Source organism: Lactobacillus sp. X-49 (genome assembly GCF_057063645.1).
The window spans coordinates 1-112,674 of record NZ_JBXSQM010000004.1 but is presented as its reverse complement, the minus strand read 5'-3'; the positions used below and the strand labels follow the sequence as shown (position 1 = coordinate 112,674).

The 112,674-nt window shown below is 34.6% G+C and carries 102 protein-coding genes, 3 tRNA genes, 1 rRNA gene, 1 pseudogene, 1 CRISPR repeat array, 2 riboswitches and 1 other annotated feature; of the genes and pseudogenes, 73 read left to right on the top strand and 34 right to left on the bottom strand.

What is annotated here, in order from left to right:
• Positions 1-8: 8 nt before the first annotated feature.
• A 5S ribosomal RNA gene (rrf, locus tag ACYIAQ_RS03505) occupies positions 9-125 on the top strand.
• Positions 126-136: 11 nt separating this feature from the next.
• A tRNA-Asn gene (locus ACYIAQ_RS03500) sits at positions 137-209 on the top strand.
• Positions 210-292: 83 nt separating this feature from the next.
• Here ACYIAQ_RS03500 and ACYIAQ_RS03495 read toward each other — a convergent pair.
• Positions 293-1,219 carry a LysR family transcriptional regulator gene (locus ACYIAQ_RS03495; protein WP_483562922.1) on the bottom strand — a complete coding sequence of 309 codons (927 nt, stop codon included), beginning with the start codon at positions 1,217-1,219 and terminating at the stop codon, positions 293-295.
• A 117-nt stretch (positions 1,220-1,336) separates the two neighbouring features.
• Here ACYIAQ_RS03495 and ACYIAQ_RS03490 point away from each other — a divergent pair, with 117 nt between their 5' ends.
• A complete protein-coding gene (locus ACYIAQ_RS03490) occupies positions 1,337-3,211 on the top strand; it encodes a flavocytochrome c (RefSeq protein ID WP_483562923.1) in 1,875 nt (624 codons plus the stop codon).
• Between the two features lie 51 nt (positions 3,212-3,262).
• Here the strand turns inward: ACYIAQ_RS03490 and ACYIAQ_RS03485 are convergent, their stop codons facing one another.
• Complete coding sequence (locus tag ACYIAQ_RS03485) at positions 3,263-4,084, bottom strand: triphosphoribosyl-dephospho-CoA synthase (RefSeq protein WP_483562924.1); 822 nt, start codon at positions 4,082-4,084, stop codon at positions 3,263-3,265.
• Positions 4,085-4,418: 334 nt separating this feature from the next.
• Between ACYIAQ_RS03485 and ACYIAQ_RS03480 the strand changes: the two genes are divergently transcribed.
• The 3 genes from ACYIAQ_RS03480 (at position 4,419) to ACYIAQ_RS03470 (ending at position 9,085) form a co-directional block, all read left to right on the top strand.
• Entirely contained in the window at positions 4,419-5,678 is a 1,260-nt protein-coding gene (locus ACYIAQ_RS03480) for an FAD-dependent oxidoreductase (protein ID WP_483562925.1), read from the top strand.
• A 14-nt stretch (positions 5,679-5,692) separates the two neighbouring features.
• Positions 5,693-7,156, top strand: a complete 1,464-nt coding sequence (locus tag ACYIAQ_RS03475) for an SLC13 family permease (RefSeq protein WP_483562926.1) — start codon at positions 5,693-5,695, stop codon at positions 7,154-7,156.
• Positions 7,157-7,312: 156 nt separating this feature from the next.
• On the top strand, positions 7,313-9,085 hold the full coding sequence (locus tag ACYIAQ_RS03470) for an FAD-dependent oxidoreductase (protein ID WP_483562927.1): 1,773 nt from the start codon (positions 7,313-7,315) through the stop codon (positions 9,083-9,085).
• Positions 9,086-9,164: 79 nt separating this feature from the next.
• Here the strand turns inward: ACYIAQ_RS03470 and ACYIAQ_RS03465 are convergent, their stop codons facing one another.
• Positions 9,165-10,079: a LysR family transcriptional regulator gene (locus ACYIAQ_RS03465; RefSeq protein WP_122022490.1), complete on the bottom strand. Its 915-nt coding sequence runs from the start codon at positions 10,077-10,079 to the stop codon at positions 9,165-9,167.
• A 141-nt stretch (positions 10,080-10,220) separates the two neighbouring features.
• On the opposite strand from ACYIAQ_RS03465, the gene ACYIAQ_RS03460 reads away from it, so the two are divergent.
• The 3 genes from ACYIAQ_RS03460 (at position 10,221) to aroD (ending at position 13,187) form a co-directional block, all read left to right on the top strand.
• Positions 10,221-11,135 (top strand): shikimate dehydrogenase, encoded by a 915-nt coding sequence (locus ACYIAQ_RS03460; protein ID WP_122022491.1) that lies wholly within the window; start codon positions 10,221-10,223, stop codon positions 11,133-11,135.
• Positions 11,136-11,205: 70 nt separating this feature from the next.
• The gene (locus ACYIAQ_RS03455; protein ID WP_483562928.1) at positions 11,206-12,411 is read left to right on the top strand and encodes an MFS transporter; all 1,206 of its coding nucleotides are present in this window, start codon (positions 11,206-11,208) and stop codon (positions 12,409-12,411) included.
• 14 nt (positions 12,412-12,425) lie between these two features.
• On the top strand, positions 12,426-13,187 hold the full coding sequence (gene aroD, locus ACYIAQ_RS03450; protein WP_483562974.1) for a type I 3-dehydroquinate dehydratase: 762 nt from the start codon (positions 12,426-12,428) through the stop codon (positions 13,185-13,187).
• Positions 13,188-13,472: 285 nt separating this feature from the next.
• Here the strand turns inward: aroD and ACYIAQ_RS03445 are convergent, their stop codons facing one another.
• The 5 genes from ACYIAQ_RS03445 to ACYIAQ_RS03425 all read right to left on the bottom strand — a co-directional run bounded on the left by ACYIAQ_RS03445 (position 13,473) and on the right by ACYIAQ_RS03425 (position 17,241).
• Positions 13,473-13,703 (bottom strand): cytochrome b5 domain-containing protein, encoded by a 231-nt coding sequence (locus ACYIAQ_RS03445; protein ID WP_483562929.1) that lies wholly within the window; start codon positions 13,701-13,703, stop codon positions 13,473-13,475.
• A gap of 71 nt (positions 13,704-13,774) precedes the next feature.
• Positions 13,775-14,662 carry a lysophospholipid acyltransferase family protein gene (locus ACYIAQ_RS03440; protein WP_483562930.1) on the bottom strand — a complete coding sequence of 296 codons (888 nt, stop codon included), beginning with the start codon at positions 14,660-14,662 and terminating at the stop codon, positions 13,775-13,777.
• Positions 14,659-15,606: a glycosyltransferase family 8 protein gene (locus ACYIAQ_RS03435; protein WP_483562931.1), complete on the bottom strand. Its 948-nt coding sequence runs from the start codon at positions 15,604-15,606 to the stop codon at positions 14,659-14,661. Before ACYIAQ_RS03435 ends, ACYIAQ_RS03440 begins: the two co-directional genes overlap by 4 nt.
• An 18-nt stretch (positions 15,607-15,624) precedes the next feature.
• Positions 15,625-16,464, bottom strand: a complete 840-nt coding sequence (locus tag ACYIAQ_RS03430) for a glycosyltransferase (RefSeq protein WP_483562932.1) — start codon at positions 16,462-16,464, stop codon at positions 15,625-15,627.
• A gap of 15 nt (positions 16,465-16,479) precedes the next feature.
• Positions 16,480-17,241: a lysophospholipid acyltransferase family protein gene (locus ACYIAQ_RS03425; RefSeq protein WP_483562933.1), complete on the bottom strand. Its 762-nt coding sequence runs from the start codon at positions 17,239-17,241 to the stop codon at positions 16,480-16,482.
• Positions 17,242-17,450: 209 nt separating this feature from the next.
• On the opposite strand from ACYIAQ_RS03425, the gene deoC reads away from it, so the two are divergent.
• Both deoC and ACYIAQ_RS03415 read left to right on the top strand, forming a co-directional pair.
• Complete coding sequence (deoC, locus tag ACYIAQ_RS03420) at positions 17,451-18,158, top strand: deoxyribose-phosphate aldolase (protein WP_483562934.1); 708 nt, start codon at positions 17,451-17,453, stop codon at positions 18,156-18,158.
• Positions 18,159-18,261: 103 nt separating this feature from the next.
• Positions 18,262-18,990, top strand: coding sequence for a GntR family transcriptional regulator (locus ACYIAQ_RS03415; protein WP_483562935.1), 729 nt, complete (start codon positions 18,262-18,264; stop codon positions 18,988-18,990).
• A gap of 160 nt (positions 18,991-19,150) precedes the next feature.
• On the opposite strand, the gene ACYIAQ_RS03410 is transcribed toward ACYIAQ_RS03415, so the two are convergent.
• Both ACYIAQ_RS03410 and ACYIAQ_RS03405 read right to left on the bottom strand, forming a co-directional pair.
• Positions 19,151-19,223 (bottom strand) — tRNA-Lys (locus ACYIAQ_RS03410).
• Between the two features lie 158 nt (positions 19,224-19,381).
• Positions 19,382-19,454 (bottom strand) — tRNA-Lys (locus ACYIAQ_RS03405).
• Between the two features lie 136 nt (positions 19,455-19,590).
• On the opposite strand from ACYIAQ_RS03405, the gene yycF reads away from it, so the two are divergent.
• The 7 genes from yycF to rlmH all read left to right on the top strand — a co-directional run bounded on the left by yycF (position 19,591) and on the right by rlmH (position 27,406).
• Positions 19,591-20,307 carry a response regulator YycF gene (yycF, locus tag ACYIAQ_RS03400; RefSeq protein WP_483562936.1) on the top strand — a complete coding sequence of 239 codons (717 nt, stop codon included), beginning with the start codon at positions 19,591-19,593 and terminating at the stop codon, positions 20,305-20,307.
• A gap of 63 nt (positions 20,308-20,370) precedes the next feature.
• Positions 20,371-22,227 (top strand): cell wall metabolism sensor histidine kinase WalK, encoded by a 1,857-nt coding sequence (gene walK / locus ACYIAQ_RS03395; protein WP_483562937.1) that lies wholly within the window; start codon positions 20,371-20,373, stop codon positions 22,225-22,227.
• Positions 22,217-23,548, top strand: coding sequence for a YycH family regulatory protein (locus ACYIAQ_RS03390; protein WP_483562938.1), 1,332 nt, complete (start codon positions 22,217-22,219; stop codon positions 23,546-23,548). The genes walK and ACYIAQ_RS03390 overlap by 11 nt, the downstream gene beginning before the upstream one ends.
• A gap of 1 nt (position 23,549) precedes the next feature.
• Positions 23,550-24,371, top strand: a complete 822-nt coding sequence (locus tag ACYIAQ_RS03385) for a two-component system regulatory protein YycI (protein WP_483562939.1) — start codon at positions 23,550-23,552, stop codon at positions 24,369-24,371.
• A gap of 16 nt (positions 24,372-24,387) precedes the next feature.
• Complete coding sequence (locus ACYIAQ_RS03380; RefSeq protein WP_483562940.1) at positions 24,388-25,185, top strand: MBL fold metallo-hydrolase; 798 nt, start codon at positions 24,388-24,390, stop codon at positions 25,183-25,185.
• Between the two features lie 66 nt (positions 25,186-25,251).
• Positions 25,252-26,439, top strand: a complete 1,188-nt coding sequence (locus ACYIAQ_RS03375; protein ID WP_483562941.1) for a S1C family serine protease — start codon at positions 25,252-25,254, stop codon at positions 26,437-26,439.
• Between the two features lie 487 nt (positions 26,440-26,926).
• Positions 26,927-27,406 (top strand): 23S rRNA (pseudouridine(1915)-N(3))-methyltransferase RlmH, encoded by a 480-nt coding sequence (gene rlmH / locus ACYIAQ_RS03370; protein ID WP_483562975.1) that lies wholly within the window; start codon positions 26,927-26,929, stop codon positions 27,404-27,406.
• A gap of 36 nt (positions 27,407-27,442) precedes the next feature.
• On the opposite strand, the gene ACYIAQ_RS03365 is transcribed toward rlmH, so the two are convergent.
• The gene (locus ACYIAQ_RS03365) at positions 27,443-28,096 is read right to left on the bottom strand and encodes an energy-coupling factor transporter transmembrane component T family protein (protein ID WP_122017596.1); all 654 of its coding nucleotides are present in this window, start codon (positions 28,094-28,096) and stop codon (positions 27,443-27,445) included.
• A 9-nt stretch (positions 28,097-28,105) separates the two neighbouring features.
• Positions 28,106-29,512 carry an ATP-binding cassette domain-containing protein gene (locus ACYIAQ_RS03360; protein WP_483562942.1) on the bottom strand — a complete coding sequence of 469 codons (1,407 nt, stop codon included), beginning with the start codon at positions 29,510-29,512 and terminating at the stop codon, positions 28,106-28,108.
• Positions 29,510-29,599: riboswitch (TPP riboswitch) on the bottom strand. Its footprint overlaps the gene before it by 3 nt.
• A gap of 135 nt (positions 29,600-29,734) precedes the next feature.
• Here ACYIAQ_RS03360 and ACYIAQ_RS03355 point away from each other — a divergent pair.
• Positions 29,735-30,673, top strand: a complete 939-nt coding sequence (locus ACYIAQ_RS03355; RefSeq protein WP_483562943.1) for a helix-turn-helix transcriptional regulator — start codon at positions 29,735-29,737, stop codon at positions 30,671-30,673.
• Between the two features lie 134 nt (positions 30,674-30,807).
• Here ACYIAQ_RS03355 and htpX read toward each other — a convergent pair whose 3' ends face one another.
• The 3 genes from htpX to ACYIAQ_RS03340 all read right to left on the bottom strand — a co-directional run bounded on the left by htpX (position 30,808) and on the right by ACYIAQ_RS03340 (position 33,476).
• On the bottom strand, positions 30,808-31,698 hold the full coding sequence (gene htpX / locus ACYIAQ_RS03350; protein WP_122017598.1) for a zinc metalloprotease HtpX: 891 nt from the start codon (positions 31,696-31,698) through the stop codon (positions 30,808-30,810).
• A gap of 17 nt (positions 31,699-31,715) precedes the next feature.
• The gene (locus ACYIAQ_RS03345) at positions 31,716-32,288 is read right to left on the bottom strand and encodes a LemA family protein (protein WP_122017599.1); all 573 of its coding nucleotides are present in this window, start codon (positions 32,286-32,288) and stop codon (positions 31,716-31,718) included.
• An 87-nt stretch (positions 32,289-32,375) separates the two neighbouring features.
• A complete protein-coding gene (locus ACYIAQ_RS03340; protein ID WP_122017600.1) occupies positions 32,376-33,476 on the bottom strand; it encodes an SLC13 family permease in 1,101 nt (366 codons plus the stop codon).
• Between the two features lie 188 nt (positions 33,477-33,664).
• On the opposite strand from ACYIAQ_RS03340, the gene ACYIAQ_RS03335 reads away from it, so the two are divergent.
• The 4 genes from ACYIAQ_RS03335 to ACYIAQ_RS03320 all read left to right on the top strand — a co-directional run bounded on the left by ACYIAQ_RS03335 (position 33,665) and on the right by ACYIAQ_RS03320 (position 37,141).
• Positions 33,665-34,024: an iron-sulfur cluster biosynthesis family protein gene (locus ACYIAQ_RS03335; RefSeq protein WP_483562944.1), complete on the top strand. Its 360-nt coding sequence runs from the start codon at positions 33,665-33,667 to the stop codon at positions 34,022-34,024.
• 141 nt (positions 34,025-34,165) lie between these two features.
• Positions 34,166-34,306, top strand: a complete 141-nt coding sequence (locus ACYIAQ_RS03330; protein WP_090094091.1) for a hypothetical protein — start codon at positions 34,166-34,168, stop codon at positions 34,304-34,306.
• A gap of 121 nt (positions 34,307-34,427) precedes the next feature.
• The gene (locus tag ACYIAQ_RS03325) at positions 34,428-35,345 is read left to right on the top strand and encodes an HNH endonuclease (protein WP_483562945.1); all 918 of its coding nucleotides are present in this window, start codon (positions 34,428-34,430) and stop codon (positions 35,343-35,345) included.
• Between the two features lie 47 nt (positions 35,346-35,392).
• A complete protein-coding gene (locus tag ACYIAQ_RS03320; RefSeq protein ID WP_483562946.1) occupies positions 35,393-37,141 on the top strand; it encodes a BspA family leucine-rich repeat surface protein in 1,749 nt (582 codons plus the stop codon).
• A gap of 58 nt (positions 37,142-37,199) precedes the next feature.
• Here ACYIAQ_RS03320 and ACYIAQ_RS03315 read toward each other — a convergent pair whose 3' ends face one another.
• Complete coding sequence (locus ACYIAQ_RS03315; protein WP_483562947.1) at positions 37,200-38,690, bottom strand: SLAP domain-containing protein; 1,491 nt, start codon at positions 38,688-38,690, stop codon at positions 37,200-37,202.
• A gap of 957 nt (positions 38,691-39,647) precedes the next feature.
• Positions 39,648-39,755: an IS3 family transposase gene (locus ACYIAQ_RS03310; RefSeq protein WP_483562948.1), complete on the bottom strand. Its 108-nt coding sequence runs from the start codon at positions 39,753-39,755 to the stop codon at positions 39,648-39,650.
• A gap of 183 nt (positions 39,756-39,938) precedes the next feature.
• Between ACYIAQ_RS03310 and cas3 the strand changes: the two genes are divergently transcribed.
• Genes cas3 through cas2e form a run of 8 tightly spaced genes read left to right on the top strand, consistent with a single transcriptional unit; the run spans position 39,939 to position 49,302 of the window.
• Positions 39,939-42,686 (top strand): CRISPR-associated helicase Cas3', encoded by a 2,748-nt coding sequence (gene cas3 / locus ACYIAQ_RS03305; protein WP_483562949.1) that lies wholly within the window; start codon positions 39,939-39,941, stop codon positions 42,684-42,686.
• A complete protein-coding gene (locus ACYIAQ_RS03300) occupies positions 42,679-44,391 on the top strand; it encodes a type I-E CRISPR-associated protein Cse1/CasA (RefSeq protein ID WP_483562950.1) in 1,713 nt (570 codons plus the stop codon). Before cas3 ends, ACYIAQ_RS03300 begins: the two co-directional genes overlap by 8 nt.
• A 9-nt stretch (positions 44,392-44,400) precedes the next feature.
• Positions 44,401-45,000, top strand: a complete 600-nt coding sequence (gene casB, locus ACYIAQ_RS03295; protein ID WP_483562951.1) for a type I-E CRISPR-associated protein Cse2/CasB — start codon at positions 44,401-44,403, stop codon at positions 44,998-45,000.
• Between the two features lie 5 nt (positions 45,001-45,005).
• Complete coding sequence (gene cas7e / locus ACYIAQ_RS03290) at positions 45,006-46,115, top strand: type I-E CRISPR-associated protein Cas7/Cse4/CasC (RefSeq protein WP_483562952.1); 1,110 nt, start codon at positions 45,006-45,008, stop codon at positions 46,113-46,115.
• The gene (gene cas5e / locus ACYIAQ_RS03285) at positions 46,096-46,794 is read left to right on the top strand and encodes a type I-E CRISPR-associated protein Cas5/CasD (protein WP_483562953.1); all 699 of its coding nucleotides are present in this window, start codon (positions 46,096-46,098) and stop codon (positions 46,792-46,794) included. The genes cas7e and cas5e overlap by 20 nt, the downstream gene beginning before the upstream one ends.
• A 12-nt stretch (positions 46,795-46,806) precedes the next feature.
• Positions 46,807-47,463, top strand: coding sequence for a type I-E CRISPR-associated protein Cas6/Cse3/CasE (gene cas6e / locus ACYIAQ_RS03280; protein ID WP_483562954.1), 657 nt, complete (start codon positions 46,807-46,809; stop codon positions 47,461-47,463).
• Positions 47,456-48,409 (top strand): type I-E CRISPR-associated endonuclease Cas1e, encoded by a 954-nt coding sequence (cas1e, locus tag ACYIAQ_RS03275; protein WP_483562955.1) that lies wholly within the window; start codon positions 47,456-47,458, stop codon positions 48,407-48,409. The genes cas6e and cas1e overlap by 8 nt, the downstream gene beginning before the upstream one ends.
• A complete protein-coding gene (cas2e, locus tag ACYIAQ_RS03270) occupies positions 48,406-49,302 on the top strand; it encodes a type I-E CRISPR-associated endoribonuclease Cas2e (protein WP_483562956.1) in 897 nt (298 codons plus the stop codon). Before cas1e ends, cas2e begins: the two co-directional genes overlap by 4 nt.
• Before the next feature lie 29 nt (positions 49,303-49,331).
• Positions 49,332-51,376: a CRISPR direct-repeat array (repeat unit 29 nt; unit sequence GTGTTCCCCACGTGTGTGGGGGTGATCCT).
• Between the two features lie 152 nt (positions 51,377-51,528).
• Here cas2e and ACYIAQ_RS03265 read toward each other — a convergent pair.
• Complete coding sequence (locus ACYIAQ_RS03265; protein ID WP_483562957.1) at positions 51,529-51,822, bottom strand: hypothetical protein; 294 nt, start codon at positions 51,820-51,822, stop codon at positions 51,529-51,531.
• 481 nt (positions 51,823-52,303) lie between these two features.
• Here ACYIAQ_RS03265 and ACYIAQ_RS03260 point away from each other — a divergent pair, with 481 nt between their 5' ends.
• The 6 genes from ACYIAQ_RS03260 (at position 52,304) to ACYIAQ_RS03235 (ending at position 58,304) form a co-directional block, all read left to right on the top strand.
• Positions 52,304-52,459, top strand: coding sequence for a hypothetical protein (locus ACYIAQ_RS03260; protein ID WP_483562958.1), 156 nt, complete (start codon positions 52,304-52,306; stop codon positions 52,457-52,459).
• A gap of 306 nt (positions 52,460-52,765) precedes the next feature.
• A complete protein-coding gene (locus ACYIAQ_RS03255; protein ID WP_483562959.1) occupies positions 52,766-53,377 on the top strand; it encodes a hypothetical protein in 612 nt (203 codons plus the stop codon).
• A 146-nt stretch (positions 53,378-53,523) separates the two neighbouring features.
• Complete coding sequence (locus tag ACYIAQ_RS03250) at positions 53,524-54,516, top strand: SLAP domain-containing protein (protein ID WP_483562960.1); 993 nt, start codon at positions 53,524-53,526, stop codon at positions 54,514-54,516.
• Between the two features lie 277 nt (positions 54,517-54,793).
• On the top strand, positions 54,794-55,237 hold the full coding sequence (locus ACYIAQ_RS03245; protein WP_483562961.1) for a hypothetical protein: 444 nt from the start codon (positions 54,794-54,796) through the stop codon (positions 55,235-55,237).
• 249 nt (positions 55,238-55,486) lie between these two features.
• Positions 55,487-55,861, top strand: a complete 375-nt coding sequence (locus tag ACYIAQ_RS03240; RefSeq protein ID WP_483562962.1) for a hypothetical protein — start codon at positions 55,487-55,489, stop codon at positions 55,859-55,861.
• A gap of 1,123 nt (positions 55,862-56,984) precedes the next feature.
• Positions 56,985-58,304 carry a replication-associated recombination protein A gene (locus tag ACYIAQ_RS03235; RefSeq protein ID WP_483562976.1) on the top strand — a complete coding sequence of 440 codons (1,320 nt, stop codon included), beginning with the start codon at positions 56,985-56,987 and terminating at the stop codon, positions 58,302-58,304.
• A gap of 183 nt (positions 58,305-58,487) precedes the next feature.
• Here ACYIAQ_RS03235 and ACYIAQ_RS03230 read toward each other — a convergent pair whose 3' ends face one another.
• The 3 genes from ACYIAQ_RS03230 to ACYIAQ_RS03220 all read right to left on the bottom strand — a co-directional run bounded on the left by ACYIAQ_RS03230 (position 58,488) and on the right by ACYIAQ_RS03220 (position 61,877).
• A complete protein-coding gene (locus ACYIAQ_RS03230) occupies positions 58,488-59,237 on the bottom strand; it encodes an amino acid ABC transporter ATP-binding protein (protein WP_483562963.1) in 750 nt (249 codons plus the stop codon).
• Entirely contained in the window at positions 59,237-60,850 is a 1,614-nt protein-coding gene (locus ACYIAQ_RS03225; RefSeq protein WP_483562964.1) for an ABC transporter substrate-binding protein/permease, read from the bottom strand. The genes ACYIAQ_RS03230 and ACYIAQ_RS03225 overlap by 1 nt, the downstream gene beginning before the upstream one ends.
• Before the next feature lie 107 nt (positions 60,851-60,957).
• Positions 60,958-61,133: riboswitch (Lysine riboswitch) on the bottom strand.
• 111 nt (positions 61,134-61,244) lie between these two features.
• Positions 61,245-61,877, bottom strand: coding sequence for a DNA-3-methyladenine glycosylase (locus tag ACYIAQ_RS03220; protein WP_483562965.1), 633 nt, complete (start codon positions 61,875-61,877; stop codon positions 61,245-61,247).
• A 42-nt stretch (positions 61,878-61,919) separates the two neighbouring features.
• On the opposite strand from ACYIAQ_RS03220, the gene ACYIAQ_RS03215 reads away from it, so the two are divergent.
• The gene (locus tag ACYIAQ_RS03215; protein WP_483562977.1) at positions 61,920-62,279 is read left to right on the top strand and encodes a DUF488 domain-containing protein; all 360 of its coding nucleotides are present in this window, start codon (positions 61,920-61,922) and stop codon (positions 62,277-62,279) included.
• Here the strand turns inward: ACYIAQ_RS03215 and ACYIAQ_RS03210 are convergent.
• From ACYIAQ_RS03210 to asnA, 3 genes are all read right to left on the bottom strand, one after another.
• Entirely contained in the window at positions 62,274-63,053 is a 780-nt protein-coding gene (locus tag ACYIAQ_RS03210; RefSeq protein WP_483562966.1) for a TerC family protein, read from the bottom strand. The two genes, ACYIAQ_RS03215 and ACYIAQ_RS03210, sit on opposite strands and share 6 nt — an antisense overlap.
• A gap of 155 nt (positions 63,054-63,208) precedes the next feature.
• Complete coding sequence (locus tag ACYIAQ_RS03205; RefSeq protein WP_483562978.1) at positions 63,209-63,913, bottom strand: NAD-dependent protein deacylase; 705 nt, start codon at positions 63,911-63,913, stop codon at positions 63,209-63,211.
• Positions 63,914-64,023: 110 nt separating this feature from the next.
• On the bottom strand, positions 64,024-65,037 hold the full coding sequence (gene asnA, locus ACYIAQ_RS03200; protein ID WP_483562967.1) for an aspartate--ammonia ligase: 1,014 nt from the start codon (positions 65,035-65,037) through the stop codon (positions 64,024-64,026).
• 55 nt (positions 65,038-65,092) lie between these two features.
• Positions 65,093-65,334: a binding site (T-box leader), on the bottom strand.
• A gap of 124 nt (positions 65,335-65,458) precedes the next feature.
• On the opposite strand from asnA, the gene ACYIAQ_RS03195 reads away from it, so the two are divergent.
• On the top strand, positions 65,459-65,935 hold the full coding sequence (locus ACYIAQ_RS03195; RefSeq protein WP_483562968.1) for a hypothetical protein: 477 nt from the start codon (positions 65,459-65,461) through the stop codon (positions 65,933-65,935).
• A gap of 172 nt (positions 65,936-66,107) precedes the next feature.
• Here the strand turns inward: ACYIAQ_RS03195 and cls are convergent, their stop codons facing one another.
• The gene (gene cls, locus ACYIAQ_RS03190; RefSeq protein WP_483562969.1) at positions 66,108-67,565 is read right to left on the bottom strand and encodes a cardiolipin synthase; all 1,458 of its coding nucleotides are present in this window, start codon (positions 67,563-67,565) and stop codon (positions 66,108-66,110) included.
• Positions 67,562-68,512 (bottom strand): alpha/beta hydrolase, encoded by a 951-nt coding sequence (locus ACYIAQ_RS03185; protein ID WP_483562970.1) that lies wholly within the window; start codon positions 68,510-68,512, stop codon positions 67,562-67,564. The genes cls and ACYIAQ_RS03185 overlap by 4 nt, the downstream gene beginning before the upstream one ends.
• A gap of 71 nt (positions 68,513-68,583) precedes the next feature.
• Between ACYIAQ_RS03185 and ACYIAQ_RS03180 the strand changes: the two genes are divergently transcribed.
• Positions 68,584-69,387 carry a ribonuclease H family protein gene (locus ACYIAQ_RS03180; RefSeq protein ID WP_483562971.1) on the top strand — a complete coding sequence of 268 codons (804 nt, stop codon included), beginning with the start codon at positions 68,584-68,586 and terminating at the stop codon, positions 69,385-69,387.
• Between the two features lie 26 nt (positions 69,388-69,413).
• Here the strand turns inward: ACYIAQ_RS03180 and ACYIAQ_RS03175 are convergent, their stop codons facing one another.
• A complete protein-coding gene (locus tag ACYIAQ_RS03175; RefSeq protein ID WP_483562972.1) occupies positions 69,414-70,358 on the bottom strand; it encodes a DUF1002 domain-containing protein in 945 nt (314 codons plus the stop codon).
• A 147-nt stretch (positions 70,359-70,505) separates the two neighbouring features.
• On the opposite strand from ACYIAQ_RS03175, the gene ACYIAQ_RS03170 reads away from it, so the two are divergent.
• The 14 genes from ACYIAQ_RS03170 (at position 70,506) to ACYIAQ_RS03105 (ending at position 83,779) form a co-directional block, all read left to right on the top strand.
• Positions 70,506-71,351 (top strand): glycosyltransferase family A protein, encoded by an 846-nt coding sequence (locus tag ACYIAQ_RS03170; RefSeq protein ID WP_483562973.1) that lies wholly within the window; start codon positions 70,506-70,508, stop codon positions 71,349-71,351.
• A complete protein-coding gene (locus ACYIAQ_RS03165) occupies positions 71,348-72,004 on the top strand; it encodes an alpha/beta fold hydrolase (protein ID WP_122017639.1) in 657 nt (218 codons plus the stop codon). Before ACYIAQ_RS03170 ends, ACYIAQ_RS03165 begins: the two co-directional genes overlap by 4 nt.
• An 864-nt stretch (positions 72,005-72,868) precedes the next feature.
• Positions 72,869-73,852 (top strand): WxLIP family cell surface protein, encoded by a 984-nt coding sequence (locus ACYIAQ_RS03160; protein WP_483563460.1) that lies wholly within the window; start codon positions 72,869-72,871, stop codon positions 73,850-73,852.
• A gap of 232 nt (positions 73,853-74,084) precedes the next feature.
• Positions 74,085-74,996: a WxL domain-containing protein gene (locus ACYIAQ_RS03155; RefSeq protein WP_483563268.1), complete on the top strand. Its 912-nt coding sequence runs from the start codon at positions 74,085-74,087 to the stop codon at positions 74,994-74,996.
• Between the two features lie 397 nt (positions 74,997-75,393).
• Positions 75,394-76,374 (top strand): ribose-phosphate diphosphokinase, encoded by a 981-nt coding sequence (locus tag ACYIAQ_RS03150; protein WP_122017646.1) that lies wholly within the window; start codon positions 75,394-75,396, stop codon positions 76,372-76,374.
• 131 nt (positions 76,375-76,505) lie between these two features.
• Positions 76,506-77,189, top strand: a complete 684-nt coding sequence (locus tag ACYIAQ_RS03145; protein ID WP_122017647.1) for a TetR/AcrR family transcriptional regulator — start codon at positions 76,506-76,508, stop codon at positions 77,187-77,189.
• Between the two features lie 11 nt (positions 77,190-77,200).
• Complete coding sequence (locus ACYIAQ_RS03140) at positions 77,201-78,034, top strand: hypothetical protein (RefSeq protein WP_483563269.1); 834 nt, start codon at positions 77,201-77,203, stop codon at positions 78,032-78,034.
• 25 nt (positions 78,035-78,059) lie between these two features.
• Entirely contained in the window at positions 78,060-78,533 is a 474-nt protein-coding gene (locus tag ACYIAQ_RS03135; protein ID WP_483563270.1) for a nucleoside 2-deoxyribosyltransferase, read from the top strand.
• A gap of 254 nt (positions 78,534-78,787) precedes the next feature.
• On the top strand, positions 78,788-79,873 hold the full coding sequence (locus ACYIAQ_RS03130) for a D-alanine--D-alanine ligase family protein (protein WP_483563290.1): 1,086 nt from the start codon (positions 78,788-78,790) through the stop codon (positions 79,871-79,873).
• 27 nt (positions 79,874-79,900) lie between these two features.
• Positions 79,901-80,635 (top strand): transcriptional regulator, encoded by a 735-nt coding sequence (locus ACYIAQ_RS03125; protein WP_483563271.1) that lies wholly within the window; start codon positions 79,901-79,903, stop codon positions 80,633-80,635.
• A gap of 88 nt (positions 80,636-80,723) precedes the next feature.
• Complete coding sequence (locus ACYIAQ_RS03120) at positions 80,724-81,839, top strand: YibE/F family protein (protein ID WP_483563272.1); 1,116 nt, start codon at positions 80,724-80,726, stop codon at positions 81,837-81,839.
• Positions 81,836-82,606 carry a YibE/F family protein gene (locus tag ACYIAQ_RS03115; RefSeq protein ID WP_483563273.1) on the top strand — a complete coding sequence of 257 codons (771 nt, stop codon included), beginning with the start codon at positions 81,836-81,838 and terminating at the stop codon, positions 82,604-82,606. The genes ACYIAQ_RS03120 and ACYIAQ_RS03115 overlap by 4 nt, the downstream gene beginning before the upstream one ends.
• Positions 82,593-83,414 (top strand): alpha/beta hydrolase, encoded by an 822-nt coding sequence (locus ACYIAQ_RS03110; RefSeq protein WP_483563274.1) that lies wholly within the window; start codon positions 82,593-82,595, stop codon positions 83,412-83,414. Before ACYIAQ_RS03115 ends, ACYIAQ_RS03110 begins: the two co-directional genes overlap by 14 nt.
• A gap of 119 nt (positions 83,415-83,533) precedes the next feature.
• A complete protein-coding gene (locus ACYIAQ_RS03105; RefSeq protein WP_483563275.1) occupies positions 83,534-83,779 on the top strand; it encodes a hypothetical protein in 246 nt (81 codons plus the stop codon).
• A gap of 113 nt (positions 83,780-83,892) precedes the next feature.
• On the opposite strand, the gene ACYIAQ_RS03100 is transcribed toward ACYIAQ_RS03105, so the two are convergent.
• Entirely contained in the window at positions 83,893-84,246 is a 354-nt protein-coding gene (locus ACYIAQ_RS03100) for an aggregation-promoting factor C-terminal-like domain-containing protein (protein WP_483563276.1), read from the bottom strand.
• A gap of 177 nt (positions 84,247-84,423) precedes the next feature.
• Here ACYIAQ_RS03100 and ACYIAQ_RS03095 point away from each other — a divergent pair, with 177 nt between their 5' ends.
• Positions 84,424-86,958 (top strand): M1 family metallopeptidase, encoded by a 2,535-nt coding sequence (locus tag ACYIAQ_RS03095; RefSeq protein ID WP_483563277.1) that lies wholly within the window; start codon positions 84,424-84,426, stop codon positions 86,956-86,958.
• Positions 86,959-87,662: 704 nt separating this feature from the next.
• On the opposite strand, the gene ACYIAQ_RS03090 is transcribed toward ACYIAQ_RS03095, so the two are convergent.
• Positions 87,663-88,520 carry a helix-turn-helix domain-containing protein gene (locus ACYIAQ_RS03090; protein WP_158592460.1) on the bottom strand — a complete coding sequence of 286 codons (858 nt, stop codon included), beginning with the start codon at positions 88,518-88,520 and terminating at the stop codon, positions 87,663-87,665.
• A gap of 286 nt (positions 88,521-88,806) precedes the next feature.
• On the opposite strand from ACYIAQ_RS03090, the gene ACYIAQ_RS03085 reads away from it, so the two are divergent.
• Positions 88,807-90,414, top strand: a complete 1,608-nt coding sequence (locus tag ACYIAQ_RS03085) for an ABC transporter ATP-binding protein (protein WP_483563278.1) — start codon at positions 88,807-88,809, stop codon at positions 90,412-90,414.
• A 68-nt stretch (positions 90,415-90,482) separates the two neighbouring features.
• On the opposite strand, the gene ACYIAQ_RS03080 is transcribed toward ACYIAQ_RS03085, so the two are convergent.
• Complete coding sequence (locus ACYIAQ_RS03080) at positions 90,483-91,118, bottom strand: MFS transporter (protein ID WP_483563279.1); 636 nt, start codon at positions 91,116-91,118, stop codon at positions 90,483-90,485.
• A gap of 205 nt (positions 91,119-91,323) precedes the next feature.
• Here ACYIAQ_RS03080 and ACYIAQ_RS03075 point away from each other — a divergent pair, with 205 nt between their 5' ends.
• A complete protein-coding gene (locus tag ACYIAQ_RS03075; protein WP_122022540.1) occupies positions 91,324-92,169 on the top strand; it encodes a helix-turn-helix domain-containing protein in 846 nt (281 codons plus the stop codon).
• Between the two features lie 609 nt (positions 92,170-92,778).
• Here ACYIAQ_RS03075 and ACYIAQ_RS03070 read toward each other — a convergent pair.
• The gene (locus tag ACYIAQ_RS03070; protein ID WP_158592461.1) at positions 92,779-92,952 is read right to left on the bottom strand and encodes a hypothetical protein; all 174 of its coding nucleotides are present in this window, start codon (positions 92,950-92,952) and stop codon (positions 92,779-92,781) included.
• Between the two features lie 167 nt (positions 92,953-93,119).
• Between ACYIAQ_RS03070 and ACYIAQ_RS03065 the strand changes: the two genes are divergently transcribed.
• Entirely contained in the window at positions 93,120-93,896 is a 777-nt protein-coding gene (locus ACYIAQ_RS03065) for a helix-turn-helix domain-containing protein (protein WP_483563280.1), read from the top strand.
• Between the two features lie 600 nt (positions 93,897-94,496).
• Positions 94,497-94,817: a hypothetical protein gene (locus ACYIAQ_RS03060; RefSeq protein ID WP_122022543.1), complete on the top strand. Its 321-nt coding sequence runs from the start codon at positions 94,497-94,499 to the stop codon at positions 94,815-94,817.
• Between the two features lie 571 nt (positions 94,818-95,388).
• Here ACYIAQ_RS03060 and ACYIAQ_RS03055 read toward each other — a convergent pair.
• A complete protein-coding gene (locus ACYIAQ_RS03055; RefSeq protein WP_483563281.1) occupies positions 95,389-96,606 on the bottom strand; it encodes a L,D-transpeptidase family protein in 1,218 nt (405 codons plus the stop codon).
• A 108-nt stretch (positions 96,607-96,714) separates the two neighbouring features.
• On the opposite strand from ACYIAQ_RS03055, the gene ACYIAQ_RS03050 reads away from it, so the two are divergent.
• The 9 genes and pseudogenes from ACYIAQ_RS03050 to ACYIAQ_RS03010 all read left to right on the top strand — a co-directional run bounded on the left by ACYIAQ_RS03050 (position 96,715) and on the right by ACYIAQ_RS03010 (position 105,842).
• A complete protein-coding gene (locus ACYIAQ_RS03050) occupies positions 96,715-97,512 on the top strand; it encodes a DUF4931 domain-containing protein (RefSeq protein WP_483563282.1) in 798 nt (265 codons plus the stop codon).
• Between the two features lie 101 nt (positions 97,513-97,613).
• Positions 97,614-98,228 carry an ECF transporter S component gene (locus tag ACYIAQ_RS03045; RefSeq protein ID WP_483563283.1) on the top strand — a complete coding sequence of 205 codons (615 nt, stop codon included), beginning with the start codon at positions 97,614-97,616 and terminating at the stop codon, positions 98,226-98,228.
• 128 nt (positions 98,229-98,356) lie between these two features.
• Positions 98,357-99,106: an ABC transporter ATP-binding protein gene (locus ACYIAQ_RS03040; protein ID WP_483563291.1), complete on the top strand. Its 750-nt coding sequence runs from the start codon at positions 98,357-98,359 to the stop codon at positions 99,104-99,106.
• Positions 99,107-99,117: 11 nt separating this feature from the next.
• Positions 99,118-100,923: pseudogene (locus tag ACYIAQ_RS03035) on the top strand (FtsX-like permease family protein).
• 352 nt (positions 100,924-101,275) lie between these two features.
• Positions 101,276-102,475 carry an ABC transporter substrate-binding protein gene (locus ACYIAQ_RS03030; protein ID WP_483563292.1) on the top strand — a complete coding sequence of 400 codons (1,200 nt, stop codon included), beginning with the start codon at positions 101,276-101,278 and terminating at the stop codon, positions 102,473-102,475.
• Between the two features lie 26 nt (positions 102,476-102,501).
• Positions 102,502-103,380, top strand: coding sequence for a branched-chain amino acid ABC transporter permease (locus ACYIAQ_RS03025; protein ID WP_122017666.1), 879 nt, complete (start codon positions 102,502-102,504; stop codon positions 103,378-103,380).
• 8 nt (positions 103,381-103,388) lie between these two features.
• Positions 103,389-104,345 carry a branched-chain amino acid ABC transporter permease gene (locus ACYIAQ_RS03020; protein ID WP_483563284.1) on the top strand — a complete coding sequence of 319 codons (957 nt, stop codon included), beginning with the start codon at positions 103,389-103,391 and terminating at the stop codon, positions 104,343-104,345.
• Positions 104,346-104,348: 3 nt separating this feature from the next.
• Positions 104,349-105,131, top strand: a complete 783-nt coding sequence (locus ACYIAQ_RS03015) for an ABC transporter ATP-binding protein (protein ID WP_483563285.1) — start codon at positions 104,349-104,351, stop codon at positions 105,129-105,131.
• A 6-nt stretch (positions 105,132-105,137) separates the two neighbouring features.
• A complete protein-coding gene (locus tag ACYIAQ_RS03010) occupies positions 105,138-105,842 on the top strand; it encodes an ABC transporter ATP-binding protein (RefSeq protein ID WP_483563293.1) in 705 nt (234 codons plus the stop codon).
• Positions 105,843-105,916: 74 nt separating this feature from the next.
• Here the strand turns inward: ACYIAQ_RS03010 and ACYIAQ_RS03005 are convergent, their stop codons facing one another.
• Both ACYIAQ_RS03005 and ACYIAQ_RS03000 read right to left on the bottom strand, forming a co-directional pair.
• Positions 105,917-106,561 (bottom strand): histidine phosphatase family protein, encoded by a 645-nt coding sequence (locus tag ACYIAQ_RS03005; RefSeq protein ID WP_483563294.1) that lies wholly within the window; start codon positions 106,559-106,561, stop codon positions 105,917-105,919.
• 33 nt (positions 106,562-106,594) lie between these two features.
• Positions 106,595-107,203: a matrixin family metalloprotease gene (locus ACYIAQ_RS03000; RefSeq protein ID WP_483563286.1), complete on the bottom strand. Its 609-nt coding sequence runs from the start codon at positions 107,201-107,203 to the stop codon at positions 106,595-106,597.
• 239 nt (positions 107,204-107,442) lie between these two features.
• Here ACYIAQ_RS03000 and helD point away from each other — a divergent pair, with 239 nt between their 5' ends.
• The 5 genes from helD to ACYIAQ_RS02975 form a co-directional block, all read left to right on the top strand.
• Positions 107,443-109,725 (top strand): RNA polymerase recycling motor HelD, encoded by a 2,283-nt coding sequence (gene helD / locus ACYIAQ_RS02995; protein ID WP_483563287.1) that lies wholly within the window; start codon positions 107,443-107,445, stop codon positions 109,723-109,725.
• 9 nt (positions 109,726-109,734) lie between these two features.
• The gene (locus ACYIAQ_RS02990; protein WP_483563288.1) at positions 109,735-110,184 is read left to right on the top strand and encodes a GNAT family N-acetyltransferase; all 450 of its coding nucleotides are present in this window, start codon (positions 109,735-109,737) and stop codon (positions 110,182-110,184) included.
• A 78-nt stretch (positions 110,185-110,262) separates the two neighbouring features.
• Positions 110,263-111,180 (top strand): type I pantothenate kinase, encoded by a 918-nt coding sequence (gene coaA, locus ACYIAQ_RS02985; RefSeq protein WP_122017673.1) that lies wholly within the window; start codon positions 110,263-110,265, stop codon positions 111,178-111,180.
• Between the two features lie 392 nt (positions 111,181-111,572).
• Positions 111,573-112,145 carry an elongation factor P gene (efp, locus tag ACYIAQ_RS02980; protein ID WP_483563289.1) on the top strand — a complete coding sequence of 191 codons (573 nt, stop codon included), beginning with the start codon at positions 111,573-111,575 and terminating at the stop codon, positions 112,143-112,145.
• Between the two features lie 75 nt (positions 112,146-112,220).
• A partial coding sequence (locus tag ACYIAQ_RS02975; RefSeq protein WP_483562599.1) for a helix-turn-helix domain-containing protein occupies positions 112,221-112,674 on the top strand: 454 nt, incomplete at its 3' end.

The following is a 112,674-nucleotide window of genomic DNA, read 5'->3' as shown; positions in this document are numbered from 1 at the left end:
AGAGAAAGTACGGTGGCAAAAGCAAGAAGGAAACACCTGTAACCATGCCGAACACAGCAGTTAAGCTTCTTAACGCCGAGAGTAGTTGGTGGGAGACTGCCTGCGAGGGTAGGAAGCTGCCGTGCTTTTTTAATATTCCGGCTTAGCTCAGTTGGTAGAGCGCTTGACTGTTAATCAAGATGTCGTCAGTTCGAGTCTGACAGCCGGAGCAAGAAGTAAGAGGAAGGTTTAGGCCTTCCTTTTTTGTTTTTAATTTACAATATCTGTTTGATAGCTTTTGAACCAGACTTATTTACTTTATACTTGGCTGAATCTTAAGTTTTTTGAACGTATCAATTAACTTTTTGAGACCGTTATTTTGTTTAATAGAATGTTTAACTGCAAGAAAATATTTAATTTGAATTAGACTATTATCTAGTGGTAGAAGATTAATTGGAGTTTGAGCCATCCTCTTAATGATGCTAGCAGCCGAGATTGTTAGTCCTACACCCTTAATTGATAAGTTGGTTGCGGTTAGAATGCTTTTGCTTTCTAAGATAATGTTGGGCTTCACGTGAAATTTTTGAAATGCTCCATTAACTTGGTGGCGGATAGCAGAATTAGCAGAACTAACGACAAATGGCTCTTGCAAAATGTCTTTCATTTCATATTCATTTGGTTGTAAAATAAAGCGTCCCTTTTTGAAGAATGGTGATTTGGGAGAAATAATTACGTAGTAATTTTCACCACCATTGACATAAATATCCAGTCCATGATTTAAAGTCTCCGGAGTTTGACCGATGTAACAGTCAATTTGCTCATTTAGTAAACGGGTCTCATTTTCTCGGGGATATGTTTCTGATAATTGAATTTTAATGTTTGGATTCTTTGTGAGAAAATTAGGTAGCAATTCTGGTAATAAGAACGTTCCCAAGCTTTCTAGTATACCAATCCTGATGACTTCATTGTTGGGTAAGACAAATGGCGTTAGTTTTTTGACTAAATTTTGGTTATTTGCAATGGTTTGTTCGAGATAGTGATAATAAATTATTCCTGCTTCGGTTAAGGAAAAAGGAATAGTTTCTCGATTAATTATTTTTGTTTCAAGCTTTTGCTCAATATGCTTGATTAGCTGAGTTAAATAAGGTTGAGAAATGTATAATTCATGAGCTGCCCTGGTAAAGTTGCTCTCTTTTAATAGAGTATCAATGTAATGAAGCAATATTTCTGGGTCTTTCATAATGTCCTCCAATAACATTTTTATTATAGTTCACTTGCTATAAAAGTATTTCACCTTGTCATAAAAAGTTAGTAAAATTTAATTGCTAAATATTTAACAAGGAGGAAATATAGCATAATGAAACCAGGTATATATGATGTAAAAGCAAAGGGTCATGGTTCGAGTTTTATGCCAATGAAGGTTACCCTTTCCAAGGATAAAATTAAAAAAATAACTATTGATTCTAGTGGTGAAACCAAAGGTGTTGCTGATGAAGTTTTTAAACGTTTGCCAAAAGAAATTATTGACAACCAAACTTTAAATGTTGATGCTGTTAGTGGAGCGACTATCTCTAGTCATGGTGTAGTTGACGGAATTGCACAAGCAATTGATGAAGCTGGTGGTGATTCGAATGAATGGAGAAATCGTATAAAGCCTAGCATTGTAGGCAGTAAGGACGAGGAATATAATACCGATATTGTTGTAATTGGTGCTGGTGGTGCTGGCCTTGCAGCCGCAGCTAGAACAATTCAAAATGACAAAGAAGTAATTGTTCTGGAAAAGTATCCGCAAATTGGTGGAAACACGACACGTGCTGGCGGTCCATTGAATGCGGCTGAACCAGAATGGCAAAGTAAGTTCAAGTCATTATCAGGTGAAAAAGAAAGTTTGAAAAAGTTGGCTGGAATGTCAGTTGATGAAATTGATCCAGAATACCAAGATGATTTTAAAAAATTACAAAAGCAAATTAACGAATACATTAAGTCAGGGAAAGATTATTTATTTGATTCTGTATTGCTTCACGAAATACAAACTTATTTAGGAGGTAAGCGTACGGACCTAGATGGAAATGAAATTCATGGTGACTACGCTTTAGTAACTAAATTAGTTAATAATGCATTGGATTCGGTTAAGTGGCTAACGGATCTTGGCGTTAAATTTGATTATGATGAAGTGACTATGCCTGTAGGCGCATTGTGGCGCAGAGGCCATAAGCCAGTTGAGCCGATGGGTTATGCATTTATTCGTGTTTTGGGTGATTGGACGCAAAAGCATGGTGCAACGATTTTGACTGATACACGGGCCACACACTTAATTATTGAAAATGGTCAAGTAAAAGGCGTGATTGCTGGAAAAAGCGATGGCAGTACGGTAACTATTCATGCACGGAAAGTAATTTTAACTTCAGGTGGTTTTGGAGCAAATACCAAGATGGTCCAACAGTATAACACTTATTGGAAGCATATTGATAATGATATTGCAACGACTAATTCTCCAGCAATAACGGGTGATGGAATTGCTTTGGGACAAGAAGCTGGAGCTGATTTGGTTGGAATGGGCTTTATTCAGTTAATGCCAGTTTCTGATCCAAAGACTGGAGAATTATTTACTGGTATTCAAACGCCTCCAGAAAATTTTATTATGGTAAATCAAAAGGGCAAGCGTTTTGTAAATGAGTTTGCGGAACGGGATACTTTGGCTAAAGCAGTGATTGCTAACGGAACTTTATTTTACTTAATTGCGGATGAAGCGATTAAGAAAACAGCTTACAACACGACTGAAGAATCTCTTGAAGAACAAGTAAAATCAGGTACTTTACTAAAGGCCAACACTTTAGAAGAATTGGCTGAAAAAGCTGGGATGGATCCAGGTACTTTGGTTAATACGATTAAAAAGTATAATTCATATGTTGATGCTGGTAAAGATCCTGAGTTTGGTAAAAGTGCCTTTAATCTCAAGTGTGAGGTTGCACCGTTTTATGCAACACCACGTAAACCAGCAATTCATCATACTATGGGCGGTTTAAAAATTAATCCACGTGCTCAGGTACTTGATAAGACTGGGCATGTTATTAAGGGGGTGTATGCGGCGGGTGAAGTTGCAGGTGGATTACATGCTGGTAACCGCTTGGGAGGAAATTCTTTAGCTGATATTTTCACCTTTGGACGTATTGCTGCCGATTCAGCATGCGAATGTATCAAGTCAGATGATAATAGTGCGTCACTAAGTTAATTTTTAATAGACAAAAAGTTAGCAAATTTTGCCAACTTTTTTATTGCTTTTTTAAAAATAATTTCGTTCAAGTGCCACAAAAATGGTGACAATCAGTAAATCGGCGCAGCCGCCAAGACTATAATTTTTAGCTAAAAATTGTTTATTTAGTTTAGATAGATAATTTCTTCCAGCATTAGTTGAAGCACCACCAATTTGAAGATAATAATTGGCTTGTCTGTGTAATTTAGCGATAACGTGATAGTTACCAGCCCGTTTTATTAAATTACTATCTATTGTTACAGTGGCAATCTTCATTAGTGTGTCTAATAGTCGTTCTTGCACGGTCCCTTTTCTTTCTTTTAGGAATGGTAATGCAACATCGCGCACAATCGGGTAACCAGCTTCGGCCTGTTCACGAGCTCCCCCTGCACCATAGCAAAGGAATTCTTTTTCTCCAGCTGTTTGAGCGTGGTTATTTAATTTAAGATCATGTTCAACTAGGCCAGCACACATTTGTCTAATTGTTGAGAATAGACTGGTGTGCTTGTTTTGACAGTAGCTTTCAGCACAAACAAAAATACCAAGAGCAAAAATTGCTCCTTTGTGAGTATTGACGCCTTTAGTTGCAGTAAACATCTCTTTTTCAGCTTTCATGCCTTGTTTACGTAGCGTAAAAAACATTTGGGTAAGATCTTCACCATTAAAGGTATTACCAATATTTTCTGCTGAAATAAAATAATTTGTTAGGCTAAGACTGCTGTCGATAAAAGTATAAATATTCATATCAAGATGTGGTCCTGAACTAACAGGATCAACTAGACCAGGCTTAGGTTGAGTAACTACTTCATATAAGAGAGCTCGCAGGGCATTTTTAGTTATTGAATGAGTCATAGTGTGTTTTTAATTAATATTATTTAGTTAACAATTTTTTGGCTAACTTAAATTAGCTATGATATCAGTATACTCCATCCGAGGATTTACTTATTAAAAAGATAAAAATTAAAATAATATTGTAAAGTATTTATAGAAAATAAAAAATATTATTGAGAGTTAGCAAGCTAGAGTTGATAAGGAGTCCAGCTTGTTTTACTACTTCAAGTTTATAATTTCGATTTAATAAAAAACTTTTATTGATATGTTGAATTTGCTTTCTTTTATTCATTTAACTTTGTGTAAGAATTAACTTATATTCGAGTTTATTACTTTGGGAAGGGAGATATAACCCATGAATCGATCTGTTAGCTATGATGTTGCAATAGTAGGCGGTGGGGCAGCTGGCATAGCAGCCACTTTAGCAGCCACTAAAACTGGAGCAAAAACCATTTTAATTGAACGTGAGTCTGCATTGGGTGGACAAGGAATTAATTCACAAGTAGCTGCTTATTGTGGCTTCTATACACGTGGTAAAAAGCCCGACAAAGTAGTGGGTGGTGTTGGCCAACTTGTATTAAAAAAAATGAGTGAGGCAGGTATGGATATTACGCCACATCCATCAGCATCAACAGGAAATGTATCAATTAAATTTGATCCTGAGATTATGAAAATTATTTTTGATGAGTTGTTGCTTAAGAGTAAAGCAGATTTAGTATTGCATACTAGCTTAGTTAATGTGAAAAAAGAAGGAAAAAATATCCAAAGTTTAATTTGTAGTGATGATGACGGCTTATTTGAGGTTAAGGCAAAGTCTTTTATTGATACAAGTGGAAATGGTAATTTGATTCATTTAGCCGGATTAAAAACAAATTGGGGTGATGAAACTAATCACTTTGTTCAACAAGCATCTTTAGTTTTTAGGTTAGGCAATCTTCCTGCAAGAGATATTTCAATGAGTGAAATTACAGTAGCTGTTAAAAAAGGAAAAGAAGATAAGATACCCTATTTAACGAAGGAGAAAGGTGTTTTTATTAAAAATAAGCAGGATACAATAGGTTTTTTAACACTTCCAAGTGTAGATTTAGAATCTTTAAATAGTGTTGCATTGACTAATGCTGAAATTGAACTTAGGAAAAAAGCTCAAAGTTATTTTTTGGTTGTTAAGAAATATATTAAAGGGTGTAAAGATGTTGTATTTCTTAGTTCTGGTCCTCTGTTGGGGATTCGTGAGTCTAGAAGAATGATTGGTGATGTTACATTAACGGGTAACGATATTTTAAATACAGTAAAGAGAGGAGATAGCATTGGGCGAGCTGCTTGGAGCCCAGAAATCCACCATAGTAATGATCAAGTTGAGTATAAACATATGCCTGATAATGATTATGCTGATATTCCCCTTGGAACGTTAAAAGTAGCTAATATCAACAATTTATGGGGTGCTGGACGATTGATTTCTGTGGATCATACAGCTCAAGCTTCTGTAAGAGTGATGGGTACAAGTTATATTACTGGTCAAGCAGCTGGTGTAGCTGCAAGTCTTCAAAGTTTAACTGGTAAAGTTATTACTAAAAAAATTCAAGAAGAATTAATAGCACAAGATGCGTTGTTATAGAAGGAGGAAAATTAATGAATAAGCAGAAAAAAACGTATTTATCTTTGCTGATATCATTTTTAATAATATTAATTTTTGGAAAGTTACTTCCAGCGAGTAATGGATTGACCAATGAAGGATTGTGGACTTTAGGGATTTTTATTGCAGCTTTAATAATGTGGACCACAATTTCTATTTCTTGGCCATGTTTAATTGTATTGTTTTTTCTTGGTTTGCTACCAAGTGTGGGTTATCAAAATGCTTTTATTGGTACATTTGGTAATTCAACTCTTGCATTTTTAATTTTTACATTTGCCTTAGTTTATCCATTATCACAAACGAATTTTATTAGAAGATGCACAATTGCCTTAATTACTAACCCTATTGCCAAGAAAAGCCCCTGGAGATTTGTTATCTTTTTATTCACCGCAATTACTTTTTTAGGATTGTTTATCTCGCCTACTGTTTTGATGGTGACTTTTATGCCTTTTTTGTTAGATATCTTTAAGGTTTTACATATTGAAAAAGGTAGTAAAGTTGGTAGTATGATTACTATGGGTTCAGTTTTTTGTATCAATCTTTCTTCTGGAATGACTGCAATCGCTCATGTTTGGCCCACCTTAGCTATTAGTTTTTATAAAGGTGCAACTGGGAAAGAAATTTCACAGTTTCAATATATGTTAGTTGGGATTCCACTAGGAATTTTGATAATGATTGGTATGCTATTAATTTTTCGTTTTATTTATTATCCTAAAGATATAAATAATATTAATTTAAGGTCTGTTGAAAAATTAAAAGGAGCAGTGAGTCCAGCTGATCGAAAAGAAAAGATAGTTTTAGCTACAATGCTACTAACTGTTATTTTATGGGTGGTACCTAGTTTTATTAAAGGAATTTTACCAACTGTTTATACTACAATAAGTGGCTGGACAACCGCTTTTCCTCCTTTACTTGGTTGTATAATATTAATGGTTATTAATATTGATGGGAAAAGTATTTTAAATTTCAATGAAGTTACAACTAAGGGAATATCTTGGTCTTCTGTTTTAATGGTTGGCGTAGCAAGTGAATTAGGAAATATTTTGACAGCTAAACCAATGGGAATCGAAACGTGGTTAACTAATGTTTTAAGTCCAATTGCTAAAGGATTGCCAGAAATGTTACTGGTATTATTCTTTGTCGTTTGGTGTGTTATTGAAACTAACTTTTCTTCAAGTATCGTAACGACTACTATTGTTTCATCAATTGCAATTTCTATAATCACTTCTTTAAAAGGCTCTGCAAATGGTGTTAGTTTGGCTGCTATAATTGCTTTAATTGGTTTTGGTGTAGGTATTTCTAATATGACACCAGCAGGACAAGCAGGGGTGAATCCAATCGCTATTGGAACAGGGTATACTTCTACTAAAGATATGTTGATATGGGGAGGAATATTCGCTGTTATTTCAATTGTTCTCATAACTTCTGTCGGGTATCCTCTAGCAAAAGCGATTTTATAGAGTAAAAATAAAAATAGGAATTCAGATTAGTAATCGGTTCCTATTTTTATTGATTAAATATATTTATTGATTTTTAAAAATAGATTTGTTTTTCTTTATATAAATCACTTATATAATGTAAGCGATTTATAAAATATGAAAAGGATAAAGGTAATCATGACGAGAAAAACAATTCAAGCTCATGCTAACGGTCGTAATGGTCAAATTGACTTCAACATTGATGTTGAAGATGACACTATTAAAAATGTTGAAGTCACAAAAAATTCTGAGACACCAGCAATTTTTAACCAAGCCTTCGGTAAATTAAAAAATAAAATAATCGAAAATCAAAGCTTTGATGTTGAGGCAATTTCGGGTGCGTCTTTAATGACGCAGGCCATGCTTGACTCTGGTAAAAAGGCGTTAAAAGAGAATAATATTACAACTAAGCCACTTGCTGCACCCAAGCATAAGGAAGTAAAGCTAAATGTAGATGTTGCCGTGATTGGATCTGGAATGGCAGGGTTAATGGCTGCATGTCGTGCTCTTTCAATGGGTAAAAAAGTAGTCGTTTTAGAAAAGAACGGCTATGTTGGCGGTGCTACTGCTCTAAATGGGTCTAATGTTGTTGGCACTGGTTCTAAAGTTTCAGCTAAATTATTTGGCGCGGAAAGCAAAAAAGATTCGCCTGCTTTATTGGAAAAAGATATTGCGCGTGAATGTCGTGGCACAAACTATATAGAATTATCGGCGTTATTAGCAAAAAATATTGGAAAAGCTGTAGATTTTATTACTCAATTCGCTAATTTATCTTATCAAAAAGCTGAAACACAAACTATCGAACACACAGTAGATCGGCAAATTGAGATGCCAACGCAGACCTCTTATGAATTGGTAATGAAAGTTGCTGAAGCTTTTGAGAATAATGGTGGACAATTATTGCTTGACGCAAGGGTAGAAAAATTAAATAAGGATGCTAATGGTGAATTAACTTCTTTAGTTGCTGAAGGTAAACACCAAACAACCACTGTTAATTTCAAGTCTTTGGTTCTTGCAGCTGGTGGTTTTGGAGCAAAAGATTATAAAGCACACCGGACAGATATTCCTTATTATGGACCTATGACGTCGACAGGTGACTATTTTGATTTTACTAAAGATATGAATCTGGTGACACGAAATCTTGATTGGTACAAAGTATATCCTCACGGACTTGAAGTTGAACCAGGGATTGCTAAGTTGACAACCTATTCAACCAAAGAAGTTACAGACATGGGTGCTATTTTTGTTAACCAGGAAGGTAAAAGAATAGTTGATGAATCAGCTCCGTACACTCACTTCAGGGATGCAATTGGTGAACAAAAAGGCAAAGTTGCATATATTGTTATGGATCAAAAAATGTGGGATCGCTTTTATGAATTACTGCTTAAATACGGTTTTACAAAGGAAGAAGTACAAGGCTTTTTTGATCTAGATGGTAAAAAGAGTCCAGTTTTGGTAACAGGAAATCTTGAAACAGCAGCAAATAAAGCTGGCATCAATTATGAAAATTTAAGTAACACAATGGCCGACTATGCTGAGAGTGTCAACGCGCATTATGATGCTGAATTTAAGCGCAGCGCCAAATTTTTACATAATTATGAAGGCGATACGTTCTATATTATCGAACAAAAGCAACGCTTCTGTACTACTTTGGGCGGCTACGAAACCACCAATCAAATGCAGTTACTTGATAAAGATTTAAATGCAGTTAGTAATTTTTATGCAGCGGGCGAAATTGTTGGTGGCGCCAATGGCCACGATTCAATGCCAAGTATGATGAATTCATGGTCTTATGCATCAGGATTCGTCGCTGGAACAGTAGCCGCTGACAATGCGAATTTTAGTCAAATCAATGCAACAAAATTGGAATCAGCAAAATCAGATGTAACTTCAAGTGCATCACAAAAATAATTTTATACAGACACACAATACTTTTAAGATTTTCAAATAAAATATACCAAAAAGCTTCTCATATCATGCTGAGAAGCTTTTAGATTAACTTATTTTTATTAAGATAATTCTTTTGGCAATATTGTTGTGCAAAATCTTGAAACTTGTTCGTTACTGGAGTTGAAAAATGATTGTTTTTGGCAACCAAATAAATACGATGATTGGTAATTTTATCTTTGATTCGTAACAGCTTAACCAAGTCGCAATTTAATTGTGGCAAATTTGGCACAATTGCCACACCGAATCCCCAATGCACGAAACCGATAATAGTATGGTCCTCGACGGCTTCTATTTTTACATTGGGGTGAAAATTTGTTGTATCACAAATCTGATTAATTCGAGGCCGTAAGCCGCTTTTGTCTGAATAAATAATAAAAGGATAAGGGGACAGTTCATTTAAATAAGCACTATTCGCATTAGCAAGCGGGTTATCCAGCGGGACAGCAATTTTCATTCCTTGGTCAACTAAGTGGTGAACATATAATTGTTCTACCTTTTGCTTAGGGTGTGAACAAAAAACTAAATCCAATTCGTCATTTAGTAGGCTATCAATTAAGTTTTCAGTAGTATCTTGCTTAAAGGAAAATTCAATTTCTTTATTATCCGGTTGTTTCTTAAAATCACGTACGATTCGAGGAATTAAATCTTGTCCCAGAGTAAAGGTGAAGCCCAAATTGATATGCCCCCGATTAGCATCTAGGAGTTCAGCAATATGCTCAGAGCCTTGTTCCAGTTTGTTTAAGCCTTCTTGAACATATTTTAAATAGATTTTTCCATAGTTAGTTAATTTAATATTGCGTCCATCTTTTTCAAATAGGGGGACACCTACTTCATCTTCGATATTATCGATAGCATAAGATAAGGAAGGCTGTGAGATACCTAAATTTTCAGCAGCTCTGGCCATGTGTTCAGTGTGAGCTAATTCTACAAAAAATTTTAAATGTCTTAAGTTCATAAAAGCTCCAAGTTCCTAATGAAATCAATTAAATCATAAAGTATTTTTATTAATAAAGCAAATAAGGCTTATTTATCATATTTTAGCAAGCGGTAACATAGAAGTAAATTAAAGAATAAAAATAGAAAAGGGAGAAAAATAATGGCTAATAAAATTACTGGTGTTAATGGTCCGATTACTGGGTGGCTTGATGGCCACACTTACTTAATTGGCTTGATGGCTTACCCGATTAGACACTCGATGTCACCAACGATGCACAACAATGCGTTTGCAAAATTGGGCTTGAACTTTACTTATCTATGTTTTGAAATTGGTAACGATAAACTTAAGGGCGCAGTTGATGCAATTAGAACCTTAGATATGCGGGGTTCAAATGTTTCGATGCCGAATAAAAAAGAAGTAATTAAGTATTTAGACAAGTTGTCCCCAGCCTCAGAAATGTGTGATGCTGTTAATACAATTGTTAATGACAATGGCATTTTGACTGGTTACACCACTGATGGAATTGGTTTTGTTCAATCACTTAAAGACGAAGGTATTTCGGTCAAGGATAAGGTAATGACTTTGACTGGTGCTGGTGGTGCTGCTACTCCAATTGCTGTTCAATCAGCTCTTGATGGTGCCAAAGAAATTAGAATATTTAATATTAAAGATGATAAATGGGCTCAGGCTGAAAAGAACGTGAAGACCATTCAAGAAAAAACCGATTGCAAGGTAACTCTAACTAATTTAGATGATCAAGCAGCATTCAAACAATCAATTGCTGAAAGTGATATTTACTGTGATGCAACTAGTGTTGGGATGAAACCATTAGAAGATAAGACTTTAGTTTCTGATCCTTCATGGTTCCACAAAGACATGGTCGTCTTTGATACCGTTTATGCGCCTAGAACAACTAAATTAATGAAAGTTGCTCAAGAAGCTGGTGTTGAACACGTCTTTGATGGTATTGGCATGATGATTGATCAAGGGGCCGCATCATTCAAATTATGGACAGGTCAAGATATGCCAACTGATTATATTCGGGAAATTATGTTTTCTGATGAAAACAAATAATCAATCAATATGGTAGACTTTAATCCTCTTGCAGATCATTTTTGCAAGAGGTTTTAATGAAGGAGAAAAAATGAAAAATAAATATACACCAACAGCGTTGGCCCTGTATTTTAACTATTTTGTTCATGGTATGGGAGTGATTATTCTTTCGCAAAATGCAGCTGCTTTAGCTAAACAATGGGGAACAACTCAAACGGGAGCTTTAACTGTTGTTTCATCATTAGGTATCGGAAGAATTATTAATCTTTTAATTTCTGGAGTTTTGTCAGATAAATTTGGTCGAAAGCCATTTGTGCAGTTGGGTATTGCCACCTATTTTATCTTTTTTGTGGGTATCTTATTATCACCTAATACTGTTGTTGCCTATATTTTGGGTATTTTAGCAGGAATGGCTAATTCTTTCTTAGATACTGGTACTTATCCAGGCTTAATGGAAATCTATCCAAATTCTAAGGGTACGTCCAATGTTATTTTGAAAGCATTTATCTCAGCTGGTCAATTTTTACTACCATTCATTGTTAGTGGTCTAGCTGCTGCTAACATGTGGTATGGTTGGTCATTCTTAATTCCTGCCGTAATTCTTGTTATTACTTTCTTGTATTTCTTGCTTGGTGGAGCTTTCCCAGATTCAAAAGAGGTAGCTAAAGCAGATGAAGAGAAGAACAAAGAAGTTGAAGCACAAGCAGATGGCAATGTGAAAAGCAATTTGTGGCTTGATGGTGCATTGTTCATTATTTATGGTTATATTTCACAAGCGACATTTTATTTAGTTAGTCAAATGTTGACACAATATGGTCAACAAGTTGGTGGTATGGCTCAAGGAGCGGCACACTCATTGGTGTCATGGTATTCACTAGGTTCAATTGTTTGTGTTCTTTTAACTGCTATTTTGGGTAAAAAGTTTAATGAAATCCAATTTGTTCCGGTTTATACTTTTGGCGCCTTTATATCTATTTTGTTGATGTGGTTGTTTCCTACAAATGCAGTCTTAATGAGTGTTTTGGCCTTATTAGTTGGTTTCTTTGCTGCTGGTGGTGTAATGCAATTGGCCTTAACTGTTATGGCTGATTTCTTCCCTGCTGGTAAAGGTACAGTTACAGGATTCTTCTATACAGCAGGTTCAATTGCTTCATTCACTATTCCATTGTTTATCGGCTGGATTGGTAATATGAAGAGCGTGATATTCTTAGATGTTATCATTGCTTTAATTGGATTTATCGATACACTTTTGATTGCGATTCGGTACAAAAAATTATTTGGTAAACTGAGTAAATAGAATCGAGGCTAATGATGACTACTGTAAAAATTAGAAATATTATTCTTGGTCAAGGTTTACCTAAAATTGCTGTACCTAACGTTGGAACAAATGAAGAAGAGATTTTGGTTGCAGCTAAAAATATTGTTGCCGCTAAACCTGATTTGATGGAATGGCGAATTGATTATTATGCTGCGGGTATCAAAGATCCTACTAAATTATCTGAGACCGCTATGAAGTTGCGCCAACTAATCGGTGAACTCCCCATGTTAGTTACTTTTAGAACTAAAAATGAAGGCGGCGTGCTTGAACTGAGCGAAAATGATTATTTGTCTTTGTTACAAACTGTGATTGAAAAACGCTTAGGTGATGCGGTTGACATCGAACTGTTTCATGATGAGAGTCGGATTAAAGAAGTGGTTGCCCAAGCCCATGACTACAATGTCGTTGTAATTATGAGTAACCATGACTTTGAAAAGGTTCCAGCAAAAGACGTAATTGAGTTTCGCCTGCAAAAAATGGCCGATCTTGGAGCAGATGTTCCTAAATTAGCATGCATGCCCCACACGGCAGCTGATGTGTTGACACTTCTTGAAGCAACCACCAATGCACATGCTAAAATAGCTAAACCATTGATCACGATGGCAATGGGCGATCTTGGCAAAGTAACGCGGATTGCGGGTCAAGTCTTTGGTTCATGTCTATCTTTTGGTGCTGTGGGACAGACCTCTGCACCGGGGCAATTATCAATTGAAGATTTGCGTAGTGCAGAAAGTTTTTTAGAACTGCATGAATAATATAGGTATTAGTGAAGAGTCAGGAAGTTTTCTAAAAAATAAATAGTTAAGGACTAGTCTATGATAGTAAATCATAGACTAGTCCTTTTGCGATAGATAAGCCAAAAGGACAATCTTCTCAAAGTATTATAACGTAGTAATTATTTGTTCCGCATAATACCAATTTTTCAAATTTAAAATTAACATAAAAACCCTCTAGATAAAGACATGCATATTAATGTTAGAGATACATCTAACTCTTAATTACATATCAATCTAGAGGGTTTAAGTTATGTTTAAAGGTAATTAATCTTCATAAGTTCCAACTTGTTTTAATTTACCCAAAACGCTCTCACCGTGTGGTGATTGACCAATAGCTACAGTTAAATCACGACCAGCTAAGTTGCCGTGATGTTCGCCTTCGGCCCAATGAGCATTACCGGTAACATCGTATACATTACCCTTGATTGCAACATAGGCTGGATTACCATTTTTACCATCGTATTTTGCTAAAGTTTCTTTTGTGAACTTTTCCATAAGTACACCTCTTTCAATAATAGAACAAAATATTTTCTTCTATATAGAATAAGTCATAGCGTTTGCTAAGTCTAATTATATGCCTGGTCACTTTTATAGTTATACCGCCAGCCTGCAATATCCCACGGAGTAAAGTTAGGCGTAAATTTACGCTGATAAATTTTTTCGTATGCTGTAACCTTTTGTTGATAATCAATTGCAAGCATTTGCTTAGAATTTTCATTTACGCCTAACTGAAAATTAGGATAAATTGTTGGTAAAACATGGACTACGTATTGCGTTTGGTAAAAATTAGGATGATTCTTTTCTAATTTATCTATTGTTTTGATTTCAATAAATGTGGAAATTACAGGAACGTTTTGTTGAGCTGCAAAATAGTATGCTCCACGATGAAGTGGTCTTGGTTTGCGATAATTCCACCACATTTCTTGTTCAGGATAAATTAAGACCCATTTGTTTTGTGTTAAAGCATCATGTAAATGGCGAGGAAATTCTTTACCAATATAATTAGGACTTTCAATTAGTGGAATTGTTCCTACATAGTTCATCAAATAGCAGAGAATCCCAGGTAACTTCAAATTAGTATCTTCGATTACAATTTTTAGATCATGGTGGGTTTTTGAAGCTAAATTTTTAATTGGTAATGAATCGATTTGATTGAAGTGATTAACAGTGATGATTGCACCACCTTGGGGTAAATTCGTCAAATTTTCAAGTCCAGTAAACGCAGTTGATGAAGTCAAGCTGTGCATTAGCATACTGAAGACTAGGTGTCCAATTCGATTGTTTATTTTTCCTTTGTAATGAGTTTGTTGCTCCCAAAAAGATTTTACAAGTTTTTGCCTTTTGGCTAATGATAAAACGGGATCATCTACCTCAACTTTAGCATCCCAATCTTGGTGGGCAATTGCTTGCTTGATATTTTTAATAACTTGTTCGCGATTATCACCAATGATCATAGCGTGACAGGTCCTTGCTCTTTAACTTTAGCCCAATTATTAGGTTGTTTTGCTATTGCATCGCTTTTGGCCAGCATGTGATCTAATTTATGCCGGTCTTCTTCACGCTCTTCATTGGTATAGTTATCCAGTCCTGCTTTTAATTCAGCATAAAACTTAGTTTCTTTAGCATCAGTCCAGAAATATTGCTCATATTGGATACCGGTAAAATGCCACGGCTTGAAGAAGAGGTTATAGTGAATTAGGCTAGGATTGGACAAGGGAACAGTATTTTCATTTGGCATGGCATCCCACTTCAGGTTCAAATGCAAAATCCGTTTGTCACAAATTTCATTTAAGTAGTCTTGATCTGTGGCAATACAATCAAAGTGGTATTTTGTCAGTAAATTCATAAAGTGATCAGTAAATCTTTCATCTCGGAAAGCTTTACAATTCAACACAAGCATTCCTGAATTGATATAAGTCTTAGGATCAAGTGCTAAATCTTTTTTGATGTAAGTAATCATTTCAGGAACATATTGAATCGAAGAATCCATACATGCTCCCAATAAATTATTGCCTAACTCGGTTTTGTATAATTTAGCAATATCATCGTTTAAAATGGTATCACTGTCAATATAAATAGCCTTATCGTATTGTGGAAATAGGTCAGGAATAAATAAACGATAAAAGATTGACATTGTAAAAAATTCACCACGTAAATAGTTCTCGCTGCGGTTTTCAATTGGTGCGACAATTTCGTCACTAATTGTAAAGAATTCAACATGAACGTTGTTTGAACCTAATTCGAGTAAATCTTTTTGGTGTTGTTGACTTAAATCCTGACATAAAAAGTAAATTGTATAGTCTTTTTGAGGGTTAGTATGCTTTACCAAGGAATGAAGCGAAACTGCCGCATATTTTGTAAAGTCATCACTGATAGCATAAAAAATAGGTATAGTCATAATTTTCTCCGAAATATATTACTTTTTAATTAGATTCTCTTTTAAATCGAGATACTGTTCCAAGATATCATCATATTCATATAATTTTAGCACATCATGAACTCGTTGCACTTCCCAAGGCTTAACTGTCAAAGTATGGAAGAAAGGCCAGAAGCGAAAACTGGTAGTAAAATGTTGAATTACAGTGTCAGATTGTAAGTGATACTGTTCGTTGTAGCGTCGGGGAGCAATTTTTTTCTTTTGCGCAAAATGATTGAGTGCTGATTGATCAGGCATAAAAACAGTTCGTGTTTGTAGTAAATAGCGAATTTTACTAAATAGATTTGTGTTTCTGATTTCCACTAAATTAAGTAATAGTACCCCAGAATTAATGTAATCAAATATTTTATGTTGATGTAAGTTGTGAAAGAAGAACCGTCCCCAATAATCAAGAACCCCAACAAATTCGGTATTTGTTAAATCCTGTTGGTAAAATTCAGTAAGACTTCGGCGATCGATAATGTCAGCGTCAAGATAAAGAATCTTCTCTGGCAATTGTGGAACTTCATCCGCATATAGCCTAAGCATAGCATAGGGAGTAAAATGTGTGCTCATATTAGCAAGCAGTGGCTCTTTAACAAAAAGTCCAGTACAGTCGATCAAATTTAAAGTGTTTTGTGGATTGTGCTTAATGAGAATAGTCTTGAGATAATCAGCTGCATGTTTGCTAAAAGGCTGAAACTTCTTTCGGCGACTTTGAGTGTACATTGTCAAAATATAAATGTGGAGTTCATTAGCTGCACTATTTTTTAACAAGGAAAGAATGGCGATTAAAATTCCATCTTCAGCATGATGATCACCACAAAAAAGAATATTCATTTGGAACTCCTTAAATTAAATTTTTTCATACGTATAATACTCGTAATTGCTTTGTGCTGCCCTTTTTTTCATTGTGAGATAAATTTGATCGTGCAATTTTTGTTGAGCCATCTTTTGACTAAGATGAAGATCAGAATAAAACGGACCATCAAGATAAACAGTGATTTGTGGCCGCATGCCATACTTAGGTTTTGAATAGGTTGTAGTCATGACAAAACTTGGAGCATTAAGCATAATTGGAAAGTGCATGCTGGTTGAAGGAAATGGACGAATCTTAGTGTAATATGGCCAAACGTGGGCCTCAGGATAGATTACAACGACCTTATTTTTGTGAATAATATACTTTACGACATGGATTAGGTTAGCAGTTTGTTTGACAGTCTGTCCCACTGGTAAACCAAAATAGGGTAAAACAAGTTTTCCCAAGATGGGGATGCCCCAATTAGCTTGTGAGCCAATAGCATAATATTTTCTAGCTGGAATAATCCTGAGTGGTAAGATAACATCACCAAAAGGCTGGGTGTGGTTGCCATAAATAAAGTAACCTTGTTGAGCAACTGTATGAAGTTTATTTGTTCCCACTATGCGAACATTCATTATTAATTTAGTATAAATCAAGCTAATGATAGATGCAGTTGGTCGAATGATAGCAGACCAAATTTTGCTACCAAGAGAAGTAGGGAAAATTGAATAAGTATCAGGTAAATGATAGTTTTGCGTGTGAGTAGTTACAACATCATCACTTAAGTAATGATAACGAAATTTTTTCTTTCCCATAAATTATCCTTTCAATACTAAATAATTTTATCATGAATTTTTAAGTTTAAAAAGAGAGGTATATTACTCAGAAAAAGAAAGTTATTACACAATGATATTTCATTTACTATAGCAAACGTTATTTGTAATTACGTTTTTTGAATTTTTGGTTTGATTTCGCTTACAATATTGCTTAAAATTATATTATGTAATTACAAAAGGAGAAAAAGATGAAATATACTATCGATGATTTTGCTCAATTAATTGATCATACAAATTTGCATGCGAACGCGACAGAAGCCGATATGAAAAAACTTTGTGATGAAGCAAAAAAATATCATTTTAAAATGGTAGCGATTAACCAAGTACAATCAAAATTTTGTGCAAAACAATTAGAACAAACAGATATTGATACTGGTGCGGCAATTAGTTTTCCATTAGGTCAAACAACTATCGCTTGTAAAGTAGCAGAAACAAAGGATGCTTTATTAAACGGCGCAAATGAAATAGATTATGTGGTCAATTTAACACAAGTACGGCAGCACAACTGGACATATATTGCGGATGAAATGAACCAAATGGTTGAATTGTGTCATACCCATCAAGTACCATGTAAAGTAATTTTTGAAAATTGTTATTTATCAAAAGATGAAATTAAGCAATTAGCTCTAATTGCCAAAAAAGTTAAACCAGATTTTATTAAAACTTCTACTGGTTTTGGTACATCAGGTGCTAAAGTAGAGGATGTTAAATTGATGAAAGAAATTGTTGGTTCAGAGGTGAAAGTCAAGGCGGCTGGCGGGATTCGTAATAGCGATGATTTTTTAGCATTGATTGCAGCTGGCGCACAAAGAATTGGCACTAGCTCTGGTATTAAAATTATAGAAGCACTAAAAAAGCGTTTTAAAGAAGATAATATTGAATCGCTTGAAATCTAATTTCTTTAATTTAAACGAAATCAGTATGAGCAAAATTAAATTTTACTCATACTGATTTTTTGATGTGAATGGTATACTGATTAAATAATGATGTAAATAGAAAGTGACCGAAGTCAAATTGGCAAAAACAGGTAATCCTAAATATCAACTTATTGCTGAAGATCTTTTGCATAAAATTCAAACGGGAATTTACCCCCAAGACGCAATTATTCCACCTGAAATTGAATTGGCAAACTATTATCAAGTAAGTCGGCCAACTGTGCGGCAGGCTATTTCTACTTTAGTCAATCAAGGTTATTTAGAACGCTATCGCAAACGTGGCACAGTGGTTAAAAGAGTTAAAATTGAACAAGAGTTTACTCACTTAATTGAAAGTTACGGCAAAGAAATGAGTGCTAAGGGAATTTACCCTAAAACTAATTTACTATATTTTCAAGAAGAAAAAGCAAACGAAGAAATTAGTGTCAATTTAAATATCGAGCCACAAACGCCTGTCTTTAAGTTAGTACGTCTACGTTATGCTGACGAACAGCCCATTGTTTTAGTGACAACTTATATACCGAAAATACGGGTACCAGAACTACTCAAGTATAACTTTGCTCAAGAATCTTTATATGATGTATTAGAAAAGTATAACTTGAAAGTAACACATGTCATTAGAAAACTTGAAGTAATGGAGGCTGATGAAACCACGGCTAACTTGTTAAATATTGCAGTTAAACAACCAATATTTTACTTTCATACACAGGGATTGACTGTAGATGAGCGTCCGATTGAGTACTCAATCGCCAAGTATCGTGGTGATATAAATTCGTTTGTAATTGATGTTTAACGGTAACTTCTAAACAGTTAAATTATGCCTTGTAACTGCGCAAATAACTATTGAGCAAGTTTTTTAATAAATACAAGCTCACTTAATTTTGATGATTGGTCAAAAAAATAAGTTTTAAAAACAAAAAAACACTGCAACAAAGCAGTGCTTTTTCTATTGATGGGTGGCCAGGGGTTCGAACCCTGGACCCACGGATTAAGAGTCCGTTGCTCTGCCAGCTGAGCTAGCCACCCGTTTATTTCTGTTGACAGTTAAACATATTAGCAATTATTTTCGATTTTGGCAAGTGATTTTTGCAAAAAAGAGGAAACTAGAATTAAATTCATCTTTAATTCTAGTTTAAACAGAGGATAACAAAAAAGCACCGCCTTCTCGCAGTGCTTCTTTTTAATGGGTGGCCAGGGGTTCGAACCCTGGACCCACGGATTAAGAGTCCGTTGCTCTGCCAGCTGAGCTAGCCACCCAAAATGTTATTATAAATAACCAACGAAAACTATTATGCAATTTTTTAGGTTGGATTGCAAGCTTTTTATTAAATTTCTGTGATTTTTTTGGATAATGATCTAAAAATCAGTATAATATAGGCAAAGGAGGTTTTCAATGTCAAAGAAGATTCTCGTTGTTGACGATGAAAAACCAATTTCCGATATTATCAAATTTAATTTGACCAAGGAAGGTTTTGATGTTGACACTGCCTATGATGGCGAAGAAGCAATTAAAAAAGTTGAGGACTATGATCCCGATTTAATGATTTTAGATTTAATGCTACCCAAAAAAGATGGATTAGAGGTCGCACGTGAGGTTCGCCAAACACATGATCTACCTATTATTATGGTAACAGCTAAAGATACTGAAATTGATAAGGTTTTAGGCTTGGAAATGGGTGCGGATGATTATGTTACTAAACCATTCTCTAATCGTGAATTGGTTGCACGTGTTAAGGCTAATCTGCGGCGTCGTAGTATTGCCAAAAAGGTTGAGAGTGACAGTGATAATACTTCGACCAAAAATATCATAATTGGTAATTTAGTTATTATGCCCGATGCCTATATCGTTGAAAAGGAAGGCACCAAAATAGAGCTGACTCATCGTGAATTTGAGTTATTATATTATTTAGCGCAGCATATGGATCAGGTAATGACCAGAGAACATTTATTGCAGACAGTTTGGGGATATGATTATTTCGGCGATGTTCGGACTGTTGATGTAACTGTTCATCGTTTGCGTGAAAAAATTGAAGATAACCCAATTCAGCCCCAGATTTTGGTGACTCGCCGTGGTGTAGGCTACTATGTGAAACAGCCGAATGAAGATTAACAAAGAAAGCCCGCAAAATTATTTTAGTGTGTGGCTTTCTTTTTTAGATGAATTTTATAAATTATGAAAAAACTCAAAAAAAAGTTTAAACACTTAACGATTTCAATTAACGCAACTTTGGCAATTGTTTTCATGGCTATGATTATTGCCACAATTGAAGTTATTGGAGTATATTTTACCAGACAACTTGAACAAAATAGTATTGAAAATTTTCAATCATCAATTCAAGTATTACCAATTGTTACGAACCAGCTTTCGGAACAGTTAGTGAAAGACAATAAACATACTAATAGTAATTTGAACCGTATTGTCAACGATTATAGCAATGGTATAGGTACAATTAGTGAAATTATTGTTGTTGATAACAAGGATATTATTCGTGCAGTATCCAAACTTAATGATAAAAACCGTATAGGCCAGCGTGTCAATAATACTTTGGTTAAACAAGTCACGTCAACTGGACGTCAAGCAACTAAGGTAGTAAATGATCATGGTGATTATATGGTTCAAATTACGCCTTTAAACGCAGGAAATGGCTCAACTAACACTGTGGGTGCGATTTATGTACGAGCCTCGATGCAAGGGGTTTTTAATGATTTGCGTAATATTTCGCTAATGTTTTTGGTTACTTCTTTAGTTGCTGCGGTATTGGGTGCAATATTGTCACTAGTGGTCTCACACGCGATTACTAAACCAATCGAAGAGATGCAAAGTCAGGCATTAAATATAGCTGACGGTGATTATTCAAGTCAGGTAAAAATATATTCAAACGATGAATTAGGCCAATTGGGGCAAGCTTTTAATACTTTGTCAGTTAGAATTGAGCGTTCGCAGGAAGAATCTGAAAGTGAGCAGCGTCGACTGGATAGTATTTTATCGCACATGAGCGATGGGGTATTGGCTATGGATCGTCATGGTAATGTTAATGTTGTAAATCAAATGGCACTTAACTTTTTAAGTATGAGTAAAGACGATATTATTAATAAACCAATTGCAACGGTTCTAGGTTTAAAGGAATCTTCACAGGATTTAATTACTAATCAAAAAGGAATTGTTATTACTATTAATGTGGGAAGTCGTGATGAGGTTATTTTGCATGCTAGTTTTTCCCTTATTAAACGGGTAACTGGTTTTGTTTCGGGGAGTGTTTGTGTTTTACATGATATTACTGAGCAACAAAAAAATGAAAATTCACAAAAACAATTTGTTTCTAATGTTTCTCATGAATTGCGAACACCCCTCACGAGTATGCATGCCTATATTGAAACTTTAAATGAAGGAGCTTGGAAAGATCCAGAAGTAGCTCCCAAGTTTTTGCAAGTTACGCAAGAAGAGACTGAACGTATGATTCGGATGATTAGCGAATTACTAAGTTTGTCTCGAATGGATCGAGGTGCGGCCAAGCTGGAATTTGAGTGGGTCAACTTTAATGATTTTGTTGCTCATATTTTGGATCGGTTTGACATGATTGTAAAATCAAATGAAAAAGAAGATAAAAAGAAGTATACGATTATCAGGCAATTAGGGACACAAGCACTATGGGTTGAAATTGATACTGATAAAATGGCGCAAGTTATCGACAATATTATGAATAATGCGATTAAATATTCTCCTAATGGAGGCATAATTACAGTTAATTTGAGCCATAAACAAGACAGAATAATTCTAAGCATTACAGATCAAGGGTTAGGAATACCACACGAAGATTTAAATAAGATTTTTGACCGCTTTTACCGTGTAGACAAGGCACGTTCAAGAGCGCAAGGTGGCACAGGATTAGGTTTGGCAATCGCCAAAGAGATAGTAGATAAACATCATGGTCAACTTTGGGCTAAAAGCAAAGAAGGGAAAGGATCGACTTTTTACATTTCTTTGCCTTATGAGCCAATGAGTGAAGGGGATGATTGGGATGAAGTCTAGGTTTAAACTGGGGGATATTTTATTACTATTAGGAACACTATTTGTTTTTATTTTATCAATTATCCTATGGATTTTTATTATGACTAATGATCAATATTTTAGTCATATTAATCAAACTAATAACGTTACAGACCAAGAGCATAATCGTAATCGGATAGCTTCTAATTTATATATTCCTACTAGTTCATATGGTTTTAAAAATGGTCAGCTTAATCGATTATATGATTCGAAAAAAAATCTATCACTGGAATTTGTTAATGAATTGAAGGATGTCAAATATCGGAATATTGAGCAAGCTAGTATTGGCCAAGAAAATTATGAACAATTTCTTAATAATCCCAAATATATTCAACTGACTTTTCCCAATGAAATTAGTGCAGATGTTCTTACAAAGAAGAAGTTAACTCAATTAAATCCAAAATTTCGGCGCATATTTATTTCAAATAATAACCATTATTTTTATTTAGGAAATGATCGAACGTTTACCATCTATCGTATTGATCTGTATAATGCTAACTTTTCACGGTTACGTAGTTTTGCGCGTAATGCACAAGGCAAGTTACCTGTCAAATTTGTCCATTTAAAAGACAACTATGAAGTTTTTTATACACAGCAGCAACATTGGCGAGTTTATAGTTACTTAACCAATAGTCAAAATAATTCATATTTTGTATCGCGACTTTTAGGAACAGCTCATGTGACGGCTCGCTCAAATAAAAATGGCTGGACGACATATTCACTTAATTACTACACTAAATTACGTGTGCCACAAAATAGTACTAATCGTCATAACTTTTTATACACACGTTATGAAAAAAGTCAGGCCAAAACTGTGAGTGACCAACTTTTAGATAGTGTGGAATACGTTCATAAAATAGGTTTGAGTGAACAAGATTTACGCTACTTTGATTTTGGTGATGGTTCAGTTGATTATATTAATTATATCGAAGGGCTTCCGGTTTTTATGGATGATCACAATGTGCAAGTAAAGACAACTTTTACGCAGGATGCTGTTGAATTAGCATTTAATAATATTGATTTACAAATCCCGATTCCATTTGATGGTCAAACGCGTACATTGCCGCCTAGTGCAGAAGTAATGCAGAGTTTGATTGCTGCTGGTATGAAAAAGTCGGAAATTCAACGAGTAATCGTTGCTTTCCGAGTCGAGCAAGATAATAGTCATGATAATTTGATTAATTTGATTCCTGTATATTATGTTAAAGCTTATGACCAATGGAGAAGTGTTTCTGAATGGGGAAAGCAGAATTTTAATAATTTAAACAAAATCAGTTCAGTAAAATCAGAAGAGAGGAAATAGGATGGATCGAAAAAGAATTGAGTGGCTGATCTTTGTTATTTTCTTATTAATTGACCTTTACCTTGGATTTGAGATTTGGCGTTCACCAATTAGTTTAGGCAATACATCTGGCTTAACGACTACCAGCATTCGATCAGAGATGCGAGCAGATGGGATTGATCTTCCGCCACATATTTCACATAAACAGCAATCGGGTTACTATTTGGCCGCTAGAAAACATGACTATCTTTCCCCCAAGGCAGATAGCTTAACAAACGTAAGCTTTCACTATTCAAAAAATGATAATGAATTAACAGGTACGCCCAAAACTCTTGTTTTATCTAGCGGTAACAGGAAAAAAACTTTGCAACAATTAGAGGATTTTAAGAACGATCCAAGAAATGTTCCTTATGGTAAACAGTTCAAATATAATCCAAGTCTATCAAGTGAAACTACATATTGCTATGTTCAAACTACAGATTATGGACCAATTTATGATAACGATGCGCAGTTAACTATTAATGTACATGCTGGTCAAATTGTTAACTATACGATTTCTTATATGGGTCCAATTAGTGCAGTTCGTGAGCCACAATTGATCATTAGTGCATGGCATGCAGTTAAAGCAATGTATACTGATCGTGAAATTGTCAATAATTCACGTGTCTTGAAGGTTAGTCTTGGTTACTCAAAATTAACAGAAGTTCGTGGTAATATAATTTTGCTTCCAACTTGGTTAATTTTAGTCGAAAATAAAACAACTAAAAATATAACGGTTAAAAGAGTTAATGCTTTCACAGCACAAATCTTGCAAGGTAGCTCGTATAACATCCAAAAAAATTAGAAAGAAGGTAGCTGTTGTGAGGGTTTCTATTTTAGCTAGTGGTTCAACTGGAAATACAAGTTTAATTGAAACAAGTCAGCATAAGATTTTAATGGATGCTGGATTATCTGGCAAAAAAATTCAGTCATTGTTAGCCAAAATCGGTGTTGATATTAATGATATTGATATGATTTTTTTGAGCCATGACCATTCTGATCATAGTAAAGGCTTGGGAGTTTTATTACGACGTTACCCTCAAATGGCTGCTTTTACTAACAGTGGAACTTGGAAATATTTAAATAAAACTCAGAAAATTGGTAAGCTCCCAGTTGAACAAGTTAATATTATTGAGCCGGGGCAAACAAAAACTTTTGGTGATCTTGATGTAACAGCATTTGCAACAAGTCATGATGCGGCTGAGCCGCAGTATTATGTTTTTACTAGTGATGGAAAACGGATGGTCTTTTTAACAGATACGGGATATGTATCTCAAAGAGTAAAAAGTGTTATTACTGATGCGGATGCCTATTTAATGGAATTTAACTATGATGATATGATGTTACGCAACGGACCATATTCTTGGTCATTAAAACACCGAATTTTATCTGATGTTGGTCATTTATCAAACGTGGAAGCTGGAGAAGCCTTGCTTGATGTGGTATCAAACAAGACAGAACATATTTTTTTGGCTCATCGGAGTCAGCATAATAATACTGCAAAACTTGCCTATCAAGCTGCTAAGCAAATTCTAGTTAATGGGGATGCCTGTTTACCCAATGATGTTAAAATTATTATGACTGATTCAGAGGTGCCAACAGACTTAATACAAATTTAACAGGTTTATTAATAACTTTTTTAAGGTTTATTGGTATATTAATCAAAGTTATCTAAAGGAGATTAAATGATGGAAAAACATAATGGGATTGTCAAAACAGCCATTGTTGGCGTAGTTGCAGGAATTATTGGTGGTGGTGTATCCTACGCTGCCTTAGATCGAATCAATACCGCAAGTTTTAATAATGATGCTCAGACTAGTATTAGCTCTAACAGTGCCAAGACTTCTAAAAACAGTGCTAAGACCAGTGGGACAATGACTCCTGCTTATAATGATGTCAGAGGTGCGGTAGTATCGGTTATCAATATGAAACGTCAACGTAGCAGTAGCAACTCCTTATTCGATATTTTTGGTGATAATGAGACTAATAAAGACAAAGGTAAGTTGCAGACTTATAGTGAGGGTTCTGGTGTAATCTACATGAAAAGTGGCAATAAGGGCTATATTGTGACTAATAATCATGTTGTTTCTGGTAGTGACAGAATCCAGGTCATGTTATCCAATGGTAAAACTGTGAACGCGCGAATTGTAGGTACAGATGCTACCACTGATTTAGCAGTCTTATCGATTGATGCCAGTCATGTTACCCAAACTGCTGAATTTGGTGATTCTAAGAGCCTACAAGCTGGTCAAACTGTAATTGCGGTCGGATCCCCTCTAGGTAGCGAATATGCCTCTACAGTTACCCAAGGAATAATTTCTGCTCCGGTACGTAACATCACAACTTCTTCAGCAAACCAGCAAACTGTTATTCAAACTGATGCGGCAATTAATCCAGGTAATTCAGGAGGAGCACTAGTTAATTCTGCCGGTCAAGTAATTGGAATTAGTTCAATGAAACTAGCACAATCTGGTGATGGCACATCTGTGGAAGGAATGGGTTTTGCTATTCCTTCTAACGAGGTCGTTACGATTGTTAATCAATTGGTTAAGAAAGGAAAGATTGTTAGACCACAATTAGGTGTTAAGGTAATTGCGCTACAAGGAATTCCAAATAGCTATCGCAAACAACTTAATATCAAATCCAATTTGAAGACGGGCATTTATATTGCTGAAGTAACGAAACGTAGTGCGGCTCAGATAGCTGGATTAAAAACAGGTGATGTCATTGTAAAAGTTGACAACAAGTCTGTCTCTGATGTAGCATCGTTACACAGTATTTTGTATAATCATAAAGTCGGTGATAACGTTGATGTTATCGTTAATCGCAATGGTAAAGAGCTTAATTTGCATGTTAAATTGCAGGCAGATTAAGGTGAGTAGTATTTTGTAATTAGATAATAAAATAGGCTATACTGAGCGGTTTTTAATGCAAGTATAGCTTTTTTGTTAATAATTTAAATGCGAAACAATATAATGTTCGTTTTTTTAAGCTGTCAAGGCAAATATTTTTAAGGCAAAGTTGTTAACAACTGTGGAAAACTTTGTGGATTGTGCATAAATTGATAAAATAAGCTCAAAAATGCTGTGGATAATCTGTGGATTGTGTGTAAATAATAAAACAGTAAAATTTGTTAAAATACTTATTAAGGCTTATATATTAGCTTTAAGGGATTTAAAGTTTGTAAAATTGAATAACCACAATAAATTTGTGAGTAAAAAAAGTTGTAAAAGATCAAAAAAATCAAGAACCACAAGTTAAGAGAGTATTTTATATTATAACCACAAAATGTTGATTTATGTTTTTCACAGGTGTGGAAAAACATAGTGAAAAGATTGGGAATTGAGGGATAAAATGGCGATAAAGATAAAAATTATTTGTGTTGGTAAGCTAAAAGAAAAGTATTTTAAGGATGCAATTGCAGAATATCAGAAGCGACTTAGTCGCTTTGCCCAAATTGAAGTAATTCAGGTTCCTGATGAGCAAGCTCCTGAGAAGTTAAGTGTAGCAGAGCAAGATAAGGTTAAAGAAATTGAAGGTCAACGAATTCTGCAAAAAATTAGAGATAAAGAATATGTTTTTGTTACCGCAATTAAAGGTAAGCAACGTTCTAGTGAAGAATTTGCTCAAGAAATTAACAATTTAGCAATCTATGGTCATTCAAATATTACTTTTGTTGTTGGAGGAAGTCTCGGAACAAGTCAAGCTGTAAATGAACGTGGGGATGAATTACTAAGTTTTGGTAAATTGACATTACCTCATCAATTAATGCGAGTAGTATTAATTGAACAAATTTACCGTGCTTTCATGATTATTAGTGGTAGTACTTACCATAAATAAAAAGTGGTCATATCAAAACGATCATTTTTTATTAAGCTAATGCAATATAAATAGGCTTAAGTTAACTATTAGCAAAATTATAATACTTATAGTCCAATCACTTACCTTAATCGGTATTTTTATAATTACTGAACGTGTTGCATTCTCATGATAGCCATGAGACTCCATTCCTTGAGCCAAGTTTTCAGCAGAATTTAGGGCTACAAGAATTGCTTTGAAATATAGAGTAGGTGACCAGAAACCAAGGTAAATACCCCGCATCATTGCAGCCGTGCGAATTTGCCTAATTGCTTGTTTAATTTGTGGCACAATGTTGAGGGCTGCTAAAACCCCATAAGCGAATTTGCTTGGTAAATGAAAATTTTGTTCGAAAGAGCGAGCCATTTGTTCGGCACTGGTATCAACTGCTACGCAATAAATTGTTAAAGTGTAGACGTAAATACGACTAGATAAGCTGAGAGCATTGGTTAAATTTGGTTGTGGCGCAAACCAATATAGGGTGGCAAAGATAGTAACTGCCGCTAGTAGTGGGGCAAACAACGTTATAAGTAAGTTTTTCAATTTAACATGCTTAATTAGTAAGTAAATAATACTGATGCTGATAATTAGGAAGTTGGTTGCCAAACTGGACTCAAAAGATATTTCTAAAGAAATAATTAATGCTAAGAGAAATTTAAAACTAGGGTTCAATGGTATACCTCATTTAGTGACATAAGTTAATTGATGATTAGCTAAAACAAGATGATAGTCACACCAACTAGCAAGGTTAGTTAATTCATGACTAATAATAAGTAGTGTTTGTTTCCTGTCTATTTGACTTTGTCTTAATAATTTCATGACTTGAAGTGCCGAGTCTTGATCAAGCCCACTGAGTGGCTCATCTAAGAGTAGTACCTTCTGGTTAGAGATTAACATTAGTAGTATTTGTAATTTCTTTTGTTGTCCACCCGAAAGAGAATAAACTACCTGATCTAGAAGTTGATCTAAATTCAAGTTTACTAAAGCTTGCTGAATTCTTTGATCAGTAAAAAAATTGTCAGAGCGTTGCTTCTTGCTCAGATTTAGTTCATCTAGTACAGTAACATTAATAAATTGATCGGTTGCTTCTTGGAAAACTTGCCCAACTTGCCGTAAATATTTGCGGGGCGAAAGTTGACAAATTTCTTGTTTGTTAAAAGTTAAGTTGCCTTCATAAGGTAGCATTTTGGTTAATGCTTCAAATAGTGAGGTTTTTCCTGCGCCGTTTGCCCCAGTAATTAACGTTGTTTTGCCAGCAATAATTTGTAATTCGTGTTGGGATAATAATAATCGATTTTGTTTGATTTCAGTATTGGCGAAAGTAAAGCAACTACTTTCATGCACTGGAATGGAGAAAGAATAGGTAGGATGTTGATCATTAGTGTGCAGTAGCAGCTTTTTTTCTTTTTCTTTTAGTTTGACAATCGTTTTATCACGAAACTGAAACAAGTTGTCGCAAATTCCGACATAATCACTAAGAATGTGATCGCTAAGAAAGATTGTTTTGCCTAAATCACGCAGATGAGCCAATTTGGTAATTAAGAATTTACGAGTGGTGGGATCGCAACTAGCGAAAGGCTCATCCAATAAAAAAACATTAACATCCATTGCTACAAGTACTGCCAGGGCAACACGCTGCTGTTCGCCTCCTGACATAGTATTAATTTTTTGATCAAGTAAATGGCTAATCTCGGCAAAATCGACAGCTTGTTGTAATCTTGTTGGGTATTGCTCACGACTAATTTGTAAGTTTTCTAAAGCAAAAACAATTTCCTCTCGAGGAGTTGCCATTGTAAATTGTTCACTAGCTTTTTGAAACATCATCGCAGTTTGAAGGTTATCCAAGTTAATTGAACCACTAATTGTACCGGCATATTTAGGATAGAGTTGTGCTAGTATTTTTAAAAAGGTTGATTTGCCACATCCTGAGGGTCCGATTAATAGCGAAAATTCACCTGTTGGGATGGACAAATTAGTTTGTTCTAAAATAGTATTTTGTTTATCATATGAAAAAGTCAAATTTTTACTTGTAATCAATTTTATCCTCAATATAAAAAAGCCATCATAACCAAAAGGGTCTGACGACATGAAATCATTAATTTTCCCTTCGCTGGTATTAACCATAGCAGGTTCAGCGGGTATATTCTCAGCCTTTTGGCACCCCGATAATTGATTTCATTATATCTAAAAGCAGATTTACTGTCTAGTAGAAGAAATTTTTTATAATGGGATAGTTATTGACCAGTAGGATAAAATTCATTAATATATAATAAAATTATAAAGCAGTCACTATTTAAAGAAGGTGAATTTATGGTAGCGTTTAAACTAGAACAATATTTAGCAAGTGTTCTGGATGCTGAGGATGTTGATTCAAATGAAGTACAATTAAAGGTAGGAAATAGCAGTTTTGATATCTTTACAGCTTATCTTGAAAACCGTAATGCAGGTATACACAGGTATCAGACTACCAATACTACTATTCTTTACGAAATTACTGGTAAAACCAAGATTAGAAATAATGGCCGTGAGTTAAAGTTAGGGCCAGGAAATATCATGATTTTGCGACGTAAGTGTGAGTATGATGTGCAAACACAACTAAAAGGAAATGTGTTACTAAAACTTGAATTTAATTCTAATTTAAATTTTAAAACCTTTTTGATTAACGCAGGTGTACTTGATCCAAGCGAACGAAATGTAATCAATAATGTCCATGATGCTTTAAAAATAAGACAATTACTTTATATAAAAAGTTCACCCATGTCAAAACCAGCACAATTACTTAAAGAAATTATTGATGAATATCTAAATCAAAATATGTTTACCCAAAGCATGATTATTGCACAATTAAGCATACTTTTCATAACGACTATTAGAAACCGCGATCTAATAGTAATTCCTGATACTATTCAAGAATTTGCGCCTACTACGTTAGAGCAATATATTGATGATAATTATGCAAAGGTAACGCTTGCCCAGGCTGCTCAATATTTCGGCTTTAACACTAATTATTTTTCTAGTTTAGTAAAACAAAAAACCGGTAAAAGTTTTGTTGAACATGTCGATGAAAGAAGAATGCAAGAAGCTCGTAATTTGCTTGCTCGACCGGATATTTCGATTAAAGAGATTATTGCCCATGTTGGTTATAGTGGGAAGTCCTTTTTTTATAAGAAGTTTAATGAGTATTACCATGAAACTCCAGTGCAAATGCGGACAGAATTGTTCCGGCAGGCTAATATTAATTTAAAATGATTAATGGTAACTAATAAGCTATCAAGAAAATTACCTGCTAGCAATTTTGAAATTTTAAATATACTGACTAACTAAAAATGAGGTGTTTCGAGTATATAACTCAAGACACCTCATTTAGTTGTTAATTAAAAAAATTACATTTTTTCTAACCGCTTAATACGTTCTTCTGTTGGAGGATGTGTGTCAAATAAATTGGAAACTCCCTTTTTGTTTAACGGATTTTCGATATACATTCCTGCACTACTAGGATCTGCCTTCTTCATTGGGTCAGAACCTTCAATTTTCTCTAATGCAGAAATTAAGCCTTGGGGGTTACGTGTTAACTCAACTGAAGATGCATCAGCTAAGTATTCACGGTTACGTGATAAAGCCATTTGTGCCAAACTGGCACAAAGTGGCCCTAAGATAAGGACAAAAAGAATTGCAACAACTTTAAAAACTACCTCTAACCCATTACTCGAATTGGTATCACGGTCATCGTCATCAATCCACCAGATGTAACGACTGGCAATTCCTGATAAGAAGGAAATTACACCTACTAAGACAGCCGCAATTGTTGAAACCATAATATCGTAATTACGGATATGTGAAATTTCGTGCCCTAGCACACCTTCAAGTTCTTCACGGTTCATTAAATCAAGTAAACCTTGTGTTACTGCAACAGCAGAATGATTAGGGTCACGTCCCGTGGCAAAAGCATTTGGGCTTTGATCATTAATAATGAAAACGCGTGGCATTGGGACTTTACCGACCATTGCCATATCTTGAACAACATGCCACAATTCAGGGTGATCTTGTTCACTTACTTCTTGAGCATGGTTTAGACTCATCACCATATTTGCTGGATTAGGTAGAACAATTAACATGTAAATTACACTAAAAAACAAAGCAATAATTAACCCTAAAATTGGTCGGTTGCCAAAAATGTATCCTAATCCAGCACCAACTAATGCAAGAATGATGATAAATAAAGTCATTATCCAAACTGTTTTGCGCTTATTGCGGGCAATTTGTTGAAATAACATAAGAATTATCCTGCCGCTTAAAACTTAACTTTTGGTACTTCTTTTTCCGCTTCACTTGTTTGTAAATAATCAACTTTCTTAAAGCCATGAATATGAGCAACTAGATTCGACGGAAAAGTTAGAATTTTTTGATCATAAAGAGCTGCCGATGAATTATAGAGCTGCCGCGAATAAGCAATTTTATTTTCGGTATTGGTCAATTCCTCCTGTAATTTTAGGAAGTTCTGGTTAGCCTTTAAGTCAGGATAATTTTCTGACAAAGCAAAGATAGTCTTTAAAGCATCAGAAATTTGATTAGAAACTTTTAATGTTTGAGTATGATCATTAGTAGGAACATTATTTAGTTGATTTCGCAGTTGAACGACGTTCTCAAGGGTTTCTTTTTCATGTTTGGCGTAGCCTTTAGTTGTTTCCACTAAATTGGGAATTAAGTCATTACGTCGTTTTAACTGTACGTCAATTTGGCTCCACGATTCATCAATGTAGACCTTGGATTTTTGCAAACTATTATAAATAGTAATATAAATGGCAATTAATAAAACAAGGATAACGACAATTATCCAAAATAAGCTGAATGATAAACTAAACATTACTTTTCCTCCTTAAGATAAGTATTTAATCAATTATAACTGATTATATGTTATTTGAATACAAAAGTGATTACTGATAAATAGTTTTTAAATAAGTAATAATAACCAACCGACTATTGTTAAAATAATTAAACTAATTAGTTGCATAATTAGCCATTTTTTGAAAAATTCACTTCTGGAAACGGTAGCGTTTTGGGTAAAAGTTTTTAAGACAAGCATGTTAGCCATTGATCCGATTGGTGAACCGAAACCACCAATGTTAGAACCTAAAAATAGAGCTTTAGCGTATGGTGTGAATTTTCCTACTAAAATAGTTGCTGGAACGTTGCTGATAATTTGACTAGAAAGAATTGAGGTAAAATATGTCGATTGTTCCGAATTAATCATCGTATGGATAAGGGTGACAATGATTGGGATCTGTTGAATATCACTAATAAAAATAAAGAAGCAGGTAAAGGTTAAAAGTAGGGCATAGTCAATTTTCAGTAAGATTCGTGGATTGATTACAAGGGCTAAAATAATAGCAATGATCATAGGAATTACAATGTTGATAATCTTGAAAACACCCAAAAAGAATAAGGCAAAAACGATTGTAGTTATAATAGTAGGACGTACACTAATATTGATTGGCTTAATATCTTGTCTTGGAATTTGTTTACGTGGAATAAAATAAAAAATAATCAAGGAAATTAATACTGATGCCAGTAAATAAGGTAATGACCATGAAAAAAATTCAAACGCGCCAACCGAATATTTGCTAACCAAAAAAATGTTATGTGGATTACCCCAAGGTGTAAATGCTGCCCCAATATTTGCTCCCATCCCGATTAAGGTGACTGGTAAAATTTGTGGCAGTTTGCAACGTTTAGCAATGTTTAAGTATAGCGGAATCAAGGTAAGTGCCGTTATATCATTTCCCAGAAACATCCCAGAAATAATTGCCAGTAATGTAAACAGAATATTTAACTTTTGCATATTATCAGCGACGCTAGTAAGTTTATATGCCAGAACATCAAGTACATGTAAGTAGGCGTAAATTTGGATGATGATTAGCATTGTTGTGATTGAAAATATCGTATGCAAATTGATATCCTCAATTCGCGGTCTAGCAAAAAACAGACTAATAATTGTTACCACAATAGTAATTTGCAAGATTCTGTCACTAAAAATCTTTTTTAAGCTGGACATAAAATGTCCCCTTTCACAAGTTATATTCATCTATGTATCGCTATATACATTTTGAGCTTTTTTTTGTTTGTTAGCAATAACAAAATTCTATGGTAACAAAAAATGTGATACTGTAAACATAAACTTTGACTTGATTGTGTAATATAGCATATACTCATGGAAATGGTAAAGATTAGGAGGAAATGAAGATGGAAAACTCTAAATCGATTAAAATAAACATCAAATCCAGTGCTGCTGATAAAATCAGGTCACAAGTAAAGACTGGACAAGTTGTTTTATTAGCATTGAACGATGGTTCTAATAAATATTCTGATGTTGGTGGTACCTGTACGATTGGTGCTAACTTTCAGTTAGTTATGGTTGACCAACCAGACCCTGACTTTACAATAAAGATTGATAATAATGCTGGATTAGATTTATATACTAGCCCAGCTGAAATGCAGTTTTTAGATGGTGGATTGGTCATTGACGAAAAGAACGCTACAATCAGCCTTTCTGATGATAGTGGTGTAATTGATGGCGCTGTTACAATTAATCAATATAAGTAAAAATATTATAGCAGACTAAATGTTTGCTTTTTTGCTGCTTCTAATTTAAAGTAGAAGCGGAAGCGGTCTAGCCTTGCTTGTTTATACTTTCCGTGGTAAACTATAAAAGATTTTCGAAAATCTGAAAGGAAGTATAGTACTATGCGTAAAGGTGAAAACTATAATACTGGTTGTGAACCAAACCAAAGACCTAAAAACAAGAAGAATGGTAAAAAGCGCGTTGCTCATGTAGCAGCAGTTGTTGCTTTCTTGAACAAGGCTAAAGCAGACGAAAATAAATAGTTTGCGCTAATTAAAATAAAAGGTGGATTACATATGTAATCCACCTTTTTTTATGGACACAAGTTGGTTAAAATGAAGCTAAGATTAATGACAATATTTGCCTTAAAGGAGATATCTTAAAGTGAAATTTCAATGTAGCGCATGCGGTCTTCGACTTAATTCCAATCATTTTAAACACCAAGGACTAATGAACCCAAAATTAACTAGTATTTGTGATCAATGCCTTCAACGTGGAGGAAAAGCCGAAGATTTTGGTAATACGACAGTTGCGATTTTTGCGCAAGCTTTGCTATATACATTTGTGGGCCAAAATAATGAGGATCAAGAACTGAAATTTTTAGTTCATTCAAAAGATGAACGTAAGCGCTACGAGTCTTTTATTCAAGATTATGATGGTAATGAACTGGCACAGCAACAACTTAGCCGGCAAGAGTTTAATCAAGCTGTCATCGATAGTGAGGTAGGAAAAACTGAATTTATTCCACAATTAAATCTTACTTTTGCTGAAAATTTAAATAAATTAGGATTAAAAGTTGATTTCAAATTAAATGAAGTTGACTTTATTGATCGTGAACGTATACGGGCTAAATACCATTACCGCTGTCAATATTGTGGCCGGCGAGGGCGCAGCGTGGACCATAAGGATCCGGTATCTTTATCACATAATAATGATTTTGACAATTTAATCTTGTCTTGTCAGGAATGCAATCGGATTAAATCTAACATGCCTTATAAGCTCTTTATCAAATTGAATGCTCAAATCTCGCAACTTAATCAAAAACTGGTTAAATATGAAAATTCTTTAGCAACCCTTAGGAGTGAATTTGAGCAAAAGCGGCGCAGCATAGCGGCAACAATGCATCTTAAAGGTGTTGTTGATGATCCGGAATTAACTCAAATGCGTAAGCAAAATAAAAAATTGCAGGATGCTATTGATAGTTTAAGTAGTGATTATGATGAATTGCGAAAATTGCGTGAGCAACACTTTAATACTGGCTGGAAGTTATTACAGGAGAATTCTAAAGAGGATATCATTTAAGTGATCAAATAAGCTTATAATTAAAACATAAGAAAGAAGGTATAATAATGAAAATTAAAAAGATAAGAGGTCATTTTTCAAAACTAGTTAATTTAGGAATAATTTTTGCTTTATTAGGTAGTATCGTGGAATCTGTTGCAACTGTTCAAGTATCAGCCAAAAAATTAGAAACAGTAGCAAGTAATCCGAGGTTAGAATTGGGAATTTGGACTGGAAAAGATGGTGACTGCAACTGGAATTATGATGTAGTTACCAAAACATTGACTATTGAAAATGGTCAATTATCATCTGTTCCTCTTACAAAAGAGTTGTCGTGGGCAGATGAAATTGAGTATCTTAATTTTGACGGTCAGATAAAGTTACCTGCTAATGCGGAAAACAAATTTGCTAATTTAACTAGTCTAAAGGCCATTAGCGGATTAAATAAAGTGGATACAAATGCGACAAACAATATGGCAAGTCTTTTTGGTAATGATCTAAATTTAACTAGTCTTGACTTGAGTCATTTTGATACCAAAAATGTTACAGATATGTCTGGTATGTTTCTTCAAACTAGAAGACTGAATAATCTTGATCTAAGTCATTTGGATACCAGAAATGTAACAAATATGAGCAATATGTTTGCCTATAGTGGAATTACTGATCTTGACTTGAGTCATTTAGATACCAGAAATGTAACAAATATGAGCAATATGTTTGCCTATAGTAAAATTACTAATCTTGATTTAAGCCATTTTGATACTAAAAGCTTAACAAGTATGAGAAGTATGTTTCAAGGCACCGGAGCTTTAGGTGAAAAATTCACTTTAAGTCACTTTAATACTAGTAAAGTAACTGATATGTCGGAATTATTTGCTGCTACCAAATATGCACAGATTGTTTTAAACAATCTTGATACTAGTCATGTGACTAATATGTGCGAAATGTTTGCACGTTCTCGCGTAAATAGTCTTGATTTGAGCCACCTTGATACTAGTCACGTTACTAACATGTCAGGGATGTTTTTATATAATACAAACTTAACTAGCCTTGACCTAAACCATTTAGATACATCTAATGTTACTGATATGTCCTATATGTTTACAAATGATACCGCTTTGAATCACTTAAATCTCAGCGGCTTAGATACGTCTAAAGTTACTGATATGCATTATATGTTTGAAGCTGATGTGGCGTTAACTAGCTTAGATCTACGCAATTTTGATACTAGTAGATTAACTAATATGCAGGCAATGTTTAGAAAAGATACAAATCTGGTTGACTTAGATTTGCACAACTTTAAGACAAATCAAGTCAAAATCATGGATGATTTATTTGAATATGATTCTAAGCTTGAAAGTGTAAATTTAAGAGGATGGAATACCCAAAAGGTAACCACAATGAGCAGCATGTTTAGGCATTGTCCACAGTTAGTTTACGTTGATCTCAGTGGTTTTCATACTCCCAAATTAAATGACTCTACACTAATGTTTCAGTATGACTATAAGTTAGCTGGTATTGATTTGAGTCACTTTAACATCCATAATAGTAGCATTTTAGATCATGCAGGGAATCCAAATGGCTTTGCAGTTAAATTGGGTCATTATCGTTTGCGTAAGAGTTCAGGCGTGGGGCAAAGTTTTAAGCATATTCAAGCGGTAGGTAATGGAAAGCTTAATCATCCTCAGGGGAAAAAATATACAGCAGAGCAACTCTTTAGGTTGTATAATCATTCGGCTAAAAAAAGTCCAGTGGCAATCTATGTGATGTATAACGGTAAAAAACCAAGTTTTGCTAAACACCTAGGAATTAAATAATTAAAGAAAAATAGGTTAACTTATTAGAAGTTAACCTATTTTTGTTATTTAAGTAATCCTAATCACCTAATGGGAAATCCAATGAAATTAATTGCTTGCTGGTAGTTTCTAACAGCCAAGTTGCTTCATTAACTTGGGCAATTGTTGCCTTGTTTGAACGTAAAACTTGGGAAGCATTAGTTAAAGCATTACGATAATTAGCTTTTAAATCACTATATTGGGTAATTACCTTATTAGTATTTTCAAAACTCATAAATAATTTTTGTAGCTCACTTTTATCAGCGTTGGTTGCAATAACTTGATCATTTTGAGCTTGCTGTTCCGTGTTTTGAATTTGTAGTTTATTTTGGTTATTAAATTTAACGTCACTGGCTTTGATAAAATAGTTACTATAGTTAGCCGTTGCTACATTATTTGGTAAATCATTCTGTTTCAGTGGTTGTTGTGTTTGGTCATTAATTAATTTGGGATTGTCATAGTTAAGGAAATGGTAAAATAATGTAGCTTTGTGATCATTAGGTAGCCAGAGATAAAAGAGACCATCTATTAAAATTGAGTTATTTTTTGTAGTTTGAATGCTTATACCACTAGGATTACCAGTAAAATCAAAAAGCTCAATTGAATTTCCTGTTACTGGGGTAACGGGATTAAAAGCTAATGCTGTATAGTCAATAATTGGTAAGTCATTTCTAAAAGTAATATCTGCTTCATCAATGTATTCGTCGGGATAATCGTGTAGCCGATAGATATATCCCTCAAAGCCGTCTAAATAGCGAGGAATAACAGCAAGATCAATTTTGATTTTTTGTCCTTTTTTAAGGAGATGATTGGTTTGATGTTGAGAAAGCGTACTTGTTTTGGCTGTCGCAAGGAGAGTCGCTGAGCTAACCCCGTTATACCGAGCAATATGACCATCGATACTAGCAATATTATCTGCACGAAGATAACGATTTTGTCCTAAAGCATAATATTGCTTATTATTAATCGTTTTAGTCGGTAAATAAAATATTTGTTTTTGCTTATTAAGATCTTCATCATAAAAGAAATATTTAGGCATCGTTGTGGTTGGTCTGACTTTGCCATAATAAGTAACAATTGCATTTTGCGCAAGACTTTGTCCGGTAGGTTTACCCTTGGCAGTATAAATTAATGACTTGTTTGCCAATACAAGCTTACCTTTTTTAGTATCTTTTTGGTTGACGTCCTTAACAACTGCGGCATTTACGTAATTACCACCGCCAAGATCATAATATTTTTGACCGTTAATTTTGTTTATTGCATAGTAACTAAAGTCTGAATCTTCATAGGTATAAATTATTTTGTAACCTTGATGATCGGTAGTAAAGGGATCAGGTGATGTATTCCTTTTGACTTTAATTTTATGGCCAAATTTGTCATAAAGATAATCATTTTTGATAAAAGTGATTTTCCCTTTAGATACTTGTTTTGCTGCTTGTATGGATTGTGGTTGATTAATATTTACTAAAAAGTGACTTGCAATCAGAGCAACGACAGAAAATCCAATACTAAATTTTTTCGTAATTTTCATTAGTAACCTCTTTTCAACTGATAATTAAATTGATGTATTTAATTGTATTATAGTATATTTAATGCATAAATAAACAAGTTTGAAAATATTATATCATCTGTAGGAATAACTTTGACCACTAGGTTTTCTGGTGATCTTTTTTGTTAGAAGTATCAGAAATTTTTTAAGCTCATCAACTTTTATCTTGGCCATTATGTAATTGCTGTGATTGATTCAGTAACTTTTGAGTATGATCAAGTGTATCATGCAAACGGGCAATTTTTTGGTCCTTGTTAGGGGGGTTGTTCATGATATGATTGTTCTAATGTGTCTAATCGTTTTATTATAAAAAAATTATTTACTCTTTATTTTTACTACAGATAAAAACTTTAAAATGTATACTGATCTTTTTGATCAGATTTGATAACCAACAATCGTAAAAGTGGTTATGTTATTTTCCTTTATGGGGGTAGTGTTGTGCCACTGGAGAGACTTGGCAGTAGTGATTAAGCTTAGTATTACAGGAATAGATGTGGCCTTGGAGGAGCAAGTCAAGAAATAACCGAGGAATTAAGTTGGACGTAGCTTAGAATGCTAATAAGGGTGGGGTTTAACGATTCAAATTCATATCCTGGTTATATTTAGATATAATTGATATATTCAGCTTTTGAAAGCATCGAAGCGTAATGTTTAAGTGTTTGAAAATTAGTGTGAACTTAGTGGTGTTCAAAGTGACTTAAGTTAGGTTATTGTTGGTGGAAATGTTGCCCAATGTGATCTACAACTTTAGACCAAGTATTTTTGAGTATTTGCTTGCTTTGGTGTTCTAATTCTTGGCTAACGATTTTTTGATCAGTTAATTCAACTGCTAATACAACACTTTTATTTTTTTGTTGCAGAGCTAATGAAATTTAAAAAGACAGAAGGTCATTGCTCCTAAATGATATGGACACCAAAATTAGGATCAATTATTAAATTTTAATTTAGGACTGATTTCCGATATGCAATCGAGGTCAGTCCTTTTAAGTTCCCATTGAGTCTTTCGCTGTTGTAAAAGTTGCTGTATTTTCTTATTGCTTTTTTCATAATATTATTAATTTTTTTAATGGGATTACTTATGAAATAAGGCAAATTAATATTTATGTTGTAAATAACATTGACAACGCTTTCTGATTAATAATAAAATTATTTTATGCTGATATGCATATCATACTATATGTTTTATACAAAAAAGTGTAATGATTAAAAATAAGAAATGGATTAAGTGAAATGAAAAAGCTATCTAAGCTGTGTTTATCTTTATGGGGCAAGAAGAAGGTTGAAGATGGTCAACCATTGTGGTTACCCTTAGTTGCCCATTTAACTGATACGCAAAAGGTTATTAATTTTCTCTATAATCAATGGCTTAGTCAAGGACAACAAGAATTTTTGACACAGAACATATCTGATGAAGAAATCCATAAATTAATTAAGTTTTTAGGCTTTGTTCATGACATTGGCAAGGCTACACCGGCTTTTCAAACTAAAGAATCATATAATCGAGCTCAGACTTTAGATAACGATTTAATCGAAAATTTAATTAGAAGTGGTTTTTCCAAATTGGATCAGTTGGAATTGTCTTCACGCAACATGTCACCTCATAATAGGGCTGGAGAAGCCATTTTACTGAAGTTTCAAGTTCCTGACACTGTTGCCGCCTTAATTGGCGGTCATCATGGAATACCTGAATCAATTTCTCCAATTGATAATTTGATGAGTTGTAAGACAAATTATTATCAAAGCGATCAAGATGAAAATTTGAAACAGCCGTGGAAGCAGGTACAACGAGAGTTATTTGATTGTGCTTTAGTAAGTTCAGGTTACAGTGATGTTAGCGAGATTCCTACGATTACTCAGCCAGAAGCAGTTATTTTAGAGGGCTTGCTTATTACAGCCGATTGGTTAGCTTCAAGTGAATATACCAGAAATGAGAAGGAACTCTTTCCCCTAATCAGTCTTGAACAATCATGGGCTGATTTAGATATGGAGCGGCGTTTTACGAAGGCAATGCAAAATTGGTTATTAAATGGTACATGGCAACCGCAAAAAATAAATAAAATGACGGATCCATATCAAGAACGCTGGGGGTTTAACGCACGTCCTGTCCAAAAAGTAGCAACAAAAGCAATTGGTGAAACTATAGATCCAGAAATGATCATCATTGAAGCTCCAATGGGTTTGGGTAAAACAGAACTTGCTTTAGTGGCGGCGGAACAGTTAGCCTATCTTTGTAAAGAAGATGGAGTCTTTATCGGCTTGCCGACACAAGCAACAAGTAATGCTATGTTCAACCGGGTTGATCAATGGATAGAAAAATTAGCTGAAAAACAAAAAGAAAATTTTCCGATTAAATTAATGCATAGTAAGGCACAATTTAATAAAGCGTATAGACAATTGCCGGATGCGGAAAATGTTAATACAGCGGGCGCTGTAACAATTAATTTGTGGTTTTCAGGAAAAAAATCAATTTTAACTAAGTTTACAGTTGGAACAATTGATAACTTGCTGTCAATGGCGCTAAAGCAGCGCCACCTTTTCTTAAAGCATCTGGGTTTTAGCGGTAAAGTAGTGATTATTGATGAAGTCCATGCTTATGATACTTATATGAGCCAGTATTTACTTAAGGCGATTACTTGGCTGGGGGCTTATCATGTACCACTGGTGATTTTGTCGGCAACGCTACCGCACGAAAAAAGACAAGAATTAATTAAAGCCTATTTAGGCGGAAAGTATGGTACAAAATATAAGCGTAATTTTAAAGGGCCAGCCGATTGGGAAAAAACGCAAGCTTATCCGCTGCTCAGCATTTTAGATAATGGGCAATTAAAGCAATTTTCTGATTTTCCCGGGCAAAGTGATCAGAAGCAGCAAAAATTGCAGGTGACCAGACTTAATTTAGCTGATGAAGAACTGATTGAACATGTTCTAGATAAAATAAACGGCGGCGGGGTTGCCGGAATAATTGTAAATACGGTTAAGCGGGCGCAAGCACTTGCTAAAGTATTGGAGCAAAAGGGAACCAAATACTTCGTGCTTCATTCTGCATTTTTAGCGACCGAGCGGGGCAAGCAGGAAGAAAGATTGCAACAAACAATTGGGAAAAATGCTGTGCGCCCTAAAAAATTGGTTGTAATCGGAACGCAAGTGCTGGAGCAATCACTTGATATTGACTTTGATGTTCTTTATACCGATATCGCACCGATGGACTTACTTTTGCAACGTGCAGGACGGTTGCACCGGCACAACATTAAACGTCCAAAGTTACTAGAAACGCCACAGTTATTTGTAATGGAAATTAATCATTGGGGTGATTACGGTGCTGCTAATCAAAGTATCTATCAGCAGTATTTATTGATGAAGACTGATTATTTTTTAAAGAACCAGATTACTTTACCTAATGATATATCTGATCTTGTCCAAAAAGTTTATGACGCTGAAACAGATTCTGAAATCAACGGAATTCAAAAACATAAAGCCGATTTTGAACATTATATTAAAACTGAAAAAGAAGCCGCAAAAAAATTTCAAATTGGTAATCCTAGAAAAAAAGCGCTTAACGGAATTCATGGTTGGCTTGATCGTAAACAGGCAAACCTTGATAAAAATGAGCAAAAGGCAAACGCTGCCGTGCGTGATATCCAAGAAACAATTGAGGTAGTCTTAATTAAACATACCTCTCAGGGCGATTTCCTATTAGATGGGCGTAAGTTAGATACAGTGCCAGATTATGAAATTGCTGAGCAAGTAATCAAATTATCAGCAGCCTTAACTACATATCCGAAAGAAACTGAGCAAATAATTAATGAACTTGAGAATAGAACCAAGTCTTATCATGATAATTGGAACAACAGTGTTTGGTTAAATGGATCATTAGTACTCCCATTAAATGATAAGCTGTCGGCTAAGGTTGGTAAGTGGAATATACAGTATTCTAAAAAGTTGGGGTTAAGTTATACAAGGGAGGATGACCATGATTGAAAGAAAATTTAATTTGACTACTGATCCTTGGATTAAAGTGATTGTTAATGATACCAATCAAGAATTAAAGGTTTCGTTAATAGACTTATTTAAAAATGCACATCAATATCGACAATTAGCAGGAGAGATGCGTGTCCAAGATTTAGCAATTATGCGCTTATTATTAGCAATTTTAACAACAGTTTATTCACGCTTTGATGCAGCTGGCCAGCTATATGACTGGTTAATCAAAGGTACTGATCAACTTGGCTCTGACGCTAAATTTGATGAAGATTATGACGAAGAGGAAATAGAGGAAGATACATTAACAACTTGGAAAGAATTATACCAAAAAGGACAATTTTCTGATTTGGTAATTGAGTACTTAAAAGGCTATTCAGATCGGTTTGACTTTTTTGGTAAACATCCTTTTTATCAAGCGACTAAAGAGGAGTATGACAGTTTAGTGCCAGCAAATAAGGCAGTGGCTAAAGGCACAGGTGTAGTGGCAATTAAGCAAATTAATCGACGAATTTCTGAAAGTAATCATTCACCTGCTTTGTTTTCAGCTAAGGCGGGGGAATATAAAAATGAAATAGCAATTGATGAATTGGTTCGGTGGCTCATTACCTATCAAAACTACACTGGCGTAACTGATAAAACTAAAATTAATGCTAGTGAAAAATTTTCTGTTTCTCCCGGTTGGCTTTATAAGTTAAATCCAGTTTTGGTTAGCGGTAAAACTGTTTTTGAGACATTAATGCTTAACTTGGTTCTGTATAATCAAGGTGAGCAAAAATTTGCTTTAGAAAGACCTGTTTGGGAATTTGCTAGTACCCAAGCTTATATATTACAGCGACAAAAAGCAAATCTTCCAAATAATCTTGCTGAACTTTATACGGATTGGGCGCGAGTTTTGCATCTTGAATGGAGTGAAGATGGTCAAGCAACAATTTTTAGTGCAGGATTACCCAAAATTGAAAGTACCAATGCTTTTATTGAACCAATGACTGTCTGGCGTCAAGACGACAAAACGGGTAAATATCGACCAGCAGTTAGAAGCTTAAAGACCTTAAGCAAGTCAATGTGGCGTAATTTTAGTAATTATGTCAATGTTCAGCTGGTAAATGATACCCAAGAACCCGGCGTTATTAAGTGGTTGCGGCTACTTAAAGAAAATCAACTAATTACCCGCAATAGATTGCTAACTTTAGTATCAATCGATTTAATTGATGATGGCAATGCAACATCGCAGTCGCCAACTACAGAGCTTTATGATGATATGAGTATTGATATCGGTGTTTTATTTGATACAAATAACGTTTACTATTGGCCGGCAAGGATCGAACAAGTAATTGATCTTACCCAGAAAATTGGGCAGGATTTTTGGATATTTGCCCGTAATCTTGGTAAAATGCGCGGATTTCAAAAAGATAGTCTTACAGGATTTGCTAACCAATTAAGTGCACAATTTTATTATGGTTTGAATGAACCATTTAAACATTGGCTGGCAAATTTAACTGATGAAGACGAACGTGACCCGAAAATAATTGCTTGGCAAAACCAATTACGCAATTACGCTTTTAATGAAGGGCAAAAAGTAGTTGATACTAGTTCATCTCGAGATATCAAAGGTATCATTACCGAACATGGGTTACAAAATATTTTCATACTCATGGATCAATTTAAATATAGTGTGAATCTAGATTTAAAGAAAGGTAGGTAGAAACGATTTATGGCAGATGATTATAAAATTAAAAAAAGTACTAATAAAATTATTAAACGGCTTTATAATAACGGTAATCTTGATAAAGCAACTTTAGCGGCATTAAGGGGTGCTTCTAAGCTTACTAGTCCTAAGGCACAAAAGGCCTGGCCAATCATAATGGATTATTTACCCTATGAATGTTTGAGTAAAAATGGCAAACCAACAGCAGGTGAAGTTGCTGTTTATGCTGCTATACGTTTTTATGCGATTTTTCAACAGGGTCAAAATAAGTTTGTTTCAGTAAACGAAGAAAACTTACTGGCTGGTGTTAGCTTCTTTACGGCGCTTGCCAGATTGAGAAAAGACGAAAAAATACAGCAAGCATTAGATCGGCGTGTACAAGTGCTGCTGGCGACAACAAATATTGATAGCGTATTGAATTCTTTAGTTCATCTAGTAGAAATACTAAAGAGTAGTGATAATAATACATTAGAGATTGATTTTCCCTTGCTGGCGCAAGATTTATATAAATTTCAATGGAATTATCATTGTGCTAATGAGGTCAGACTAGCATGGGGCGAAGAATATTTTGGCCAAAATAATAAAAATTTAAGTGAAGGGAAATAATTAAAATGGAAGAAAATAATATCTATATGGATTTAAATGTATTACAGACAGTACCATCATCAAATATTAACCGTGATGATACCGGTGCACCTAAAACGGCGTTTTATGGTGGGGTTACACGTGCACGTGTCTCTTCACAAAGCTGGAAAAGAGCGATGCGCAATTACTTTAAAAAAGAAAAGGTCACAGTCGGGACAAGAACCAAAGAAATTGCTGTATATCTAGCAAAGCAAATACAAATACTAGACAATACTTTAGATGAAAAAACGGCTATGGATAAAGCTGTTGCTATTTTGACTGCTGCTGGTATTAAAGTTAAAAAAGATAAAGATACCGGTAAAATGGCAACTGGTGCTTTGTTATTTGTTAGTCCGGGACAAATTAATAAATTAGCAGAATATGCCCTTAATCATGATAAAATTGACAATAAAGATGATAAAAAAGCAATCAAGCAGATTTTCAAGGAAGATAATTCATTAGATTTAGCCTTGTTTGGTCGCATGGTTGCAGACAATCCGGAGCTAAATGTTGATGCATCAGCACAAGTAGCCCATGTAATCTCAACTCATGAAATTATGCCAGAATATGATTACTTTACTGCACTTGATGACTTACAAGCAGATGATACAAATGGTGCTGCAATGCTGGGGACGATTGAATATGATTCGGCTACTTTGTACCGCTATGCCAACATTAATGTTAAAGACCTAATTAAGAATCTTGACCAAAAAGATGCTCTTGAAAGTATCATAGCATTTATTAAAGCCTTTATTTTGTCAATGCCAACGGGAAAGCAAAATACCTTTGCTAACAAGACATTGCCAAATTATATTATGCTGACTTTGCGTACTGATACACCGGTGAATTTAGTATCTGCATTTGAAGAACCTGTAACTACTAAGAATGGTTATGTCAAAAAGTCAATTGAAAAATTGCAACAAGCCTATCAATCTGCTAACAAACTAGTTGAAGAACCTCTATTTAATATTACATTATCACAAGTTGGATTAGCGGAAGATAAACAATTCAACCAAGTTGGTAAGTTGACCGAATTAATTGATCAGATTACTACCGCTTTAACAAAGGCAATAGCAGATGAAAACATTAACAATTAGATTAACGGCACCATTGCAATCTTATGGCAATGAAGCAACTTTTGATAGACGAACATCGGGTGATTATCCGTCAAAAAGTGCAATAATTGGAATGATTGCGGCAGCTTTAGGATATAGTCGTAATGATAAGCGAATTCAAGAATTAAATAAGTTACAGTTTGCTGTCAGAATTGATCAGCCAGGTAAAATGTTAACGGATTTTCAAACCGTTGAATGGAAAACTGATACACGAAAAATCACCTATCGCGAATATCTTCAGGATGCTGTTTTTGTTGTGGCAATTGGTGGAGAACCAAACTATATTGATCAAATTAAATATGCCTTGACACATCCCCATTATGCATTATTTTTAGGACGTCGTTCCAATATACCAGCCGGAGTATTGCATATGACCGAATTTCCTGATAAGGATCCAGTTTCTATCTTGAAAATTCTACCTTGGCAGGCTTCTAATTGGTATCAAAGAAGACATAGTGCTGATAAATTGGTAAAAATTCAATTAGTTGCTGATGCTAATTTGCTTTCTACTAATAGAACAGGTTTGATCAAGGATCACGTAATTTCATTTGATTCAAAAGCACGCCAGTATAAGGCACGCCTTATTGCCACAACACAGGTTGAATTACTTAATCCGCTTTTTAAGCAAAATACGCAGCATGATGCGATGTCGCCATTATAGAAAGGAGCAGAAATGTATTTATCAAGAGTTGAAATTGATGTTGCTAATCGGCAAAAAACGAAAGATTTAACGCAACTTTCTGCTTTTCACAATTGGGTAGAGCAAAGTTTTCCTGATGAAATTAACAATGGCAAAAAATTACGGCATTTATGGCGAATTGATCAGCTACAAGGCAAAAAGTACCTATTATTATTAAGTGAAAATATGCCTGACAAACGACAACTTTTACGCTATGGTGTTGCTAATACAGTCATTACTAAGAGCTATGATCGACTACTTAATAGCATAAAACAGGGACAACTACTGCAATTTAGATTAACGGCTAATCCTACTCATACTGTGTTTCAACCAGGTGTAAAGCAGGGACGAGTTGTTCCGCATATTACGGTAGATTACCAACGAAAATGGTTAATTGACCGTTCTCAAAAATTGGGCTTTCAATTAGAAACTACAGCTAATAAATCGGCTTTTGATATTGTTAGTCGTGATTGGCCGTTATTATCTTATAAAAGAGGCCGCAGACTGCGACTTAGCAGAGTAACTTTTGAAGGTATTTTACGTGTAGATGATGCTGATCAATTTAAACAAGCATTAATAAATGGTATTGGCCGTGAAAAAGCATTTGGAATGGGTTTGATGACAGTGATACCAAGGATAAATAATGACTGAAAAGTTTGGTGCCAGAAAACCTGATTTATCTGAGCTAGCGAGAGTTAAGGATCGGTTAACTTTTCTTTATTTTGAACATGCAAAGCTGAATCGGCAGGATAGTGCACTCATGATAACTGATAGTCGCGGAACAGCTTTTGTTCCGGCAGCAATTGTGAGTGTCTTAATGCTCGGACCTGGGGTAGACGTGACTCATCGGGCCATGGAATTAATTGGTACTGCTGGCATGGCTGTTGTTTGGGTAGGAGAACGAGGTGTAAGACAATATGCTCACGGCCGTTCTTTGAATCATTCATCAAGACTTCTTGAAGCACAAGCAAAATTAGTTTCTAATACACGATCAAGAGTTGCAGTAGCTCGAAAAATGTATCAAATGCGTTTTCCTAATGAAGACGTGTCAGGATTAACGATGCAGGAATTGCGAGGTAAAGAAGGAAGTAGAGTGCGAAAAATTTATCGTGAGCAGTCCCAGGCAACGGGAGTTTTGTGGACCAGAAGAGAATATAATCCCGATAATTTTGAAGCAGGGACACCGATTAATAAAGCTTTAACAGAAGCGCACCAGGCTTTATATGGTTTAAGCTATAGTGTTATTGTAGCAATGGGTGCTTCTGCTGGTTTAGGTTTTGTGCATACGGGACATGATTTAGCATTTGTGTATGACTTTGCTGATCTGTACAAGGCTGAGTTTTCAATTCCCGTTGCGTTTAAAGTTACAGCAAAATATGGCAATGATAAAGATATTGCTGCAAAAACAAGGTTGGCAATGCGGGATGCATTTACAGATGGTAAGTTACTGGTAAGAATGGTAAAAGATTTACAGAATCTTTTGAATGTAACTGATGAGATTAATGATATTGATGTTATAAATCTTTGGGATGACAAATTAGGCTTACAAAAATTTGGTGTTCAATATCATGAACAAGATCAGGAAGATGACATATGATAGTGATTACTTTAACCAAAGTACCAGCATCTTTGAGAGGAGATTTAACTAAGTGGTATCAAGAAATTCAAACTGGAGTTTATGTTGGTAATTTGAGTGCAAGGATTCGTGATTTGTTATGGGACAGAGTGGTTAAAAATATAGGCAATGGCGAAGCTACAATGGTTTATAATACAAATAATGAATTAGGGTATCAGATTAAGACAACACGAAAGACGTATAAAGTTGTTGATTTTGATGGCATTCCATTAATGATGCATATTAATTCTACTGCTGTATCAGGTTTTGAAAAACATGGGTTTAGCAATGCAGCTAAATTTCATCGTGCTAGAATGGCAACACAAAAGCTTGAAAAGCGGAGAGTAACTAAAGACAATAAGCAAATTGTTTCGCTTGATATTGAAACAACAGGTCTAATCCCCGGTAAAGATCAAATTATTTCTATTGGGGCAGTTAAACAAATTAATGATAAAGAGTGTAATAATTTTTATAGATTAATTAAAGTTGATACTGTAGTTCCTAAGGCAATAACCAAATTAACCGGTATAACAGCAAAATTATTAAAAGAAGATGGGGTTACTTTAGATCAAGCTCTTAGAGAACTAACTGAGTTTGTTAATTCTGCCACGATTATTGGCTATAATTTACAGTTTGATCTATCCTTTCTCATGTACAGCTATAGATTTGCAAATTTAAAAGAACCGGATAATAAAACTTTAGATTTATTACCTGTAGTTAAAAAAGTGGAAAAATTTATTGATAATTATCGTTTGGCGACTATTTTAGATTTTTATAATATTAGGAATTTAAAACCACATAATGCATTATCTGATGCTAAGGCTACATTGCAGTTGTTATACAAACTAATGGAAAACGGAAAAATTAAAATTTAAAAATAAAGGTATAACAAGGATCTTTTACTGTGTTCCCCACGTGTGTGGGGGTGATCCTGGTGCCAAAACAATTGGTAATGGTATCAGTGAGTGTTCCCCACGTGTGTGGGGGTGATCCTAGAAAGGACAGTTAATGAATAGAAACACCATAGTGTTCCCCACGTGTGTGGGGGTGATCCTTAATTATGTCAATGGGGATAAGACCGGCAAAAGTGTTCCCCACGTGTGTGGGGGTGATCCTTAAATATAAGATAATTATCTAAACAAGTCAAGGTGTTCCCCACGTGTGTGGGGGTGATCCAAAAAGAATAAATCTGCTAAGTCCCACTATTACGTGTTCCCCACGTGTGTGGGGGTGATCCTGACTGTCGGAGCCTATAATAGCCAAGCATCTAGTGTTCCCCACGTGTGTGGGGGTGATCCTACAGTTAACGGTGATGATTGGTACCCGATAAAGTGTTCCCCACGTGTGTGGGGGTGATCCCAAACTTATAATTAATATCCGCCAAAATATAGGGTGTTCCCCACGTGTGTGGGGGTGATCCTTAATCAAAAACTATTACACCAATCACAAACAAGTGTTCCCCACGTGTGTGGGGGTGATCCTGAACCGGTAGCGAAATTAGGCGAGTTTTCATCGTGTTCCCCACGTGTGTGGGGGTGATCCTTGTGATGTGGTTGCCAGAATGATTCAAAAATCGTGTTCCCCACGTGTGTGGGGGTGATCCCAAACGCATTAATTTCTTTCTTAGCTACATCCAGTGTTCCCCACGTGTGTGGGGGTGATCCCGATAGATGACGAACCATATTTCGTTGGAAAAGGTGTTCCCCACGTGTGTGGGGGTGATCCTGAAGAAGCAACTTTAAAGAGGATTAAACATGTGGTGTTCCCCACGTGTGTGGGGGTGATCCTGCATGGACAAACGTCACATCTTCAATGTTTTCGTGTTCCCCACGTGTGTGGGGGTGATCCTATTTAATTCGATTATTAATTTGCAAATTCCTAGTGTTCCCCACGTGTGTGGGGGTGATCCTTACTGTATCGGTGGTGGGTTCCATTATGTTTTGTGTTCCCCACGTGTGTGGGGGTGATCCTTTATTAGTCTCACTAGAACGCTCATATAAGTAGTGTTCCCCACGTGTGTGGGGGTGATCCCTTATGCGGAAATTAACGGTTATAAAAATCCAAGTGTTCCCCACGTGTGTGGGGGTGATCCCCAAGGTAGTAAATGATAAAAATTACACAAGGAGTGTTCCCCACGTGTGTGGGGGTGATCCAAATTTGGCATACAAATTTTAGAAAAAGCATCAGTGTTCCCCACGTGTGTGGGGGTGATCCCTTTTAGGCACTGCGTTCCGAGGTACATGGGCGGTGTTCCCCACGTGTGTGGGGGTGATCCTGAGAGTGTCTTACCACTGGTTGACTTGATTGCAGTGTTCCCCACGTGTGTGGGGGTGATCCTATTTGAGTGTTGACTTTCAGTGTCAGCACCACGTGTTCCCCACGTGTGTGGGGGTGATCCTTCTATCGCATTGGTAAAAATCAATATATTAAAGTGTTCCCCACGTGTGTGGGGGTGATCCTTAATTGCTGGCATTATTTCTCTCCTTTCTTAAGTGTTCCCCACGTGTGTGGGGGTGATCCCAAACCAATATGCCCACAAGATAAAGTCACCTGGTGTTCCCCACGTGTGTGGGGGTGATCCCCATTGAAGAATTCCTCAACCTTGCAACCCTTGGTGTTCCCCACGTGTGTGGGGGTGATCCTCGAAGGTGAACTACCTTGGCGCTGGCACACAGGTGTTCCCCACGTGTGTGGGGGTGATCCCGTATTGTTGAGCAATAGCACGATAATAATTTTTTGTTCCCCACGTGTGTGGGGGTGATCCTGCAAGATTTTGAATATCGTAAACCCTACGCGCAGTGTTCCCCACGTATGTGGGGGTGATCCCCTCGATTGGGAGTACGTGTTCGATTTTCTGGCGTGTTCCCCACGTATGTGGGGGTGATCCTGCCAGCATTCGTCGTAATTTCTGGTATCAGTGGTGTTCCCCACGTATGTGGGGGTGATCTTAGAAGAAATAATTCCTGTTTTAGCTTTGAGTGGTGTTTAAAGTGACTTAAGTTAGGTTATTGTTGGTGGAAATGTTGCCCAATGTGATCTACAACTTTAGACCAAGTATTTTTGAGTATTTGCTTGCATATGAAGGGTTTGCTTCTCTTACGCTAATTACTGTTTTTGGGCATGTGCTTGCTTTGGTGTTCTAATTCTTGGCTAACGATTTTTTGATCAGTTAATTCAACTGCTAATGCAACACTTTTATTTTTTTGTTGCAGAGCTAAGGTTTGAGCTTGGTCAACGGCACGCATAGCCTGCTGGTATTCGTGGACGTTTTTTAATTGATTGGCTAAGCTTGGTTCACGTTCAATGTCATATTTACGCACTAGTTCAGTTAGACGGATCGGCTTAACGGTTACTCCCTGCTGTGCTGCTGTGCGCCTTTTGAATGCGCGAACCAAGCTCGTCCATGTGTATCACCGCATTGTAAAACTGCAAATTGGGGTTATTTTGTTCAAAATTTTTTTGGCAGCTTGCCAATTTTTGGATGTGGTGACATGCGTTAAGTTTATATCACTACATCAAACGCCCTTATCAGGGGGCAAAGTAGAAAAAGCTAGTGCCATTTCTGCTTAATTCAATTTGGGCAAAACAGCGTAATGTCTAAAATTTCATGACGAAAAAAATAAGCAAAAGTCGGTGGGACTAATGCTTATTTTTTATCGTCTGGCCACGATTTTCTTTTAAAAAAGAAACAAAAAGCGACCCTTTTGGGATCGCTCAGCCGGCTTGCGATTGATTAAGTCGCTTGCACGTTTTACTACTAAAATCGTAGTTTATTATCTCTTATGAGTAATTATAGCATGGTAAAATGATAATGCACGTTTTTTAGTGCGCAATCTCAGGAAGTCCGATTAACTTCCATGAAAGGAGGTGGGCGTAATGCTAAAATACGTGGTTTTATTATCTCTTACTTGCATATTACTTACTAATTTAGCACCTGCTTTGCGGGAACTTGGAATTGCTTTAGATAAATTGGCAAACTTACTTGATAAGTTGAAAGATTTACTTAAAGAAATACTTAAGATTTTTAAGTAAAGTTGCAGGAAAAAGCGCAAGAAAATTTTGCGCTTTTTTTGATTGGTCTAATTGTGAAATCCAAAAAATAGCTAAAATAAAAAGCCCAATAATTTGGGCTTTTTATATGCTATACAGATTAAATTTCACAAACTTATTTTTAAAGCTCAAATTAGACCTAATTCTGCGGGCTTTTTTACCTACTTCCGATAATGCACATTATGTTAAGTTGGCAGTGGTATATTTTAAAATTTATATACAATATTTTTAAAATATGTTATAATAATTTAAGGAATATTACATAAATGGTATTAGTGAGAAGAGCATATGAAAAAAATATTTAAAGTCTTGGTTGTTTTAACGATAGTATCGACGGGACAACTGTTCGCTACCACAGGTAATACTACAGTCCATGCTGCACAAATAGAAAAGCCTAAGCTTGTAACTAATAAAGTTTGGACTAAGAGGTTAGCTAAAGCAGGGTATGTTTTTGTATTACCTTATGCTGTTAAAGGTGTATTATATAAGAATACAGCAGCCAAGGGTGGTAAATCATACAGTCGAAAGTTATTAAAGAAGCTTGTTAAGAATCATACACTATTTAAGGTTAGAAAGTTGTCAACCATTAAAAACGGTATTTTCGTTGATTTGATTTCTAAGGATGGAAAATATAAAGGCTACACAACGTACGTGAATGGTATTTATAACAAAAATCTATTTAGTAAGGATTTACAACCACTAATTAATTCTGAATTAAAAGTAATGGCTGCTAAAGATAATAATGAACCTACTTCGGCTTTATTAGAGCAAGCGCAAACGTTAGCTAGCGAATTAACTGGTAAGAATAAGCAAATAGCTGATACTTCAATTAAACAATTAAAACGTTATTTAAAGCATAGTGATTTATCAGAAACACCGGTACTTCTAATTGGTAAGTAGCTGGGTGACTTATTAGCGAAATAAAAGAAGAGTGAGTAGATATTTTTACTCACTCTTTTGTTTGGTAGCATAGTAGAAACTTATTACTTTGAAGTATAAACTATAATTTAGTAAATATATTATTTTTTTATTATGAGGTATAAAAAATGAAAAAAAGCCAAAAATTAATAATTAGTTTAGCGGCAGTTGCTTTGGCAACTGGTCCAGTAATTACCGCTAGTCTTAACAAAGCTCATGCAGCACAAACAACTGACCAAACGCAAAATAAAATTACAGCAGATGGTACATTAACGTTAAACCACAATACTCGTATTTATAATAAAAAAGGTCAAAAATTATATTCTTACCAGAGAAGTAATGGGTTACTTAAAAAAGGTGCAACGGTCAGCTATGTTGATAAACCACAAACAATAGCTGATCCATATACAGTAAGATATTCATTCCATGATGATGACTGGAATTGGTTCTATTTGCCATATAAGACAATCAAAGGACAAGAATATTACAGCATTGGTCACGGTGGTTATGTGAAAGCTGCAAATGTTAAAAAAATAGATGAAAAGTATTTGTATACTAATAAAGCTAGTTTGAAGATAGATAAATCGTATTCAAATGGTGTCCAAGTAATGGACAGTAATGGTAAGTTGAAAAATAAAAAGCTTAGCCCAGGGCAAAAAGTAACATTTGACAGATCAGTGTCTACTATTGATTTTTATGGTAATAGTATTGATGGTGATGATGATAGTGAATACTATCGTATTGCTGGTTCAGATGAATTTGTCCGTATGGATACCGATGTTTTACGTCAACTGTTATTGCCATATAGCAATTACATGGATGTATTGCTAATTAATGATGGGTACGTTTATACAAAGCAAGGCAATAAACTTATTCGTGAAAGTTCGCCGAATGAGGTGGTACTTCCTAATCAAAAAGATAATAAAAAGTCTAGCACAGTTAAAATTAATAAAGGACACATAGAGGCGGTATCCAAGGCTGTTAATCTTTGGGTACCAGAAGAGGAAAAGACAGAACTATTTTATCGTTTACAGAATAAAAACTTATTTTCAGAAGTTACAACAGAATTGTATATTAAAGCATCTGATGTTAAATATGTATATGGCAAACAGTTGCAATAATTAATCCTAGTACTTATTCATTACTTGAACCAACTAGTAATGCTAATAAAGCTAAAGAATTTGAATTAATAGTTAATCAATTATATGACGTAGTTGGTCAGTAAAATAAATTTTTTATTTTAAAAGATCTAGATTAATGATCAGCAAGTTTATGTTTCAGGGGATAATGCTTATGTAGTTTTGTAATAAAAACTTCTTCTATTATATTTAGATGTTAAGATGATACTAATTAGATAGTAAATATTAGACATTATATGTAAATGGAGACAGTAAACTGATGAGTAAAATAACAGCTAAAGAGCTAGTTAATGAACTTGGATTAAGCAGAGCAAGGCTATACCAAATAATAGCAAAGCTAGACAATGATAAAAAACCCCGTAAAAATGCTATGGGACAGTATATTTTTGATGATAATGCAGTCAAAAATATCAAGCAATATTACACGTCAGTAGGTGTCAAACATAATACAAGTAATGTCAAGCAGCTAGACAGTAAAATGATTGACACTATTTTGTCTAGTCTGAACAGTCAAGTCGTTAAGTTTGAAAAACAAGTGGATCAACTGACTAATAAATTAGACGACAGGGAGCAACAGATACAAAAACTTACTGCTGAAAAAGAACAGATACGACAAGAAAAAGAAAAGCAAATAAAAATACCCCGATTTCTTACTTGTATAAGAAATCGGGGTATGAAAAAAGCTAATCCAGAACTTTGGTAGGGTCAGAGATTAGCTCGGAGGTCTTTTTCCGTTATCAAGACAGCACACAAATAGCCAACAGGACAAAGTTGTAAAAAGGGACAGGAAGATTGTCAGATTATAATTGATTTTTTTAATTCGATTGGAATGGAAGAATATAGCAAACAATTAAAAAATTTATACAAGAAAACAAAGATTAAGGAATCAAAAATGGCATGATCTATTGGATCGATTACCAATTCTTATCGTTAAATTCTATAGGAGTAGATTATGAAGATAAAACCTAGCAAAATTTTTCCTTTTTTAATAGGTATTATATTAATAATAATTGCGATAAAAGATTTTTCTCCTTGGCGTAGTCCAAGGGAAATAATAATAGGACTATTAACATTAGCAGTAGCATTATGTTCCACAAGTAAAAACCAAAAATCAACTTCTTCTGCAACAGATTACTTAGTTGATCACAAAGTTGTAATTTATTCGGAACGTATTTATTTAACGATGTTCTTCGTCTTTATGGTTTTATATTACTTAAATGGAAAAAATATTTTACTGGGTGTTATATCTATTTATTCGTTATTACTTTGGCTTATTCAACAAGTAATAATAATTGTTTTAGAGTTATTAAAAAGTAAAAGAAAATAATTAATTTTAGAGGCATATATTATGAAGAAAAAATAATTTTTTAAAATATACAGCATTAGGCGGAAGTCTATTAATTATCGGTCAAACTTTAGCTATTCCTGCTAATTAAGACTAATGATAGTGATGACATTGAACAAGTTTCTCAGCAAGATACCGAATATGATCTATCAGAAAATGTAGTGTTTACACCACAAGATCTAGCAGATGCAAAAGTGGTTTTAAAGCAAGAAAACCATTTTACTGATGAAGATTTAAAAAGAGTTTTCGGATAAGGATATTGTATATCTTGTTGAACAAGCCCCTAAAGTAGATACACGAATTGGTGCCACTGAAGTAGCAAAAGCTATAGTAAAAATAAGATTGAAAAATATTTTGGTGGAGGTCTTGCTGGTTTTCTAGAAGTAATTGATCATTATGCAGGAACTACAGAGCATATTATTTATTCAGCATGTCGTAGTGTTGGTATGTCTCAAACATGGGCTAATTTGGTAACATATATGATTACTTTGTTTATCTAATATAATACATAAGTTTTATTACTATGTAGCATTTAAAAGTTTAAATAATCGAGTAATCAAAATAATTTTGACCACCAGGTTTTCTGATGGTCTTTTTCTTTTTTGCTGGACTGGCTGGAATTTTTTAAGCTTATTGACTTTTTTCGACTATTAATTGTTGCGATTGATCCAGTAACTTTTGAGTATGATCAAGTGTATCATGCAAAAGGGCAATCTCTTGGTTGTTTACTGGTAACATTCCCGTTTTTGTTGAGTGATTCGTGCTCTTACTGAATATTTATTTTTTTGCTAGATTTGCTTTGCTTGTTCTGGTTAGTCTTGATTTTGTGTTTAATTAGGAATTTTCAGCTAGCAATTGTTTATTTTGCTGAATAATTTGCAATCTTTATTGATACAAAGATCAATTAGTCACTTTATATGTACTAGTAAAAATAATTTTGTTGAAAGGACTGCCAGCGCAAAGGTTATTTCTTAAGTTGCAATAATTATTGGTAAACTTGAACTGCTTAAGTTGAAAATTGACCAGTAATATTTATTTAGTAAACGTGATAAGTACTTGTATAATAAGAGCAAGGTGGAATAAATTGAAAAAAGAAGATATTAGCATGAAACAACAATCATTATTTGCAAATAATGCAGCAAATGAACCGTTAGCCAACCGTGTACGACCAAAAAACTTGGGCGAGTTTGTAGGCCAAGAACAACTACTTGGCTCGGGGAAAATTCTACGGGAAATTATTGACAGTGATCAACTTTGTTCAATGATTTTTTGGGGACCACCCGGAGTGGGCAAAACGACCTTGGCGGAAATTATTGCGCGCCAAAGTCAGTCAAGTTTTTATAGTTTCAGCGCCGTTGATAGCAGTATTAGTAAAATCCGTAAAATTATGAAAGAGGCTGAAGAAGAAAGTCAACTTGGTCAAAAAACGTTGGTCTTTATTGATGAGATTCATCGTTTCAACAAAGCCCAGCAGGATGCTTTTTTGCCTTATGTTGAACGTGGAAGCATTACTTTAATTGGTGCAACTACTGAAAATCCTTCTTTTGAGGTCAATTCAGCGTTGCTTTCACGATGCAAAGTTTTTGTCTTAAAACCGCTTGAAGTCAAAGATATTGTTAATTTACTTAAGAGAGCTATCAATAACCCAAATGGTTTTGGCAAATTGAAAGTTGAAATCGATGAGCAGGAAATCAGTTCAATTGCTAAGTTTGCCAATGGTGATGCGCGAACGGCACTTAATACATTGGAAATGGCCGTTTTAAATGGCAATAAAAATGGTAATACGATCAACGTGACTATGGACAGCTTGGCACAGTTAATCACACAGAAATCGGTTTTGTATGATAAAAATGGTGAAGAACATTATAACATTATTTCTGCTCTACATAAATCGATGCGTAATAGTGATGTTAATGTGGCCATTTATTGGCTATCACGGATGCTTGAAGGTGGTGAGGATCCACTTTATATTGCCCGTAGGTTAGTGCGGTTTGCCAGTGAAGATATTGGATTGGCAGATACAAACGCGTTAAATGTAGCAGTCAATGTTTTTCAAGCTTGTCAATTCTTAGGGATGCCAGAATGCGACGTTCACCTTGTTGAGGCTGTAACTTATTTATCTTTAGCACCGAAATCAAATGCGGTCTATAAAGCCCGTCTAGCTGCTGAAAAAGACGTTAAAAAGACAATTGATGAACCTGTGCCCCTGCAGATTCGCAACGCACCAACTAAGTTGATGCAGGATTTAAATTATGGCAAAGGTTACCAAAATGCTCATCAAACTAAGGATAAGTTAACTACAATGAAAACTATGCCGCCTAGTTTAGAAGGTCATGAATATTATGTACCTACAATTCAGGGTCATGAGGAGCGCTTCAAGAAGCGACTTGAACAAATTAAAGAATGGCATAAGCGGCATTCTTAATAAGAGCTTCAAAATTCGGCGCAAACTATGCACAAAGAGTTATAAGAATCATATATTTGCTTTGGGTAGTCAATCTGTTTGCTACAAGGGAAAATTTGATTGCCAAATTCAAAAGCTCAAGGTATTGTAAAATGAATAAAAAAGCATGTTTTAGCAAAAAAACATGCTTTTTTGGTCACTGATTTAATTATTCTGGAAGTTACTTAAAAACTTCGTAGTTTTTTCATTTTGTGGATGATTAAATAATTGATCTGGATTGCCTTGCTCGGCAATGATACCGTCACTAATAAAGAAAATCTGATCAGATACGTCCCGCGCGAACGCCATCTCATGGGTTACAATAATCATTGTTAGCCCAGTATTAGCTAAGTTTTGCATTACGCTTAGAACTTCACCGACCATTTCTGGATCAAGTGCACTAGTTGGTTCGTCAAACAATAGAATCTCTGGATCCATTGAAATTGCTCTAGCAATTGCAACTCGTTGTTGCTGTCCACCGGATAGTTGGTTAGGACGGGCATTGATATATTCTGCCATGCCGACTTTTTCCAAGTTTTTAAGTGCAATCTTACGTGCTTCTTCTTTAGAGCGTTTAAGAACCAATTCTTGACCAACCATGCAGTTAGCAAGAACATTTTTGTTTTCAAATAAGTCAAATTGCTGAAATACCATCCCTACCTTAGCACGATAGATGTTGCGGTTATAAGAAGAAGCAAGAACATTTTCACCATGAAAAGTAATTTCACCGGAAGTTGGTTCTTCTAAGAGATTAATGCAACGTAAAGTAGTTGATTTACCACCGCCAGAAGGGCCGATGATAGTAGCAATTTCGCCTCTTTTTATATCAAGAGAAATGTCACGCAAAACTTGATGTTCACCAAAAGATTTTTGCAAATGTTTTAAACTTAAAATCGTTTCATTTGTTGCAGTCATTATTTGTTAGCCCCCATATTCTTAGGCTCGCCAACTTGTACTTGGTTGGCCATTAAGTTGTAATTTTTATCACCCTGAAGATGCTTTTCAATCATGTTGAAAATTCTGGTAATAGTAAAGGTTAGAACTAAGTAAATAGCAGAAATTGTGAGATAAGTTGGGAAGAACTTAAACGTCTGACTGGCGATAGTCGTTCCTACAAAGAATAATTCCGATACTGAAATGATGCTTAATACGGAAGTATCCTTAATGTTAACAATAAATTCGTTAGTAATTGATGGCAAACAATTCTTAATAGCTTGCGGTAAAATAATATGCCACATTCTTTGATTATGGGTCATTCCTAAAGCACTAGCAGCTTCAAATTGTCCTTGAGGAGTAGAAATGATACCACCGCGAATAATTTCGGCTAAGTAGGCTCCCGTGTTAATTGAGACAATTATCAAAGCCGCAATGGTTCGATCGATATTTAGGTGCCAAAATTGGGCAATACCATAGTAAATTACAGCTGCTTGAACCATCATTGGTGTACCACGGAATATTTCAATATAAATTGAAAGTAACCAGTTAACCACCTTGAGCAGCCACTTTTTACTAGTAGAAGTTGGGGTAGGGATTGTTCTGATGATTCCAACTGCTAAACCAATAAAGAAACCTGCAATTGTTCCCACTGAGGCTAGCAAAAGGGTCATTCCAATACCAGTCATGATCATATTGCCATATTGTTTCCAAATTGAAACAAGCCAATTTTCCTTTTTGCCGCCTTTATTGGTGTCATCAGTCTTAGGCTGTTGTTTAATAGCATCCGTCATCATTTTATTTCTTTCAGCTATTGAAATAGTTGCTAAAACTTGATTAACCTGTTTAAGTAATAATTTGTTGGGCTTAGCGATCCCAATTGATGTTTCCGATTCTTCTTTAGAAACGTGAAAGCCCGGCATCTTACTAATTGGAATTGCCTTAATGTCAGGATCAACTAGCTTAAACGAAGTTGCTTCGGTATCTTCGGCAAGATAACCGTCGATTGTACCAGAAATTAAGCTTTGACGCATAGCAGCAAAATCACGCATGGCTGTTTGTCTTTTAGCACCGATAAGTTGTTTAATCATGCCGTAATGTGATGTTCCTTGTTGAGCTGTTAATTTTGCACCCTTGAAATCAATTAATTTCTTTGCATTAGCATATTTACTATTTTGCTTAGTAATTACCACGAATGTACCACGTCGATACGGTTCTGAAAAATTAATTGCTTTTGCCCGTTCAGCTGTGGGACTCATTCCGGCAATAATTAGGTCAGCCTTGCCACTGGTTAAAGCTGGTAATAATCCATCCCATTCGGTTTTAACAACAACAACTTTTCGGTGAAGCCGTTGACCAATAATTTTAGCAATTTTAACATCGTAGCCGTTAGCATAAGTATGTGATCCTTCAATTGGTACAGCGCCATTAACGTCATCTGTCTGAGTCCAGTTATAGGGCTGATAATTAGCTTCCATGGCTATCTTTAAGGGACTATTATCTTTCGCATTAACCGGATTAACCCAATTAAGTATAATGAATAAATTTGCGAATACTGCCATTAAAGTAGCTATCCATTTATATCTTGACTTCATTTTGAAAACCTCCAAAAACTTTTTTCAAATAAAGCCAATACAATAAAAAGCGTAAATAAAAACCTCGTTGAAGTTAAACAACGAGGTTATAATCTAATTCATTAGACAAATCATATAGCGCTCCCTAGTAACTAGCTAGGACAGTCTGCAAGATATTCTCGTGCAGCCCAACCAAAAATTGATACGAACAGTTTTTGATTTCGGCGGTAACTCTTACAGAAAATCTTCATCGTGTTCGTACACTCAGATTAACTTTGTAATCACCGCGACCTCTATTGCATTGGAAATTATTAACTTATAGGTGATAATAGGCTAATTTTTTTTTTTTGTCAACAGTTAATTATCATTTTTTCATCATTTTATTTATGTAGAGATAGTCAGCGTTCTTTAGTTGTTATATCCAACCTCGAGTAGTTTGATAAGCACTTTTGGGCATTTTTGAAACATAGGGATTGCCAGCAACATAAAAGCGCAGCGGCTTTTGTGCCCACTCATGATCAGACTGATTAATTCCAATTCGAGGACTGGATAGAATTTCAGCAGCCTGCTTTTGGTGTTGATCATTTAAATCAATGGTAAAAGGGGAATCACTTAAAAAATGAAGATTCCACTTTTTGTTATGGATTCCTAACGCCTGCATCATTTTAGCAGGGCCATTGGTAAGTAGAGGACCAATCTTACCTGCCCGATTTATAACCATTTGATTGATTCCCCAGGTTGGTTCAATTGCTCTGATTAAAATTCCTTGAGGTTCTTCTATTTTTTGCGTTGCCACGTCAAAGAAAAAATATTGCCGTTGAGCATAAATATAAATGGTTCCACCGCGAGCGTAAAGACCTTCGTTAGCGGGACTGCGATGGCCACCATAGGAATGTGCAGCCCGATCTTTCTTACCTAAATAAGCTTCTGCTTCAACAATATAACCTCCTAAAATCTGTTTGCCGTCATTAAATGTTAAGGGGCGTCCGAGTAAATCTGCACAAATTTCTGCGGTTGGACGATTGGTAAAGTAAGATGAATAATTCATTTTCTTTCTCGAGTAGTATACTAAAATAAAGGAATGATAATGATGACAGATATAATACTAGCACGCGTTTATGAGCATGAAATTCCGGTTGGCTATCATATTTTGGTAGATCGTTTATGGCCAAGAGGGAAAAGTAAAGCCGAAGTTCAAATAGATAAATGGGCTAAGGAAATAAGTCCCAGTTTGGATCTGCGCAAGTGGTTCGCTCACGATGACGATAAATTCTTAATGTTTAAACAAAGATATTGCCAGGAGCTGGATGAAAATCCAAATACGAAAAAATTTTTAATATTAGTAAAAAAGCAACTGCTTGAGCAAGACGTAGTCTTTTTATATGGTTCTAGAAATACCAAGCACAACCAAGCGATTGTACTTAAAGATTATATTGAACAACGACTATGATTTATGTCTATTTTTTTTAATTCTCCAAAAATGAAAGATAATGGTAATTAACAAAATTATAAATACAAGTAATGCAAAAGCGGTATTAGAAATTTCGTAATGTAGTGGTGGCAGTGACAGGAATAATTTCAGAGCAATAATACCAATTAAGAGATAAGCCATAGGCTGCAATTCCGGAATGATATCCATTAGTTTGATAATTACTTCTGCTACTCCTCGCATACATAAGATACCGATCATTCCGCCAATTAATACAACCACTGGATTACTTGAGACAGCAAGTGCTGCTAGAACAGAATCAATTGAGAAAACTATATCCATTGCTTCGATTGAAATAACGGTTCGCCAGAAAAGAGACAAAATATGTTTGCCGCTTTTTTTCTTATGCACTAAAAAATCATCTTTTTTAGTCTGCTCCTTTTGTTGTGTTTTCAATTTATGATGCTGATCATAGAAAAACTTAAACGAAAGATAGAAGAGGTAAATACTACCAGCTAGTTTGATTTCCCAAAAATTGATAAGATAAGTTCCAATACCGATGACGATGAAACGAAAAATATATGCTCCCCACATACCATAAATGAGAGACTTTTCCTGTTGCTTTTTATCAGGCAAAGCTTTGGTTTGAGCTGCTAGAACTACTGCATTATCTACAGAAAGGAGACATTCCATCAAAATTAAAGTTAGAATAATTAACCAATCCTTACCGCTGGTTAGAACATGAAGCCAGTTGTTGATGCTAAAGAAGGGGGCATACAATTTGATTAAGGACATCTTTTAAACTCTTTTCTAAACTGATTATTTGTGAATTCTTAATTGCTTTGAAAAATAGCATCCTCAATGCTATGGGGATAATTGTTATGGTATTTTACCATAAACACTTATGGGTTTCAGTGTTTCATAATAATTAAGGTGAATATTGAAATCAACTAAATTTGTTTAAAAACATTAATTGCATCGTCAATGATTTCAGAAATATCTATTGCTGGTATTTCTGTCTTGTTGATCGCCCAAACCTTGGCACCGGGGTGTTTGTAAGATAGCAACTGGGCAAAGGGATAGACAACAAAACTTGTGCCAGAAATAATCACTAAATCTGATTGCTGCATTACCTTAACTGATTTTGCCAGATTATCGGCGTTAATTGCTTCACCATATAAAACAATTCCTGGTCTGATAATACCGCCACAATTTTGATGGCGAAAAGAATGAGCATACTCTAAATAGTCTACATTATGCTGGCATTTAGTACAGTATATCTGATAAAGGCTGCCATGAAATTCGGTTACCTGCTTGTTACCTGCTTTTTTGTCCAATCCGTCAACATTTTGTGTGATAAGATCACCTTTTTGGTTACAAATTTCCGCAATTTTTTGATGAATGATATTGGGCTGAGCGTCAGGAAAATACATATTATTCATCACAAAATGATAGAAAAACTCGGGACGCTTTAAAAGCGTTTCTTGGCTTAGAATTGTTTCGGGACTTTCTGAAACACCGTCATAAATGCCATTTTTTGAGCGATAATCTGGAATACCAGAATGAGTTGAAACACCGGCACCGGTTAAAAATACAATATGTTTTGCCATTGTAATATCTTGTTTGAGTTCGGTTAATTGCTTTTCTTTGATCATCATTTTTCCCCCCTAAAAGTAGTGACAACTATATGATAGTTTACTACAAGTTTTTGTATAAATAAAAATTCATATGGTAAGCAGCTTGCTCACCATATGAATTTTGAAAACTATAAAATTTGAATGTGGTGTGCCTGACACTCCTCAATCATTTTTTTCGGCCATATGCTTGCTTGCACTTCACCAATATGTGCTTTTCTCAATAAAAGCATGCATAAACGAGACTGCCCTATACCGCCTCCGATGGAATACGGCAATTCGTTTTTTAACAGCATTTTGTGGAATGGAAGTTGTTCGCGCTCAAGATGACCAGACTTTTTAAGCTGTTCGTGTAGACTTTGGGGACTGACACGAATTCCCATTGAAGAAATTTCAATCTTTTGCTTAAGCGGTTCATACCAAAAAATGAGATCGCCATTTAATTGCCAATCGTCATAATCTGGTGCACGGCCGTCATGGGGCTTACCACTATGTTGCAGCTTGTCGCCAATTTTCATAATAAAAACAGCTTTTTCTTTTTGAGCAATCCTATTTTCTCGTTCTTTTGGGCTTAAAGTCGGCCATGTGTTTTCAAGTTCTTGGGTTGTTACAAAATGAACTTTATCTGGTAAACGATGAGTGGATGCTGGGTAACGGTTAGCACATTCCGATTCAACTAATTTAATTGCGTCAAAAATCTGCAGGACAGTAGTTTTTAAAGTTTCTTCAGTTCGCTCATTTTGCGCAATTATCTTTTCCCAGTCCCATTGATCAACGTAAATTGAGTGAAAATTATCAAGGTCTTCATCTCGCCGAATAGCATTCATATTAGTATAAAGTCCCTCATGCATAACAAAGTTATATTTTTTAAGAGCCATTCGTTTCCATTTAGCCAATGAATGAACAATTTGAACTTCATCGTTCTTAGAAAGTTCTTTAGCATCAAAAGTAACGGGACGCTCAAATCCGTTTAAGTTATCGTTTAATCCGGTACTTTTTTCAACAAAAAGTGGTGCAGACATTCTTTGCAAATTTAATTTTTGACCTAAGATGGCTTGGAACCGCTCACGAATAAAGACAATTGCTGCTTCTGTGTCACGAATAGTCAGTGTGGGATGATAATCCTTAGGAATAATTAAAGTCATGGTGTTTACCTCCAGTTTTTAGTGCAAAGAAAAGCCCTTCGCCTAGTTTAACAAAACTAAGGACGAAAGGCTTTTTCCGCGGTACCACCTAAATTGTCCGAAATCGGACCAACTCATGAAGCACAATCATGCTTCACCAGCGTGATAACGTACTGGCGACGACGCTGCTTACTTTAATTTCTATTTCAGAGCGTTGCTAAAAAGGGTTTTTCAATAATTCAGGGTCTGCCAGTTTCGCATTATCACTGGCTCACTGAAAGAGATAAATTATTTACTCGTCTTTTTCATTGCATTTTATCTAATTTATATTTAATAATATTTTTAACAAAAAATCAAGTAAAAGTTAAGACGAGAGAGTAAAGCTAACTAAAAATACTTCGTCTGTTATAATGTATTGGACTACATATTCGAGGAGAATTTTATGGTTGGATTTTATCTTATATTAGATGCGATATTGTTCGGTTATACTTGTTATAGTTGGTATTGGCAAGCAAGTATTGACTTAAAGGGGCAGTATCGGATATCTTCAGTTGTTTGGGCTATTATTTTTATATGGGTTGGTTTTACTTGGCAGCTAATTGAAAAAAGTGACCAAGGCTTAGGGATTTTTTTGGCAATTTTTTTAATTATGGCGATCATTGACGGTTATACAGGTTTTGCACCAAATAAAGTAGTTGTATCGGGCTACTTTCGTCGAACAGTTGCTTATTCGGATATAATGCTTGTAACTTTAATTAGGGTACCAAATCCGAGAAAACAGCAAGTGATTTGTATTCTGACAACACAGCAGAACCGCCAATACTATTTGCGTTTTTCACATGGGGTGGCGCAGATTGTTGAAGCTTTAAAACAGCATATCCATCATGACATTAAAATTGAAATTCAAGATATTATATAGAGCAACTATTCAAAAATAGTATGCTTTTTTGATTGTGTTTGAAATGAAAATTCCCTGATTGAAATTTTACGTTATTTAGTAGACTAAATTTATTGTTTTGCTAACTTAACTATGTAAATAATCCCATAACTAAGTCTTAGTTATGGGATTATTGCTAAGTGGAATTTTTTGATTATAAAATCGGTGATAACATTCGTGAGAAACTTTGTAGTGTCTTAAGCCATCGCCCTTGTTGTTCAATTATTTGAGGTGTCAGTAAGTAAGAATTTTGCATATCTTCTTCAAAAGATTGTGCTACTTCACGAGCAAAATTTTTATCATAGAAAACGGCTATATCTTCAAAATTGAGGTCGTAAGAACGATAATCTTGATTCATTGACCCTACTGTAGCAAAGGTATCATCAACTACAATCGTTTTGGCATGAATGAATCCTTTAGTATAGATATAGATTTTGGTACCGTATCGTGATAGCTCGTTGGCGTACCACTGTGTTGCCCGATAAATGAAAGGATGGTCGGGTTTGCAAGGAATCATAATGCGCAAATCAATCCCAGACATAGCAATTGTCTGTAAAGTGGCAAACATTGCATCATCGGGAATCAGATAAGGTGTTTGCAGCCAGAGACGTTTTTTGGCTAGTGACATCAAACGCATAATTCCATTACGCATATTGGCATTGTAATGATCAGGACCATCGGAGACAATTTGCATTGCAACATCTCCTGGTCGAATTTCATTTTCATCTAAATTGGGAAAAAGTAAGGTGTTAAATGTGATTAGCTGCTTTTCCTTTTGAATAGAAGCATTCCAATCCATCACAAACCGCTCTTGTAAAAGTAAGGAAGCCGAACCAACGATTCGAACTTGGCTGTCTCGCCAATAGCCAAATTTTTTCTTACGACTTAAATACTGGTCTCCGATATTAAAACCGCCTGTCCAGGATGTTTTGCCGTCGATTACCACAATTTTGCGATGCAAATGATAATTGATTCGGTATCTAGTAATCATGTTGCGGGAAGTAATAAAAGGAAGAACTTCGCCACCAGCCTTGCGTAACTGATCAAACCAAGTTTTAGTAGCACCTAGTGATCCCCATGCGTCATAAAGAAGACGTACGCTAACTCCAGCCTTGGCTTTTTTAATTAGCAAATTAAGAAATTCATTACCAATTTCATCATTATAAAAGGTATAAAACTCAACGTTAACTGTCTGTCTTGCACGTTCAATATCGTGCATCATATCACGAAACATTGGCTCGCCATCTGTATATAGTTTAACATGGTTGTTTTTGCTTAACGGCGACTCACCCTTGTGATCAAAGAATCGGACAACAATTTTAGCCTTGTTTGAAGTATCGGCTGTACTAGTCTTTTTTGGCGCTTTTGTGATTGATTTTTGTACATTGCGTAAGCCGATGTGATTTTGCTTATTGATTGCAAAAATATTTTCTTGTGAGATTCCTCGACCAAAAAAACCGTAAATAGTTAGTCCAATAACGGGGAAAACTAATAAAATAATTAACCAAGCCCAAGTAGTTGAAACTGAACGGCGTCTGTGAAAGACGATGTAAAAAGATAAGATGGTATTAGTAATAATGAGTATCCAAAATACGTCCCGTAATAGACTCACTTAAGTCCTCCTGAATTATTTTTAAAACCAATGAATTTATTAACCATATTAATCACAAATGGATTATCATGCATCCAACTATGCTCAGCGTCCTTAGATCCACGAACTTCAACCTCATGATAAGATTTTGCATTGGGTGCTAAAATGTAACGAATACTTTTGGCCGAAATAACTGAAATAAATTTGTCACTGTTGGTGTTATCTAAAACGTTACCATAAATATTTAATACAGAAATATTGGGATTAAATTGTTTACGGTGAAATAGTAGATACAAATAATGTATGTTAATCACATTTGGCCGTCCATTGTGATTAAAGCCGTTAACATTGGGGATGTCGCCTAAATAAGTCACACCGTCAAATGGTCCTGCAATGAAGATGCACTTAGTTAAACGGGGAAAGTTTTTTTTGCGATATGTGCGCATTTCAGTCCGAACCACACATGGACACGCCAATGAATGTGCAACAGCGGTATAATGGGTAAAGTGATAATGTTTAGCTAAAAAAGGTAATACAAAACGTAAGTAGTAGTCAATTGCATAAACGCCAACAATTCGTTGACGAAAAACAACTTGAATAATGGGATTTTCATCACCGGTCCAAGTGCCCTCTAATTTAAAGTTACCTAGTAAATCAGCAGTAACTTTGAGGTAATTGGTGTCACCTTTTTCCTTTAAAGCTGTTTTAACCATAACGTTGGTTGTATAATCACCGCCACGGAAACCATGAAAATATATTATGGGTATTTGTTCAAAATTACCACGCTTTTTTTCAACAGTCGTCCTATCATCAATATGTTGCTTATGAAGTCGCAAAAAAATACGTAGAGGTGCAATTGTTGCCAAAATTGCTAATACTATCATATTGAATCGACTGGGATCTTTTGATAGATTGTGTTTGTGGTTTTTTTCCGCATCTTCTTTATATTTTTTTGTGTTGAAAAACATAATACCACCTTAATACTAGAGTTAGTTATATTTTAGCATTGCTGGCAAATTTTTTAAGAAAAGAGATACAAATGAAATTCTATGCAGTCAAAAAAGGTCGTCAACCAGGTGTTTATCGCACTTGGGAAGCGGCAAAAAAACAGGTTGATGGCTATCCCAACGCGGAATATAAGTCCTTTAAACAGGTAACAGATGCTACTGAATATTTGAATTGGGATAGAGCAACTGTTAATCAATTTTTTCAAAAGGATGAAACTTCATTAAAACAGGCGATTGCCAAGATCCAGAATGAAAGCCAAACTATTCCAAAAATATCAAAGCTGCAATCAAATCCACCGCAAAGTAAAACAGCTCCCCGTTTTAGTAATTTGGATAAGTCGAGCGAATATTTTGCAACAATTTACACCGATGGAGGTACCCGCAATACTGGTAACTTTAAAGGCGGTCACGTGCGGGCAACTGATAAAGCAGCATGGGCTTATCTTATTGAGTGGCAGCAAGAAGGCAAGCAAATGTCAACTTATGATTCAAATGGTGAATTTGGTGCTACTAATAATAAGATGGAATTAACAGCCTTAATTGAAGCTCTAAAAAAGTTGCTTGAATTAGGTTTTAATAAGAAGCCATTATTATTTGTTCTTGATTCACAATATGTCTTAAATCCAATTATTAAAGGCTGGCTTAAGGGCTGGAAAAAGCGTGGTTGGCGCAAGAGTACTCCTGGTGAAATTGCAAACCTTGAATGTTGGCAGGAACTTGACAGATTGCTTGCACAATTTTTACAGCCTAAATTTAAATGGACTAAAGGACATGCCAATAATCGTGGCAATGAATTTGTTGATCGTACATTAAATAAGTTTATGGATCAGATGTGATACTATTTGCCTTGCACTAAAATTACTCATCCAAAAAGGTGACTAAAGAAATCACTGATATTGTGCCATAATTGTTCAAATAGATTTTGATTTTCGGGAGTATTGATTTTATCAAAAATCCCTTTGGCATTTTTTTCAATATTTTTCGAAAGTTCTCCAGCTTGATCCTTAAAGTGATTGTCTTTCAAGGCCCCAGAATTACGGATTTCAATTAGAATATTGATGATTTGCTGCTTTTGGTTGTCATTAATGACATTACCAAGATGGTTAATATTTATCTGGTTGTTAACGATATCGTGAATTTGACTATCAGAAACGTTATTACCAATTTTTCCCATTTCTTGTTTGGCACCCGCAACTGCATTGTTTAATTGGGCATCACTATAACCGTCTTTATTCTTGTTTTCTTTGGTAATTTTGCTCAGTGTTCCCATTTCATCTTGTGCTGCATTGACTTGATTTTGACTAAGTTCTTCGCCATGTTTACTGTAAGCCGCATAGACACCGGCTAAAGCGCCGGAGCCATCAATTGGAATAGCACTCGTAACGTAAATGTTGGCATCGGTAATTCCTGCGGTTAAAGCTGCATTTTTGTATTGGTCGGCTGTAATGGTTGTAATGTTATTATGGCCTTCGTAAGGAAGAATGCGGACATTGATTCCACTGCCTGCGCTAGTTTTTTGAATCATTGCACTTGACCAAACACCAGAATTGGTCGTGAAATTAGAGCCGGATGGATTAAGATACTTAACTAAATCGGAACCATTAATAGTTGTTGTTTGATAACTTGCACTATTAAGTGGCGCAATTAAAGTTTTGACTGTGCCATTATGCTGGTTGGCGGTTAGGGAGGTGCCTAGACTAACAATTGGTAAATTTTCGGCTCTAACTGATTGCTGAAAGCCATTAATGGTCAAAATACCAAAGAATAACGTTACAATAATGGTTAGAATTGTTTTTGCTTTTTTCATAAATCAATAACTCCTTTTAATTAACCAATTATACTAAATACAAATGATAAAAGGATAATTATTGTATTGGTAGAAATCTATTTTATAGTATTTTTAAAATTCAAGAAAATTTAAGATGGTATAATAAAATAATAAGGGAGGGGTGCTATGATTCAGCAACCTGAATTAACGGTCATTATGCCCGTTTACAACGTTGAAAAGTACATTGGGCGGGCACTTGATCATTTGGCTAAACAAGATAATCCTAACTTTAAGTTGTTAATTATTGATGATGGTTCAACCGATAATACAAGTAAAATAGCCGAAAGTTACCGTAGTCAGTTTCGATATTTAAAAATTATTAATAAGTCCAATGGTGGGCTGTCAGATGCACGCAATGTTGGTATTGCTCATGTTGATACACCATATTTCACTTTTCATGATGGCGATGATTGGGTTGATTCTGGTTATACGGCCTTTTTTGTGCAGGCATTTCATAATCATCCGGATGCAGCGATGGTATCATGTGGTTTTTGGCTAGATTATGAAAGCAGATATGGCTCTGTACCGGTAACCAAAAAAATTATTTGCGGTATGAAGAATAAATTGCGCAGCTATCAATTGATCAATAATCCGTTGGGCTCGCTATTTGATAATCATATTCTAGGAACACCGGTCAAAGGTTATACTTGGAATAAGGGTTATAAGCTCTCAGTTGTTAAACAAAATAAGCTGCAGTTCATGGAAAACTTAGCTTTTATGGAAGATCAAATTTTTAATGTTCAATATCTATCATTAACTGAAGGCTTTTATTGTAATAGTCAACCGCTATATCACTATTGGCAGCGTAAAGACAGTATGGTACATAACTTTAATTTGAAGATGATTCCTGATAATTTTAAAGCGAATTATATAGTCGCTAAAACAATTGTTCAGAGTTTGTGGCAGGAACATAAGAAAAGCAATCTTTCTGAACAAAAACTGATTGATATTAGTGAGAGGAATCAGCGATGAGGGTACAAGTTAATGGTAACGAACTTTATTATAGTAAATTAGGTAGGGGAGAGCCGTTGCTATTATTACATGGCCATCATTTGGATGGTGGGATGTTTGATCAGATAATAGCGCCGTTAGCCTTATACTATACTGTTTATGTACTCGATATGCGTGGGCATGGTCTAAGTCAGGGTGAAGTTGCACAGCATTATCAATCTGAGGTTAATGATGTGGCTTCTTTCATTCGAAAAGTTAATATTCGTGGTTGCTATTGCTTTGGCTTTGATGCTGGTGGTCTTGTAGCAATGATGCTTGCAAGTCAAGATCAGGCAATTTTTAAAAAGTTAATGGTAGCAGGTGTTTTCGTTAATGGTAATGGAATTCGACCGTATCATTATTTAACGGAAGGTTGTCTTCGCTTTTTGCAGCTGAACCGCGAAAGTCGTGTTGAATTGACGGAAAGTTACCTGTCGGTTGACAGCTTAAAAGCAATTAAGATACCAACTTACTGTGTAGTTGGTGAAAAGGATTGGGTTAAAGTTGAGCATGTTCGCTGGTACAGCCAGTTAATCCCACAAGGACAATTAATGATAATGCCCAGACAAAAGCATAATAGTTATGCAGTTAAAAGTTTTAAGTTGCTTGATTTAATGGAAACATTCTTTAAATAAATACTTATAGACTAATTATTATTTAAGTGTGGTAGTTAAGTCATTATATTATTTTAAATCCAAATTACAGATAGGTGTTAAGCAAACAGTTTAACGCTTTTTTTATGCGCTTAACAGTTTATATTGAATAATAATCAAAAAGGCAGGTAATGCCTTTTTTTGTTGCTTTTAAGAATAACATAATTTTAATCAATTATTAATAACCTTTGTTATCCAAGAGTTTATGTTTACTTTTTCTTCGCTTATTTAACTTATTTTATTAATTCTTGTTTGCTTAATTATTAATTGCTAAACCCATGCTAGTAGCTAATTAGCTTTAATTAAATCTAGCTTTTTCAGAATTTACAATTTTTCCTAATAACGGTAATTCTATATTACTTTTTTTTTTTTTTTTTATATACTCTGTACGATCCAGCAAATTGATATATCATAAACTTAAGCGCATTTAGTAATAGCTTTAATTTCCTATTTATGACTATTTTTGAATTATATATTTCTTGTTTCGTATTTTTATAATTCAATTTATTAGTCCAAACCTATGGCTATATACATTGATACTAACTGCGCTATTCAAAATACCAGTGCAATGTTGATACCACTATTTTAATATAGTTAATCGGTTTGCCAACTTTTGTAATAGTGATACTTTTTGCTTGTTCATTTTACTACTACGAAATTAGCGATTGGTTTGATAAAAACAGCTGCATGGGTTTTGAAGTTTTCCCGCTGAATTAATTTAAATTCAGCGGGTTTAATTGCCAATTATCTTTTTAAACGTAAGAGGAGGAGTAATTTTTGCAAGGTAGAAAACGTTGGTGGCTGGGTTTAATTTTGGTCTTGGCAATTTGGTTAACCCCGCAAACCATGGTAGCAGCCGCTCAATCAGATGATAGTACCGACTTTGAAGTTAGGCCGCTTTTCCCAGAAGAGCAGGTCGATACGACCCTCAACTACTTTAATTTAGCTTATCGGAAAAACTCTACTCATGTCATTAAAATGCAAGTCCAAAATTTTGCCTCTAAGACCATTACAGTGCGGGTTAATTTGCGTAATGCTTATACCCAAGATGGGGGCGGCATTGATTTTACGCCCCAGACTAAAGCGCTTGATCCTAGTTTAAAGCATCCTTTAACTACCTTGATCACGCTGTATCGAGGCGACGAGAAGCTTAAGTTAGGGCCGAAGCAATCCCGCATTATCAGTGCCACCGTTAAGCTGCCTAAAGAGCGCTTTGATGGCATGATCTATGGCGATTGGCACTTTGTCGAACACCCCAAGACGCCCAAAACTAAGGGCGGCATGATTACTTCTAATTACGCCTATTCCGTAGGAATTGTCTTACGCGGACAGAACTATCAGGTCTTTCCCAAGGTGAAATACGCCAAAACCAAGCCGATGCTCTTTAACCGCCACCCCGCTTTAGGAGTTACCTTGCGTAACATTGCCCCCATGGCTATCTCCCAAGCTAACGTCAAAGTAGCAATAGGAGAAGCTGGTGGCGAGGTGCGCACCTTTAACGCCAACAACTTTATGATTGCCCCTAATTCGCGCATTGTGTTGCCCATTTCCTGGAGCTATGATGCGCTCAAAGCTGGCACCTATCAGATTAAAGTCACCCTGAAAGGCTTGAACACGCAGAATCGCTTCCCGGTAAGCTGGACCTTTAACGAAACCATGCAGGTAAATAATTCCCAGGTTAAGACAATCAATGACCGTGCCGTTAAGAAGCCGATTAATTATTGGCTGTATGCCACGATTATTTGCGGGGGTTTCCTGGTGTTAAGTCTCGGCGGTTTGGTTTGGACTTTCATGTTGCGGCCGCGCACTAAAGGAGGTGATAGTATTTGAAAGCATTGATCGCAAAATTTTCCTACCGCCGCGTGCAGTGGTTTTGGCTGGGATTGTCCATTCTCTTAGCAATTGCCTTTGCGACGTGTCTGTACTTTACAATCAAAACATATAACGATTTTAATACTTGGAAGACGATCAATCTTTATTAATTAGTAAACAATCGTTGGAATAATCATTGCAAGATGATTAGTTGTGTATGAAAAATATGTATTGAAGGAGGAACTTCAAGATGAAATTAACTAAAATAGCCAGTATGGTAATGACAAGTGCTACGGTCTTGTCGAGCGTAGCGGCCGCTACCCCGGCCATTATTCAAGCTAAAACCCAAGAAGGCAATGCAAAAATGAACGACGGTAAAGCCTTACCAGATACCAATCATAGTACGGTAGGAATAGGCTTTAGCCAGGACCAAGACGCTAACCCAAATCCAAACCCTAACCCAGATAATCCAAATAAACCAGATGATGGCGTCGGATACTTACGTTTACAATACGTGCCCGCAGTGCTGGACTTTGGTAGTCATACTAAGTTTGATCCCGCTGCTCCGATCTTTACAGCAGCTGGTATGAACTTAAATAGTACCGGTAATGATGTACATCCTGGATATGCTGGGGCAGATAACCAGACCCCGAAGCTTTCTACTACTGATTCTAAGTTAAGTGATGTTAATGGCAAGACTTGGGTAACAGTGATTGATAAGCAAAGAGACCGTACAGACACTGATGATAAGAGTGATGGTCATTCAGGAGATTGGCAATTAAGCGTCAAAGCCGATGGCCCGCTGACCACTGGCAAAGACGCTAATGCTAAAACAATTGCCGGGGCTACGTTGGCTTTTAACAATACTGCAGCTGGCACAACACAAGACGTTTTTGCACTAACAGGAAATAAGGCGGATAAAAGTTTTAGTACTGCACAGACTTGGCTGGCTGATAATGTGATTAAAAATTTGAAGGTTAATTTAGCTGCCGACAGTACTGCAGTTCAGGTTGCAACCGCAAAAGCTGCTACTGGTAGCGGGGCAGAAGTTTTTGCTTGGACCCCGAGTGATATTCAATTAGCTTTACCAACAGATGCCAATATCGTAAAGGGAACATATACGACCTCACTAACTTGGACTTTATCCACGGGAATTAAGTAAACGTAAGATTTTGTGTTTTGTCAAGATACTTACTAAATAACAATTAATTAGACAATATATTTTCACTTATACCTGCAAATTTTGCCTGATTTTCTTAAATTAAAATTTAAGAAAGTTTGTTGGTAGGTAATAATAATAATAATTTTATAAAAGGTGCTCAAGTTTTATGCTTGAGCACCTTTTTGTAGAACAATTTCCATAAAAGCGATTAAATAAAATAGTTTTTAATAACATAACAAAACTAAATATGAGTCTTGTTTTCTTACCTAATCAAATAACAAATTAATTAATGAAAAAAGAGACCAGCTTTTTGATTCATTTTACCCATTTCCTAGGCACTTGGCACTTTTTTGGTTATAATAGACTAAATAGATGGTATTTTTATAAAGAGGTAGTTATGAACAAAGAAGAAATTCTTCAATTGATGCACCCAATGAAATTAATTGGGTTAAGTGGAAACCCGGTTTTGAATGAAAAGATTGCTACAATTTTGAAAAAGCCGTTAATTGAAACCGCCGTTCAACATTTTAGTGATGGTGAAATTCAGGTTAATATTGGTGAAAGTGTCAGAGGGTGTGATGTTTTCGTTATTCAATCAATTCAAGATCCTGTAAATGAAAACTTTATGGAATTAGAAATTGTTTTGGATGCCCTTCATCGAGCATCTGCACATCGCATTAATGTTGTTGTACCGTATTTGGCATATTCACGTTCTGACACTAAGACACGTTCACGTGAACCGATTACTGGTAAGTTAGTTGCCAATTTGCTTCAAATTACTGGAATGGATCACTTAATTGCACTTGATTTGCATGCCGCCCAAATTCAAGGTTTCTATAATGTTCCGGTTGATCATTTGCATGCAATGCCACTGTTAGCGCAATATTTTATTGATAATGGAATTGCGACTACAGATGATGATGATATTGTAGTTGTTTCGCCTGATCACTCAGGGGCTAAGTTGGCCCGAAATTTTGGTCAAATATTTGATGCTCCAATTGCAATTGTTGATCAACGTCGGGCACGTTATGACACAGATGTTCATGATGTGATCGGTAATGTTAAAAATAAGAAATGTATTATAGTTGATGATTTAATTGATACCGGATCAAGAATTTCTTCCTCAACTAAGTCGGTAATGGCGGCAGGGGCAAAAAAAGTTTATGTTGCTTCAACACATGCGTTACTTTCACAGAATGCAACTGAAGTATTAAACGAATTGCCAATTGAACAAATTGTCGTTACTGATACTATTAAGCATAATCATTACCCAGACAGAATGGTTCGAATTTCAGTTGATTTATTGTTGGCTCGTGGAATTAATTATGTTTATAATGATCGTTCTATGCACTTGCTGAGCGAAAGCGAATTAAAATAAAGCAAAGACGTTTATTTGTTACTATAATATAAAGCGACTATATTGTTGAAGTTATATTGGTATCTTTTTATTTATTTATTTTATATCATTGGTATAATTAAAAAGAAATGTATAGGAAGAGAAGAACCATTATGGCAAGACGAAAAAATTATAAAAGACGAAGAATTATTTTAAGGAATACTTTTCAATTAATCAGGAAAAATGGAATGGATAATGTTTCTTTTCAAATGATTGCAGAAAAGTCAGGAATTTCTAAGTCACTTTTACAGTCATACTATCCACATAAAGCTAAGCTGACAGATGATATAATTAGAAATATACTTAATACTTTAGATGCTCAAGTAAGAAGTATTTATGATGCTGAAAGTGGTCATATTGGGGCACGAACCAAAGCATTTATTTATACAGTTGCAATGTTAGGCATTTATGATAATGGTCTTAAGCGGATTATTACTGAAGTTTTTAGTAGCAATGAGACTCTTGATAATTGGTTGCAGATTCTAGCAAGCTGGATTAAGGAAAAACAAATCTTTGATGAAACTACATTTGACTTAAATGAAGTTCAATGTGGCTTAGCTTTTGTTATTACTGGAGTTGGACGATTATATAATAATAGTAAGAGATTTGCGCTTTCTGCAGAACAAATGGCTGATTATGCTACTGGTTCATTAATGTATAGTTTCTTACACTGTACACAAAAGCAAATTACTGAAAGTCTTAATGATGGGCACAAGATTATTGCTGCCGTTGATATAAAATCAATTCACCATGAAATTGATACCATGTTTGATGAGGGCAAAGATATTGTCTGTTAGAAGGGAAAGATATGGCAAATGGCGCGCGAACTAATTTGCGCAAACCAACTGGACAAGATCATGAAATTAACTATAAGAAGATTATGTCCTTTATAATTTTTATAATTGTAACGTTAGTAATGGTTACTATAACTTTTCTTAATCCCTTTTTTATGAAAGGGCAACTTAGGAACAATAATAATGAAGTTGTTGTTGTTAGACAGGTCAATAAGCATTTCGATGTACTGGCCGAAACAATTGGAGCCAATAAAAATGGTAATGCAAATTTATTAACTACAAAGCAGACTCAGCCAATTGCCGATCATATTATTGATTATGCTTTAGGATTTCCTTGGTTTAAAGTTAGTAATAGAAGGCTTGCAGAGCAGATACTGAAAGATATTGATTCAAATATTGACCAAGGCTCATCGAGCGATGCGCAATTAGTGCGGTTGAAATTAAATAAATTAGGAGAGAATGCACCCTATGAGGTAGCGGATGCCTTTAATTTGAGTACTGTTACTTTAGGCGGAAATATTGCTTTTGGCTTATTGTTCATGAATTTTATTTTAATTGTGATGGCGATTATTAGTCTTCGTTCCATAATTAAAGAAATAAGTGCAATAATGACTTCTAAGCAATTAACGCATATCATTACGGCAGCAGTAATGTGGGCTGGTTTTTGGTTGATTCTCATTTCTGGTATGATGGCCCTCGTGCCAGTAATTTTTAATGTTGAAGGGTTGGCAGTTTTAGGCTATGTGTTAGAAATTAGTAGCGGTATTTTCTTGGACTTTGTAATTGTGGGTGTAATTATTTACATTTTAAGCGCAATTCCATGGGAAATTAGTTCACCTAATAATTAGCCAATTATATTTAAAGGAAATAATCATGAAAATTTATTTTGCCAATGCTCTATTCTCACAAGCAGAAATTAATTATAATGCTCAGTTAACAGCTAAAATTCGGCAGTTAAGTGATGCGATCGATTTATATTTACCACAAGAAAACAATGAAATTAATGATAAGCAGGCTTATGCTGATTCAAAAATGATTGCCTTGGCGGATACTGAAAAACTAGTTCAAAGCGATTTGGTGGTAGCAATTTTAGATGGTAATACTATTGATAATGGTGTTGCTAGCGAGATTGGAGTTGCTTATGCTAAAGAAATACCAATTGTGGGATTATATACGGATACTCGTCAGCAAGGTAGTGACAATAAGCAGAAGTTATCTGCCTTAAGTCAGATAGCTGAAAATCAATTTCATTATGTTAATTTATATACGACCGGTTTAATTAAATTGAATGGTACAATAGTGAATAGTGAAGCAGATTTATTAGCCGCTGTTGCCAAGTACTTATAATAATTAGATGCTTGATGAAATTTGCTCTAAATGAGATAACCAAGTTTATTTTGAAAGTATCGCGTTAATATTTAATAACAAAGATAAAAACATTTAAAATGTAGAAGAACAGAGTTAAGATATCTGTTCTTTTTATTTAAAGAATATTTGTTACTAATGGGAAAAATATTTCTAAAATTCGAAAAAATAGCGTTCTTAAGTAAGTTATTGCCGTATAATTAAGCAGTTAGAATAATAACTAAGAGGTAAAAATGATGAGTAAGAAAACACAAGTTGGTCTTATTTTTGGTGGAAATTCATCTGAATATGAAGTTTCAATTATGTCAGGCCATAATATATATAATGCAATTGACAAAAGAAAATTTGATGTACACCCGATTTGGGTTACCAATGATGGCTATATTGCCAATGAACAAGATTCGCTGAAAGTATTAGAAAATCCACATTATACGGTAAAAAATCCCCATCAAGTTAATAATATTTCTAATTTGAATTCATTAGCCGAGCTACCTGAAATTGACGTCTTCTTTCCCATAGTACACGGAAATCTGGGCGAAGATGGTAGTTTACAAGGATTATTTCGGATTTTAGATAAGCCGTTTGTTGGTGATGATGTCTTAGCCTCTGCGGTAACAATGGATAAAGAGTTCACCAAAATTTTGGCTCAACGTGCTGGCGTGGCAGTGGCTGATTGGATTGCAATCAAACGTTTTGAATATCAGGAAAAAGATAATTGGAAGCAAGATTATGATAAAATTAGCGCTAAATTAGGTAATGATTTATTTGTTAAGCCGTCTAATCAGGGCTCGTCTGTAGGCGTTCATCACGTAACCAATAAAGAAGAATTTGACGCTGCCTTAGCCGATGCGTTTCGGTATGATGACAAGGTATTAATTGAAGAAACAATTCATGGAACTGAAGTTGAAACAGCTGTATTGGGTAATGATCAGCCGATAGTTTCTGGTGTCGGTCAGATTATTAATGCTGAAGGCACATTCTATAGCTACGAAAACAAGTATGATGATGATTCAACTACTGCTTTGCAAATACCAGCAAATTTACATGATAATATTATTAAGCAAGTTAAAGCCAATGCTTTAAAGGTTTATCAAGTAACTGAATGTAGTGGTATGGCACGTGTTGATTCTACTTTGCGTGCGAGTGACCAGAAAATCATTTTAACAGAAGTTAATGCCTTACCAGGTTTTACTAACATTAGTATGTACCCTAAGCTGTTTGAAGAAGCCGGAATAGCATATACAGATTTAATTACTCGATTAATTGAATACGCTCAACATAGATATGCACATAAAAAAACGTTGCTACATAAAATAGGCTAAGTAGATTGTGCTAGGGAGTAATAATTTATGGCTAGTGATAAGCATAATTTTGAAGAATTAACGGCGCCGGCTGCGACTGCAAAAAAATTGCATGTTAGTGTTGCTACATTACGAAAGTATTCACTAATTGTTGAAAGAGTCACCGGTCGCCCTGATTATTATCCAAGAACTAAGCAGAAGGCTCGATTATATAGCAAGCAAGATGTTCAGGACTTACAAGATTTTCATAAATTGGCTCAAGAAAACGGGCTGACCCTGCAAGAAGCAGCTCAACAAATATTTGCGGTTAGTGAGCAAAATCAAAATTCAATCGGTGGAATCGATTCTCATAATCAGGAAACAATGACTGCGCCACAGACAATGAAATTGCTTAATGCATTGCAACAGACAATTATGCAGCAAAATACGGCGCTCAAAGATTTACAAGAACAAATGAATCGAATTGAGGCCCAAAATAAAGAGTTGTTAGAAAAGTCGAATAAGCAGGAGCACGATTTGACTGCTTATTTACCTGATATTTCTGGCATTGTAGATAATGACTTGGATGATCAAAAAGATTCTGAATCCATAACAGTAGCCGAAAAGAGGTCACAGATTATTCATGATCAACATAAATCAAGTGAGCAAGTTCACGAAGAAATTCTAGCTAAAGCTCAAGAAAATGCTCAAAAGAGTTCTACATCTAATGAATATCGCACCTTAGCCGATATGCAAGTGGAACCCGAAAAGAGTCACTGGTGGCAACGATTTATTAATCTATAACTGAAAATGATTAATTCTTTTAGATAAACTTAACTAGTATGTGACTACTTATGAGTTAAAGTAAGAAGAATAGATATGGAGGCTGACATTGAAAAAAATTAAGCAACGCTATCTTTTAGCAGTAATTGTTGGTTTCATTGGACTTATTTTAACTGCATGCACATACTTTGCTACAGAAATTTATCATCGAAATGATGTAGCTTTAATTACTGATACTACTATTAAAGATACTTTAGTAGAGAAGAGTAAAGATGTTTATGACAACAAGGATGAGACTCGAAAGCAAATTTTACATCTAAAAATTTTATCTGGTAAATATAAGAATAAAAAATTTACAGCAACTAATCTTTACTACCCATCACAACTAGTAACCCAGAAGTATCGTTGCAGACAACGAGTTTTTGTTAGTATTAAAAATGGAGATCTTACTATTCAAAATCCAAAAAGAGATTGGGTTATTGTTCTTGCTTTAACGGTAATGATTACCTTAATGATTGCTATCTCTGGCAAGCAGGCAGTAGGGTTAATTTTATCCATGACACTTAGTTGGGTACTGTTTTATATAGTTATTCTGCTAGATATTAAATTAAATGGTGCTTATGTTGTCTTATTATTCGGTTTAGGGGATGTAATTTTTTCCTTCTTTAGCTTGCTAATAGTTCAAGGGCTCAATCGAAAAATGCTGGTTACATGGTTAGCTACATTATTAGGAGTTTTTGTTTCGTTTGCACTTTGTTATTTGATCATGCGCTTGACTGGGGAATCTGAAATCAAATATGAAACGGGTGACTATGCGACCCAAGATCCACGAGGAATTTTTCTTGCACAAACTTTATTGGGAATTTTAGGCGCAGTGATGGATGAGGCAACTGATATTATTTCTAGTTTATATGAGTTAATTCAAACTAAAAAAGAGCTAACGGCTAAGCAATTAATTATAAGTGGCCGAACTATGGGACAGGAAATAATGGGGCCATTGATTAATGTTTTAGTTTTAATTTTTATGTCTGAAGCATTGCCATTAACGATTATTTATTTGCGTGATAACAATAGTTTAAGTTCAACTTTTGGCTTTACATTATCACTTGGCGTTACTCAAAGTGTAGTTTCTGCTATTGGAATTGTGTTAACCGTTGTTTTTGCAACAGGATGCAGTTTGTTATTTTTAAAAAATGATTGGTGGAAAGCGAGTGATCAAAAATGAGTACACTAGTTGCTTTGTTAATTGTTTTAGCATTTCTAATGACAATAATTGGTGGAGAAACGGGAATTCGCAGCTTTTTTAGTGTTTTAATTAATACTTTATTATTGATTTTACTGGCACTACTAATTTCTTGGGGAATTAATATTCCAATTTTAATTTTAATTTTTATACCACTTAAGTTAGTTACAATTATCTTTTTAGGAACTCATGATTATCAAGTAGCTAAAAATTCATTTTATTCGGCATTATGTATTTGTCTTGCAGTTAGTGGCTTGATTTTAGTTTTTGAATGGTTGGCACAGGCTGCTGGACTCGGTCCCGAAGCTGGTGAAATACTGGTTGGTTTATCACAAATGCCCGGCTTGAGCTACCCATTAATTGCAGTTGCGGTAGCTATTTTCTCCTGTCTAGGTGCAGTTGCTGAAGCAGCAGTTGCCATGAGTTCGGGACTACTGGAAATCAAAAAGCATAATCCAATGATTACTCGCCAACAATTAGCGATTAGTGGTAGTAAAATCGGTAATGATGTTTTAGGGACAGCGATGAATACCATTTTATTTGGGATGTTCGGTAGCTTTTTATCATTATTTTTGTGGTACATTCGTTTAAATTACACAATTGGTGAAATTGTGAATGAAAAGATGTTTGTCAATGAGATTTTAGTTATAACATATTCACTAATTGGTGTATTATTAACAGTACCACTAACGACTGTTTTTTTAACAAGAAACATGGTAAAGCACGAGGTAAAAAATGAAGGTAAATGAAATAGAATTAACTAATTTTAATGGGCGTAAATTTAAGATTCATCCCTATATGTTAGCTTCAATTGGTGATTTAGTTACTCCTCAGCATCCTTTGGCTATCGTTATTCCAGGCGGTAGTTTTGATCATCTCTCTAAGCGAGAAGGCGAGCCAGTAGCATTAGCATTTAATAATTGCGGCTTTAACAGTGTCGTGATGGAGTATAATCTTGTCCAAGATGATGGAGATATCTATCCCGATGCGGGATTAGATGTTTTAACAACCGTAAAATATTTTCGCGATCATGCTAGTGATTACCAAATTGATCCAGAAAAGATTGTAACAATTGGTTTTTCAGCTGGTGGACATGTTGCAAGTTTTGCTAATAGTATTGCTAATTCTTCTAAATATCAAAATGAATTTGGATTTAAGAGTAGTACAGTTTTACCAAATAAAACAATATTAGGTTATCCGTTAATCAATTTAGATAAGATTGGTTTTGCTATACCGGATGACGAAGAAGACAAGGTACCAGGAGATGAATTCGTCAAAGATAGTGCATTAGGTGTGACGCCCAAGACACCAGCGACATTTATTTTTCATGCTTGGGATGATCCAATTGTTTTAGTAACAAACACATTAGAATATCTGGATGCTTTACATGAAAATAAGGTTTCTTGTGAAGCTCATCTATTCAACCGTGGTGGTCATGGTTTTTCTTTAGGACGTGAAGATATGACAATTAAGGGTCGTGAATGGCAGGCTAATCCGCATGCTGCACACTGGTTTGAGTTAGCCCAAGAATGGCTTACAAGTGAGTGGTCAAAATAATCTTGAAGAAATAATAAATGTCAAGTTTTTCACGCACATATCTTGCTTTTTTTAAATGAAAGTATATAATTATATACTTAAATCGAGAGAAAGGACATGATTTTTTGAAGCTAGTTAAGATGAAATCTTTGACAGTAATTAATGGCTTATTAACATTGAGCAGTCTAATCATGTTATTCTTTGGATTGTGTAATCAAGTTAATGAGTCAGATTATTTATTAAACGATGAACAACTAATTGCCCGAACAGGTACCGACAATTTGATTGTTGTTATTGCAATTATTGCATTGATATTTTTTGGATTTGCATTTTTTGCAAGTTGGTTGAGTTCAAGTAAGGTACGTATAATGCGCTATAAAGCATAACTTAGTAGAAAATATGAAACAGCACGCCATTTGGTGTGCTGTTTTTGTTTTAAATAAAAAATAGACTAGTTAATTACCAGTCTATTTTTTTAATTGGAGAATTGAGTAAATTTTTAGTACCAGTGATGGATTATCCAAAAATTTTTAGCGTTAACCCAAGAACCATATCGGCTGTATACGTAATTATCAGCTGTACGTTCTTGGTTTGCTGGAGAGTGATCGCCACCTAAATAAGCTAGGTTAAGTTGGTATTTGCCATAACAAACGCCATTTTGAGCATCATATCTGCCACCTGATTCGTGGTTTGCAATCCACTTTTTAGCAGCACGTTCTCTTTTAGATAATTTCCGCGCTGCCTGAACAGTTTGAATGTTTTGGTTATTTGTTGTTTCAAAAATGCTGATAAAACTGAATGATAACGCAAGCGCGGCGATTAATTCATAAATAAGACTTTTACTTTTCTTCATTTTATTTTTCTTTAATTCCCCATAAATAGTTTAACTTATTATTCTTTATCATATTACATAATTAATGTGTCATTGCTGTTACAGAAAGAACACGCATGCCTTACAATCAAGTTTTAATGCTATTTACCTTTAGGTTTGGTAGAATTTACAATAACAATATTATTTAGGAGGTAGATTATGTTAGCAAAACATTTATACGAAGTTTTTCAGCCTGAGCATTATGATTTATATCTAGATATAAATCGTGAACAAAAAACAATTAAGGGGACCTCAACTATTACTGGTGAGGCCTTAGAAGAAACAATTTTTGTTAATCAAAAATATATGACAATCATGTCTGTAAAGAGTAACGACCAAGAATTGCCATTTACTGTTAGCGATGAAACTGAAACAATTAAGATTGACTTAGGTCATCTTGGTAAGACTACAGTTGAAATCACGTATACTGCCCCATTGACGGACACAATGATGGGAATATATCCTTCTTACTACATGATCAATGGTGTAAAGAAACAAATTATTGGAACACAATTTGAAACAACTGCCGCCCGTCAAGCATTTCCATGTGTTGACGAACCCGAAGCTAAAGCAACTTTTTCTCTTGCTATTAAATATGATGAACATGATGGAGAAACGACATTAGCCAACATGCCGGAAATTAAAGTTGAAAATGGGGTTCACTACTTTGAAAAGACGGTTAAAATGTCCAGTTATTTGATTGCCTTTGCTTTTGGTGAATTACAATCAAAGGTAACGGAAACTAAAGATGGCGTTAAGGTAGGTGTTTTTGCTACCAAGGCTCATCAAGCTAAAGAATTGGACTTTGCGGTAGGTATTGCTAAACGTGCAATAGAATTTTACGAGGAGTTTTATCAGACTAAATATCCATTGCCTCATTCATGGCAATTAGCTTTACCAGATTTTTCAGCTGGGGCAATGGAAAACTGGGGCTTAATTACTTATCGTGAAGCAGCAGTCTTATTAGATCCAGATAATGCCACAGTTGATCAAAAAGCTTATGTAGCTACAGTTATCGCTCATGAATTAGCACATCAATGGTTTGGAGATTTAGTAACCATGAAGTGGTGGGACGATTTGTGGCTTAATGAAAGTTTTGCCAACATGATGGAATATGTTTCAGTAGATGCTTTAGAGCCTGAGTGGCATATTTGGGATAATACTTATCAAATTTCTGAAGTACCTGCAGCGTTAAAACGAGATGCAACCGATGGTGTCCAATCAGTTCATGTGGAAGTCGAACATCCGGCTGATATTGATTCGTTGTTTGATAGTGCAATCGTTTATGCTAAAGGTTCACGGATGTTGGTAATGGTTCGAGCTTTATTAGGTGACGATGCATTACGTAAGGGTCTGAAGTATTATTTTGATCAACATCAATTTGGCAATGCAACCGGTGATGATCTTTGGAATGCCTTGTCGACAGCAACTAACTTGGATATTGGCAAGATTATGCACACTTGGCTTGATCAACCAGGTTATCCTGTTGTTAGTGCCGAGGTCAATCAAGCTGGACATTTGATTTTAAGCCAAAAGCAATTCTTTATTGGCGAAGGAAAAGATGCTCAAAGAACGTGGGCTATTCCGTTAAATGCTAACTTTAAAGCACCGCAAATTATGACAAATAAACAAGTTGATCTTGGAAATTATAAGGAACTACGCGCTAGTGCTGGTCATGCTTTACGAATTAATGTGGGAAATAGTTCGCACTTTATCGTTAACTATGATCAAACATTAATGACCGATATTATGGCCAACTTTAACGAACTTAAAGCTGTTGATCAATTACAATTGTTACAAGATCTTGGACTTTTAGCAGAGGGTAACCAAATTTCTTATGCTGAAATAGTACCATTATTGGCAAAATTTGCTACGTCAAAATCTTATATTGTAATTAATGCACTGTTTAATGCAGCTCGTGAACTTCGCAAATTTACCACTACTGGTTCAGAGGAAGAAAAGAATTTAAAGCTTTTATATAATCTTTTATCAGAAAATAAAATTGCAGCATTAGGCTGGCAGACGAAGCCAACTGATAGTTCTGATGATTTATTGATTAGACCATTGGAGCTATCTGCAGCCCTTTATGCTGGAAATTCAACGATTATTGAAGCCGGTCACCATATCTTTACTGCTAATGAGAACAGCTTAAGTAAAATAGAAGCCTCGATTCGACCATATGTTTTAATTAATGAAGTTAAGAATTATCATCGGTCAGGCTTAGTCGAACAATTAATCAATGAGTACCAAACTACGGTTGATCCATACTATAAGAGTGACTTGCTTGCAGCTATAACTAATTCACAGGATATAAGTGAAATTCAGCAGATTGTTGCAGCTTTTGAAAATTCAGACATTATTAAACCGCAAGATTTACGTTCTTGGTATTTCAATATCTTGTCTAATCCCAAAGGTGAACAAGCTGCTTGGGATTGGCTACGTAATCGTTGGTCTTGGCTTGAAGAAAAAGTGGGCGGAGATATGGAATTTACTACTTATATCACCGTTACTGCTCGTGTTTTCCATACTGCAAATAGATTGCAAGAATTTAGTGACTTCTTTGTTCCAAAGATTGATCAGCCAGGCTTGGGTCGTGAAATTCAAATGGATACTAAAGTAATTGCTACTAGGGTAGACTTAATTAAACGTGAACAAGCTGCAGTTAATCAAGCAATTAAAGCAGTTATTAAATAATTAGTAAAAAGGCTTTTTATTAAATTTTGTTAATGAAAAATAAGCATTAGTCTATTGGACTTTTGCTTATTTTTTCGTTTGTCGTGTTCTTGAGGCTACGATTTTTTTAAAAAGAAACCAAAAAGCGACCCTTTGGGATCGCTCAGCCGGCTTGCAAGTAGCTAACTTGCTACACGTTTATCGTACATACGATACATTCTCTTATTTCTAAGTCAATTGTAGCACGAAAATCTATATCTGGTAAAATAAAATATGCATGTTATGTGTCATCTTGGAGAGTTTAGCTAGCTCTCCTAAGGAGGTGAGAATCGTGCACGATATTTTATTATCTTATTTTTACTGTATTCTGTGCTGTCAAATGCTAAGCAAGTGCTGAATGATTTATTTATGATTCTAGACAAACTGTTTAAGTAATACAGGGAAAAAGGTGGAGTAATTCTCTGCCTTTTTTTGATTGGTCTAATTATGAAATTAAAAAAATTCAAAAAATAAAAAGCCAGCTTTGACGGGCTTTTTATAAATTAATTAAATATTGCTACAAAGGATAAAAGTGTGTTCTTGAACTTCAGAATTATCTCTTTCTTCATAGATATTTGTATCTTTCACGAGACTAAGTACCTTGTTATTAAAGTTGTTAAGCTTAACTTCTTGAGGATTATCTTAGATAGATTTAATCCTAGATATAGAAGAAAAAGTCATATAGTTTATTTTGAAATAATATTTTTAAAATCTTCAAAATTTTTAATATCGTTACCATTAAAATTTGTAAGTTGCATGATTTGAATTGCTTCGTTCATTTTAGAAATTCCCAGTTCGCTATCTCCTGTTAAATATTGGAGAGCTCCCTTATAAAATATCAATCGAACTCTTTCAAACATTAAATCAGGTGATTGTATGAGATTTTCGCATAATTTAATGTATACAATGACTAATTTGGTTTCATTTCTGGTTAGCAAAGTTTCTATAGTATTGAGTAGGGTATCAATAAGTCCATTTTTATTGTCGTTTAATGATAAATAGCGCATACCTTTTTGATATGCTGATTTACTAACTAGTTCTATGATTTCTGTTGGTAGAAAATATAAAGAATTTGCATATAATAGAAATTCATAATAAGCCCAATCTTCTACACCCATTAAATAATTTTTTATTGGCATCCAGTCATCTTTTTCGGGAGGTGTATTAGTGATCTCACTTTTATATAAGTGACATAATAAAATATTGTGCTTATGCCGCAAATTATCATCCTTGGTGTACAGTAGAGCTTCATTTTTTTCAAGGTTGTCAAATATCGTAATACTCTTATTATTGGCAGCATCAATTAATTTTTTTAAAAATTTACGTTGAGGATGTTCTTCGAAATCATTAGTTTCTAAGATAAACTCATTAATATCGACATTCATATGATCTAATATTTTAAGTAATCTTGAGAAGGAAATTTCACTTTCTCCTCGTTCGAATTTTGATAAAAATGCTGGAGTAACAATGTTTTTAGCTGCCTGTTTAATAGTTATGCCTTTTGCTTCTCGTATGTTTCTCAAAGAGTTTCCAAAATTATTCATAGTAATATCCTCAAACTTCATATATGACTTTTATAAATAAAGTTTATCACTTTTCTGATATCTTTAATTTCGAAATTATTGTTCAGTAGTAAGAATAAAAAGGAAATTCGGGTAGATGTTATGGAACAGTTAAAATTGAAAATAGAACTATATTGGAAACTTCACAGCAATATATTGATCTAGATTTAAAACGTTCATTTCATACTTTGAAGTATGTATGTATATGTTACCAAAAACAATTTTAAAGCTGTTTGACAAAGATATTCACTTATAGAGGAGAATAAAAATGAAACGATATCTAAGACAATATAAATTTAGAAATATGCTTGTTATAACCATGACAGTAATTATGTCATTTTTACAAATATCAACTAATTTAATTAATGCGTTTGCTCTTGATGAGCTTATAAAGTTGCATATGGGTAACTTTTTAAAATGGTATGTTTTGTTCGGAATTATTTGGCTAGTATATTTAGCTATTATGCGGATAACAGACGTTCAACAACAAATTGTTATTCAAAAAATGAGTACTGCTATTAGACATGATATATCTGTGAACATTAGTCATCTTAGTTATCTAGACTTTCATAAGAATCCTACTAATGTTTATTCATCTGAATATACCAATGATTTAAATATGATTGAACAAGCTGGATTTACAAACTTTTTTGCCAGTATTGAATCAATATCTAGTGTGATTTTTTCTATCTTTGCATTGTTAACAATCCATTATTCTTTGATTGTAACAGTTATAATTATGTCAATGATTTTACTCAGTGTTCCTAGCTTCTTTTCAGGCAAATTGCAAGAAGCAAATATTGCAGTTACAAAAGCGAATGGTAAATTTTTAGGACAAGTCACGGATGTATTAGATGGGTTCAATGTATTATTTTCAAGTGGTTTAAATAAATTAATCGTTAGTAAAATAGAAGCACAGTCACATAAACTTGAAGAAGTAAAAGTGGATTCTATTAGGAAACAAACAAATATTGAAGTTATTATTACATTTTTTAATGTTTTAGCTCAATTTATGATTATTGTACAAACTGGTATCTTAGCTTGTCTGAAGTTAATTCCTGTGGGTGCTTTAGGAGGTACTGGTGGATTAGCTGGGGCTGTATTTAATGGATTAGGACAATTAGGCAACAACATTATGCAAATAAAATCTGTACAGCCCATTTTTGAAAAATTCCATTTAAATAATTATAAGGCAGAAGTACCGACACCTATTGATGGGTTACACAGAGGAATAAAATTAACTAACATTACATATTCTATTGGACAACATAATGTTTTTAAAAATTTGAATGTTGAATTCGAATCAGGGAAAAAGTATGCATTAGTTGGTCCTAGTGGGAGCGGTAAATCTACGTTATTGAATATAATTAATTCTAGGATTGATAGTTATGATGGCGAAGTAACTTATGATGGAATTAATTACAATAAGCTTAATGCAGATAATATTAGAGACAATATGGTGTATATTGATCAAAATCCGTATATTTTCAATGAGACACTACGAGATAATATAACTCTAGGACTAAATTATAGTGATGAAGATTTACAAAATGCTATTGCGTCTTCGTCATTACAAGAATTAGTATATTCTCTTCCTCAAGGATTAGATACAATATTGGGTAAAGAAGGATCGAATTTATCTGGAGGTGAGAAACAAAGAATTACTCTTGCTAGGGGACTTATAACAGGTAAAAAAATTATATTAATGGATGAGAGCACGTCGGCACTTGATAAGGATACAGCTTTGGACATCGAGAATACTTTAGTTACTCATCCAAAGATAACGCTAATTATGATTACGCACCATTTACATGAAAGCATTGCATCAAAATTAGATAATATTATTGATATCACAAAAGTTAATAATATTGATTAAAAGGAGATGTCTCTTTTCAATACAACTTTAGTTGAACGTAATTGATATGTGACATAAAAAAGCATTACCTAGCATGGCAATGTCATTAAGCCATTGGCTTTTTTAACTTGAGTAAGTGAGGACTTCAAAGTTACAAAAAAGTTTTGGTTATTGACGGTTTGTAATTTTTGCTTGTGGTCTGTCGTTTTGACATTGGTAGCGATATTGGCGTAGAGTAAGCCAGCTACTAAGAAGGTTAGTGCGTTAACAATGGCTAAAGTGGAATATGACATAAATAATAATAGTGCTGAACCAACAAACTGGGCTATCATTGTAATTAATTGAGATACACCACTAGTAAATCCCGCGGCTTCCGACATTTCATTTTCGCCCACCAAGTCGACAATTAACGGAGTTTGTAATCCGCCGGAATACATACCAGAAATATCTGAAATAAAGTTAATACCAATAACGATTAATACTAAATTCCAGCCAGCAATGTTGGTGACAAACAGAACGCCAACAATCATATATAGTACAAATCTAATGATTACTAGTAATATGATGATTTGATATTTGTTCTTAGTCCGATCAGCAAAATATCCGCCAATACTCTGTAATAAATTAGGTATAGCCTCAGTAATAGAAATTAATGACAAGGCTAAAGCATAATTTTTCAATTTGCTAGCATAAGTCATTAAAGCTAAATAAAATATTGCCGGCACTAGATAGCCAACTCGCAATTGTAAAATTGCGGTAATTCTTATTCTTTAAAAAAATGCCCATGATTTTCTCCCTATATTTTTAATAATGTTATAAATCTAAGATATTTACAGTATATTTTGTTTACAATTAAATTGAGGAGAAATGTCATATTTGATTATCAAAAGTCAAATATGACAATTAGCTAAAGATAGGTAGGAAATAGCGATGACAATTGGAGAATTACTAAAAGAATTCCGCTTAAACAAAGAAAAAACGCAAAAAGAGTGGATCGGCGATATTGTAAGTCCATCGTTTTATTCAAAAGTCGAAAAGAATATTCATCGAATTTCTGCAGAAGACTTAGTGGCAATATTACATGTAAATAAAGTTCCATTAATTGATTTCTTTAGTAAATTAAACAAGCGCGATCAAGCCCGCTATCAGCAAGGCCTAAAAATAGGACAACTGATCAATGAGGCATATTACCAAAACTCTAAAAGTGATTTGCAACAAATTCGCAAAATAGTTGCCGACAGTGATTTACCGGATAAAGATGATAATCTTTTATTTATTGATGCATATATAGCAATGCTTGGTAATAACTTTAAGATCTTGGATAAAGATATGATTAATAGGATGAAGGAGAAAGTCTTTAGTATTTCCAATTTTGATGGGGATAGTTTAAGTATGTATTGTAACTTTATGGCTTTTTATGATTTAGATAGCAATTTAATAATTTCCAAAAAGGTAATAGAGCAGTTTATTGATAGTAATGAAATTAGAATACAAAGGATAGTTTTAAGCATAATTGATAATATGTTGACAATATGCATTCAGGATAAGCGATATGATGAAACGAGTTTTTTCCTTGAAGTAGCCAAGCAAGTTAAAATTAAACCAGAAATCTTTTTCTATAAGGCGGTCATAGTGGCATTTGACAATTTAATTAAGTATCATTATGAGCATGAGCAGAAATGTTTTGCGAACGTTAAAGCAATAATTAAAACGATTGAAATGACAGGAATGAAAAGTTATGGCAAAGATTTAGAAGAACTCCTGCTTTCAGTTTAATGTGTTGGTGCCGTCATATTGATGCTAGACAACATAATTAATGAACCGTGTAATTTTCAAGAATAATATAAAAAGGCATTACCTAGCGTGGTAATGTCTTTTTCGTCTGGTCGTGCTCTAAGAAGGATGCGTTTTTTATTTTAAAAGAAAAAAAGCGACCCTTTTGGGATCGCTCAGCCGGCATTGCAAGTGACTGAACTTGCTTTGCACGCTATGTTGCATGTTAAACATACTACCTTAGTGACTTAAGTATACCATGATTGCCAATTCTGGTAAAATGAATAAGCACGTTATGTGCACCATCTTGGAAAGTTGACTGGCTTTCCGTAAAGGAGGTGAAAAAGCGTGTCAGACATATTTACCTTAGTATTATTTTACTTAGTCTTAATTAAGACAGAGCAAGTATTGAGCGACATTATTGTCATACTTGATAAGTTACTCAAGTAAAATAACAGAAGCAACTCAGAATTTCTGAGCTGTTTTTGATTGGTCTAATTATGAAATAACAAAAATTACCAAAACAAAAAGCCCGCTTTAACGGGCTTTTTTGCTTACCTAAGATAATGCATATTATGTTAAGTTAAAGACGGTATAGGTAAATATAACAGATTAATAAATTTGAGAATGCTTTTTCCATGTTTCATTAAAACGATAAAATCTCTTTTCTGTATGCACAAATATTTTAACAGAATCAGAACCGTGTTTATCAATGCTAATTGAAGGAGCAACTGTTTTTAATACTGTAAAAACATCTTCTAATTTAGCAATCTTTTCATCTATCATCCGCCATCCATTTTAAAAAGCAGTATGTGGAATTTTAATGTATCTTTCTATGCCATTAATTGATCCACTTAGTGTAGCATATCAATATGTTAAGTCAATATTGGTATGGTGGCTTAAAATATAATTAGCTAAAGTTAATATAGTGACATTGAATAGAGGCGGTTAAGATGACAATTGGGGAGTTATTAAAAGATTATAGAATAAAACAAAGAAAAACCCAAAAGCAATGGGTAGGTAATGTAATGAGTGCTTCTTTTTATACGAAAGTAGAAAGAGGTTTAAGTAGAATTTCGGCTGAAGATTTGATTAATTTATTGCATTATAATCAAATACTATTAATCGATTTTTTGGGCAAATTAAGTAAAAATGACAAATCGTTTTATCAACAAAAACAACAAATAAATAGGCTGGCTAATGAAGCATACTATCACGATTCTAAGCAGGAACTAAAACAGTTGCGGGATATAGTATCAAAAAGTGAGTTACCGAATAAGGATGATGAATTGTTTCTTATTGATACTTACATTGCTGTAATCAACAAAGATTTTACTCATATAGATCAAAAGCTTATAGATAAAATGAAAGAACGGATTTTAAGCATTACTGATTTTGATGAAGATGGTTTGATTATTTATTGTAATCTTATGAGCTTTTATGATTTAAATAGTAATCTGCTCTTATCTAAAAGAATAATAGAACAATTTATCGGATCAACTAGTACTAAGATACAAAAGATAATTTTGGGAATCATTATTAATATGCTGGTTTTTTGTATTCAAAATAAAAAGTTTGAAGAGACAGAAGTATTTGTTAACTATGCGGCTCAAATAAAAACACAGCCAGATATCTTTTTTTATAAAATGTTAATACCAATATTTGACAATATAATTAAATATCAATATGAGCATGATCGCAAATATATGGAAGTAGAGCCCAAAAGTTAATTGAAAGTGTTAAGCTAGCAGGCATGCCAGATTATAGCAAAGACTTAGAAAAGTTGATAATCATAAACTAGAAAAATTTCATATTTGATTATTATTAATCAAATATGAAATTTTTTATAATTTTATCAGTGGATAAACTATACTAAAACTATAAAAAATATAAAAGAATAGGAGGAAACAACATTGTTTGAGTTATTACGCGAAATTATTATTTTCTTTCCACCATTTTAATCAAGAATTGAAGTAATGGAGGTCCGCACATGCCAAGAATAAGGAATGTAACTGATGATGAGGTTTTGGCATGACTTATAAAAATAACCGCCAGTGTGACTATGAAGGTTATACAACCGGTCTTTATATTAGATTCAAGTCTCAAAAAAAGAAATATATATGAAATTTATTTAGATAGTTTAGTTATTAATAATAAGGAGTAATAATCATGAAACTAATAAGACAGTAATTGCAGGATTAACAACATTAGCATTAAGTCCAGTTGCAACAGCATTAGGAAGTGGAGTTTTAACAACTCAAGTCGTACAAGCAGCCACGGTTACAAATGCACAAAAGCTTGAAGCGCAAGGCTATGATGTTAAGGCGATCTTGGGTGAAAAATCTTATCAAGTAGCTTTGATGCAAGATCTGTTACGTCATGGTGGAACTTATATCAGCACTAATAAGCATGGATTTACGATCTATATAAATAGTGCAATTACTAAAGTACTTGTTATGGCCGGAGCAGTTGGTGCGGCAGGAATAATTGGTGGCCTCTTAAGTTCAGCAGGTCTTGGTGGAGCTGCATTGGCTAATGCAAAGGAAATCATCGTTGGTGTAGCCTCTGCTGGGGGCACTAAAGCTATGGATAGAGGTATTTACGTTAAATTTAGCAATAAAGGTAATTTGGTTAGTTGGGGTTATCAATAAAGCTATGGATATTTAAAATATAGTAGAGATGATCAACATGACAAAAGAAAAATATCGCGAAAAGTCTAAGGCACTAAAAACAATTGAAATTATTTATTACATAATTACAGCAGTAGTATTCGGAACAATAATTGGTCCTAGAGTATGGCCATTTTGGACTAGTGTCACTAAATTTACAGTATTTGTATTATGTCTGGTAGTAGCAGTAGTCATTCTTGATTGCCTTATAAAGATTACTGATCACTTGTATTACAAAAATAGTAAATAAAAGAATTACCAATTAATTCTAATATTATCAAAAAAATTTTGACCACCAGGTTTTCTGGTGGTTTTTTTCTTTTGTAGTTGAAGTGTTGTTGGTAATTTGTTTAAGTTTATCAATTTTTTTCAACCATTAATTGTGGTTGTTGAAATTGATCTAATAATTTTTATGTTTGATTAAGTGTGTTGTGTAAGCGAGTAATTCATTAGCTAGTTGCTTAATTGCTTTTTGCATAGCACATTTTCCCTTACTACTTGGCATATCAATTAAATAAAAAAGCAGCGAATTATTCGTTGCCGTTTTTAGTATTTAATTATAAATAATAACTGCTTCATGCTTAATCACATTATGCCAAACACGATTAATTTCGCTCGGTTTAATATTAATGCAGCCATGAGAGCCACCACGTAGGTATGCACTCTTGCTCCAATCACCGCGCCAAGCAGCATCGTGTAGACCACAACCACTAAGTGTGAAAGGCATCCAATATTTAACTGGTGAAGCATACTTAGAACCATCATCATTGCGTCCGCGCAAAGTAGCAGGGGATTCTTTATAATGAATATACCAGACCCCTTCTGGAGTTCGGTTACCTTTTCCTTTACTCTTATCTCTAGTTCCGGTGACAATATCGGTTAAATAAACAGCTAATTTAACATTCCGAATGATCCAGAGTTCCTGCTTTTTTAATGAAACAACAATGTAATTATTGCCGATTCCATGATTAGTTTTGCCGTAACCCAAACCATAAGTACTGTATCCAAGTCCATAGATGTAATTCTGACCATCAAGTTCTTTAGTTCCGTTTAAGAAAGCTTGCTCAACTGCAGTTTGTGCTTTTCTAACATAAACGCCCCAACCATAACTTTCGTTTTTTATGGTAATTTTTTGAGCTGCCAATTTTCTTTTAACGGGAACTGCAAACTTATAACTTTGATGAATTGTTGAAACTTCTTTATCAATCTTGTTTAATTGTGCTGTTAGGCTTTCAGTGTTTAAAAAAATGTATTTGCCCTGCTTAAATTCAGCTTGATCAATTAACTTGGCAGCCTCTAATTTATATGTTTTACCTGCAATTCTATAGTTTACAATAGCGCCACTGACCGTTTGCAACTTTTTATTGGCAGTAAGTAAGGCGGCATTGTCATATTGATAGTTTTGCTTATTAGGCATTTCAGTGTGTTGTTTTTTAAAGTATTGCGTAACCGTCTCTTGCTTAATTGTATTAATGTTAGGGTCGCGTTCAATGGCAACCTTTCCTTTTTCAAGAGTGACAATGTTATTACCTTTTTGGTTAATTTTTTTAGTAGCACTGTTAACCGTCAGATTACCCACTTGGACGCCATAAATAGTTACATTAGGGTTAAAATGAGTAGTAGCAAATTCTCTTGCCTGTTTTTGTGCGGCAACGTGGTTGTTGTATGAAACAACACCGAAGATAAGTGCTAAAATCAAAATAATACCGACAATAATTAAGTATAGATTATTGCGGTTATTGTATTTTTTTAAGTCCCTTTTTGATTGCATAAATTTACCTACTAATAACATAATTCTAACAATTACTGCCGTTACATTTTATCATCTATTGCGGCTCTAGTAAATGCAATGGTCAAAGATGTTTAGAGAGGAATTATAATGGATGATGAAGAACCGTTAATTTTTGATATCAATATTGTGCAGGGCAAGCCAAATTCTTATCGAAAAACAAATCGTGCACTGATTTGCCCATTTTGTCAAACAAGTGAGTTAACTGATATTTACGAAAAAGAAGGTGACATGATCTGGTTGCATAATAAGTTTCCAACATTACGTGACACTGTACAAACGGTCTTAATTGAGTCTGGTAATCATGTGGGTGATATTACGACGTATACTCCAAGATATAATCGTGATTTAATGCGGTTTGCTTTAAAATGCTTTAAGCAAATGAATAAGCAAAAATTGTTTAAATCAGTTCTCTGGTATAAAAATTATGGCCCACATTCAGGTGGCTCACTAAGTCATCCACATATGCAAATCGTTGGCTTAAAAAAGCAAGATGGCTACCGATATATTTGTGAAAAAAATTTCATCGGTATAACCGTTTTTAATGGAAAAGATATTGAAGTAAATGTTAGTACTTATCCGGTTCAAGGGTATATTGAGTTCAACTTTAATTTGCTTAAAATAAGCGGCCTTGAACGATGGTCCGATTGGATTCAGAGTGGTACTAAGTATTTGTTAAATGTCCTTTCTGGTGGTCGCTGTGATTCATATAATTTGTTTTTTTATCCTAGAGAAGATCAAAAAATTTGTGCCAAATTAATTGCTCGCTTCGCAGCACCACCTTATTTTATTGGCTATAAATTATCGCAGGTTGATAACAAAGAAAAACTTGTTGAAGAGGCAACTTCTTTTAAACACTTTTTTAATCATGGTTCACGGTTGGACTAACTTTAAAGAAAGTATCGAAAAAATTAATAATAAGATTGATAGGACTAATTGTTAGTTCATGAGTTAAGCAATATAATAGTTAAATATTGAAGGAGAAGCAAATGCATCAAAAACAAACCAAGAACATGGCAATTACTGCCTTATTTGTTGCTATATTTTTATTACAAACTTTTGTACCGAATATTGGTTATATCCGGATTTTGCCGACTTTACCCGCAATCACAACTGTTCCATTAACAGTTGCTGTGTATGGTCTGCTAATGGGGCCCAAGAAAGGATTGTGTTTTGGTTTGTTATGGGGAGCGTTACGTTTTATTCAAGCTTATATTCAGCCAGCTGATATTGTTAGCATAATGCTCTTTCGTAACCCAGTAATTGCACTTGTGCCTAGTATTCTGGCTGGACTATTTCCCGGACTGGTTGGATATATATTTGAGCAAAAAGCGGTCAAGGTCAAGCAGTTAGGATATCTAATTGCAGGAGCAGTTACTTCCTTAACTAATACGGTGATGGTGATTTTATTGACAAGTATTTTCTTTGCAAATAGATCAACTGAATTAATTGGGTATATGGGTAAATTTGCTAATGGTACTCCACTACTTTTGGCGTTGATTATTGCTTTGGGAATGAATGGAATAATTGAAGCTGTTTTTACGGCGGTCTTAGCTCCGCTTATTGTGACGCCACTAAAAAAAACTTTACAACGATTAAATTAACTGCTATTGAATAATTAAGAATAAGCCTTTCACAAAGAAAGGCTTATTTTTTTATGAAAATATTGACAAAATTATTTTACGGTGTAGTGTATTAGGTAAATAATACATAAATAGATTGGAGAAAATTAATAATGGAAATATTACATGTCGATCATGTCACAAAAACTTACGGTAAGCGAGGTGAAAAGCAGTATCAAGCATTAAAAGGTATTGATTTTACTGTAAATTCAGGTGAATTTGTAGCAATTATGGGTGCCTCTGGTTCTGGTAAAACAACGCTTCTTAACTTACTATCTACTTTGGATCGACCAACAGGTGGTCGTGTGTTGATTAATGGCCAAGACAATAGTAGCTTAAAAGATAATCAGTTGGCAGATTTTCGTAGCAAGCAAATTGGCTTTATCTTTCAAGATTTTAATTTATTAGAAAGTTTGACTAATCGTGAAAATATTGCGTTGCCACTAGCGCTTAGTGGTTTAACGCCAAACCGCATTAATCCTTTAGTTAATAAGATTGCAACAAGACTTGGAATTGCAGAAATTTTAGCCAAATATCCGGTTGAAATATCAGGTGGACAAAAGCAGAGGGTTGCAGCTGCTAGGGCACTAGTCCATGACCCCGCAATTCTATTAGCCGATGAACCAACGGGTGCTTTAGACTCTAAGAATGCACGTGAATTACTTGAGACAATGGCAGACTTAAACCATAAAGATCAGATTACAACATTAATGGTGACTCATGACCCAATATCCGCTAGTTTTGCTAGTCGTATTTTGTTTATTAAAGATGGCAAAATTGGCAAGCAGCTACTCAGAAATGATATGTCAAGAATTGAATTTTATCATTCTTTGATTGACCAAATGGAACTCGCCGAATAAGGAGAAAAATTATGATTTGGAAGTTATCTGTAGCAGGAATTAAAAGTCGGCTAAAAGATTATCTTGTACTTTTTTCGGGCCTAATTGTGGCTAGTATGATTTTTTACATGTTTTTGACAATTGCTACTAATCCTGCCTTTCTGGCTAAAGACGTATATGCACGTACAAGTTATGTAAACTTTATTTTCATTTTTGGCATAATTTTGCTGGCAATTATTACTTTTGTGTACCTAATTTATGCCAATTCTTTTTTATTAAATATGCGTAAGCATGATTATGGCATGTTTATGATGCTTGGTGCTAAAGGAAAACGTATCGGTTTGATTATCTCTTTGGAAACATTAGTTACTGGTATTTTGGCAACTATGCTTGGTACCGTATTAGGCTTTGGTTCAACTGGATTGATTTCTAAGTTATTAATTAGTCGGCTCGGATTGGCAATCTACCATTTTCAAATAATTTTACCTAGTGCTATTTTGGGTACTTTCTGTTTTTTTATCATCATGTTCTTTTTAGGAGCTATTTGGAATGTCCATAAGCTGACTAAAACACCGATTATTAATCTACTTAAAGAAAATTAAAAACCAACTAAAATTAATCAAAAGCCGTTTTTACGTGTGGTTGAAACTGTTTTCGGGTTAATTTTACTGGCTTTCGGCTATCAAGTAATGACGTGGTCATCAACAAAAATTTATCAGATTATTCCCACCGCTTTAATAACAATTGTTAGTGGCTCATATTTTATTTTTAATGCTTTATTTAGCATGATTATTGCCAGCTTAATTAAAAAAGAAAGCTTTTCTTACCGTGGGATACGCATGTTTACTTTGGGACAATTAAAGTTTCGTTTGCATGAATATACTAGAATTTTAACCCTAATTTCACTGCTTTTTGCTCTGGCTTTAGGAGCAATTACAGTTGGCTTGAATTTTGATACGGTTAAGGAACATGCTAAAACTAGTACCTACTATGACACGATTGTGGTTAGTAAAGCGGCAGCTGTTAACAAAGAGGTTGCCAAATTAAATATTCAAAATCAGCAAACTTATGCTTATAAGGAAACACATAAATACATTTACTTTAATCGCAATGAATTTGTAAAGCAGCCGCTTAAAGTAACTAAATTCTACCTAAAAAAAGATGAGCCTATGTATAAGGTGGAAAATTTACCAACCAAAAAACTAGATGTACCAAATACTGATGCTAATATTGCTTTAAGCGGAATGATAATTAATGGCTTGCAAAAGATAATTCGTTTAGTACCGGCAAACAAGTGGCAAAATTTACAGGGTACAAAGAAGATGATTATGTTACTTAACGTAAAAGACTTTGACCATGACTATCCGATTTTAATGAAAATTCAACAACTCCAATTAAAGGAAAATCCAAAATATTCTAATATCTATGAAGCAAGTAAACCAAATAACTATCAATTATTGCTTAACTTTAGCAGTGGGTTTGAATTTATGGGCTTTTTCTTAGGCATTGCCTTTTTGACAATGCTAGCTTCAACTTTAATGTTTAAAGTCTTAAATGGTGCTAGTGATGATAAAATCCGTTATCGAATGCTTAATCAGATAGGGACTAGAGTAAGTCTACTTAAACGATCAATTAACTGGGAAATTGGTATTTTATTCTTATTACCAGCTATTTTGGGGATTATTGATGTGCTATTTGGTTTACAACTTTTCCGTTCTTTACTGCCAGATCCATATCATAATATTTGGTTGCCATTTACCATTTTTATTATTCTCTATGTCTTTTATTATTTATTAACGATTAAATTATATAAAAAGATTGTTTTGAGTCGTAATTAAATGTAGTGTTATTTAAATATTGTTGATTTATAATTAAAATAATTTTAAAATAAGCTTGACTGCCAAAAAGTATATGTTTATAATTATAAGCGTTAAATTAAATTTGTGGGAGGAGTTTTTAATAATGCCTAAAAAAATAAAACAACAAAAAAATATTAAAATCAATCCAACCTGCTGTTTAATTGCCTTGTTGTTGCCATTCAGGACTTGACTATGAATAATTACTAAAAAAGTAATTTGGTTAAGCCCTTGTTTGCGTTTAATGAATGGGGCTTAACTTTTAAGTGATATAAGCCTCATTCATTTCAATGAATGAGGTTTTTTAATTATTAGATGTTATAAAAGGAGATTAATAATGGGTAGAATTAATAAAAGAGTACTAAATCTTATTACAGCAGGGGCAGCAGCCTTTTTAATGGCGGGCTGTAGTGTTGCTAAGACTAGCAATAATAACGGTACTCATCAAGATAAAGACATTATTAAAATTGGAGTTAATATGGAGCTATCTGGAGCGGCAGCCGGTTATGGTAATGCGGAAAAACAAGGAATACAGTTAGCCGCAAATGAAATCAATCAAGCTGGTGGTATTAATGTTAATGGTCAAAAAAAGAAAATTAAATTGATTATTCGTGATAATAAAACCGCAATTGCAACTTCAGCTTCGGTTGCTGCACAGTTAGCTACTAAAGATAAAGTTGCTGCAATTGTAGGACCAGCAACCACTAATGCCGGTACGGCTGAAATTCCCAATATTACTAAGGCATCTGTTCCTAGTGTTAGTCCATCAGCTACCGATCCAAGCTATACTTTAAAGAAAAATGGCAAGGTACAACCGTTTGTATTCCGTGCATGTTTTCAAAACAATTTCCAAGGTGAAAATGCAGCTAAGTTTGTAACTAATAACTTAAAAGCTAAAAGGGTTGCGATTCTTGCTGATAATTCTAGTGATTATGGTACAGGTTTAGCTAAGGCATTTAGGAAGACTTATAAGGGTAGAATAGTGGACAGTCAAACTTATTCTGAAGGCGATAAAGATTTTAATGCAGTGCTGACTTCTTTTAAATCAAAGAAAATTGATGCTATCTATGTTCCGGGCTACTACACCGAGGTAGGTCTGATTATTAAGCAAGCACGCCAAATAGGAATTAAGACTCCAATTATTGGTAGTGATGGCATGGCTGATCCTAAGCTAGCTCAAATTGCGGGAGATAAATATGCAACAAATATTTACTATACTACACCGTTTTCGACTAGAGTTGCTGCTAAAAATGCGACAGCAAAGAAATTTATGACTGAATTCAAGAATCACTACAATGTAGAAGCACCAACTTTTTCAGCTTTAGCCTATGATTCTGTTTACATGATTAAAACCGCAATTGAAAATGAAAAGTCAGATGATTCAACTAAAATAGCAGCTGGATTAGCTAAGATTAAGGATTTTGACGGAGTTACTGGTCAAATCACCGTAAATAAAACACATGATCCAGAAATGCCAATTGCGATTGAAGAGATGACTAATGGAAAAGTAAGTAATTCATTTAGTGTTGAATAAAACAATTATTAAAGGAGCGAATAGCTTTGCAAATATTTTTACAGCAAATCATCAATGCTTTGTCACTAGGGTCAATTTATGCCCTACTAGCTCTTGGATATAGTATGGTTTATGGCATTATTAAGTTAATTAACTTTGCACATGGTGATATTTACATGTTGGGAGCATTTTGTGCTTATTTCGTAATTAATACCTTGCATTTCAACTTTATTATGGCTTTATTTTCAGCGATGATCTTTGGCGCACTGTTAGGAGTAATTATTGAGTATTTGGCTTATCGACCACTGCGTAAATCACCAAGAATCACGGTCTTGATTACAGCAATTGGGGTTTCATTCTTACTCGAAAACGGTATGTCTTACTTTGTTGGTTCGAATGCTCGTAGTTTTCCTCAGGTAATTGAACAAGTTAATTACAACGTAGGTGGGGTTTTAATTTCTAATATTCAAATTTTAATTTTGGTAACTTCTTTAAGTTTAATGATTTTATTGCAAATAGTTATTAAAAAAACTAGTATGGGCCGAGCAATGCGCGCCGTGTCAGTTGATCCAGAGGCAGCTGAATTGGTTGGGATTAATGTTAATCATACAATCTCTTTTACTTTTGCACTTGGATCAGCATTAGCAGGTGCAGCGGGAATTTTAATTGGAATGTACTATAACTCAATTGATCCGTTGATGGGAATGACGCCGGGAATTAAGGCTTTTGTTGCCGCAGTTTTAGGCGGTATTGGTTCCGTTCCTGGTGCATCACTTGGAGGATTTTTGATAGGAATTTTAGAGACATTCTTTCAATCAGTTGGATTATCTGCATATAAAGATGCAGTTGTTTACTTAATTTTAATTATAATTTTACTCTTTTTCCCAGCAGGTATTTTTGGTAAAAATATCAAAGAAAAGGTTTAGGTGGCAGTATGAGAGCAAATTGGAAATATATTTTATCGTGGCTTTTACTAATGGTTGCCGGTTTTTACTTAATTAATACATTAATTATGACAGGTATGATTGATAATTTTATTGAAAATATGCTGGTAATGATTGGGATCAATATTATTTTAGCGACAGGTCTTAATTTAATTATAGGTTTTAGCGGTCAATTTTCTTTAGGTCATGCGGGATTTATGGCAATTGGTGCATACGTGACTGCAATAATTACACAATATTGGACAAATGAATTTGGCTTTATTGTTTCAATGATAGCAGGAATGCTTATAGCAGGTATGATTGCATTGATTGTTGGAACGGCCACTTTTATTAGGCTTAAAGGTGACTATCTAGCTATTGCGACACTGGGTGTGGCTGAAATAATCCGTAATATAATTAATAATTTGAAAATTACTGGTGGGTCAGCAGGAATGTTTAATATTCCTCAGTTGTGCTCATGGCCAACAGTTTACATAATGGTATGTTTAACTACAATTGTTATCTTAAATTTTGTTCGTTCTCGCGATGGACGGGCAATTAAGGCTGTGCGTGAAGATGAACTTGCAGCTGAGGCGATGGGAATCAATACGACTAAATGGAAAGTGGCTGCATTTGTTTTTGGGGGCGCAACAGCTGCTATTGCAGGAAGTTTACAGGCCTCATATCTACAAACAATTTCTCCAGCCAATTTTGGAATAATGGAGTCAATTTCCATTTTAGTTATTGTGGTTTTAGGTGGTGTTGGTAGTATTACTGGTACTTTCTTAGCTGCTTCAGTTCTGGGCATTCTGGATACAGTTTTACAAAATTTTGGATCACTAAGAATGGTTATTTACGCAATTGCGCTTATTATGATTATGCTCTTCAAGCCATCCGGTCTGTTAGGTAACTGGGAATTATCTTTAAAAAATTTAACGCAGCGCTTTGTAAAAAAAGAAAGAGAGTAAGATATGAAACATTTATTGCAGGTTGATCATGTCGTACGCAATTTTGGTGGCTTGGTTGCTGTCAAAGACGTTTCGTTGTATTTGGATCAACAAGAATTGGTTGCGTTGATAGGTCCTAATGGTGCTGGTAAAACTACTTTATTTAACTTATTGACCGGAATGATTCCTGTTACTAGTGGTAGTATCAAGTTACAAACAGAAACAAAAAATTATGATTTGACCCATAAAAATGCAACACAGATTGCTAATTTAGGTCTTTCACGAACATTTCAAAATATTAGATTATTTAAAAATTTAACAGTGATAGATAATGTCTTAACTGCAATGACAAGTAGATATCAGGAAGGATTTTTGACAACGGTCTTACGCCTACCAGACTTTTATCTAACGGAACGCAAGATGAAAGAATCTGCAGAGCGACTATTAGATATTTTTGAACTAACTGATCATAAAACCACTTTGGCTAAGAACCTGCCTTATGGCACACAACGACGGTTGGAAATAGTCCGTGCACTAGCAACCGAGCCTAAGATTATTTTCTTAGATGAACCAGCCGCAGGGATGAATCCAGAAGAAACAGCAGATTTGACCGATTTGATTAAATATATTCAAAAAGAGTTTGGAATTACGGTCTTGTTGATTGAACATGATATGTCGTTGGTAATGAAACTTGCAACTCGAATTTATGTGTTGGATCAGGGCCAGCTTTTGGCAACGGGAAAGCCAGATGAAATTAAGTCAAATCCCAAAGTAATTGAGGCTTATTTGGGAGAGGGTGTAAATTAGATGGTTATGCTGGAAGTAAAAGATCTAGTTGTCAACTATGGTGTGATTCAAGCAGTTAAGGGAGTTAGTTTTGAAATTAATGAAGGCGAGATTGTTACACTAATTGGAGCTAATGGAGCCGGTAAAACTACGATTGTGAAGACAATTTCAGGATTACTTAAACCAAAAAGTGGTCAAATTATTTATCAAAAAGAAAATCTGGTTCGTCAAAAAGCTTCGCAAATTGTTGGAGCTGGTATTTCCCAAGTAGCTGAAGGTCGGCATATTTTTGCGGGGATGACGGTAATGGAAAATCTACAATTAGGAGCCTTTTTACAAAATAATCATGATGAGGCAAAGAAAAGTTATGAAGAGGTTTTTGATAGATTCCCTATTTTGAAAAAAAGACGTAATCAGGATGCAGCTACTCTTTCTGGTGGTGAGCAACAAATGCTCGCAATTGGTCGAGCAGTAATGATTAAACCTAAATTACTTTTGCTAGATGAACCTTCGATGGGATTATCGCCACTCTTTATTCAGGAAATATTTGCAATTATCAAGGAATTGAACGATCGCGGTACAACAATCTTATTAATTGAACAAAATGCTAAACAAGCTTTAGCAATTGCAGATCGTGGTTATGTCTTGGCTACGGGGAAAGTGCAATTAACTGGAACAGGCTCAGAATTATTAGCTAATTCTGAGGTTCAACGAGTATATTTTGGTGGTTAAAACCGTAAATCTACATAAAAAAGCCGTTCGCTGGTTATAAAGCGAACGACTTTTTATATAATTTTTAAGTATAATTATATTTCCATATTATTATACGAAACTATTTTTTGTTCTTGATCACTCATATTCATAATGGTAATTGACGCGTTGCGTGGCCCGGCACTTATGTCATAACCACCAAAGCGAGCAGCAATACTGCGAATTGTAAAGCCATGGGTAACCAACAGAATATTTTCTGCACCATCAAGCTGATGGATTAGTTTAAAGCCTTGATCAAGTCTTGTCCAATATTCTTTAGCATTTTCTGCTTCGTGAAAGGGATCAGCCTCTTTAATCCAATCCTTGATGGTGTCAATCGATTCGTTTTTAAAAATATCATAATGATTATGATACCCGTGAGGTCCACCAATCATTTGCCAAGCCATGTCTGTATCCATTCCTTCAAAGTAACCGTAAAATTGTTCCCTAAAAAGGGGTGTTGCAAGATGCTGGATTTCATCATGATTAATATTGTGTTTAATAATATTGTCGCACGTATCACTGGCACGTTTTAGATCACTAGATAAAGCGATATCAAATGGTACATCTTTTAGGGCTTCTCCAGCTTGCTCAGCTTCTGAAATCCCCTTTTTGGTTAAGGGAGTATCACACCATCCTTGCATTTTGTTATAACGGTTAATATATGTTTGTCCATGGCGTACAATATAAATTCTCTTCATCATCAATTCTCCCCCAGTCTTATTTAAGTATAACTATTTGTGATAGAGTTTTCTAACAGTTGAAATATCGCTCGGTTCAATTGGGTAAAGCGAGCCTACGGGATACATGACAGATTTTCCGTTATTGTGTTTAAGACCAATTGCATGACCTAATTCGTGTTCAACTGTATTAACTACTCTTTGACGACTGTAATCATAGATAGAAAAATTCTGTAAGTAGAAGATATTTAGTCTGGTTACAGCCGAGTATAAAATTCCGGTTTTAGTATAGTAATGAAATGTGGTGTAACCAGCATAATTAGTGTTAGGACTGTAAACTTGTTCAATTACAATATTTGCCTTTTTCTTATTTTCGGTTTTGATAAAGTCAAAAGCTCCCGTATTATTCCAGGCATTAATTGCATCATTTGTAGCGGATATTAAATCTTGATTGTCATTTAGGTCAATATAAACAAAAGCCTTAGCGGATTTCCATCGCCAACCTACTGTAGCAGGTATTTTACTTTTATTACTCTTTTTAGTCTTTTTTGCATAGACTACTTGATTAAAATTATTGTCGCTGATTGGTGCAAGGTAACCAATGGTTCCAACTATAATTAATGTGCACAATAATTTGGTAAAAAAATGATAAAATTTATTCATGTGTTTAGTTCAACTCCATCTTCTATATTATAAATTAAAATTAGTAATATAAATTAAAATTAGTAATTTTTTCAGAAAAATTAATAGATAATTGCTAAATGGATGCAATTAATAAGGCAATAATAATTAAATATGCATTAGGAGTTAATCATTAGACAGGATTGAAGTTGAAATTATATATTAATTCAATTTCATGTTAAAATAGTATCCAAGTTTTGAAAAAATAGGTGACAAAAGCGATGGATGATAAACAATTTGAACAAAAACATCTCAATCAAATTATAAAAATGTTAAGTGAGAAGGAAAGAGAGTTATCTTCGTCAATTAAGTCTGCTGAGGGAGAGGCTAAGAATCTAAACTCGCATTTCTTTGATGACGTGAAATTGGATTATGATGGTTATTCAACTTCAATGGAAACGGCGCTATCGATTCACCAGCAGCAACAATTACTTGATGAACGTGAGAATGCATGGCAACATGCTGCTAGACAATTGAATACGGTACAGAAATTAGAGAAGAAGCCTTATTTTGCACGGGTTGACTTTAAAGAGGGTACCGAAAAGCCAGAAACGATTTATATTGGTCTGGGTTCGTTTGCTGATAAAAATAATTACTTTTTAATATATGATTGGAGGGCGCCAATTTCTTCAATTTATTATGATGGTAAGTTAGGCAATGTTTCATATCAATCTCCTGAAGGGGAAATATCCGTTCAGATGACTAAGAAACGGCAATTTATGATTGAAAATGGTCAAATCATCAATATGTTTGATACCAATGAATCTATTGGCGATCAAATGCTACTGGAAGTTCTTAATGAAAAATCTAGTACACAGATGAAAACAATTGTAACGACTATCCAACATGAACAAAATAAGATAATTCGAAATACGAGTGCAGATCTGCTGTTTGTTCAAGGGGCAGCCGGTTCAGGTAAAACTTCAGCAATTTTACAACGTATTGCCTACCTGTTATATCGCTATCGTGGTAATTTGACGAGCAGTGATGTTATTATGTTTAGTCCCAATCAGCTTTTTAACGATTATATCAAAAATGTTCTACCCGAAATGGGTGAGCAAAATATGGTTCAAATGACATATTGGCAGTTTGTGGCTCGCCGGTTACCAGGGATGCGTGTTGAAAATCTGTTTGATCAGTTTGAAGATAAGACTGCTAATTCAACTATTAGTAATTTTAAAGATTCAACAAGTTTCTTTAAGCTCATTAATCGCTATGCTAAACATCTTAATGAACGAGGCGTAGTCTTTAAAAATATTTATTTCCGCAATAAAAAGAAACCATTTTTTAATAAAGAAAAGATTAGTGATTTATATTACTCGTTTAATATCAATTATAATTTGAGTAATCGGATAGATGCAACCCGTGAAGAACTAATCAAATTACTTAATCGAAAGATAACGTCTGAGTCAAGAAAAGCTTGGGTTGCCGATGAAATTCAGAATCTAAACCAGGAGCAGTTAAATGAATTATATGATCGTCCTGACCAAGAGTTTGAATCTGAAGAAAAGGAAGAAAAATTTTTAAGTCGAAAAATAGTAATTAAAGCTTTAGGTAGAGTCTTTCAACAAATTCGCCGTAATAGTTTTGTGAATATGCGTATGCAATACCTCAACTTTTTGCGAGCAATTCCCAAAATGACGGATTTAAGTAAATGGAAGATTAGCGACCAAGAGTGGGCCCAACATGTTGAGCAAACTAAGAATAATTTTATGCACCATTTTATACGCATGAATGATGTTTCGGCCTATCTTTACCTTTATGATTTAATTACTGGTAGACAGGTAAATTATGAAATGCGCTATGCTTTTATCGATGAAATTCAAGACTATACACCATTTCAACTTTGTTATCTTAAGTATAATTTTCCCCGAGCAAAATTTACTATGTTGGGAGATCTGAACCAAGCAATTTTTACTAAAGATGAAAGTAAAAGCTTACTTAAACAGATTAGTGGGTTATTTGACCCAGAAAAAACTGATGTGGTTCAACTAACCAAGTCCTACCGCTCTACTAAGCAATTAACAGATTTCACTAAGCAAATTTTACGACAAGGTGAAAAAGTTGAATCATTTGATCGTCAAGGCCCTAAACCTGTTATTTGGAAGTGTGAAAACGACTCTGTCACATTTACAGTATTGGAACAAATACTACAAAACAACAACCAGCAAAAGTTGACAACAGCGATTATTACAAAAGATTTGGCTAGTGCAAAATTAGTTGCCCAGAAGTTGAAAGAAGCAAAAGTTAAGGCTGTTTTGATTGCTTCGGCAAACCAGCGATTAGTTAATGGCAGCCTGATTATTCCATCATATTTGGCCAAAGGACTTGAATTTGATGCTGTGATTATGTGGGATGCGTCAAAAGCCAACTATCACCGAATTGACGAAACTCAATTGGTCTATACAATTACATCGCGTGCGATGTACAAGTTGGATTTAATATATACAGGAGAGAAGAGTCCATTACTTGACGTAAAGAGTGCCACATATGATGAAAAGTAGGTAGGAGACATGACAGAGTTAGAAAGTTTTTCATTTAAAAAGATTAATCAAATGACTGGACGTGAGGTTTTTTGTCTTGCTCGTTTGCGTATCGATACCTTTGTTACTGAACAAAAAATTACTGAGCCTGAATTAGATGATCAAGATATAACTGCAATTCATGTTTTCCGTTTGAATCAAAAGCAAACTCAAGCGGATGCTGTATGTCGTCTCTTTGAAGAAAATGGTAAATGGATGTTGGGCAGAGTTGCAGTAGCTTATAATATGCGGGGACAACATTTAGGCTCGCAAATGTTAGAGCAAGTTCATCAATATTTGAGCCAAAGAGGGATTCACAAAATTTATTGTCATGCTCAAATTCAGGCTAAACCTTTCTATGACAACTTGGGTTATAAGGTTCGTGGCAAGGTGTTTACCGAAGCGGGTCTTGAACATGTTATGATGTATTATGATTTATAAAAGAACCAACTCGTACAATTTTTGTGCGAGTTTTTATTTCATTTAGAAATATAGAGAATTAAAAAGGAATGATCTTGAATGAAGAATTATTTACAATTTAATCGAGATGAATGGGCAAGCTTAACTGCTTCTAGTAAGCAAGTTAATGTTACTCCACAAGAATTGATAAAACTGAAATCACTAGGTGATGTGATTAATTTGACCGATGTAAGACAAATTTATGGTACGTTAATTAAATATATTCATCTCGTATATAAAGAAAAACAAGCTTTGCAGCAAAGAAAGCAAGAATTTTTAATGCGAAATGTAACACCGGCACCATTTATTATTGGAATTTCTGGCTCAGTCGCCGTTGGTAAATCAACTACGGCAAGACTTTTACAGGTTTTATTAAGTCGGACATATCCTATGTTGCAAGTTCATTTGATGACGACAGATGGCTTTATTTATCCCAACCAAGAATTAAAAAGGCGACAGTTGTTTGATCGTAAAGGCTTTCCAGAAAGTTATAATATGAGCTTATTGCGTGATTTTTTACAAGATGTTCTTGGAGGCAAAAAAAACATTGCTTATCCTCTGTATTCGCAAGAATTAAGTGATATTATTCCTGGAAAATATGGTCATGTGAAAAGGCCTGATATTTTAATTATCGAGGGGATTAATACTCTGCAATTGCCAACTAATGGTCAAATTGTTACTAGTGATTTTTTTGATTTTTCAATTTATGTCGATGCGCAAGAGGATTTAATTGAAGAATGGTTTATGCAACGGTTTGTCCGTGTATTGGAATTAAATAAAAATAATCCAGATAATTTTTATTATGAAATGGCTAATGGACCACGTGAAGATGCCATAAAGTTAGCACAGGATACTTGGCAGATGGTTAATCTGGTTAATCTACGAGAATATATAGCTCCAACTAAGCGGCGTGCAGATCTAATTTTGCATAAGACATCCGGTCATATTATTGATCAAATTTATTTGAAGCAATTTTAATCCTAGTTATGAAGAGAAAGAATATTTTTTGCAAAAGAAGATATTGAGAATTGATGTTCTTTAAAGAATTGTATTGACGCGATTACAGATGCAGAAATAGTTATTTCAGATAAATCATATACGATGCCACAATATTAAACCGGGTAGAGATTTGCAACTCAGGATTTAATGACGACTAAATCAATTTATTTATCAAAAAGCTGTTGGCGAAAATGTTGGAATATGACAGATTAGATTAGCATTTTAATAATTTTGATTACTAGGAGTATAAATTTGGTATAATTAATTACATGAATATGATTTATTTACTACTAATTAAAAAATTTGCTTTACCTCCAGCCAGTTTGCTTTTTTGCTTTTAACAATAATCATAGGAATAAAGGAGTATAAAAATGGTTCAAGCAATTAACTTAAAAAAGGGTATGGTTTTCAGCCAAGATGGAAAAATGATTAGAGTGCTTAAGGCTAATCACCATAAGCCGGGCAAAGGCAACACTGTAATGCAAATGGATTTGCGTAATATAGAAAGTGGAGCTGTGGTTCATAAGACCATGAGACCAACAGAGAAAGTTGAACTAATTGACATTACAAAGAAAAATGCCCAGTTTCTTTATAGTGAAAATGATACTTATACATTTATGGACACGGAGACTTATGAACAATATGAGGTTTCTGAAAGTCAATTGGGTGATGACAAACTTTATTTAATACCAAATATTGAAGTACAACTAGAATTTGCTAATGATAGTAAGCTTCTTGGTGTCGAACTTCCAGCAACAGTTGTAATGAAAGTGGTTCACACTGAACCAGGGATTAAAGGTGCGACAGTTACGGGTTCAGGCAAGCCAGCAACAATGGAAACTGGTTTAGTTGTTCAAGTTCCTGATTTTATAAAGGATGGCGAAGAATTAATAATTAACACGGCTGAAGGAATTTATAAATCAAGAGCTGAAGGAAATAAATAAAATAATAAAAAAGCAAGAAAAAACCTGAAGTTAACCCCCGGAATTGGACAAAGATTCCAATTCGGGGGTTTTCTTATGTCTAAATATTTACTAAAAACAAAATTAGAAGCAGTAGATTTGTATCAAAGAGGATTTAGTACAAAAGAAATTCAAGAGAAATTACATATCACATCACGTAGATCTATTGATGGTTGGATCAATAATTATCAACAGTATGGTAACAGAGGCCTGGAAAAAAGCTTTTCTAAGACAAGATATAGTGGTCAATTTAAATTAGAAGTCTTAAACTGGAGAAAAGAACATGGTGCCAGCTATCAAATTACTGCCAATCATTTTAATATTAAACAACATTCCACTATTGCGAATTGGCAAAGAAAATTAAATGAAGGCGGTGTTGATGCTTTATTTATTAAGCAAGGACGACCATTAATGCATAAAAAGAAAATTAAAGCAAAGAAGCATAAATATACTTCTCAAGAGTTAACTGAACTTGAACGTCTACGTTTAGAGAATCGTGCATTACATGTAG

Coding starts and splice junctions, on each gene's coding strand:
- efp (WP_483563289.1), top strand. CDS start 111,573: ATGGTTCAAGCAATTAACTTAAAAAAGGGTATGGTTTTCAGCCAAGAT.
- ACYIAQ_RS03075 (WP_122022540.1), top strand. CDS start 91,324: ATGACAATTGGAGAATTACTAAAAGAATTCCGCTTAAACAAAGAAAAA.
- ACYIAQ_RS03110 (WP_483563274.1), top strand. CDS start 82,593: ATGAAGGTAAATGAAATAGAATTAACTAATTTTAATGGGCGTAAATTT.
- ACYIAQ_RS03345 (WP_122017599.1), bottom strand. CDS start 32,288: ATGTTTAGTTTATCATTCAGCTTATTTTGGATAATTGTCGTTATCCTT.
- ACYIAQ_RS03115 (WP_483563273.1), top strand. CDS start 81,836: ATGAGTACACTAGTTGCTTTGTTAATTGTTTTAGCATTTCTAATGACA.
- ACYIAQ_RS03315 (WP_483562947.1), bottom strand. CDS start 38,690: ATGAAAATTACGAAAAAATTTAGTATTGGATTTTCTGTCGTTGCTCTG.
- cas7e (WP_483562952.1), top strand. CDS start 45,006: ATGGAAGAAAATAATATCTATATGGATTTAAATGTATTACAGACAGTA.
- ACYIAQ_RS03260 (WP_483562958.1), top strand. CDS start 52,304: ATGCTAAAATACGTGGTTTTATTATCTCTTACTTGCATATTACTTACT.
- ACYIAQ_RS03090 (WP_158592460.1), bottom strand. CDS start 88,520: ATGAATAATTTTGGAAACTCTTTGAGAAACATACGAGAAGCAAAAGGC.
- ACYIAQ_RS03050 (WP_483563282.1), top strand. CDS start 96,715: ATGGATGATGAAGAACCGTTAATTTTTGATATCAATATTGTGCAGGGC.
- ACYIAQ_RS03470 (WP_483562927.1), top strand. CDS start 7,313: ATGACGAGAAAAACAATTCAAGCTCATGCTAACGGTCGTAATGGTCAA.
- ACYIAQ_RS03210 (WP_483562966.1), bottom strand. CDS start 63,053: ATGTCCTTAATCAAATTGTATGCCCCCTTCTTTAGCATCAACAACTGG.
- ACYIAQ_RS03195 (WP_483562968.1), top strand. CDS start 65,459: ATGGTTGGATTTTATCTTATATTAGATGCGATATTGTTCGGTTATACT.
- ACYIAQ_RS03255 (WP_483562959.1), top strand. CDS start 52,766: ATGAAAAAAATATTTAAAGTCTTGGTTGTTTTAACGATAGTATCGACG.
- ACYIAQ_RS03445 (WP_483562929.1), bottom strand. CDS start 13,703: ATGGAAAAGTTCACAAAAGAAACTTTAGCAAAATACGATGGTAAAAAT.
- ACYIAQ_RS03335 (WP_483562944.1), top strand. CDS start 33,665: ATGGAAAACTCTAAATCGATTAAAATAAACATCAAATCCAGTGCTGCT.
- ACYIAQ_RS03430 (WP_483562932.1), bottom strand. CDS start 16,464: ATGAATATTCTTTTTTGTGGTGATCATCATGCTGAAGATGGAATTTTA.
- cas6e (WP_483562954.1), top strand. CDS start 46,807: ATGTATTTATCAAGAGTTGAAATTGATGTTGCTAATCGGCAAAAAACG.
- aroD (WP_483562974.1), top strand. CDS start 12,426: ATGACTACTGTAAAAATTAGAAATATTATTCTTGGTCAAGGTTTACCT.
- walK (WP_483562937.1), top strand. CDS start 20,371: ATGAAAAAACTCAAAAAAAAGTTTAAACACTTAACGATTTCAATTAAC.
- ACYIAQ_RS03150 (WP_122017646.1), top strand. CDS start 75,394: ATGAACAAAGAAGAAATTCTTCAATTGATGCACCCAATGAAATTAATT.
- ACYIAQ_RS03480 (WP_483562925.1), top strand. CDS start 4,419: ATGAATCGATCTGTTAGCTATGATGTTGCAATAGTAGGCGGTGGGGCA.
- ACYIAQ_RS03180 (WP_483562971.1), top strand. CDS start 68,584: ATGAAATTCTATGCAGTCAAAAAAGGTCGTCAACCAGGTGTTTATCGC.
- ACYIAQ_RS03240 (WP_483562962.1), top strand. CDS start 55,487: ATGAAGATAAAACCTAGCAAAATTTTTCCTTTTTTAATAGGTATTATA.
- ACYIAQ_RS03435 (WP_483562931.1), bottom strand. CDS start 15,606: ATGACTATACCTATTTTTTATGCTATCAGTGATGACTTTACAAAATAT.
- casB (WP_483562951.1), top strand. CDS start 44,401: ATGGCAGATGATTATAAAATTAAAAAAAGTACTAATAAAATTATTAAA.
- ACYIAQ_RS03340 (WP_122017600.1), bottom strand. CDS start 33,476: ATGTCCAGCTTAAAAAAGATTTTTAGTGACAGAATCTTGCAAATTACT.
- ACYIAQ_RS03055 (WP_483563281.1), bottom strand. CDS start 96,606: ATGCAATCAAAAAGGGACTTAAAAAAATACAATAACCGCAATAATCTA.
- ACYIAQ_RS03135 (WP_483563270.1), top strand. CDS start 78,060: ATGAAAATTTATTTTGCCAATGCTCTATTCTCACAAGCAGAAATTAAT.
- ACYIAQ_RS03170 (WP_483562973.1), top strand. CDS start 70,506: ATGATTCAGCAACCTGAATTAACGGTCATTATGCCCGTTTACAACGTT.
- ACYIAQ_RS03425 (WP_483562933.1), bottom strand. CDS start 17,241: ATGGGAAAGAAAAAATTTCGTTATCATTACTTAAGTGATGATGTTGTA.
- ACYIAQ_RS03070 (WP_158592461.1), bottom strand. CDS start 92,952: ATGATAGATGAAAAGATTGCTAAATTAGAAGATGTTTTTACAGTATTA.
- ACYIAQ_RS03095 (WP_483563277.1), top strand. CDS start 84,424: ATGTTAGCAAAACATTTATACGAAGTTTTTCAGCCTGAGCATTATGAT.
- cas1e (WP_483562955.1), top strand. CDS start 47,456: ATGACTGAAAAGTTTGGTGCCAGAAAACCTGATTTATCTGAGCTAGCG.
- ACYIAQ_RS03235 (WP_483562976.1), top strand. CDS start 56,985: ATGAAACAACAATCATTATTTGCAAATAATGCAGCAAATGAACCGTTA.
- cas3 (WP_483562949.1), top strand. CDS start 39,939: ATGAAAAAGCTATCTAAGCTGTGTTTATCTTTATGGGGCAAGAAGAAG.
- ACYIAQ_RS03465 (WP_122022490.1), bottom strand. CDS start 10,079: ATGAACTTAAGACATTTAAAATTTTTTGTAGAATTAGCTCACACTGAA.
- ACYIAQ_RS03125 (WP_483563271.1), top strand. CDS start 79,901: ATGGCTAGTGATAAGCATAATTTTGAAGAATTAACGGCGCCGGCTGCG.
- helD (WP_483563287.1), top strand. CDS start 107,443: ATGGATGATAAACAATTTGAACAAAAACATCTCAATCAAATTATAAAA.
- ACYIAQ_RS03085 (WP_483563278.1), top strand. CDS start 88,807: ATGAAACGATATCTAAGACAATATAAATTTAGAAATATGCTTGTTATA.
- ACYIAQ_RS03065 (WP_483563280.1), top strand. CDS start 93,120: ATGACAATTGGGGAGTTATTAAAAGATTATAGAATAAAACAAAGAAAA.
- ACYIAQ_RS03005 (WP_483563294.1), bottom strand. CDS start 106,561: ATGAAGAGAATTTATATTGTACGCCATGGACAAACATATATTAACCGT.
- ACYIAQ_RS03360 (WP_483562942.1), bottom strand. CDS start 29,512: ATGTCGTCAGACCCTTTTGGTTATGATGGCTTTTTTATATTGAGGATA.
- ACYIAQ_RS02990 (WP_483563288.1), top strand. CDS start 109,735: ATGACAGAGTTAGAAAGTTTTTCATTTAAAAAGATTAATCAAATGACT.
- ACYIAQ_RS03385 (WP_483562939.1), top strand. CDS start 23,550: ATGGATCGAAAAAGAATTGAGTGGCTGATCTTTGTTATTTTCTTATTA.
- ACYIAQ_RS03250 (WP_483562960.1), top strand. CDS start 53,524: ATGAAAAAAAGCCAAAAATTAATAATTAGTTTAGCGGCAGTTGCTTTG.
- ACYIAQ_RS03300 (WP_483562950.1), top strand. CDS start 42,679: ATGATTGAAAGAAAATTTAATTTGACTACTGATCCTTGGATTAAAGTG.
- ACYIAQ_RS03105 (WP_483563275.1), top strand. CDS start 83,534: ATGAAATCTTTGACAGTAATTAATGGCTTATTAACATTGAGCAGTCTA.
- ACYIAQ_RS03485 (WP_483562924.1), bottom strand. CDS start 4,084: ATGACTCATTCAATAACTAAAAATGCCCTGCGAGCTCTCTTATATGAA.
- ACYIAQ_RS03475 (WP_483562926.1), top strand. CDS start 5,693: ATGAATAAGCAGAAAAAAACGTATTTATCTTTGCTGATATCATTTTTA.
- ACYIAQ_RS03225 (WP_483562964.1), bottom strand. CDS start 60,850: ATGAAGTCAAGATATAAATGGATAGCTACTTTAATGGCAGTATTCGCA.
- ACYIAQ_RS03390 (WP_483562938.1), top strand. CDS start 22,217: ATGAAGTCTAGGTTTAAACTGGGGGATATTTTATTACTATTAGGAACA.
- ACYIAQ_RS03100 (WP_483563276.1), bottom strand. CDS start 84,246: ATGAAGAAAAGTAAAAGTCTTATTTATGAATTAATCGCCGCGCTTGCG.
- ACYIAQ_RS03205 (WP_483562978.1), bottom strand. CDS start 63,913: ATGATCAAAGAAAAGCAATTAACCGAACTCAAACAAGATATTACAATG.
- ACYIAQ_RS03320 (WP_483562946.1), top strand. CDS start 35,393: ATGAAAATTAAAAAGATAAGAGGTCATTTTTCAAAACTAGTTAATTTA.
- ACYIAQ_RS03160 (WP_483563460.1), top strand. CDS start 72,869: ATGGTAGCAGCCGCTCAATCAGATGATAGTACCGACTTTGAAGTTAGG.
- yycF (WP_483562936.1), top strand. CDS start 19,591: ATGTCAAAGAAGATTCTCGTTGTTGACGATGAAAAACCAATTTCCGAT.
- ACYIAQ_RS03145 (WP_122017647.1), top strand. CDS start 76,506: ATGGCAAGACGAAAAAATTATAAAAGACGAAGAATTATTTTAAGGAAT.
- ACYIAQ_RS03375 (WP_483562941.1), top strand. CDS start 25,252: ATGATGGAAAAACATAATGGGATTGTCAAAACAGCCATTGTTGGCGTA.
- ACYIAQ_RS03165 (WP_122017639.1), top strand. CDS start 71,348: ATGAGGGTACAAGTTAATGGTAACGAACTTTATTATAGTAAATTAGGT.
- ACYIAQ_RS03490 (WP_483562923.1), top strand. CDS start 1,337: ATGAAACCAGGTATATATGATGTAAAAGCAAAGGGTCATGGTTCGAGT.
- ACYIAQ_RS03155 (WP_483563268.1), top strand. CDS start 74,085: ATGAAATTAACTAAAATAGCCAGTATGGTAATGACAAGTGCTACGGTC.
- ACYIAQ_RS03015 (WP_483563285.1), top strand. CDS start 104,349: ATGAAACATTTATTGCAGGTTGATCATGTCGTACGCAATTTTGGTGGC.
- deoC (WP_483562934.1), top strand. CDS start 17,451: ATGAAATATACTATCGATGATTTTGCTCAATTAATTGATCATACAAAT.
- ACYIAQ_RS03455 (WP_483562928.1), top strand. CDS start 11,206: ATGAAAAATAAATATACACCAACAGCGTTGGCCCTGTATTTTAACTAT.
- ACYIAQ_RS03220 (WP_483562965.1), bottom strand. CDS start 61,877: ATGAATTATTCATCTTACTTTACCAATCGTCCAACCGCAGAAATTTGT.
- ACYIAQ_RS03010 (WP_483563293.1), top strand. CDS start 105,138: ATGCTGGAAGTAAAAGATCTAGTTGTCAACTATGGTGTGATTCAAGCA.
- ACYIAQ_RS03130 (WP_483563290.1), top strand. CDS start 78,788: ATGAGTAAGAAAACACAAGTTGGTCTTATTTTTGGTGGAAATTCATCT.
- ACYIAQ_RS03045 (WP_483563283.1), top strand. CDS start 97,614: ATGCATCAAAAACAAACCAAGAACATGGCAATTACTGCCTTATTTGTT.
- ACYIAQ_RS03175 (WP_483562972.1), bottom strand. CDS start 70,358: ATGAAAAAAGCAAAAACAATTCTAACCATTATTGTAACGTTATTCTTT.
- ACYIAQ_RS03215 (WP_483562977.1), top strand. CDS start 61,920: ATGACAGATATAATACTAGCACGCGTTTATGAGCATGAAATTCCGGTT.
- ACYIAQ_RS03440 (WP_483562930.1), bottom strand. CDS start 14,662: ATGATCATTGGTGATAATCGCGAACAAGTTATTAAAAATATCAAGCAA.
- ACYIAQ_RS03310 (WP_483562948.1), bottom strand. CDS start 39,755: ATGAAAAAAGCAATAAGAAAATACAGCAACTTTTACAACAGCGAAAGA.
- ACYIAQ_RS03140 (WP_483563269.1), top strand. CDS start 77,201: ATGGCAAATGGCGCGCGAACTAATTTGCGCAAACCAACTGGACAAGAT.
- ACYIAQ_RS03330 (WP_090094091.1), top strand. CDS start 34,166: ATGCGTAAAGGTGAAAACTATAATACTGGTTGTGAACCAAACCAAAGA.
- ACYIAQ_RS03000 (WP_483563286.1), bottom strand. CDS start 107,203: ATGAATAAATTTTATCATTTTTTTACCAAATTATTGTGCACATTAATT.
- ACYIAQ_RS03230 (WP_483562963.1), bottom strand. CDS start 59,237: ATGACTGCAACAAATGAAACGATTTTAAGTTTAAAACATTTGCAAAAA.
- ACYIAQ_RS03185 (WP_483562970.1), bottom strand. CDS start 68,512: ATGTTTTTCAACACAAAAAAATATAAAGAAGATGCGGAAAAAAACCAC.
- ACYIAQ_RS03020 (WP_483563284.1), top strand. CDS start 103,389: ATGAGAGCAAATTGGAAATATATTTTATCGTGGCTTTTACTAATGGTT.
- coaA (WP_122017673.1), top strand. CDS start 110,263: ATGAAGAATTATTTACAATTTAATCGAGATGAATGGGCAAGCTTAACT.
- ACYIAQ_RS03355 (WP_483562943.1), top strand. CDS start 29,735: ATGGTAGCGTTTAAACTAGAACAATATTTAGCAAGTGTTCTGGATGCT.
- ACYIAQ_RS03245 (WP_483562961.1), top strand. CDS start 54,794: ATGAGTAAAATAACAGCTAAAGAGCTAGTTAATGAACTTGGATTAAGC.
- cas5e (WP_483562953.1), top strand. CDS start 46,096: ATGAAAACATTAACAATTAGATTAACGGCACCATTGCAATCTTATGGC.
- cas2e (WP_483562956.1), top strand. CDS start 48,406: ATGATAGTGATTACTTTAACCAAAGTACCAGCATCTTTGAGAGGAGAT.
- ACYIAQ_RS03460 (WP_122022491.1), top strand. CDS start 10,221: ATGGCTAATAAAATTACTGGTGTTAATGGTCCGATTACTGGGTGGCTT.
- asnA (WP_483562967.1), bottom strand. CDS start 65,037: ATGACTTTAATTATTCCTAAGGATTATCATCCCACACTGACTATTCGT.
- htpX (WP_122017598.1), bottom strand. CDS start 31,698: ATGTTATTTCAACAAATTGCCCGCAATAAGCGCAAAACAGTTTGGATA.
- ACYIAQ_RS03495 (WP_483562922.1), bottom strand. CDS start 1,219: ATGAAAGACCCAGAAATATTGCTTCATTACATTGATACTCTATTAAAA.